We start from the raw sequence: 115343 nt of genomic DNA on the forward strand, positions 1-115343 counted from the left end.
TGGCTATCAAGAAATAGCTATATCCAGCGTGACGATTTCGGATTTTGTCGCTGCGACTAACACGGCCCCAGCCCTTGATTTAAATGGTGTTGGCGCGGGTAACGATCACACGATCTCGTTTAGCACCAGTACTGTATCCATTGCCCCCGATGCGACGGTCACCGATGGTGATGGCGATACCATGAGTACTATCACCGTCACGATGGCAAGTCGCCCGGACGGAAGTGCAGAAGGCTTGAACGTGACGGCCGCAGCAAAGAATGCACTAGGTGGTATCAGTGGACAAAGTGACAGTGTGCTGCAAAATACCATTAGCATAACAGGCGCATCAGCGACCACGGCACAAGTGGCTACTTTTTTGCAAAGTATCACTTATAACAATACGGCGGGTTCTCCGGATCTGAGCGCCAGAAGCGCGACGGTGGTGATCAACGATGGGACTGATGATAGCCTCACTCGGACCGTGACGATTAATGTGACAGGAGATATCACTCCGCCCAGTGGCCACAGTGTCGCCTTGAATCAAACAAGCTATAACGCGACTCAAGCCAGCAGCCTATCCTTCCAGTTTGCTAGTGGTGAAATTGGAGCAAACTACAGTTATAGCCTGACATCAACTGGGGGCGGGAGCGCAATTACGGGGACAGGCACACTTGCCACGGCCGTAGATACGGTTAGTTCTTTGAATGTCACAGGGCTGAATAATGGGACATTAACCCTGAGTGTGGTTGTGACCGATGCGGCAGGCAATGCGGCGACAGCGGTCACCGATACGGCCACGCTCGATAAAATATCCCCCACTGTGGTGACAACCACATCAGATAACGCGCTAAAAATGGGAGAGACGCCAACCCTAACCTTCACCCTGAGTGAAGCAAGTAGTAATTTTTCTTCTGGGGATGTCGTCGTTACGGGAGGAGCACTGTCAAACTTTAGTGGCAGTGGCTCACTGTATACGGCTACATTTACACCGACCACAAACAGTACCACGGCGGCAACAATTAATGTGGCCGCAGATACCTTTACCGATCTAGCGGGCAACAACAATACGGTTGCAGCTCAACTGAATATGACGGTAGATACCCTGCGTCCCAGCGTGACCCTGTCGAGTAACAAAACCCAGTTAAAAGTCGCTGAAACCGCCACCATTACCGCAACATTAAGCGAAGCGAGCAGCGACTTTGCGGTCAGTGATATCGCAATCATCGGCGGTACCTTAAGTGGATTTACCGGCTCAGGCACCAGCTATACGGCCACCTTTACGCCAACCACAAACAGTACCACGGCGGCAACAATTAATGTGGCCGCAGATACCTTTACCGATCTAGCGGGCAACACCAATACCAGTGCAACCCAACTGAATATGACGGTGGATACCCAGCGTCCCAGCGTGACCCTGTCGAGTAATAAAACCCAATTAAAACTCGCTGAAACCGCCACCATTACCGCAACTTTAAGCGAAGCGAGCAGTGACTTTACGGTCAGTGATATCTCTATTACGGGCGGAACCTTAAGTGGATTTACTGGCTCAGGCACCAGCTATACGGCCACCTTTACGCCAACCGCAAACAGTACCACGGCGGCAACAATTAATGTGGCCGCAGATACCTTTACCGATCTAGCGGGCAACAACAATACGGTTGCAGCTCAACTGAATATGACGGTAGATACCCTGCGTCCTAGCGTGACCCTGTCGAGTAACAAAACCCAGTTAAAAGTCGCTGAAACCGCCACCATTACCGCAACTTTAAGCGAAGCCAGTGGTGACTTTACTGTAGGGGATGTCGTCGTAGCAGGTGGCAGCCTGTCAAGCTTTAGTGGCAGTGGCTCACTATATACGGCCACCTTTACGCCAACCACAAACAGTACCTCGGCGGCAACCATTAATGTGGCCGCAGATACCTTTACCGATGCTGCGGGCAACAACAATACGGTTGCCACTCAACTGAATATCGCAGTGGATACCCTGCGTCCCAGCGTGACGCTTTCTAGTAATAAAACCCAGTTAAAAGTCGCTGAAACCGCCACCATTACCGCAACGTTAAGCGAAGCGAGCAGCGACTTTACGGTCAGTGATATCTCTATTACGGGCGGCACCTTAAGTGGATTTACCGGCTCAGGCACCAGCTATACGGCCACCTTTACGCCAACCACAAGCAGCACCACGGCGGCAACCATTAATGTGGCCGCAGATACCTTTACCGATCTAGCGGGCAACAACAATACGGTTGCCACTCAACTGAATATGACAGTAGATACCCTGCGTCCCAGCGTGACCCTGTCGAGTAACAAAACCCAGTTAAAAGTCGCTGAAACCGCCACCATTACTGCAACGTTAAGCGAAGCGAGCAGTGACTTTACGGTCAGTGATATCGCGATCATCGGCGGTAGCTTAAGTGGATTTACCGGCTCAGGCACCAGCTATACGGTCACCTTTACGCCAACCACAAACAGTACCTCGGCGGCAACCATTAATGTGGCCGCAGATACCTTTACCGATGCTGCGGGCAACAACAATACGGTTGCCACTCAACTGAATATCGCAGTGGATACCCTGCGTCCCAGCGTGACGCTTTCTAGTAATAAAACCCAGTTAAAAGTCGGTGAAACCGCCACCATTACCGCAACATTGAGTGAGGCCAGTGGTGACTTTACTGTAGGGGATGTCGTCGTAGCAGGTGGCAGCCTGTCAAGCTTTAGTGGCAGTGGCTCACTGTATACGGCTACATTTACACCGACCACAAACAGTACCACGGCGGCAACCATTAATGTGGCCGCAGATACCTTTACCGACGCTGCGGGCAACAACAATACGGTTGCCACTCAACTGAATATCGCAGTAGATACCCAGCTGCCCAGTGTGACGCTTTCTAGTAATAAAACCCAGTTAAAAGTCGGTGAAACCGCCACCATTACCGCAACATTGAGTGAAGCCAGTGGTGACTTTACGGTAGGGGATATCGTCGTAGCGGGTGGCAGCCTGTCAAGCTTTAGTGGCAGTGGCTCACTATATACGGCCACCTTTACGCCAACCACAAACAGTACCTCGGCGGCAACCATTAATGTGGCCGCAGATACCTTTACCGATGCTGCGGGCAACAACAATACGGTTGCCACTCAACTGAATATCGCAGTGGATACCCTGCGTCCCAGCGTGACGCTTTCTAGTAATAAAACCCAGTTAAAAGTCGGTGAAACCGCCACCATTACTGCAACTTTAAGTGAAGCTAGCAGCGACTTCACGCTCGGCGATATCTCTATTACGGGCGGCACCTTAAGTGGATTATCTGGTTCTGGTACCAGCTATACTGTCACATTGACCCCCACGGTCGAGGGTCAAATAAACGTTTCCGTTGCCGCAGATACCTTCAGCAATGCATCTGGGAACCTGAATGTAGCGTCAACAACTCAGCATATTCAGTATGACGGAACCTCCCCTTATATTACGGCATTGCTTCCTGCAGATAACAGCGCCAATGTGGCTAAGGATGCGTCGTTGGCGATCACATTTAACGAAACCATCGTTGCCGGGAGTGGCAATATTTCGATTTTTGACAGCGCCGATGATAGCTTACTCGAAGCCATAGCGGTGGGTGGTTCGAAAATAATCATGACTGGGCAAGTTGTGACCATCGACCCTACCGCCACTTTTACGCCTACTCACAGTTATTATGTGCTGATCGGGAACAATGCCCTAGAAGATAGCGCAGGCAACACCTTTAGCGGCTTTTCGACACAAAACTCATACAACTTCACCATTAACAACCTCGTCCCTCATGTATCCGATGATACCGTTTCAATCGCTGAAGATAATCAAGTTGCGATTGCTGTTTTGGAGAATGATAGTGACGACGATAGTCCAATCAATTTAGCGAGTATGACGATTAATAGCCAGCCGCTTCATGGCATTACCCGCGTGAATACCGGAACGGGAGTCGTGAACTACACACCAGATCCTAATTATGTCGGCAGCGATAGCTTTACCTACACTGTTGAAGATATCTATGGAGGCGAATCCATACCCGCAACAGTTACCCTAACAGTGGCACCTGTTGCCGATGATCCGGTAGCGCTCAATGATGTTGCAGAGACAACGGAAGATACCTTATTACCAATTGACGTTGTTGCCAATGATACCGACCCAGATATTGGCGATATACTAAATACCACTCAAATTGTAGTCACACCACCCAAACATGGCAGTGCCATGGTAGCTGATGGAAAAGTGAACTATACACCCTCCCTTGATTTTACCGGGACAGATCACTTTAGCTACACCGTTGCAGATAGCACTGGGCGAGTGTCGAACCTTGCCACGGTCACGATCAATGTATCTGGAGCAAATGAGGCTCCTATCGGCGTTGCAGATAGTGTCACAACAGACGAAGATCATGACATTGATATCAATGTGCTTGTCAACGATACCGATAGCGACGGCACAATTGATGTCGCCAGTGTCCAAATAGTTAAGCCACCAGCGCATGGTTCGGTGAGTGCAAATGCCAGTGGAGTGTTGACCTTTACCCCTGAGGCTAACTATAGCGGCGGTGATAATTTCACCTATGTTGTTGAAGACGATTTACATGCTAGTTCTGCAGAAACCACCGTCACGGTGACCATCAATTCTCTCAATGACGCGCCAGTTGCCCGCGATGACATCGCGATGCTGCAGGCAGATATTCCCCATCGCATCAATGTGTTGGGGAACGATAGTGATATCGATGGCACACTCAATCTGAGTTCGATTTCTATCGTAGCAACGCCAACGCAAGGGCTTGCCACAGTGATTGCTTCTGGTCTGATTCAATATACCCCAAACACACATCTTAGTGGAGAAGACAGCTTTACCTATACGATTGCCGACAACTCAGGTGCCATTTCTAATGTGGCCACCGTGACGCTGACCAATAATGTGGTGAACCACCTCCCCATAGCGAACAACGATGAAGCCTCAACAGAAGAAGATCAGCCGGTCAGCCTAAATGTAACCAGCAACGACAGCGATGTTGACGGTTCACTGGAAACCACATCTTTAATGATCGTAACAACTCCGAGTTTAGGTTCGGTCACCGTGAATGGCGATGGGTCGATCACCTACATCCCTCAGGCAAATGCCAGTGGCCTAGATAGTTTCATGTATACCATCAGTGACAATGAAGGGGGGCGCTCCAATCAAGCCACCATACATATCACGATTCGTGCGGTGAATGATGCCCCCAGTATCAGCATTGACTCTACCATCAGTACCGATGAAGATAATGACCAGAACCTAAGTTTTACTTACACAGATGTAGATGACAACACGGTCGTCGCAAGTGTCAGTACCCAAGCAAGCCATGGCACAGCCAGCGTAAACGGCACCAGCGTGAACTATATACCCGAAGCGAATTTCTTCGGTAGTGATAGCTTTACCCTCACTCTCACCGATAATGCGGGCTATACCACCACCCAACAAATTAACGTCACCGTTTCTTCAGTCAATGATGTGCCGAGCATCAACATAGGCTCCACCTTAAGTACCGATGAGGATAATAACCAAAGTCTCAGTTTTAGCTACTCAGATGTGGATGGCGATACAGTAGTCGCTTCAGTATCCACCCAAGCAAGCCATGGTACGGCCAGCGTAAATGGCACCACCGTCAGCTATGCCCCCGTAGCGAACTATTTTGGCTCGGATAGCTTTACCCTCACCCTAACCGATAATAATGGTTACAGCACCAGCCAGCAGATCAACGTCACCGTGGCCTCGGTGAATGATGCGCCCAGCATTAGCATGGGCTCCACCTTGAGCACCGATGAAGATAATAGCCAAAGTTTGAGTTTTACTTATTCAGACCTAGACGGTGATACCGTGGTCGCGAGTGTTAGCAGCCTAGCTAGCCATGGTACGGTGAGCGTAAACGGCACCAGCGTGAGCTATGCACCCGAAGCGGATTTCTTTGGTAATGATAGCTTTGTCCTCACTCTCACCGATAACAATGGTTATCAAACAACAAAAACCATTACCGTGAATGTTAACGGACTTAACGACAAACCGATTGCCGAAGATGATTTACCAATTTTACAAACCAATGATGAGAACCGCTATCAAATAGACGTCTTAGCCAATGATAGTGATGCCGATGGCGACCCTATTTCCATTATTGCAGCCTCGGTGAGTGTAGGAGAAGTGCGAATTAAAGATAACCAACTCGTTTATCAAGCGCCTATTGGCACCGCGGGTAAAGTCGAATTTAACTACATGATTCAAGATCCAACGGGAGCAAGTGCCAGTGCCCAAGTCTCTTTACTACTGCAAGCGATTGCCAATGAGCGATTACCTACATTAAGTCCACCTGAGGATGTTGTCGCAAATGCCACGGGCTTATTTACAAAACTTGATATCGGAAAGGCAAGTGCGGTTGATGCAGCAGGTGAAGCGCTTCCAGTTTCTCTGGTGAATGGCCCGAGCTTATTTCCTCCCGGCAATAACACTGTACATTGGCAAGCCAGTGATGCTCAAGGCAACACCGTGATCTTAAGCCAGAATATAAAAGTAAATCCATTAATTTCAATCGCTAAAGACCAACAAGTGGTTGAAGGTACAGAGCAACAGGTTACGGTATACCTGAATGGTAAAGCCCCTGACTACCCGGTTCGCATTGCTTATAGCGTTTCGGGAACCGCAGATGAGAACGACCATGATTTAAGTGACGGGGAACTTATTATTGAGCAGGGAACGGAGGGGGTGATTCCATTATTCATTTACCAAGATTCGCAAACAGAAGGAAATGAAACCATTGAAATTCACCTCAGTCGCGAGCACAACTTAGGCAATAAGTCGGTACATACTTTAACGATTGTTGAAAACAATGTGGCCCCAGAAATGGAGCTTCAAGTTTCACAAGCTGGAGAACAACGGCATTTAGTGCTCAATAATCAAGACTTAGTGCTCATTAAAGCCTTAATATCCGATGCTAACCCAGCTGATAATCACACTATAGTCTGGGCTTCCAAGCATTCAGAGATGATTAATTTAGCGACCGAACAGGATCAATTCATTTTTAACCCAACATCCTTAGTTCCTGGAATATACCCGTTAACCGCAACAGTAAGTGATGATGCCCCCGAAGCTCTCAGCTCCAAACAAAATATATATATTGAGGTGACCAACGCACTCGCCGAACTGGGGAATGAAGACAGTGATAATGATCTGATCTCAGATGCCCAAGAGGGCTATAAAGATTCTGACAATGACGGAGTTCCTGATTACCTCGACGCCATTGATGAATGCAATGTATTACAAGAACAAGTCTTACACGGACATCAATTCTTAGTAGAAGCAGAGCCCGGCGTTTGTTTACACAAAGGAGTCACCATTGCTGGAAATCAAACAGGCGGCGCGCAATTACTTGAACACGAGCTACTAGCCAATGATGAGATGACGAATGTAGGTGGTATATTTGATTTTATTGCGACGGGTTTAGCGACACCGGGACAAAACTATACGGTAGTACTCCCCCAACGCTTACCGATCCCCGAAAGTGCTGTTTATCGAAAATTTCAAAACGGACAATGGGTTAATTTTGTCGAAGATACAAATAATATAGTCAGCTCTGCGGCTGGCGAACAAGGGTACTGTCCGCCCCCCAATGATCCACAGTGGGCTGCTGGCTTAAACGCTGGATATTGGTGTGTGCAATTAACCATTCAAGATGGAGGCCCAAATGACGATGATGGCCTTGTGAATGCAAGTATTACCGATCCGGGCGGAGTCGCCATAAACTTAAGTAACAACCAATTTCCTGTCGCAATGCCCGATAGTGTGACCGTAAAATGGAATGAGAGTATTGTTATTGACGTTCTCGCAAATGATACCGATCCAGATAACGATACACTTAATATCACTGCCGCAACGGTCGACTTTGGCGAATTATCCATTGAAAATTCACAACTGGTATACACCACGTCAGATAGCTTTTTCGATAAAGCAACCATTCAATACAACATTACCGATAACCATGGCGGATCAGCTTACAGCTCCGTTGTTATCCAAGTTGTCAACAACTTTGCTCCGATAGCCCATCAAGATAGCGCCACGACCGACGACCATAGTCAAATCAAAATTTCGGTCCTGAGCAATGATCTCGATGCCGACAATGATCAACTAACCCTCACTCAAGCAAGCGCAAACTATGGAGACGTAGTCATCAATGATGATCAAACCTTAACTTATACACCCAAACTAGGTTTTGATGGCGAGGATATGATCACTTACAGCATACAAGATGAAAAATCAGCAAGCGCACAAGGCACGGTAATGGTCACGGTGAAAGCCTATGTATCAACTACTGTTGAAAACTCTTCGGGAGGCTCTATGGGAGTAACTATGTTGTTATTCGCAGGCTTGCTCCTGCTACGTCGCCATAAACAAATAGGCAGCATGCTATTATTACTTATCATTAGCGCTCAGGCACAAGCAGAGCCAAACCGATGGTCAGTTGAAACAGAGCTTGGCTATGCCAAAGCACACCACAACAGTGAACTCGATAACATTCCTTCGGTACAAGTCATGGATACTGATGACTCAGATTTTGCTTGGTCCATTGGAATTGCTTATCGTTTCAAACCCAAGTGGAAGTTAGCCCTTCGCTACATCGATCTTGGTCAGGGCAGTGCCACTTTAAAAGCGGAGACTCTCTCACCCGAGGAATACCACCAAGCCGTTGCAAAGGCGACGCCAGTACTTGGCCATGGTTTCGCAAGTGATTTGAGTTACCAACTGCTGAATAACGAGCATATTCTGGTTGATGGCAGCCTAGGCCTGTTCCGCTGGAAAAGTCAGTTAGAAAGCATTGTGCAAGACAGTGTGATCCAACATGATAAAACCGCCACCGATCCCTATCTCGGTCTACAAGCCGCTTATCAATTAAGTCCTCAATGGGCCCTAGGCCTTGGATACGCTCATTATTTCATTTCTGAGAACGATATTGACGCTTTCAGTATAAAACTTATTTATCGTTTATAAGCCATCCTATTTACAGGGTTCTATTATAAACAAATCCGCAGCTCTTTCGATTTGCAGCACCAAAACCTCAAAGTGCTGCAAATTCTCGGCTTAAATCGCAATCAAATATCCTTGAAATACCTCAATAGATAACGCTTGCTATAAATAACTCATTGTAGCCATTCAAGCACTTGTTGATAACTGGGTACACTGCCTTTGTGTATCACCTGTTCATCAAGCACCACCGCAGGTGTCGACATCACCCCATAAGCCATAATTTGAGCTGGCTGTTCGACTTTCTCCACACTAATTTCGCTATCTAATTCATTGGCGGCTTTTTCTAATAAAGCGACGGTATTTTTACAGTTACGACAACCTGAGCCTAAAACTTTAAAATGTTTCATGATTCACTCCTAAATAAAAGTACTTAAAAAATTAAAAATCCAACCAATCAAGGTGAAGGAACACAACAAGGTCACGAATAAAATGGCTAATAAACGCCATTGCATCACTTGTTTTAACAAAATGAATTCCGGCATACTGGCGGCCACAGTACTCATGCAAAAAGCCAGCGTCGTACCTAAAGGTAAGCCGTTCACTAACAAACTTTCCATGATGGGGATCACCCCTGTCGCATTCGAATAGAGGGGAATGCCAATCACCACCGCAGCAGGCACCGACCACCACTGACCACTTCCCAAATGTTGTTCTATCCAACCATCAGGAACAAAACCATGTAAGGCAGCACCAACTCCAACGCCGATAATCACCCACTTCCAGACTCGAGAAAAAATAGTTCGAGTTTCATCGAAAGCAAATTGATGGCGAGCTCGATAACTTAAACGTGTAGCACTTTGCTCATTAGAAGGCTGTGCACTTTGGCTTTGTCCCTCTTGTAAGGCCTTGGCCGCAAAAGACTGCAACCATCGCTCCGCATGAATGGCATCAAGAAACAGCCCGCCAAGGATCCCAACCGACATCCCTATCAGCAAATAAAGTAGGGTAAACTTCCACCCAAGCAGACTCATCAGCAATAATATGGCAACTTCATTGATAAGCGGCGAGGTCAGTAAAAAGGCCATGGTGATGCCCAAAGGGATCCCAACTGAACTAAATCCCAAAAACACTGGAATACTAGAACAAGAGCAAAATGGGGTAATCGCGCCAAAGACACTCGCCAATACATAGCCAAACCCGCGGCTTTTACCCTGTAGAAAATCCCTTACTTTTTCCACGTCTAGAGACGCCCTTAATAAGCCAATGAAGTAAATCATCACCAGCAACAAGGCAAAAATCTTGGTGGTATCTTCAATAAAAAAATGTACCGCAGTGGCCCATCGCTCATCAGGTTCTAAATTTAATAAGCGGTAGGTAAACCAGTCTGCGAACCAGCTAAAATAGTAGAACATCATTGTCTCCCCTAGAGTTCACACCATCGGCAATGCAACCATGGTGAAACTCACTTGTAATTTTCGATTAGCAGTGTCTTTAGGGTAAGACGGCACAGGAAGTGAAAAGATGCAAAAATATATGCACCCTCTCTAAGGATAGTTAAACTTCGAAGCTCAACACTGGTTGCGAATCACAGTTATAACGGAAGCAAAAATCGGAATAACAAGCACAGTAAGTGTCGGCGGAAAAAATTTGATCACTCCATGGTTCATCGAATTCCTGTCCAAGTGCCAGTTACTTTAAACTAATGCGTATTTGCCCCAAAGTGAGTTAACTTATTTTTTGTGGGAGCTGTTAGTCTCGCTTTTATCATTTAGTTTTGGATCGATCTGTTAGTGAGGGTTTCGCCCTGACGGCGATATACTTTTCTTTGCTGGCCAAAGAAAAGTATACAAAAGAAAGGCCACCCAGCACCTTCTTAGCTCCTCCGTTGCTCACTCACAAGGGCGTTGAAGTAACTCGCTACGCTCAAACAGACTTCAACTTTGCTCCCTTGTTCATTTGCGCGACTCGGCGAAGATGATGGGATTTAAAAGCGTAATCTTGGCTATCGAGAGTGTGGAAGTTTTTTGTTTTTAGAATGGGGGTCTAGTTTATTAATGTTCTTGTTCATCAGCTCGCCCTCTCTTTAGATAAAAAGGCGTCCGGCTTCCTTCAGACATTCCCTCGCAGTTATGCCCTTGCCATTCGCTAGTCCTTAGCGTTTAATAATCAAAGTGTTATTAAACGGTGACCTTCCTACAGAGGACTTTCACCTCATTAGTTCATGCCCATGCTGGGCGTACACAAGTTGCCTAAGTTCGCCGCAAAAAGCGCGGCTGGGACAAATACTCACTGGGCGAAGCCCAACAACGTTCGCATTTGCCCCTTGGCAAAGCGTTAAGTGGCCTCACAGGGAAATTGAATGAGTCGTAATAACCAAGCTAATAGAAAAAAGAAGTTAGCAAATAAAAGAGATAAGCTGAGGGCTTCTAGGGCGAAAGTTAATGCTGAAAAATCCAAGATAGCAACTATCTACTTGGATGAGTCTGGAAATACTGGCCATAACATAGTTGACAAAAATCAACCAATTTTTACACTCTCGGCCTGTAAATTTTCTAATGGCGAAGCTGAAAAGTTACTTGCACTGACAGGCTCAAGATCACCTCTAGAGGCTCATTTCAAAAATTTAAAGCGCCGAAAGTCTGGGCAAGATGGAATTGTAAGGCTAATGAGCCATCGACTTATTAATAAAGATCACGTGAAAGTAGAGCTTTTTCACAAGAACTTTATGGTGACGACAAAGATTGTTGACCTCCTAATTGAGCACATGCTTCACCTAAATGGCCATGATTTGTATGTAAATGGAGCAAACATAGGGCTTTCAAATATGTGGTTCTATTGTATGCCTACGTTTTGTGGTCAGGACCGAGTTCAGGCCATGTATGGTTCGTTCGTTAATATGATTAAAGAACAGTCCGAAGAATCAATAAGCTCGTTTTATGAGAGTGTAGAGGTACTTAAAGAACATTCAATTCATGAAAATTTTAAAGAAGACCTTAATTTGATCCTGCTTACTCGAAATTATATTCATGATGCGCTGAACGGTATTGATAAGACATCACTTGACCCATCAATCCCAGCGCTGTTCTCAAAATGTGTAAGCTGGGGAGATATTCATCCAAAAGGGTTTCATATCATTCATGATGATTCTCATAGTGTTGAAAAACAAAAAGCGATGTTTTCCCAATTTATGGACTGGACCCAAAGCTCTATAGAGCTTGGCTATGACAGGCGGAAGTTCAAATTACCCTTAAGAGGTAAAAGTTTGAAGTTTTCAAGCTCTGAATCGCATCCTCAATTGCAGGTTGCTGACATTGTTGCTAGCTCGATGACTTATTGGGCTGATGGTGTTGCAAGAGATGAAAAAGAAGACTACTTATTTCTTGAGTTAAACAAGCTAAATTTGGACAAGTTGACTACAAGTTACAAAATATGGCCAACACAGGACGTTACTCCAAGCGACCTAGGTACGGTCCACGATGGCGGACTAAATGCAGCAGATCATGGTGCATACTTCTTGATGAAGGCAAAAGCTAATGCCGAAATCACCACTTAATCGGGTAGCCGGAGGTATCTAACCTCCAGCCCCCACAACACCCTGCATGCGGCTCCGCACAGGGCGTTTCCTGAAAACGGTTAAAATACAACGGCCGATTAGCTCCTTTGCATTCCAATGATGGCTTCTGTTTTTGCGCCATGACTCCTCAGTCCGGTCGGATACGGAGACAATGAGCTGCACAGGCTCCTCATTGATTTTCAGGTTCAGGCCTTCACCATGTCCCAACCATTACACAATAGAACGGCATTGGGACTTTTTATCTAAAAAAAAGCCGTCTGCTTAAATCGCCATGGCGTGAGTTAAACGATCAGCTTGCTAAGCAGATCTCCCCACTCTTTGTTTATAAGAAGTAGAACATGCACTGTCTCTGCACTGCTGCATCATTTACGGTGGCCGTTAGATCACATGGCTTCGTTGTCTTGTGCCAACTCGCCTCCAGCCTACGCCTCATATGATGTTCTTGTTCATCAGCTCGCAGATTTGCGTCCGGCTTCCTTCAGACATTCCCTCGCGGCAATGCCCTTGCCATTCGCTAGTAGTTAGCGTTTAATAATCAAAATATTATTAAACGGTGACCTTCCTACAGAGGACTTTCACCTCATTAGTTCATGCCCATGCTGGGCGTACACAAGCGCAAGCACACGGAACAATTTTTCGTGGCTTCGCCACTACAAATCGTCCGGTGTTGCAGGCGTTATGTGTCACTGTCCTTCAAGGATTAGATGAAATATTTAAGTGTAATGTTCATTATTCTAGCTATATTGGTAACGTTTATTACTAATTATTGCTTCGAAAATGCAGGCTCGCCTCAACTTATAGCTAATGTTATGAGTATATTTTGGGCTCCTTTTTATACTGCTACTTCTGGAGTAAACGTTGAGCCTACTCCTTTCTATTTAGTTGAAAAAAATTCAACTTATATATTAATTAGTGCAGGTGTAACCTTATCTCTAGTTGCCAGTATGATTGAAATTGTGAAATTAATGAAATTTGGTAAAAACCAACAATCAGCATGTGTAATTGCTTTGTCTGTATGCCTTTTATATTTCAACGCTAGCATTTTCGCATGGAACACATAATCGGGTAGCCGGAGGTATCTAGCCTCCAGCCCCCACAACACCCTGCATGCGGCTCCGCACAGGGCGTTTCACTTAGAATAGTGAAGCTTTATCCATCCATCTCGTAGCGCAAATAGACCTTGGGATTTCAAGTAAGCATTCGATAATGCTTGTTGGATCCCCGGTGTTTTCGAGCTCCTCCATGGGCCTTTACTGGTGATACCACACGCCACTGCGGCTTGAACATGTACCCCTCGGCGCATGAGATTCCTCACTTTGGTTCTCGGTTTTCGCCATTGTCGCCAATAGGCCATTCGTACTCTGCGTCTTACCCAATGATCAAGATCGACACACAGTTGATAGCAATTCGCGATCCCAAAGTAGTTTATCCAGCCTCGCAGATATTGGCTCACTTTAGCGAGCTGGTAAGTCATCGAGACGCCCCAGTTTCGGTTGGTGAGGCGCTTTAGCTGTTGTTTAAACCGGTGTAGCGTTTTGGCATGGATTTGCAGTCGTCCCGCTTTGAAAGCAAACCCTAAGAACTGACTCTTCGCTGTTTTAACCACCTGGCTTTTGGTGGTGTTAACGATTAACTTTAAGCGGCGTGGCAAGAAGTGACTAATGCTCGCTAGCACCCGTTCTCCTGCACGCCGACTTTTCACCAAGATGGTGAAATCGTCAGCATAGCGGGCGAATTTATGGCTCCGTTTCTCCAGTTCTTTATCTAATGGGTCGAGCATGATGTTAGCCAGCAAGGGGGATAATGGTCCGCCTTGTGGTACACCTTCTCGAGTTTCTTGATAGTGCTGGTTGTCGATAAATCCCGCTCTTAAGTAGTGTCCAATCAGCTTAAGTAAGCGCTTATCTTGCAGTCGGTGACCCAGTTTACTCATCAATAAGTCATGATTAACTCGGTCAAAGAATTTAGATAAATCCACATCTACCGCAAAACGTCGGCCTTGCTTGATGATGCTTTGCACTTGTTTCACCGCTTGTTGCCCATTCTTGTTTGGTCTAAATCCAAAGCTGTTCGCTGAGAAGCTAGGGTCAAAGATAGGCGTTAGCACTTGGGCAATGGCTTGCTGGATGACACGGTCGAGCACGGTTGGGATCCCCAGTAGGCGCTTCCCGCCATCGGGTTTATCTATCTCCACACGGCGAACCGGTTTAGGCTGATACTGGCCATTACGCAGCGCAGCAGCAACCTGCTTCCAGTGTAGTTTTGCCCAAGAAGGAAATGCATCAATGGACATGTTATCCACTCCAGCAGCCCCTTTATTGGCTCGAACACCTTGCCACGCGAGCTGAATATTCTGCCGCGTTAGCATATGTTCGAATAGATGTTGGCTAAAGGTTGGCTGCGAGTTATTACGCTGAATCGCATCTACGCCGGACGGCGAATGGGTGTTCAAGTTTAACAAGGCTCCTCCTTTATTCTAAGTGTTCAGGCCTTCACCGTGTCCCAACCATTACGATGGGCGTTGGGCTACTATGCCGTCTGCTGACTTCTGCTTAATCACCGTTTGAGTTACCCCAAATAGCGCTATCGTTGTTCATCGTATTTGCTCACTTAAGTTGATGAGAATTAAGTGCCAGGCCTGTTGAACTAGCGGCCAAGCTAGTGAGTTAAACGATCGCTTGTTAAGCAGATCTCCCCACTCTTTGTTTATAAGAAGTAGAACATGCACTTTCTCTTTCTCTGCACTGCTGCATCATTTACGGTGGCCGTTAGATCACATGGCTTCGTTGTCTTGTGCCAACTCGCCTCCAGCCTACGCCTCATATGATGTTTTTGTTCATCAGCTCGCAGATTTGCGTCCGGCTTCCTTCAGACATTCCCTCACGGTAACGCCCTTGCCATTCGCTAGTAGTTAGCGTTTAATAATCAAAGTGTTATTAAACGGTGACCTTCCTACAGAGGACTTTCACCTCATTAGTTCATGCCCATGCTGGGCGTACACAATGCATTGCAGCGGACAAGCCGCTGAATGTGGCGTTAACCCATAGAAATTTTTATCCGAAACAGACGCTTTAGAGTTAAGGCTTTAACTCGGAAATGTCCACAGATGTTTCAGTCCACCCAGACCGATTGTTATTGCTACTGGATCAGTTCTAGTTGATTGCCAAACTCAACGTTGACCAACAACATTGAGAGGAGGTCATCATGAGAAAATTATCTTCTGGAAAATGCAGTGGCATCAAAAGGCCATTTAAGCTTGAAGAAATCTGGCGAGTCAGAACTAGATTGGAGATTGAAAACAACCTAATGCAGCTTGCGTTACTGAACCTAGCTATTGATAGCAAGTTAAGAGCGAGCGATTTGCTAAAGCTGCACGTATACGATGTTTCTTCGCAGGGAGTTATCTACGAAAGGGTGCAATGTATTCAACAAAAAACAGGCACTGACGTACACTATGAGATCACTCCGAGAACGCAACAAAGCATTAGCCGATGGATCTTTTCAGCCTCCCTAGAGGCAAGCAGTTTTTTATTTCCGAGTGGCCGCCGTAAAGAGCAACCTATCAGCTACTCATACTATCGTTCAATTATCAGGAATTGGGCTGTAAAGCTTGGATTGAATGCGGACTATTATGGTACTCATTCCATACGTCGCACCAAAGCAACATTGATTTATGCCAGAACAAAAAACATTAGGGCGGTACAAATCCTACTTGGGCATTCGAAGCTAGATAACACTATTCGGTACCTTGGCGTTGAGCTAGAAGACGCTCTGAGACTCTCTGAGAAAACAGACTGCTGATCAGCGCTGATACAGGCTTTTCTTCTTTTCTGAAAAGCCTGTGCTCCAAAGTGAGTTAGTGTTGTTCACCAGAAATTTGGGTTTTGGCTATTTCTAGTAGAATCTAGTATGAGACTCCATCAGCAATTAAACCGGCTGCCCTTATCAAGTTTAACTCGTTAGAACGCATGTCCTCCGAAGTAGATTATTAAGAGTTGTTTTTAAACTAATTTCTCGCTGTTGCTAAAATTGCTTGCAGTAATCTTCGCCTTTGACTTACCATCACGATGATATGAAAGCTTTGTTTTTGATCTTTGTGTTTTGCTTACAAATGGTATCCGGCGTTTCTAGCGCTTCGGAGCATTCTTCGCATGCGCAAAAACATAGTGCCGATCAAGAAATAATGCACATGACTATGGATTGCCATAATGATGGCAATATTCCTGACAATGAGAATAAATCTAAGCTGGATGACTTATGTAAGTTAGATTGTCAGTTGTCATTGTGTGCTGCAACGCCTGCATTCATATCTTCCAGCCTACACTTCATACCGCAGCCACAAAGTGCAGCGACCAGTTTTTACACTTTTAATCTCCACCCGTCTTTACAGGAACTACCCTTCAGACCCCCTCTTACTGTTTGATTTAGTTAACTATTTCTTTAATCAACAGTAAGGAAGAAACATGTTTATTCCCTCTTGCAAAGAGGTTGTGCTTGTCGTTGCGCTATCGACAAGTGCCACGGTGATAGCCGCCCCCTTAAATATTGAACGTGCAGTAGAGCTAGCGCTTAGTAGCGATCCATCTGAGAGTTTATATGCTCAGCGACAACAACAAATTGCAGCCATGGGTGTGCAGAGTGGTCAGTTAAAGGACCCTATGATCAGGCTAGGTCTCGCGAACCTACCCACTGATAGCTTCAAATTTGACCAAGACCCTATGACTCAGCTGAGTGTTGGGCTTGCCCAAGAGTTTAGCCGAGGCAATACCCGTGAGCTAAGCGGCCAGCGTTACCAAATATTGGAGCAGCAAACTGGCCATCAAGCTGCTGAACGCCGCTTGGAACTTAGCCAGCAAATCCGACAAATGTGGCTAAGTGTGCGTTTCGCTAACACGGCACAACATCTTTTAGCCGAGAACAAGCAATTGTTCGCTCGCAATGTTGAGCACGTGCGTGGCCAGTTCGAATTGGGCTACAAGCAAAGCCAAGACCTGTTCCAAGCGGAGCTACAACTAAGTAAGTTTGATGAGCAGATTGCGGCCTTTTCCCAGCAAGAACAAGCCTATCGAGGACAGTTAGCAACGTGGCTTGGCGCTCAGGCTTACCAACCATTTGATAGCGCACTTCCGCAATGGGATGCCACCGCTAATTATGCAGAGCAAGCCAATACCGAACACTACACACTGCTGTCGCAGCACCCTCTGGTGTTGGTGAAACAAGCCGCCATTGATGACGCTGAAAAACAAATCGAAATCGCCAATGAGGCTTACAAGCCCGCCTTTAAAGTCGAAGTCGGATATGGCCATCGAAACAGTCGTGATATGGATGGTAGTGCTCGTCCCGATTTGGTTTCTGGTTTTTTGTCTATGGACGTCCCATTGTTCACTGATAAACGTCAAGACCAGGCGGTTATTTCAGCTACACGTGGTAAGGGGGTGAAGCAAGCGGAACGCGACCTACTGCTAAAAAACATGAATGGTAGGCTCAATGGTCAGGTTGCACAGGTACAAAACCTTAACCTGCGCTTAGCTCGCTATCAGCAAACTTTGTTGCCACAAGCCCAAGCTAATACCCAAGCCGCTATCCAAGGTTATCAATCTAATACAGTGAGCTTTGATCTGGTGGTCAAGGCTTTCATGGATGAAACCGCCTTGAAGCTGGAGTTTGAACAGCTGCAAACCCAGCAATACCAATCCCTTGCTCAAGTTCGTTATTTTCAGGCCCTGTAGGAGTAGAACCGAATGAATAAATTTGTATTAAGCAGTCTATTTCTAGCCCTTGGCTTGGGCGGAGGTTACTTCGCAAATGACTTGATGCAGCAACAGCATAGCACTGATAGCCACACTGGTTATAGTGTATCGGGGGAAGCTAAGCCGCTGTACTGGGTCGCGCCAATGGACCCTAACTATCGCCGTGATAAACCCGGTAAGTCTCCTATGGGGATGGATCTCATTCCAGTTTTTGAGGAGAGTCAATCTGCTAGTCAACCCGGCTTAGTCTCCATCGACCCGAGTGTTGAGAATAACCTAGGTGTGAGAACAGCCAAGGTTGAGCTTAACAGTTTCGCCACGGCCATTGAAACAGTGGGCACACTAAACCTGAACGAGAATACGCAGTGGCAACTTAATAGCAGGGTTGCAGGTTGGGTTGAAAAGCTGGCGGTAAAAGCAGAGGGCGAGCGTGTTGATGCAGGCCAGTACCTTATGTCTATTTACTCACCGGAGTTAGTTAAGGCCCAAGACGACTTACTCAATGCCCTGAACATGGGTAACAAGCGTTTGATTGACTCAGCTAAGACTCGACTTAATGTACTGGGCATGTCAGCTCAGCAAGTTAAGCGCGTGACTAAGCAACGTCGTAGCGAACAGTTAGTCGAACTATATGCACCAAGCTCTGCTTACATCGCCAAGCTTGGTGTTAGGGAAGGCGCTTATATTACCCCTGCTACCAAGCTAGTTGATGCCGGAGCCTTGGACAGCATTTGGTTAATCGGTGAATTATTCGACTCCCAAGCAGGCTTAGTGGCGCAGGGGGACCGGGTAGAAATGCGTGTAGACAGCTACCCCGGACAAACCTGGCAAGGTGAAATTGACTACATCTACCCAAATCTTGACCCGCTTACTCGCACCCTGCGTGTTCGCATGGAGTTTGCCAATGATGATGAGCGGCTCAAACCTAATATGTATGCTCGAGTCAGTGTCTCCTCGGCACAAGCGAGCCAAGTATTAACCATTCCTAGCGAAGCGGTGATTAGAGGCGGCCGCTTTGATCGCGTAGTAATGAAGCGAGGCGCAGGAAAGTACCAAAGTGTGCGAGTTGAAGTCGGTCGCGAAAGTCAGGGGCAAATGGAAATACTTGATGGCTTGATGAGTGGTGACACCATCGTGACGAGTGCCCAATTTATGTTGGATTCTGAATCTAGCTTGAGCGCTGATTTCAATCGCATTGGCCCCCCAGATAGGCTTACCGAGTCGGTAGTGGCGAGTGGTGTGGTAATGGCGGTAAAAGACGGAGCCCTCACCATTGCCCATGAACCCGTACCAGAGTGGGAATGGCCAGGTATGGTGATGGACTTTCCATTGGAGCAGGCTGAAATTACCGAGCAGATCGTGCCGGGAAGAGAACTCAAATTTACCATTAACAAGCAAGACAATCAGTTTCCCATTTCCAAGCTTGTCCCAGGTGACTTGAATCTTGAAGCATTGAAGCAACCAGCGATGGGTCATGACCACAGCACGATGGACCATTCACAGATGGGACATGGCCCACAGCAAAGCGCAGATGTTGATACTAGTACCTTAGTGGATGAGGATTTGGATTGGCTAGATTTCGATGATGAAGAGGGAGAGCAGTAATGATCCCTAGTATTATTCGCTGGTCGATACACAATCGTTTTTTAGTCTTAGTCTCAACGCTCGCCATATTGGTTTACGGCGGCTTCGCTATCAAAAATACGCCAGTCGACGCCATTCCAGACTTGTCCGATGTGCAGGTCATCATTAAGACCTCGTACCCAGGCCAAGCTCCACAGGTGGTTGAAGATCAGGTTACCTATCCCTTGACCACCGCCATGTTATCAGTACCGGGTGCGCAGACCGTGCGTGGCTACTCGTTCTTTGGTGATTCCTATGTCTACATCATTTTTGAAGATGGTACCGATATTTACTGGGCACGTTCGCGGGTACTAGAGTACTTATCGCAAGTCGCACCTAATTTGCCGGCAGCAGCAAAGCCCGCGCTAGGGCCTGATGCTACTGGGGTTGGCTGGGTATTTAGCTATGCCTTGGTCGATCGCACCGGTCAGCATGACCTTAGTCAGTTACGCAGTATTCAGGATTGGTTCTTGAAATACGAGCTGCAAACGGTTGCTGGTGTCAGTGAGGTAGCAACGGTCGGTGGAATGGTGAAGCAGTACCAGATCAGCATCGATCCCGATCGCTTGCGAGCCTACCAGCTGAGCCTGCCGCAGCTAAAGAACGCGATTTCCCAAGGGAACCAAGAGACCGGTGCTAGCGTGATTGAAATGGGTGAAGCCGAGTACATGGTGCGCAGTAGCGGCTACATCAGCTCGGTCGAAGACTTGCAACAATTGCCATTAAAGCTCAACCCGCAAGGTATCCCCTTGCTACTGGGTGATGTTGCCGATATTCAAGTAGGGCCACAAATGCGCCGAGGGCTCTCAGAGCTTGATGGCGAGGGCGAAGTGGTCGGTGGCGTAGTGGTGATGCGCTACGGGGAAAATGCCCAGCAGGTGATTGCCGCAGTCAAAGACAAGCTGGATAGTTTGAGCGCTTCACTGCCCGATGGCGTAGAAATTGTCACCACTTATGACCGCTCCGGTTTGATTGAACGTGCAGTAGAAAACCTCAAAGACAAACTGATTGAAGAGTTTGTGGTGGTGGTCTTAGTGTGTGCGGCCTTTCTGTTCCATATCCGCAGCTCACTGGTGGTATTGGTTAGCTTGCCGGTGGGGATCATTATTGCCTTTATCGTGATGAGCTGGCAGGGAATTAACGCCAACATCATGTCGTTAGGAGGCATTGCCATTGCCATCGGCGCGATGGTCGATGGAGCCATCGTAATGATTGAAAATGTGCACAAGCACATGGAGAAAACCGAGCTGACTGATGCTAATCGCTGGGAAGTGATTGGTAAAGCCGCGTCAGAGGTGGGACCTGCCTTGTTCTTCTCGTTGTTGATCATTACCTTCAGCTTCGTGCCAGTCTTTGCCTTGCACGGCCAAGAAGGCAAGATGTTCTCTCCCTTAGCCTACACCAAGACTTATGCCATGGCAGCAGCAGCTGGCTTGGCAATCACGCTAGTGCCAGTACTTATGGGGTACTTTATTCGCGGCAAGGTGATTGCCGAGCATAAGAACCCATTAAACAGGCTACTCATAGCCAGCTATAAGCCATTACTCAACCTCAGCTTAAAAGCGCCAGTGTTAGTAGTAGTCATCGCTGTCGCCTTAGTCGGTGTAGGTTTTTATCCGGTAAACAAGATTGGTAGTGAGTTTATCCCCCCTTTGGATGAGGGTGACTTGATGTACATGCCAACCACTTATCCTGGGATTAGTATTGGCAAGGCGCGAGAAGTCTTACAACAGACCAATAAGCTGATCAAGACAGTGCCAGAAGTAGAAAGGGTATGGGGCAAAGTCGGTCGAGCAGAAACAGCGACTGATCCCGCACCTCTCACGATGATCGAAACCTTCATCACGCTTAAGCCTCGAGAGCAATGGCGAGAAGGAATGTCCACCGACAAACTGCGCCAAGAGCTTGATAACTTGGTGAACTTCCCTGGATTGACCAATGCCTGGGTAATGCCGATTAAAACCCGTATCGATATGCTTGCGACTGGGATTAAAACGCCTATTGGCATCAAAATATCAGGGGAAGACCTCAGTATAATTGAGACTATTGGTAAAAACATTGAAGACATCCTTGGCCAAGTTCCTGGCACCGCCTCCGCATACGCTGAGCGTGTTGCAGGTGGACGCTATGTAAAAGTAGATATCGACCGGATCGCAACTGCTCGCTATGGCCTCAACATCGCAGATGTGCAGGCAGTAGTGTCTACCGCCATTGGCGGGATGAATGTGTCAGAGACAGTGGAAGGCCTAGAGCGTTACCCAATCAACTTGCGCTACCCTCAGCGTTACCGCGACAGTGTAGGACAACTAAAACTATTACCCGTGGTCACGCCCAGCGGACTGCGATTGACCCTTGGAGATGTGGCAGCGGTTTACGTTGAAGATGGACCTCCAATGATCAAGACCGAAAACGCACGTCCTAATGGCTGGATCTTCGTTGATATTGAAGGCCGTGACTTAGGCAGCTACGTACAAGATGCTAAGCAGTACGTGCAAGAGCATCTAACTCTGCCAGCGGGCTATTCAGTCAGTTGGTCAGGGCAATACGAATACATGGAACGTGCAGAGGCCACTTTGAAAGTAGTGGTACCGGCAACGCTCGCCATCATCATGTTGCTGTTGTACATGGCCTTTAGGCGAGCGGGTGAAGTGCTACTAATCCTAGGCACCTTGCCCTTAGCGATGATTGGCGGCGTTTGGCTCATGTATCTATTGGGTTACAACTTCTCCATCGCCGTTGGCGTGGGTTTCATCGCTCTAGCTGGGGTTGCTGTAGAAATTGGCGTCATCATGCTGATTTACCTTAATCAATCACTTGAAGAGACCTTGTCCAAACACATCATTATTAACAGGCAACAATTACGCACAGCCATTGTTGAAGGTGCTGGTTTGCGTGTACGACCGGTGATGATGACCGTAGCCACAGTGGTCATAGGCCTGATTCCGATTATGAATGGTGAAGGCACCGGCTCCGAAGTTATGCAAAGAATTGCTGCACCGATGATCGGCGGTATGGCCTCAGCGGTGGTATTGACCCTGCTAGTGCTGCCCTCAGTTTATTACTTATGGAAGCGCGTATCTCTGCGCAAACTAATTAACGAATAACAATTAAGGAAAAATTAATATGAAAAAATTAGCTTCAATACTTACCGCATCCATCCTTACACTAGTGAGCGTTACAGCCAATGCCCACAGTGAACACTGTAAAAACACCGAGCTTGGCTCGGTTATGGAGGACATGAAATCTGAGCTTAAAGCCTACGTTGATGCATTCAAAGGTGACGATCAGGTAGCTATGCAGCAACATGCAGCACAACTGATTAGTAATGCTAAAGAAGCTAAGCAATTGATCCCACTGAAACTGCAAGATAGCGAACATCACATGGCTGAGCATGATGATCATATGGTAGAGATGGCTAAAGTGGACCACTCTGGTATGAGCCATTCAACTATGGATCATAGCGCTATGGAAAGTATGGATCACAGTAACATGCCAGATATGGAGGATATGGACCACAATACCCATATGGCGCATATGAGCTATATAAAAGGTATAGATGAACTGCTGGTGTTATTTGGCCAACTACAACAAGTTGATGACAAGAAACTCGTCAAAAACACCCTAATCAAGGTGAAGAAGCATAGCAAACGAAGTCATAAACAATTTCGTATGAGTTGTGATAAATAGTATTTATTGGCCGTCATAAACTGGCGGCCTAGCAAGACCCCTAAAGCGCCTAAGGCAAAGAGTGAGAGGGTGATGATGAATGTTAAGCAAAAAATTTTGGTATGGGACAGATTTATTCGTTTTTATCACTGGCTGCAATTAGCTCTGCTAGTCGGCTTGTGGTTAAGTATGAAGTACGATGAAGTCGATTTGCACATGCAGCTAGGCTTGGCACTCTTGGCTTTGCTTCTGGTTCGATTCATCTGGGGCTACTTTGGTAGTGAAACCGCGCTGTTGAAGTCACTACAGCTTCATCCTAAAGGTGCACTCGATGAACTTAAACAAGAATTGGGCGGCACAGAAAGCATACATACTGGGCACTCTTACCTCGGTTCTTATATGGTGCTGGCTTTATGGGTACTGCTATTAATACAACTTCTATCTGGCTTGTTTAATTCTGATGACATTCTCTCTGATGGCCCCTTATATGCCTACGTGGACGAAGAATACTACGAATGGTTTAAAGCCCTCCATTCAAGTAACGCCGATTACTTATTTGCGCTTATCGCAATTCACATACTGGCGATTGGATACTTTTGCTTAAGGAAGCGTGGTTACTTGAGTGCTATGTTCAGTGGTTATAAGAATAAAGATATCGCAACCAAACCTAACATCAAGCCTGGGCTTTGGCCGATATTGGCAGCTAGTCTGCTGATAGCATTGACCTTAGTTTTCTAAATCGTAAACAACTACAGAATGAAAAGGCCTTGAGCGTGACTCAAATCAGCGGCTTTTTTGATCTAACTTATCATATAGATAAATTGGGTTTGCGAGAATAAGAGTGAGAACAGTTACTATTTTTTATTAGAATTCTTACTTACAGGGATGGTAAATAAGTTTATGGATCACCAACATCAAGCCGCTTTTGATATTAGCAGCCAAGCTCACCAACACGATTTTTCTCACCACACCAATCAAGGTGAACAGCGTACATTAATTGTATTAATGCTTACTGCCATTACCATGATAGTTGAAATTGTTGCTGGAACTTGGTTTGGCTCCATGGCTTTGCTTGCTGATGGATGGCACATGGGGACTCACGTTGCTGCATTCGCGATAACTATCTTCGTTTATCGATATGCTCGCAAGCACGTAAACAACCCCAAGTTCAGCTTTGGTACCGGAAAAGTCAGCTCGCTTGGAGGTTTTGCCAGTGCAATTGCTTTAGCGGTAGTTTCTCTTCTCATGATAATTGAGTCGATTACTCGCTTCTTCGAGCCACAAGCGATTGCCTTTAATCAAGCGATTTTAGTTGCTGTTATTGGCTTGTTAGTTAACTTAGTAGGTGCTTGGATTCTCAAAGATGATCACCATCATCACCATGATGAAGAACACAGCCACTCTCACCAAGATCACAATCTACGCGCAGCATATATGCACGTACTGGCCGACGCACTAACATCATTACTCGCTATATTCGCTCTGCTCGCTGGCAAATACGCTGGGCTTAATTGGTTAGACCCAGTAATGGGTATTGTGGGAGCTCTAGTTATAAGTAAATGGGCTTGGGGCTTAATATCATTAACAAGTAGTCACTTACTCGACCAACAGTGTCAAACCACCGAGAACCGTGTGCGTGAAGCTTTGAAAGACGAAGAGATAGAAATCACAGATTTGCATGTTTGGCACCTCGGAGAGAAGTCACTTAGCGCTGTAATCTCAATACGTAGCGAAGCACCTCGTTCGTTGATAGCCTATAAGCAGCTGTTACAACATATTCCCAAGCTGAGACATGTAAGTATCGAAGTTCATAAGTAGTACTCAACGTTTTACTTTAAAAAAAGCCATAGAGTCGCTTATTTTAACCGAGTGCTAACTCGTTATTGTCCAGAGGCGTGTTACAGCGAAGAATCGCAACCCAAACATATATGGGATCCACGTATTTACAAAGTGATAATTTCAATAGACGGTTAAGATACGTACGTATATTCGGCTTCTTGTTGAAGGCGCTACCTGGTAAGGCCTTACCACATACTGGAATCCTCGTTTTTTTCATTCTCCTAAGTCTAGTCTTGGCAAAGGAGGGAGTGGATCCCATACATCAAGTTGGAAGTCATACGAGATATTTGGCAAACAAACAACCTGTGTCCAAATTATAATAATGTTACTGTGAATCTGGCTTACTAGAGCAGATTTACTGTCATTCATGTGGGTCTGACTTATGAACCCGCTCATTATCCAAACTTTCTAAACGACATTTAAATTGCATATTGAGTTCTGCAAGTGTAACGGTCTCAAGTTGAGCGATAAATACACGTCGAGACATCTCTAAAGCATGGTTAAGAGACTCATCAGCTATCTGCTGTACTAAACATGTTGGGTTGTCGGAATCGCTTGATATTGCAAATAAGCGAGGCATACCTAAGGCTTCGTAAAGCCCAAGCAACGTAATTTCGTCGATGCGTTTCATTAATATCCAGCCTCCATTATGCCCTTTGTTGGACATAACATAACCTCTATCACGTAACCCTGACATTGTTCGCCGGATGACAGATGAATTTGTATTTAGCATCTTAGCTAAAGCTTCAGAGGTTAAAGGTTGCTGAGTATCGTGCATATGTAGTAAGGCATGAATAACTCTTGATAGCCGAGAATCGGTTCGCATCGCCAACTCCTTTTCATGTTGCTTTTAAAGATACATGAAAATACAATGGTCTTCACGATACATTTGAAGTTACATGAGTTGAGTATAATGAACGATCAATGTCTACCAAACAGATGGCAAGCACTCTTCTTCTTGTTGCTTGCCAACTTCCTCAATATATTGGATGTAACCATTGTTAATGTTGCTATTCCGCGGATTTACCAAGATATGGATATTTCACATTCTCAAGCACAATGGGTATCAATCATATATTTGATAAGCTTCTCTGCCTGCTTGCTTCCTTTGGGTAAGCTGGGAGATATGTATGGCAAATTGCGATTATTCAAAAGCGGGCTAATCGCCTTTATGGCGACATCATTGATGTGTGCGGTTTCTCCTAGCATTGAGATGCTAATGTTCAGCCGGTTTTTTCAAGGTTTTGCAAGTGCGATGATGGTTCCACAGGTGTTAGCCATTGCAGTGTCAATGTTTCCTGTAGAAGAAAAAACAAAGATGTTTGGTTATGTGGGGATTGTGGGAAGTTTAGCGTCAATCCTTGGCCCCGTCGTCGGAGGGACGTTGATTTCACTCAATCTATTCAGCCTTGATTGGCGAATTATCTTTGTTATAAACATTCCCATTGGAGTAGTCGCGTATTTTGGCGTGAAAAGAAATCTAGCGAACGAAGTGAAAACGTCACGATTACGAATAGATTGGCTAGGTAATAGTCTAGTTATATTGATGAGTATTTCTCTTATTGTGCCTCTCATTGAAGGCTACAGCTTAGGCTGGCAACCATGGATACTGGCTGTGTTAGCGATGTCTCTACCTAGTATATGGGGTCTCAACCTTTGGTTGAAGAAGCCTACAGCAGATAGTAGTCGTCCTAAATTGATATCTGTTAGCCTGTATACAAACCGTTTCTTCATCAACCAAGCTATGTTCATGATGTTGTTTGGTACCACGACTCCTGGGTTGTTCTTTGTTCTAACATATTACATGCAGAGGCATCTTGGCTTTAGTCCGTTTGAATCAGGAGCTGTGACTTTGGCATTCCCTTTAGGGGTTCTTATCTCTTCATCAGTGCTAAAAAATAGCCCTTTATCATGGCAACGCTACAGAGTCTTTAGTGGTTGTTTAGGACTTACCGTTGCATGGTCAATACTATATCTCACAATTAGCTATGTTTCTGTATTTGATGAGTTATATTGGATTTCATTGCCTTTATTCATAGGAGGGCTTGGAATGGGAAGCGCAATAATTGCGTTATTTCAAAGCATGATGAGCACTGTAGATAGAGAAGATTCTGGTACTGCTTCAGGTGCAATGCAAGCATTACAACATATAGGTATGGCAATAGGTATTGGTATAGCTGGCCAGATCTATTTTATATCTATTGATTTTTATGAAATGCCACTGGTAGCGATGAAAAACTGCGTGTTATACAGCGCAGTCATGATTGGAGGATTTACGTTGAAGTCTCTTCATAGTTTCATCGACAAAAAAAGAAATATCCTTGACGTTGTAAGAAACTAAGAGCACATAATTGTGCTCCCAAGTAATTTAAAAATTACATTACTTTTAGTAAGTCGAAAATCAACGATTAGAGCATGATTTCTATCGTGTTTTTGTCAGAAAACTTACCCAGCGTTGCAGCCAGACTATACCTTGGCATTAACTGATAAGCATTCTTCCGAGCCAATCCCCCTTTAATAAGCAATGTCCAACAATGAATTTGGAAGTGAGCAAGCTTTAGTATTCATTAAACGCCCGCTACAGACCAAGATGACTGCATTTTTCCATCAAACTATAGTGTCCTTCGATAGTAAGCCAGCTGATTTAAGAGCGCTTCGGTTTAAAGCAACAGATCTGCTGTTGCTCATCATAAGCAATTTGACATGCACAATTAAGTTGCTGTTTAAGCTTCACTCTGGCGCGCTGCAAACGAGACTTAGCCGCCGATAAACTCAGTTTATGCTGCCTCGCATAGTCTTGTTGCGACATCCCTACAATGTCACAGCACTGAATAATATGACGATCGCGCTTCGCTAATCGCTCGAGCTGTCTGGGTAAGCATTGAACTAAGGCATCGATCGGCTCAAGCGCCGTTTGTGGCTGCTCAAGACGATTCAAATCACGACTGCTAATAAACTTTGCAGACTCGCGATAGTGATCGACTAAACGATTTTTCGCAACTTTAAACAACCATGCTTTCACATTATCGAGACGACAAAACTTGTCCTTCTGGCGTAAGGCTTTCACAAAAACATCTTGTAGCACATCTTCTGCTAACAAGGAGTCTTGGGTCTGTGAGAGTAACCAACCCAACAAAACTGTTTGATATTGTAACCACGCTTGAGTTAAACACGGTTTCGGCTGAGTACGCGGCATGAATCACCTTTTAAAGATTAATGGAGCACAATTGCATTCAATTTCTGAGATGGCGAGTGCCGTCCCGTCATATCCGATGGACACTCGCAAGATTAACTGTGCCGTTCAAAGACCCTCCCACTATACGGAGTAGGCTTCGATTTCCATTTTTAATTGCTCAGCTAACTTGGCCAAAGCCATCGTTGAGCTGGAGCTTTGCTCGGCTCCCTGAGCCGTTTCATTAGAGATATCACTAATCGCAATAATGTTCTGATTGATCTCTTCGGTGACTGAGCTTTGCTGTTCAGCTGCAGTCGCGATTTGTGCATTCATCGCCGAAATATGATCAACACTTTGAGTAATTTGCGCTAAAGCGTCCCCCGCCTGTAAAGATTTTTCGGCCGTTAACTTCGCGTTATTGGCCCCCTGCTCAAGCCGTTGGGTTGACTCTCGACTGCCCTCTTGTAATTGCGAAATCGTTTGCTGAATTTCCCCTGTCGACTGTTGAGTACGACTGGCAAGCGTTCGAACTTCATCGGCCACAACCGCAAAACCTCGTCCTTGCTCACCTGCCCTAGCCGCTTCGATTGCCGCGTTAAGCGCAAGTAAATTAGTTTGCTCAGAAATACTTTGAATCACTTCTACTACGCTACCAATTTCTTCCGCATGCTGCGCTAGCTTTTGCATTTCTTTAACCGAGTCTTGCATTTCATTGGACAAACTTTCGATCATCGCGATACTCTGCCGCACCACTTCTTGACCATCGGCGGCGGCCAAATCGGCTTTTTCCGATGCCTCGGCGGCTGTACTGGCGCTTTGCGCGACTTCATGAACAGTGGCCGTAAACTGGTGCATCGCCGTTGCAATTAACTGAGTTTGTTGCTGTTGATCAAAAATGTTTTGTTTGGTTTGCATCGCAACCGATGAACCTTCTTCTGCAGAACTAGCAAGCACTTCAACCGACTGCTTATTGGTACTCACCACATGTTGAAACTTAGCCACGATGGTATTCACATCGCTGGCAATATCAGTAAATTCATCCTCTCCATCCACATCAATTCGCTGGGTTAAATCCCCCGCAACAATCAAGCTCGATTTAGCTTGAAGCTGACGAGCCGCTTCCGAAACGCGCTTCACTATCAGTGTCGACAGACCAATAATCACCAACAAACTTAAACTAATAATAATACCAACCGACCACATGAAATGTTCGGTATCAGCTTCGGCCTGTTGAAAGTTTTTAGCGGCTTCATCTATTTGCAGCTTTAAGAATTGTTGGGCGGCCTTGGTGACAGAGGCATAACCAGGGTTAATCACCTTTAATAATACCAAATTAGCATCAGTAAACTGGCCTTGCTGTAGCGCTTTAATCGCAACCTCAAAACCACGCTGCGTCACTTGGTCAACTTCTTTCGCCAGCTGCTGAGTAACCCTGCGTTCTTCATCCGATAAATCTGAACCTAATATTTCCCGGTCAATCAGCTGATGCAAGGCTTCAATGTTAGTTTGAATCGCATCGATATGTTTACCTAAAGGATGGTCATGCATTTTTGCAAATTCAGAGCTGGGATCGTGCTGAAAGGCCAATAATAAGGAGCTTCGCGCACTGCCGATATTATCCAAAATCTTACCAGCTCGAACGGTGTGTTGTATCCCTTGAGTATATAAATCTTCTATTGCGGCTTTCTCTCGGTTCATCCCGGTAATACCTTCATAAGCCAAAAAACCAAAGGCAATAAGAAATAATAAAATGATAACTTTAAGTCGAAAACTAACTGTGCGCATAAATCCTTCCATGTGAGAGAAAACCCAAATCACCGTAAATTTGAATAAATGACCAAAATTGGCTCGAAATCCCTTATTCGTCACGGTCAGTGTTATTCAAAACAAACGTATCTTAATTTTAATCTTCCAAAACAGCGTCAAACCCTGTTAATCAAACCCTGCGGTGCATTGGTTGCGCATTAAACCACCATTTATATGGATAACTAATTTCACATGGCATACCTTGCTTAAAAACACCATAAACCGCAGTAAAAGAATCCCCCAATATGAACCGTTGCTGATAGTTAAATACTAGAACAAGCAGCTAACTATCATTCACAATCTATTTGATAAGAATCAATAAAACAGTACTTTGCTTGAAGAAAGCATGGATTAGATATAAGCAATCTTCCAAATCAAAACACAAAGCGAAGAAGTATCAACTATTCAAGGGATAACGAGTTGATTCAGCGCCGCTGGTTTTGCTATCGACCACAGCCAAGGAAAGTTGAACAATTTGCTCCAAAGTAAAATATTGGTCAATCGCAAAAATACCGCCTCCCCAATCATTAGTCTCACTTGCGGCCGGTCGGCAGCCAGCAATATAAAGCCGCTTTCTTAAGTATTTCTTAAGAAAACAATTTTAAGCTCTCTGCGTTCAGGCTGATCCTCGTTTGCTGTTAACAGAGCCATGAGGAAAGCTTCATTTATTAAAATTAACCACTGATTAAGACTTATGAAACAAACTCATACTGGCCTCGCACGCATTATTTATGCCACAGGATTTTCTATAAATGGTTTCATTTCCGCCTGGAAAAGTGAAGCCGCTCTCAGGCAGGAAGTCACGTTATTACTGCCTTTAGCCATCACAGCCTTATTTCTGCCTGTAAGCAAGAGTGAGCAGATTTTGCTTATTGGTAGCCTGATACTGGTTCTGATTGTGGAATTACTCAACTCAGCCATCGAAACGGTGGTTGATCGCATCGGCTCTGAATGGCACGAGCTGAGTGGTCAAGCCAAAGACATAGCCTCAGCCGCAGTGCTTACATCTCTCATTTTCGCTGCTTTTACTTGGAGTTGGATTCTCATTTAACATGCGTTCATTCACTAGATTCGCCTTACCCTATTGGCTCGCCACTTTGTTCATCGCCCTGTATTTTGCAGTGGTACTTAACCTTCCCATATATGCCAAAATAAGTGAGATATTCAGCCACCTCGAACAAGTAAAACTAGGTTTCATCATAAGCATTCCGCTATTTTTTATACTCGCTTTAAACCTGATATTTCAGCTGTTCTCTTGGCCGTTTCTGTTTAAACCATTTTTTATTCTATTGATCTTATTATCGAGTATTGTCAGCTACAGTAGCTTTAACTATGGCACCATTTTTGACCAGGATATGTTGGTTAATATTTTGGAAACCAATGCTGGTGAAGCCAGCTCATATATCAGCTTATATTCACTAACCTGGATCCTTGGCTTAGGCGTTCTACCAAGTGTTCTACTCGCACTATTACCAATAAAAAAAGAGCGCACCTTTATTCGTTTCATCGCTAAAAAATGCTTAGCCATGATCCTATCTGTTTTGGGTATTCTATTAATCGCAGCTTTGTATTATCAAGACTACTCGTCGGTCGGTCGAAATAATTCCTATTTAAACAAAATGATTATTCCGACCCAGTTTGTCTACAGTGCCTATGGGCAGGTCAAAGACAGCTACTTTACTAAACCCATGGTCTATAAAACCCTCGCAACCGACGCCAAACAAATAGCAAATGCTGCTGCGAACACAAGTGCAAATAAGCCGAACTTAGTCATCTTTTTATTAGGTGAGACCGCCCGCGCACAAAACTATCAATACCATGGCTATGCTCGTGATACTAACGCTTATACCCAAGCCTATCACCCGTTCTTCTTTTCCAATATGTCCTCCTGCGGCACAGCCACTGCAGTATCGGTACCTTGTTTATTTTCTAACATGAATAAAGCTAACTTCAATCGCAAGCAAGCCGATCACCAAGACAACCTGTTAGATATTCTGCAACGAGCTGGTATTAACTTACTATGGAAGGAAAATGATGGAGGCGATAAAGCAGTCGCAAAAAACATTCCTCTCATCAATATAGATACTTCGCGACAAGATCAACAATGTAATGGTCATAGTTGCTATGACATGGTGCTATTGGAAAATCTCGATCAACAAATCTCGGCGATGTCAGGGAATCGTATGATTGTGATGCATCTGATGGGGAGCCATGGCCCCACCTACTTTCAACGCTACCCAAGTTCAATGGCAACCTATCAACCCGATTGTCCACGAGCCGATATTGAAAACTGTTCGATAGAGCAAATTCAAAATAGTTACGATAACAGCATTCGCTACACCGACTTTGTCACCGCACAAGTGATAAAACACTTACAAAGTTTGCAACAATACAATACTGCGCTGATCTATGTCTCAGACCATGGAGAATCACTGGGTGAAAATGGCCTGTTTCTGCATGGCATGCCCTACAGCTTAGCCCCAGAAACTCAAACCAAGGTTCCCTTGCTGTTTTGGATGTCTCCAGGTTTTGCGAAGCAAAAACATATCGACTCAAGCTGTTTAAACGCTTCTCGTGATAAGCCTTATTCCCACGACAATCTATTTCATTCCTTACTCGGTTTAATGGATGTCTCGACTCAGGAATACCATGCCTCTGAAGATATATTCAGCCCTTGTCGTTCACTTACAAACAGCTCTTTTTAGCCTATTTTGTCAAACCTTAAGTCTTCCTTAAGTTTTGCAACTTATGATGAAGTTGAAACTAAACGAACAGGAGAACAAGATGTCACCGATTAAAATGTCAACTCAACTTATTGCATGTATCCTAGCCGCAACCTCCTTTGTGGCTTTAGCCGACCCTACTTGTACTCAACAGCCTGAAAGTACTTGGATCCCCATCGAACAAGCCCAACAGCGGGTTGAAGAAATGGGTTACAAAATCAAAGTATTTAAAAGAACCCACACTAGTTGCTATGAACTTTACGGTCATACCAAGCAAGGAAAACGAGCAGAAATTTACTTTAACCCAACCAACATGGAAAAAGTAAAAGAGGAAATCGATGACTAAACACTACGTTTGGGATTGGCTAGTAAGACTGACTCACTGGACCGTTGCAATACTATTTTTAAGTAACTTTTTATTGCTGGAAGAAGGCAGCGAACTGCATCAGTGGGCAGGCTATGGGGTCTTAGCCGCTATTGCGACGCGTTTAGTCTGGGGCTTGATTACCCGTTCACCGGCTCGACTCAGTACTTTTAGGCCGTCAATCGCAGCAGGTATTGCTCACCTGAAGGAGGTGCTTGTGAGCAGGCAAGATCAACACCACGGGCACAATCCCGCAGGTGCTTTGATGATCTGGCTCATGTGGTTTTTACTGATTGCTACTGGTCTTTCGGGCTGGGCAACCCAGACCGATCTATTCTGGGGAGAGGAGTGGCTTGAGAAAGTCCATGGATTACTAGCTGATCTGTGTATGATCGCCGTTGCAATCCATGTTTCAGCGGTGATCATCATGACCAAAATCACCGGCAACCCTTACCTCAATGGCATTTTGTGGGGTCGTAAAAACTAATCTGGTGTACAGTCAACAATGCAGTTCCACTGCAGTGTTGACTGTACAAAACGACGACACTGGAATGACTATTTTCGCGACAATTGTTGCTTCAAATAAATGACACCAAACTCTCCCTTGAGGTGATTTATTTAAGAACCGCACATCATCCCAACGCTCGGTTCAAAGCGCTCAGCGACCAGGCTATGTTACCGCTTCACTTTAATCGCAGCTCAGGCGCTATACCTATCAGCCTTTGAACAGAAGAATCCCCGCCTTCTGCAAACAAACTCAGCTCGAAGCAACATCGACCACTTCGAGTCTACAAGTCCTCGCTTCTGGCATATTAAGCCTGAAACTGATGAATCAAGCGCTGTAAGGCTTGTAATTTATCGACCAACATCCCCGTACGCTCGACCGACTCATCCCCTGTCACCGCCGTTTCCTCGGTTAGCTTATTAATATTAATCAAGTTACGATTAATTTCTTCGGTCACCGTGGCCTGCTCTTCTACTGCCACTGCAATTTGATGACTAGTATCCGTCACACGATGCAACATATCACCAATTTCAATCAGCGAATCTCCGGTATTCTGAGCATTCACTAAACATTGCTCAGAGAGCACCTCACCCGAGGCCATGGTTGAAATTGCCTGCTCAGCAGTAGTTTGCAAATTATTAATCATGGTATGGATTTCTTCGGTAGAAACTTGCGTTTTCTGGGCTAAGTTTCGCACCTCTTCCGCCACCACAGCAAAACCGCGCCCAGCATCGCCAGCTCGAGCGGCCTCAATGGCCGCATTCAAAGCTAACAAGTTGGTTTGGTCGGCAATCGAACCAATCACATCGAGGATCCCTTCAATTTGCTGACTACTTTCAGCCAATTGACTCACCACTGCTTGGGAGTTTGCTAACTCCTTATGTAAAGCCTGCACCGAGTCGATCGTGGTATCAACCTGTTGTCGCCCTGCAACCACCGCGGTATTGGCTTGGCTGGTCAGCTGCGATGCTGACTCGGCACTTTCCGCCACTTCTCGAGTAGCATGGGCCATCTCGGTCACCGCTGTAGCGACCTGAGTGGTTTCATCGTTTTGCTGAGAGAGACTCTGTTTCATAGACTGCATGGTCGCCAATTCATCCTCGGCAGACAGCAGAATATCGCCTGTGGTTTCCCCAGTGCGAGCCACCACTGCACGCAATTCAGCTTGGCGCATCCGCAAGGCCAATTCAATGGCCGAAAACTCATCATAATGATCAGTGTAAAGATTTTCCATCAAAGGGTTGTGGTAGGCCTGCTGGGCTCGTTGATTCAGTTGTTGAATCCGCGAGCGTTGTCGCCAACCGAAAAATAGGCTGGCAGCACCAAGTAAAGCGCCTCCCCCGGCCAACCAATACATTCCCGCAGTCAAAGCCTGCCATTCCAGCAAGCCCAACATGCTTAGCGTTAATAGCAACATATAGGAAGCATAGTGATGTCGCCAGCCCAATAAACGCTGCGGTTTTTTTCCTTGCTGCAATTGACTATAGGCCGCATCCGCTCGTTTAATTTGTTCACGTTCAGGGCGTGATCTCACCGACTGATATTCAATGGTTTCACCCTGTTCATTTTTAATCGGCGTAACAAAGGCACTCACCCAATAGTGATAAGCGCTATCTTTGCAGCTATTTTTGACTAAACCCATCCAGCTTCGGCCCGATAGCAAGTACTCCCACATCTGGGCAAAGGCCACTTTGGGCATATCCGTATGTCGGATAATATTATGTGGTTGACCAGATAACTCAGTGGCCGAGTAACCTGCTACATCACAAAAGCTTTGATTGGCATAAGTGATATAACTATCGTTATCGGTGGTAGAGATCAGACTGTCAAATTCAGAGTAATCGACTTCTTGTTGAGTTACGTGCTGTTGTACTGCCATAACGAATACTTAAATCTAAAAGATATAAATATACACAAAAAAATACACATAAAAAAAACAATTTATGTATTTAACAAATATGTAATACACTGATATTTGTCTTCTATTTTATCATTAGTTTGTTTTTCAAAATATTGCTCTGAATTTTGATAGCTATCCGTAGAAATAATATGTTTAGAGTCATAAAAACAGTCTTCAACAGATAAAACCATGAATATTCATCACTCGGTTTTTTTAATATATTTAACTAACTAGCAAACTAAAGTATCCACGACAATCCCCGTAGATTCGCACTCCAGGCCGATAAATCAAAAAGCCATCGAACCTTTAAGGTTCTCAATCAAACTCAAAAACTTAGAAATATCTTTGATTCATATAATAAATTCGGCGAAGCCAAAAACATTTTCACTTTATTTCAAAAGCATTGCTAATAAGCGGCCATAAATTATTTTAGACATTACTAATATATAAATTAAAACTGTGAACTCCCTACATGGATCCTTTGATAAATTTTGATCTAGATAGCTCTCATAAAATGCAGCGTATGCTAAATTTTTACTAATTTTGATTTCTTAAGATTTAGCGTCGGCAGTGAATCACCTGCCTTCATAACACCGTGCCATAGCATCGTTAGCGACTAACGAATGGCAAGCTATTGCCTATTCTTAGCGCGGCAAGATGGTGCACTGAACTTAAGGAACCCTGATGAAAGCAAAATCTGTCGATTTATCAAGTCCTCCCGACCTTACCTTGAGCCATGGCACAGGTGCCGTCGCAAAACGAAAACCAATTTATCAATCGCTGCTGCCACCTTGTAATGCTGCCTGTCCGGCGGGAGAAAATATCCAAGCTTGGCTATCACTAGCTCAACAAGGTGATATACAACAAGCTTGGCAGGTATTGATGAACGACAATCCTTTCCCAGCGATCCATGGCCGAGTTTGCTACCATCCCTGTGAAGCAGCCTGTAATCGCAATGAGGTGGATCAAGCCGTCTCGGTACACGCCATCGAGCGTTACTTAGGCGATGTCGCCTTAGCCGAAGGCTGGCTACCAGAATACAATGCCACGCCGAGTGGCAAAAAAATCTTGATTGTGGGGGCTGGTCCCAGCGGCTTAGCCGCCGCCTACCACCTAGCTCGTTTAGGACACAGCGTAGAAATACGCGATGCCGGCAACAGCGCTGGCGGCATGCTACGCTTTGGCATTCCGGCCTATCGCTTACCGAGAAATATATTGGATGGTGAGATCTACCGCTTACTTAGAATGGGGGTAAAAATCACTCTCAACCACCGGGTCGACGATCTAAAACAGGAGCGAGAACAAGGTGGGTTTGCCGCCGCCTTTGTTGCCATTGGCGCTCACATCAGCAAGAAAACTGAGATCCCAGCCCAAGAGGCGAGCAAAATCATCGATGCCGTCAGTTACTTAGAAGCTATCGAACAGGGCCAAAAACTCAATCTCGGTCGTAGAGTCGCCATCTACGGAGGAGGTAATACCGCCATGGATGCAGCCCGCAGTGCCAAACGCCTTGGCGCCGAGCCAATGATCATCTATCGCCGCGACATGGCGAATATGCCCGCCCACCAGTTTGAGGCCTATGAAGCGCTGGAAGAAGGAGTGCAAATCAATTGGTTACGCACCATCAAAGACTTCAGCGAACAACAACTCACCGTCGAGTTGATGGAATTAGACGAACAAGGTTACCCTCAACCCACCGGTAAGTTTGAAACACTTGCCGCCGATAGCCTGATCTTAGCCCTCGGACAAAACGTCGATACTCGCTTGCTCAGCCAGTTCGAACAGATCCGTTATCACGATGGAGTGGTGGAAGTAAATCAACACATGATGACCGGTGCCGAAGGTATTTTTGCCGGCGGTGATATGGTGCCTTCGCTACGCACTGTGACCATTGCCACAGGCCACGGCAAAAAGGCCGCCCATTGCATCGATACTTGGTTACAACAAACACAACTAACCACGCCCCCAAAAGCAAAAATTGCCACCTCCGAACAGCTTCACCTCTGGTATCAAACTGATGCCCCTGTCAATCCCAAAAATCAACTCTCCCCCGAACAACGGGTTGATGATTTTAGCGAAGTCACTCAAGGTTTAAGCGCTGAACAGGCTCAATTTGAAGCCCAACGCTGCTACTCCTGCGGCAATTGCTTTGAGTGTGACAGCTGCTATGGCGCTTGCCCACAACAAGCCATTAGTAAGCAAGGCGAAGGACAAGGTTATGCCATCGACTATCAACGTTGCACTGGTTGTCAAGCCTGTGTAAACCAATGTCCTTGTGGTGCGATGACGATGACCATGATCGATACGGTGGAGGAAAACCAATGAAACCACGCATGCTCACCCTCGACGGTAACGAAGCAGCGGCTCGAATCGCCTATTTATTTAGTGAAGTTTGTGCCATTTATCCCATCACCCCCTCTTCAACCATGGCTGAACTGGCCGATGAATGGGCCAATCAAGGAAAACCCAACCTATGGGGACAAATACCAGAAATCATTGAGATGCAAAGTGAAGGCGGTGCGGCTGGCGCGGTTCACGGCGCGCTGCAAGGCGGCGCTTTAGCCACCACCTTTACCGCTTCTCAGGGCTTGATGTTAATGCTCCCTAATATGTACAAAATTGCTGGAGAGCTAAGCCCAGCGGTATTTCATGTAGCCGCTCGCGCCTTGGCTGCTCAAGGATTATCGATTTTTGGCGACCATCAAGATGTAATGGCAGTGCGCGCCACAGGCTTTGCCCTGCTCGCATCGGCCTCGGTGCAAGAGGCGCAAGACATGGCTTTAGTGGCCCATCTCGCAAGCCTACGCTGCCGCATTCCCTTTGTGCATTTCTTCGATGGCTTTCGAACCTCCCACGAAGTCAATAAAATTGCCGCTCTGGACGCCACGCAAATTAAGCCGCTGGTCGACGATCACTGGGTGTGGCAACACCGCCAACGCGCGCTCTCACCAGAACGCCCAAAAATTAGAGGCACCGCTCAAAATCCCGACGTTTATTTTCAGGCTCGCGAGAGCGTCAATCCTTATTATCAACACGCCCCCAGCATCGTTGCCGATGTGATGCAGCAGGTCGCGAGCCTAAGCGGTAGACCTTATCGCCCCTTCGATTATCATGGTGCAGCAGACGCCAGCGATGTACTGGTGGTGATGGGCTCGGCGAGCATCACCGCACAACAAGTGGTCGCGCACCGCTGTCAACAAGGCGAAAAAGTTGGTGTGGTTACGGTACGGCTATACCGTCCCTTTAGCAGCGAACACTTTTTGGCGGTATTGCCAAATACGGTGCAAAGGATAGCAGTGCTTGATCGCACCAAAGAGCCCGGCTCACAAGCCGAACCATTACTACTGGATGTTCAATCGGTGATCCACGAACACCCCGAGCGCCTGCATATTAAGGTCTGTGGTGGGCGCTATGGCCTATCCAGCAAAGAATTCACCCCAGCCATGGCCGATGCGGTCTTTAAATCCCTACGCGCTTCGCCAGTTAAAACTCGTTTTAGCGTTGGTATCAACGACGATTTGAGTCACCTCAGCCTAACAGTTGATAGCAAAATGACTTTGCCAGAAACCGGCGTCAGTAGCGCACTGTTCTATGGTTTAGGTTCCGATGGAACGGTTGGGGCCAATAAAAACACCATTAAAATCGTCGCCGAACGTCCGGGGTATTATGCGCAGGGTTACTTTGTTTATGATTCTAAAAAGTCTGGCTCAACCACGGTTTCGCATTTACGTTTTGCCCAACAACCGATAGATGCGCCCTATTTGCTGGAACACGCCGACCTAGTCGCGGTTCACCAACCGCAATTATTACGACAAATGGACTTAGTGAACAAAATCAAAGCACAAGGCTGTTTGTTGCTCAACAGCAGCTTGAATGACCAACAACTTTGGGACTCATTCACCGCAGATACTCAGCACTCTATTCTTGAGCAGCAAATCAAGGTATATGCGATTGATGCCACCGCGGTCGCCCTCGCTGGCGGCATGGGGCGCCGAATCAACACGATTATGCAGGCCTGTTTCTTTGCCTTAGCCAACATTCTGCCACTCGAGCAAGCCTTAAACGCCATGAAACAAGCCATTACCAAGAGCTATCAACGCAAGGGGGCTAAAGTTGTCGAGGCCAACCATGCCGTTGTCGATGCTAGTATCGCCGCGCTACGAACAGTGACTTTAGGCCAGGCAAATTCGGCACGACAACTGAGCCCCGCGCTCAGCCCGCCGGCTCCGGCCTTTATGCTACAGGTCACCGCCAAGATGATCCGTGGTTTAGGCGATCAAATTCCGGTATCGATGCTGCCCGATGATGGCACTTGGCCCAGCGGCTCCAGCCGTTATGAGAAACGTAACATTGCCGCCACACTGCCCAAATGGGACAGCGAGGCCTGCATTCAATGCGGAAACTGTGTCATCGTTTGCCCACATGCGGCGCTGCGCGCCCGTTTCTATCATCAAGCTTACTTAGCCCAGGCGCCCAGCAGTTTTGCGTCGGCAGCTCTGGCCGCCCGAGGCTTTCCCGATACCCACTATACTTTGCAGCTCTACGGGGATGATTGTACTGGTTGCGGATTATGTTTCGAGGCCTGTCCGGTGCGCGGCCCCGAACAACAGCGAGCGCTCACCATGCAGCCCAAACCGCAACAGCAACAACCGCTGCGTGAAGCGCTGGCTTTTTTCGAAAGTTTGCCAGTCAACGATCGCAGTCGTGTGGATTTTTCCACTGTGCATGGAGTGCAATTTCTTGAGCCGCTGTTTGAATTTTCCGGGGCCTGTAGTGGCTGCGGTGAAACACCTTATTTGAAACTGATTACCCAACTATTTGGCGATCGTATGTTAGTTGCCAATGCCACCGGCTGTTCATCTATTTATGGCGGTAATTTACCCACCACTCCTTGGTCAAAAAATGCCGAGGGCCAAGGACCCGCTTGGTCAAACTCGCTATTTGAAGACAATGCCGAGTTTGGTTTGGGTCTGCGACTCAGCGCCGATCAACAGCGACGCGAAGCCGAGAGACAACTACAGCAATGGCAACCCGCCTTCGATCCACAACTCATCGAAGCGGTACTCAACGCGCCTCAGCAGTTTGAATCACAACTCAGAGCACAACGTCAACGCCTGCAGCAACTAATGCAACAAATTAAAGGCCATGCTCACGCACAAACGCTCAGCTCGGTATTAGATTATCTGTTACGTCGCTCGGTATGGATAGTGGGGGGCGACGGCTGGGCCTACGACATTGGTTTTGGCGGCTTAGACCATGTATTGGCTTCCGGCCGAGACGTGAATATTTTAGTCATGGATACCGAAGTCTACTCCAATACCGGTGGCCAAATGAGTAAATCAACCCCGCTAGGCGCGGTGGCTAAATTTGCCGCCGGCGGAAAAACCATGGCCAAAAAAGATGTGGCCCTGCAAGCCATCGCCTATGGCAATGTTTATGTGGCAAGAGTCGCACTGGGCGCCGATCCTCAGCAAACGCTGTTGGCCTTACGTGAAGCCGAAGCCTATCCCGGCCCTTCACTAGTGATAGCCTATTCACATTGCATTGCCCACGGTATTGATATGCAAAAAGGTTTAGAGCAGCAACAAAATGCAGTCCTCAGTGGGCACTGGCCATTAATTCGCTATAACCCAGTGCTGCGCCAGCAGGGAGCGAACCCTTTTGCCCTAGACAGCTTACGCCCCAGCGTGCCCTTAAAACACTACCGAGAACAGGAGAATCGTTACCAGATCTTAGCCCAGAGCCAGCCCGAAGAGGCGCAACGTTTAATGGATATTGCCGAGCAGGTGGCGCGTCAAAAATGGGCCACCTACGAAGAAATGGCCCATCGAGATGCCAGCCATTTCCATCCCGATGCACGGCGTGAACTTTAAACAAAGCGGGAGAGGCGGCGCCAGCCATACTCTCCTTCGCTCCGATGCGCGCGTGAAAATTAAACAGACACACCTTAAACAAAGAGCGAAAGAACAGGCGCTGACGCGACAAAATTAACAGAACCGAGCAGGACCTTTGACTTTGCAGGGCAAAACTTTAGCTGGGGATTCCCCCTGACATATCTCTTCCATCCCTGCCACCATTGATTACCTGCATAAGGGTGCCGCTGAGGCTCATAATCCCAAGTATTCGAATCAGCAAAACAAAGGAGCCTTTTCATATCCTAAACTTGTTCATTTCTAGCGAGCTTGGCCGACCGATGTTCAACAGACGACCCATCTCGCTCAATACAGAATGTTCTAGATAGCTATCGAGCTTACGCCACCGAGGTTTATGAAGTTTAACTAAAGTCCCCAAGATAGCGACGATGACTATGGGATTAAAAGCCTATAGTCTAATCTTTAATTAACTCGATAATGAATGTTAAAACAATGAGCTAGCCCTAAAATAAAACATATTACTTAAACGATAAATGATTATTATTTGTCACCGATATATCAAGTCGGTATATTAAATAAACAAAAGGAATTTTCATCTAGCCCATAAGATATACGCTCTTTTTAGCCCTAACAGATGACCCCATAGAGGGATGAATCGTGCGCAGCTAAATAACGATGACTTAGCAAATTAAGCGAGGATGCATGCAGAAAATAAAAGGCAAAAGTGTTTTTTGTTTGGTCGCAACTTGTCTCATTTGCTTACTTCTGATTGTTTCCCCCCAATCGACTTTCGCTCAAGTTGATGCGCAACAACCGCTCAAAATTGCTTATCGGATCGACAGTGCCCCCCTTCAATATCAAGACGAATCTGGTCAAGCCAGCGGCGTTCTGATCGATTTTTGGCGAATATGGGCCGAGAAGAGCCAACAATCTATCCAGTTTATCGGAGGAAACAACAGTGAAACTCAACGCTGGTTAAATGAAGGAAAGGTGGATGCGATTGCAGGCCTGTTCAGCAGCGCCCAACGTGAAACCCAAATGGCATTTTCTAAGCCCTTATTACATAGCGCTTATTCCCTATACTACAACCCCAACTTAACTCAACTTGATACCAACCTCGATATCAACCAACGCTCCATCGGCGTGACTCAGGGTAGCTACCATCATCAATGGCTGCTAGAACATTACCCCAAGGCTGATATACATAGTTATTCCGGCTACAACCAGCTATTTGAAGCCGCAATCACTGGAGAGGTTGAGCTGTTCATCACCCAAGCTATCTATCTAAAAAAATACCTCAGTGATCATCCGGTGAGCGTTCGTTTTGAGGCCTTTACGTCGGTGCTGTATGACCGAGCCTACCGCGCAGCTGTAAAGCGCGATAATCAACAGCTGTTAGCTAAAATTAATCGCCACTTGGCAGATATATCCAATCAGGACAAAAATGCTATTTCTGCAAAATGGAGCGGTTTTCACTGGGAATATCTGCCCCCAAAATTAAATGCTATCAATAATGCCAAAGTTCAGCTCAACTTAACCCCGACAGAACAAGACTGGTTAACGAAACATCCAGAGATCACCATTGGCGTTGATGGCAATTGGCCACCAGTAGACTTTACCAACCAACAAGGCATACATAGCGGAGTCCTCTCCGAATATTTAGAGCTTATCGAGAACCGTTTAGGAATCAGCTTAAAAGTGAAAAGCAATGCTCGTTTCAAAGACATGGTTCAGCAGTTAAGGAAAGGAGAAATTAAGCTCGGCACTACCATTGTACAAACCGCAGACCGAGAACAAGACTTATGGTTCACCCTCCCCTATTTCAGCGCAGTGAAAGTCATAGTCAGCAACAGCGAAGGCAAGCAATATAGTGACTTAGCTCAGCTCTCGGGGAAAACGCTAGCCATTGAAGATGGCTTCTTCCTTATCGATGTACTGCGTAAAAGTCATCCCGAGATCAACTTAAAAACCTACCCTTCCACCGCTGATGCCTTGAAGGCTCTCTCCTTTCAACAAGTTGATGCGTATGTGGGAAATCAAGCGGTCATCTCGTGGTTAAAACAAAACTTACAGCTCAGTAATATTTCCTTTAGCGGTGACCCTCAGCTGCCTTTCGCCTTACAACGCTTTGCGGTACATCAAGACCCACAATGGCAACCCTTGGTCGGCATTCTGAATAAAGCCTTAGCCAGTATCAGCGTTGCCGAACGCCAAGCCATACTCAGTCACTGGGTAAACAACCGCCAACAATTCATCAATGCCCTCCCTCTCAATCTAAGCAACCAACAAAATATTTGGCTAGAACAGCACCAACAATGGAACATCGGCGTAGACCCTAAATTTGCCCCCTTGAGCTTTGTGGATGAAGAAGGCTCCTTTGGCGGTATCTCTTCAGAAGTTCTGAATATCGTGACCAACATTATTGGCGTAAGCTATAAACCTTCTGAAACAAGTAGTTGGTCAAATACCTTACAAGCTCTCCAGCAAGCCGAGGTCGATATCGTCCCATCGGTTCCCTATGTCGAACAAAATCAACAAGACACAGCAGAAATGCTGTTCAGTAAGCCCTACCTAACTCGCCCCTATATGATATTTGTGCAGGACAACACCCAATTTGTGAGCAGTGTTGAAGATCTCGTCGGACATCGAGTAGGGGTGCTCAATCACCACAACTTAGAAAACCAACTACAGGTAGATTACCCACTACTCGAACAGTTTCCTTTCTCATCACCTCAACAAGCCTTGTTAAGCTTAAGTGCTGGCGAAATTGATGCCTACATCGGGATCCTGGACTCCACTTCCTTATCATTAACCGAGTTAGGCATCGCCGATATCAAGATAGCCGCACCCAGTCCCTACTCTTACCAAGCATCGATTGGCGTCCGTAAAGATTGGCCTGAATTAATCCCCATCCTCAATCAGGCTATCGACCGAATATCGGCACAACAAATGAAGCAGATCAAGAACCACTGGTTTTCAGTTGACTTTGAGCATCAAGCAAATAACTACTTAATTTGGCGAGCCATTCTAATCACTTGCATGATTGCACTGCCAATTATCATTGTGATTTTCATTTGGAATAGAAAACTTGCTATCGCCAAAGATAAATTAAAGCTGAGTAGTGAAAAGCTCGCACAAGCCAAACAAAGTGCAGAACAGGCCAATAACTTTAAAAGTCAGTTTTTAGCCAATATGTCTCATGAAATCCGGACCCCGATGAATGCTATCGTCGGCTTTACACATCTGATGCTCAGTAGCAAACTGGATGATACCCAGCAAGACTACGCCAAGAAAATAAAACGCGCGTCGCTCACCCTACTGGGCGTCATCAATGACATCTTAGATGTGTCTAAAGTCGAAGCTGGCAAGCTAGAAATAGAGCAAATCAAATTCCATTTAAGTGAAATTGTCTACAACCTATCAAATCTGTTGGCACCAAAAGCAATAGAGAAGAACATAGATATCTTCATGGATGTTGATCCGAAAGTGCCCGATATCCTGATTGGCGACCCTCTCAGGCTGGAACAGATCCTGATTAACCTGACTCAAAATGCCATAAAATTTACAGAGCAGGGACAAGTTGTGGTGAAGATCAAACTGCTCGAATCGGTGCCAAACCGGGTTACCCTTGAGTTTTCGGTCAATGACACCGGCATTGGGATCTCCGAAGACAACCTCAGTAAATTATTCCAGCCCTTTGCTCAGGCCGACGACAGCCTCACTCGAACCCATGGCGGTACCGGCCTGGGTTTAAGCATCAGCAAATTATTAGTCGAGCTGATGGGGGGAGAAATCCGCGCCACCAGCATTGAAAATCAAGGCAGTACTTTTAGCTTTCAGCTTAACTTAGCTTACTCCGAAGACAAACAATACGACCAACAGTTGCAAGCCGAACTCAGAGATATGCGAGTTTTGGTGGTCGACGACAACCAATTGGCCAGAGACATTAGCAGCGAAATATTACACTCCTTCTCATTTAGAGTTGATTGCGCGAGTAACGCTGCAACCGCCATCGATATGCTTGACCGACACAACAACATCGAACCGGAAGATCCCTATCGCTTGGTATTAATGGATTGGAAAATGCCACGAATGAATGGCATTGAAGCGAGTAAATACATCAAAGAAATGCCTCTTCGCATGATGCCCGCAATCATTTTAGTCACCGCCTATGGGCGTGAAGATGTGCTGCGGCAGGTAGAAAAAGAACAACTTGACGCCTTCTTAATTAAACCACTCAACGCTTCACTATTATTTGATTGCATCATGAAGCTATTTCATCAACAGCCAAGCAGTTCACTGGCAACTCAAGCGATGGTGCCCCACTTACTTGAGGGCAAGGTATTGTTAGTAGAAGATCACCCCATTAACCAAGAACTCGCCAAAGAAATGCTGACCCAAATGGGCCTACAAGCCAGCATTGCCAAGCATGGTCAACAAGCAATCGATATGCTGCAAGCTGAACCCTTCGATTTAGTCTTAATGGATATACAAATGCCAGTACTCGATGGCTTTGAAGCCACTCGAGCCATTCGCAAAAATAGCCGCTTCGCCACACTCCCGATTATTGCCATGACCGCTCATGCAATGAAAGAAGATCAGCAACGATGTTTCGAAGCAGGCATGAACGCTCACCTAGCGAAACCTATCGATCCCGAGCAATTATTCTCAGTACTAAGCCAATACCTTGCGCCTCAAGCGCAGCCAGATACTGAGCCAGCGCTGGTGATAAACGCTCCAGCCGAAGATCCATTACCAGTCATTGACGGCTTAGATAGCCAATGGGGGATCACCCGAGTCGGCGGCAATGCACAGCTTTACCAAAAACTACTGAGTGATTTTTATAGCAGGCATCACCAAGAATTAGAGACCCTTTCTCAAGCGTGTAGGCTACAACAATTTGACGATGTAAAACGCATTATTCACACCATTAGAGGGGTCGCTGGTAACCTTGGTGCCAAATCGCTTGAACAAGCAGCAACCGATTTTGAACCGCTCATCGCCCAAGCAGAGCAAGCTTTTGCCAGCCAACAATGGCAGGAGTTTCAGCACCAGTTTAAGCACTTGTTCGAACAACTTGCCAATAGTCTTGCACCACCCAGCTCAACCCCTGAAATCGTCAGTCAATCACCAACAACTGTGCTCAATACTAGCGCCGAAGCTCTATTAACGCCGCTTCGAGAATTACTAGAAGAAGGCAATCCACAGGCCAAGAAAACCATTACTGAATTTGAAAATAAGCTACCGCGTATACTCTATGATGAGCTCGTCAGACTGATCAACGAATTTGAGTTCGACAATGCCCTCACGGTGCTAGACGAACATATCAATAAAAAAGGATAGGTTACACCAGCATGCTTAAGCCAACAGAAAAAATACTGATTATTGATGACGAAACATTTTATATCGATGTGCTAGTGGAGTTACTCGCCCAGAAATTTGTGGTTTCGGTGGCTAAAAATGGCGAACAAGGTTTAGAGCGGATCAGACGTGGCTTCTTACCTGATCTCATCTTATTGGATGTATTAATGCCGGGATTGGATGGCTATCAGGTTTGCCAACAGCTCAAAGCCATGCCCGAAACCAAAGACATTCCGATTATTTTCTTAACCGTCAAAAGCGATGTGGAATCGGAAATTCATGGTTTCAACCTAGGAGCGGCCGACTACATCTCCAAGCCCTTTAGCCTGCCAATCGTGAGTGCTCGAGTGAACACCCATATGGTTTTAGCCAGAATGCACAAAACCTTACAACAGCAGAATTCACAGCTTGAAGAGCTGGTCAATCAAAGAACCAAAGAGATCTCGCGCACCCAAGATGTGGCGATTTATTGCATGGCCTCGGTCGCTGAAACCCGTGATAACGAAACCGGTAAACACCTGCGACGAACTCAGCATTACATCAAACTATTGGCAGAGTACTTAAGAGAGCAAGGATTCTATACCGCTCAGCTCGACAACGACTTCGTTGAACTATTATTTAAATCTGCACCGCTGCATGATATTGGTAAAGTCGGCGTGCCCGATGCAATTCTGCTTAAATCCGGGCCTCTCGATGCAACTGAATGGCAAGAAATGCAAAAACACTCAGAATATGGGCGCGATGCCATCTTAAAGGCCGAGAAAGAGTATGGACCGTCCAGTTTTTTAAGCATCGCCAAAGAGATTGCCTATAACCACCATGAAAAATGGGATGGTAGCGGTTACCCTCGGGGTTTATCGGGGGAGCAAATTCCGCTCTCGGCACGGCTAATGGCCATTGCCGACTGCTATGACGCACTGATCAATAAGCGCAGCTACAAACAAGCTTTTAGTTACCAAAGTGCCAAAGAGATCATCCTCCAGGGACGCGGTAGCCATTTTGAACCCGCTTTAGTCGATGCCTTTATCGCCTTAGAAGCGTCCTTTATAAAAATTGCCCAACAATTTGCCGAAGATGAAGACGAATAAATGTCCTTTGCGCCACTAAGTTTCAGGCAAACCAACATCACTCTGAGCAGTGAAACAACAAACAGGATGGTTCAGAGATAGTTTTCAAGAACTCAGCCCCCATTGCTAAGTAAAAAACAACCGCCCTCAATAAGCTTCATTCACTTACTGAGGGCAGTTAATCTTCGACCGCCTTTTAATACCCATCTAACTCATTATCGGCAGATTTATTCTGCGTAATAAATTGCTCATATAAGTAATCCGATTGGTATAATTCAATGGCTTAAATTAATGCTGCGATACTAAACTGCCGTGTTTTTCTCTGCTTTTCATCCAAAGCATAATGCCACCGAGTACCGCGAAAGGAACGATCGGATCCACCAGGGTCCCCCCTTGACCAAAAATAAGGTTTAGGAGCATCACAATACTCGCGCCAATTGCCCAAGCAATGGTCGAAGTCACACTCCAGATCTTCAATTGGTCACCCAACTCGGTAATCCCCAAAGTACGACTGATGATATGAAAGTAAGAATCATTTAGATGGGAGAAGCCAACCGGGCCTACCGCACATGCCAATGCAACAAAGACCGGATCCAGACCCAAGGTTTCCACCAATGGTAATGCCATGGTGGCTGCAACCATCATTGATGCCGTCGCGGAACCTTGGATCAAACGCAACATCGAGGCTATCGCCAATGGCACCAATAAAGGAGGTATGCCACTACTTGAAATCGCTTCTGCCACCTGAGGGCCAGCACCGGATGCTTTGAGCACTGCGCCCATTGCGCCACCACAACCAGTGACCACTAAGATAAGACCGGTAGTGGCCAGCGAATCGTCCATCGATCCCACCATATCTTTGCGTTCGATATTCCGCGTTAGACCATAGAGCGCCATTAATACGCCAATCCCTACCGCCACGACAGGGTTGCCGACTAATGACAATAAGGCGTGGAAAGTCGAATCTCCTTTACCAACAATAGTATTCGCCAAGATCAGCGCTATCGGGATCAGGATCGGTCCAAAAGATAGAAAGTTACTTGGCAGTTTTTTCTCGTCGGCTGCTTGCACGGTATCTAAATTCGCCCAAGCCGCTTCGGAAGTAATCCATTGCTCACCGTTTGGCACGCGGTAGTACTCTTTGCCTATTTTTCGAATATAAAACAAGGACAACAGCATCATCGGAATAGAGACCAATAATCCCCATAACATGTATACGCCCAAGTCCACACCAAGAATGCCAGCAACAGCCACTGGGCCAGGCGTTGGCGGCACTAAGGCGTGAGTGATCAGCAAACCAAGCGCTAATGTGACCCCTAAGCCCACGGCAGATTTTCCGGTATTGCGTGAAATGGCACGCACCAGTGAGTGCAAAATGATATAGGCCGAATCACAGAATACAGGGATCGCCACCAGCACCCCTGTGAGACCAAGCGCTATATCTTCACGTCCTTTACCACAGAGCTTCACGAAGGTTTTTGCCATTCGAATCGCCGCCCCGGAGCGCTCAAAACATGCCCCCATGATCACGCCAAACGCGATAATTAAACCAATGCCACCAAGCACTCCACCAAAACCCGCTTTAATCGCACCAATCAGTTCCGTTGGTGCCATTCCGGCAAATAAACCCATGATGATACTGGCAATAACCATCGCCAATGCCACGGGGATCCGTGTTTTAATAATCATCCCCATCATGGCAATGATCCCGACTATAATTCCTATAAGAGCAGCGTCCATTATATTGTCCTACCTATCAGATTATATTTCTTCAGTTGTGTTTAGCTACTACCTCCTTGAAAGGAGGCAGTGAGTTTGGTTGTCGTTCTTATTATGTGTTGCTTAAAGGTAAGGTCTGACCCAGCCTAAACCAGCTTCAGTGCTTGACTTAGGTTTGTATTCGCAGCCAATCCATCCTTGGTACCCCACCTTGTCTAATACTTGAAACAAATATGGATAATTCAGTTCACCATCTGAAGGTTCATTGCGATCGGGAACCGAAGCGATTTGAACATGACCAATATCGTCCGCCAAATCCGCCATCAGCACAGTGACGTCTCCATCCATGATTTGTGCGTGATACAAATCAAATTGTAGTTTTACATTGGTGCGTTCAACTTGCTGAATAAGCGCGACGGCGTCCCGCTGATGGGACACAAAATAGCCTGGTACATCGCGAGAATTAAGCGGCTCGATCATCAGCTCAATTCCCTGCTCAGCAAATCGGTCTGCGGCATAACGAATATTGCTGATGAATGTGTCGACATGCTGTTGCTCACTAAATTGCGGATCCACAAGACCTGACATGGCGTGGACTTTTTTGCAGTTGAGTGCCTGCGCATACATCATCGCGGTGTCGACACTTTGCTTAAACTCTTGTTCCCGTCCAGGAATAGCCGCAAAACCCCGCTCCCCCGCATCCCAATCACCCGGCGGCATATTAAACAGCGCCAGTTCAAGGCCAAATTGACTTAACTTATCTGCCAATACTTGTGGTTCATAGGCATAGGGAAACAAAAACTCTACCGCTTTAAAACCCGCTTGATGGGCTTGCTCAAAACGCTCCAAAAAGTCCACGTGGTTGAATAACATCGTTAGATTTGCTGCGAATTTGGCCATTACTTGCCTCTCCCTTTTAGGTCTTCGACTTCTGCGTCGCTGAGATAACGAATTGGATAGTCCTTCAGTAAGAACATTAGTTTTGCTGTTTCTTCCAGCTCCTCGGCATTGTCAACTGCATCCACTAAATCACTACCGGTGATCACCGGTCCGTGGTTGGCAAGTAAAAACGCTCGATAGTCGGCGGCTTGTTTACCCAAGTCTTCGGCTATTTTAGGATCTCCCGGTCTTAAATATGGAAGCACTGGCAGCTGCCCAATTCGCATCACGTAATATGGTGTGAACGGGCGAATGGCATTTTCCACCGTCAAATTATCCAAACACGACAATGCCGTGAGATAAGTCGAATGTAGGTGCACAATGGCGTTACAGTCTGGATTATTACGATAAATAGCCAAGTGAAAAGCGACTTCTTTCGATGCCTTATGCCCAGAAATTAAATGACCGTCGATATCCACGACCGAGAGCTGCTCAGCCACTAATCGGCCAAATGATGAACCGGTTGGCGTCGCCAAGAAGTGCCCATTGGGCAGTTTAACGGATAAGTTTCCCGCGCCACCCGTCGCATAGCCTCGTTCAAACATAGAGCGAGCTAAGTCGACCATTTGTTGTCTAATTTGTTGCTCTATCATGCAAGAAAACCTTGTGCTTTAAAGAAGAACTGCGGATCACCAAAATTGCCCGATTTCAGCGCCAACGACAGCGAGCCATCAAGGGATTTGACCCAAGGCACACCGGGAGCGATTTGAGGACCAATGTGAAAACCCGCAACGTCAAGACTTTGGGTCACCGTACCGGAGGTTTCTCCCCCAGCTACAATAAAATTGACCACGCCATGCTCTTTTAGTTGGTGAGCGAGCAAACTAAAAAAGGACTCCACTGCATGACTTGAGGCTTGAGCACCGTATTGGCTTTGAATTGCACTGAGTGTCTCAGTATCGGCCGTAGCATAAACCATGGGGGCAAATTCACCGTCGAGGTTCGTGATGACCCACTGCATTACACTTTCACTGTAGGATGGATCATTGATACACGCAGCAACATCCACCGCAAAGTGTGGCGCTCGCGCTTGGTAAGCCACAACTTGTTGATTGGTCATCGCTGAACATGAGCCAGAAAGCACCACCGTTTTTGCTTGACGAGGTAAGCCTTGCGCTTTGGCTTCAGTTTGCTCCGCCAAACTTCGCCCCCAATGTTGAGCGATGTCAGCCGCTAAACCGGAGCCCCCGGTCACTAATTTTAGCGACTGAATCGCCTCCCCTATTGTCGCTAAATGCTGCGCATTGAACGCATCAAGCACTGCGTAACGAAAGCCTTGCTGTTGTAACTCAGCAAATTTTGCCTTGAGTGCTTGGCTACCTTGCTCAATCACTTGATAATTCACCAAACCAGCATCGCCATCAGACTGTGCATTCATCAGACGAACTAAGTTTGAATCCGTCATTGGAGTGACGGGGTGATGACGCATTCCAGATTCATGCAGCGGCTCACCGAACACAAATAAATGCCCGTTAAACACCGTGCGACCGTTCACAGGCAAGGCCGGACAAACAATCGTGAAATTTTCGTTCAGTGCTGCCAACAACGCGTCCGTCACAGGACCAATATTACCTTGTGCCGTGCTATCGAAGGTTGAGCAATATTTGAAGTAAAACTGTTGGCAACCTCTGGCCTGCAACCATGCTAAAGCCACCAGTGAGTCGGATATTGCCTGATCGACCGGACAAGAACGTGATTTCAAGCTTATCACTACAGCATCTGCTTCAATCTCTATCGGCAAACTCGGAACACCATTTAATTGTACCGTTCGCATACCATTTTCTACCAGAAAACCGGCAATATCGGTGGCACCAGTAAAGTCATCTGCAATCACACCAAGTAACATTATGACTCCTCCATGCCGGGCAATTTGATACCGTCAAAAATTTTAATCACCGCGCTGTCATCTTCTTTGCCAAAACCAGCATTGCTAGCAGCGGTGAACATGTTCAAGGCGGTGCTTGCTAGCGGCAATGGAAATTTAAAATCTTGCGCCGTATCCGCCACCAGATTGAGATCTTTCACGAAAATATCCACCATCGATTTGGGTGTATAATCCCCATCCACCACATGCTTCATACGGTTTTCAAACATCCAAGAGTTCCCCGCAGCATTGGTCACCACTTCATACATCACATCTAATGGGATTTGCGCCCGTGCTGCCAATGCCATAGCTTCGGCCCCCGCCGCAATATGCACTCCCGCCAAAAGCTGATGAATAATTTTCACGGTTGCCCCCAAACCGATGGCTTCGCCAATGTTGTAAACCTTTGCAGCTGTCGCATCCAATACTGGCGCAAGCTTGGTAAACGCCGCACTAGAACCGGCAGCCATAATGGTCATCTCACCCGCTTCGGCTTTCACTGCACCTCCCGATACCGGGGCATCCAACATCAACAGACCATATTTTTTCAACTCTGCGTCTATTTGCTGCGCATCTTGAGCTGAAATAGTGGCCGAAACCATGACTGCCGTATTTGGCTTTAAATTTTCTGCCAAACCGGAATCAAACAGGATCGATGTCACTTGTTTGGCATTTATCACCAGCAGTAACACTGCATCCAGCAGCGGCGCAAATTGCTTCGCATCTGTCGATACACCTTTGGCACCAAAATGATCTAAGGTCTCTAAAGCCATTGGATTAAGGTCAATCCCATAAACATCGAGACCTGCACGGACACAAGATTTCGCTGCCCCCATCCCCATCGAGCCTAAACCAATCACAGCTACCGATTTAACTATTTGATTATCCATCGTCTTTTCCCAAAACATGTTGAATACAGTGTGTTAATTTATGTTCCATGGTGTGATTATATGTTAATTAATGTGAAGAAACCTGAGATGTAACTCACAAACAGCAATATTAATATTAAATTCAGGTAAAAAAATCGCATGACCATTAACAAACCCGCTCAGCATCCGCCAAGACAATATTCTAGCCAACAATTATTAACACAACTTCACAGTTTTATCCCTTACTGTTAAGATACAAACATCACCAACTCTCATAAATAATAAATCTGAATGATCCCAGCAGAACGCCATAAGTTAATCTTGTCACTACTTTCACAGCAGCAGCTCATCAGCATTAACCAGCTGATAGAAAAATTAGATGTTTCACATATGACAATACGAAGAGACATCGCAAAGCTAGAACAAAAAGGAAAAGTATTGTCGGTTTCCGGTGGCGTTCAACTGACTCAAAAAATCCATCAAGAGGCCTCTCACGATGCAAAAGCCACCCTGCACGCACAGGAAAAAGTCGCAATTGGCGCCCTAGCCAGCCCTCTCATTCCCAAAGCATGTACCGTCTATTTGGATGCAGGAACGACAACCCTAGAAATAGCCCATTTAATTAGTGAGCGTTCCGATTTAGTGATCGTCACCAATGATTTTGTAATTGCCAATTTTCTGATCCAGCATAGTCACAGTGAGATTTACCATACTGGCGGGCGAATTGATCGAGAAAATCAATCTTGTATTGGCAGCAAGGTAGCTGAATTTCTATCTGGTATGAATATCGATATCGCCTTTGTGTCGACGTCTTCTTGGAACTTAAAAGGAATATCCACCCCCAGTGAGCCCAAAGTCATCGTGAAAAAAGCCATCGCGCAAGCCGCGCAGAATGTCGTTTTAGTTTCTGATGCCTCAAAATACGGAAAAGTAGGCACTTTTCACGCCCTAGACATGAATCAATTCAACATCATCATTACCGATTCAAGTTTTCCACAGAGCATTCAACAAGAGTTACAAGAGAAAGGGATCACCGTGCTAACTCCGCGATAGCTGCCCATCAAGCTGACCGCTTCGCAGCCGAGGCCTCGGTTATTCACAACAATCACGCAAACTCATGTTTGAGAAGCGACGCTTAATATGCTTTGATCGACCAAGCAACGGCAAGCCCCCTGCTTGGTCGCGTGCTACTCTTGCTTCAATCGAAGAGCAGCCCTTAATCACGCAGGTATTCCACATGCGGCGGTCAGCTTCACTTCAATTATCTGCAACAATCCACCAAGCAAAACCCTCCCATAAATGTTCATCAATGCACCTAATTGGTTCAATTCGATGATTTTATTTGTTTGATAGGCAACTTTCCTTCCAGCCAATTTTGTCATCTTACCAATTGATTGAATAAATCTTATTTCATATACGAATAAACAAAAAAACATAAAAATTACATAAAATTAATAACTTAAAAACACCCTTGAAATTAAATCATAAGTTACACAATTATTTACCTGCTTATAAAAGCAGCATAATTCAAGTTCTCATTGGAGCTTCGGCACTCAATTTGCAGAAAACCTAACCAAGTAATTAATCATAATGATTTGTATTTAATATTTTTCACTCTGTCATGCATCTTTTGGGAGCTGAAATGACATCCGAATTCAAGAATAAAACCAAACGAAAACTATCAGACTTAATTGTCGATGAAGTAAAACGGCTGATTGTGTCTGAAGAACTCAAGCCAGGGGATCGTCTACCCAGTGAAAAAGATTTGATCGAGCAATATCAGATCTCCAAAGGAACAGTTAGAGAAGCATTAAAAGCCTTGGAAGTTGAGGGTTTGATCAAAACAAAACCAGGTCCAGGTGGCGGTGCATCACTGACTGAAGTTGGCACCGAGCCAGCCAGTAAAGCCTTGCGAAACTACCTTTACTTTCGTCACATCAGCCCAGAACAACTGTATCAAATGCGAAAACTAGTTGAGGTTGAGATAGCCGTGTCTGTGGTCGGACATTTGACGGAAGACGAACTTTCATTGCTGAGAAAGTACACCGATCAGTGCAGTAAAAAACCAAGCACAGAAGAAGAGCAGCGACTGCAGAAAATCGCCGAATTGGAATTCCACAATGTGTTAGCGGATGCTTCGCCAAATCCAGTCCTGGGATTTTTTGGACGATTTTTAAACGAATTATTGAGAGATCTCGTCGTATTAAAAAAAGCCTATTTAATCGACTACTACGCATTCACAAAGTCGAATGTTGATTATCACTACGCACTCATTAGTGCGTATGACAAACAAGATAAAACCCAGGTTCGAACCCTGATGGGGGAGCACATGTGTGAAGCAGAAATGCACTTTGTCACGCTTGACGGAGAAATTTCTAAAAAAATGTAAGGGATCTTAAATATAAATTACAAGCCATGAAACCAAGCCTTAAGGCCAACATCACCAAAGGAACTAAAGATGATTAAAAAATATTTGAAACATACTGCACTTGTATTCTCAATAGCATCCGCTTCTTGCCTTGCACTTGCCCAAGACGAAGCCGTAACAATTTATGGCGTAAAATCTCTATCGGGAGGCTTTGCTAGTTATGGTAAGTATGCAGATATGGGGTCGAAATTAGCAGTTGAGCAATATGGAAAATTGCTTGGGCAAACACCCACTTATAAAGAGATCGACACCGAAGGTAATGCAGGGAAAGCGCTTCGTAAAGTACAAGAAGCGATTAGCCAAGATAAAGCCAAGTTTTTTGATGGCGGCACCCTATCTTCAACGTCTCTGGCACTGGGTAAGGAAATCAATAAATCTGGCGGCGTCTTTATCACGCCAGCAGGTGCTGATGAGCTAACCGGTGTCGATTGTAACGCCGCCACATTTCGTTGGTCGGTGCCAACTTACGGCGCTATCAGAGAAACCGTGATCCCTTTGTTTAAAGAGCACCCAGAAAAAAAACGTTGGTATACCATCACCCCTCAATATGTATTCGGTGAAGCGCTACTATCTAATGCAGAAGCCGTATTTGATGAACTTGGCATTGAGCATGTGGGTAATAGTTACCACTCGTTACAAGAGCAAGAATTCTCTGGCTACCTCACCAACGCAATGGCGGCTCAACCAGACGTTCTCTTATTACTAAACTTCGGCGCTCAATCCTCTAATGCCTTACGCCAAGCGATTAACTTCGGCCTAAAAAATCGAATGACCATCTTAGTCACTTGGTCATCAGGCTTAGATCAATTCCAAGAACTCGGTGCTGATATCACAGAAAATGTCTACTTCGGCGCACAGTATTGGCACACCGTTGACACCCCATTCAATGCAGCCCTAGTCAAGCAAGTTAAAGATGCATATGGTATCACCCCCAACTACCCATTAGCGGCCGATTACACCAGTACCAAACTTCTGTTAGATGCCATTGCAGATGCAGGCTCAACCGAACCGAGTGCTGTCATCAAGGCTTTAGAGGGCAAGTCTTATGCGGGCCCAACTGGAACCGAAACCGTTCGAGCCGCCGATCACCAAGTCTTGAAAAACTACTACCTATTAAAAGGTAAAGCCGCTTCAGAAATGAAAAATGCAGATGATTTTGCAGACATTATCAGCTATGGACAGTCTTTCCCTGACCAATCATCGCTCAAGTGCAAAGCTCTTTAAAAGTTCCACGCCACTTTGCTCAATTGACGAAGTGGCGCGTCAATATTGTTAGAGGTGAATTATGAACCTGTATTTATTTCAGGCAGTAAATGGGATAGGGCTTGGAATGATTTATTTCCTCTTCTCGGTAGGGCTTACTATCATTTTTGGGCTACTTAACTTTGTGAACTTTGCTCACGGTGCTTTTTATCTTCTGGGAGCATACCTGAGCTATACCGCCGTCGCAGTAACTGGAAATTACTGGCTGGCACTGGTTGCCGTCCCCATTTGTATCGCACTCATTGCCTGGGCATGTGAAAGAACCTTGATCAAAAGGGTCTACCATCTTCCACACACCTATCAAATTCTAGTGACTTTAGGCGTTGCCCTCATCATTCAAGAGCTCTGTATTTCAATATGGGGACCAATAGGGAAGCACGTTGCGCCTCCTGATTCTCTGAAAGGTGTATTTCAAATCGGAGACTTCTTCTATCCAGAATATCGACTCTTTGTGATTGCTTTTTCGGCTGTGGTTGCGATTCTGGTTTGGCTATTACTAGATAAAACCAAATTTGGCGCACTAGTGCGAGCCGGCAGTGAAGACGCAGAAACCGTTTCACTATTAGGAACCCATACCCATCGCTTATTCTCAATTACCTTTGCCTTAGGAGTCGGTCTTGCAGGTCTTGCTGGCGTACTCGCAGCACCCATTAGAGGCGTGAGTCCATTTGTAGGGCCAGAAGTTCTTGGGATTGCGTTCGTGGTGGTCGTCATTGGAGGAATGGGTTCTTTCACTGGCGCGTTAGTGGGCGGGTTATTGGTTGGCTTGGTACAAAGTCTAATGACCACCATTTGGCCGCAAGGTGCCAGCTTAATGATTTATGGCGCGATGGCAGTGGTCATTTTATTGCGTCCTTACGGATTATTCGGGAGAGCATAAGATGAATACGAAGACTTCTATTTTTGGCGGAATAACCATCCTAGCCTTAGCATTGATTGTGTTAATGCCGATATTACTTCCTTCCATCACACTCGCAACAGAGATTCTAATATTTGCTCTCGCCGCATTAGCCTGCAACCTTCTTCTAGGTTATACCGGCCTCTTGTCATTCGGACAGGGGATCTTTTTTGGCGGCGGCGCTTATAGCGCTTCATTAGTCATGATCCATCTAAATTTTGGATTAATAGCAGCCCTAGCCACGGCCATTTTGATTGGTGCATCACTGGCTCTAATCGTTGGCGCTTTGTCGATCAGAAGAACTGGGATTTACTTTGTCATGCTTACGCTGGCCTTCACTCAGATGGCATATTTCTTAGCCTATACATTTAGTCAATGGACTGGCGGCGATAACGGGCTACTCGATGTACCTCGGCCTGCGCTCGCAATCTTTGGAATGACAATCAGCGATCTACAGAGCAGCGAAGCATTTTATGTTTTTGTCGCAAGCCTTTTTGTGATTGTGTTTGTGTTTGCCCGAAGAGTGATCCATTCGCCCTTTGGAACAACCCTTGTGGCAATTCGAGAAAACGAAGGCCGCTCTTCGGCGGTCGGCTTCTCAACCAACCATTTCAAGCTAATGGCCTTTGTCATTTCGGGGGCGATAACCGGCCTTGCTGGGGCTCTCTACGCGCTTCTTTTAAACTTCGCCCCGCTGTCAAACATTGAATTAGCCATGTCAGAAAACATCATGATTATGACCATCATCGGAGGAACCGGCTCATTACTCGGTTCCATTCTGGGGGCTGGCTCAATTGTCTTGATAGGAGATCTACTCTCATCGATATGGCCGAGGTGGATGATGATCTTGGGAGCTGCATTGATAGCGGTCGTATTGTTCCTTCCTGAGGGTTTGTGGGGGGGGCTAAGGTCTTTAAGTTCCAAATTATTGGTATCTAAAAAATCCAAGCAAGAGGCTATTTCCGAGGTGACCAAATGAACTCAAGTTACTTATTAGAAACCTCTAAATTAGGCTTAGATTATGGGGCATTTTCTGCGGTAGGAAGTGTTGATTTAAAGATCAAGAAAGGCTCAATTCATACGGTGATCGGCCCAAATGGTGCCGGAAAAACCTCATTATTTCACTGCTTAACTGGCGAACGAAAACCAACCCGTGGAAAGATCTTTTTTAATGGCGAAGATTTGACTTATCTTGCGGCACATAAACGAGTATCGAAAGGGATGTCTCGCTCGTTTCAGGTAACCAGTCTCTTCCAAAACTTAGATGTACGTGAAAATTTACGTATCGCCGCTCAGGGTCGAGACGGCCTTAGTGCGCTCAAGTTTTGGGTTCCTGAAACCGCCAACCACAAGCATTTGCTAAAAGCCGATGAAGTGATGGAAAGAATTCAATTAGATAAGTGGGCTGACAAACTGGCCGGTGAGTTATCACATGGACAACAACGAATACTGGAAGTTGGTATGGCACTCTGCGGATCCCCATCATTACTATTGCTTGATGAACCGACCTCAGGAATGGGCGTTGATGATATCCCAATGATGACCGGCTTAATTTCAGAACTAGGCAAAGATCATACGGTCATGCTGATTGAGCATAATATGCGACTCGTGATGTCTATTTCCGACCGGATCACCGTGATGCACCAAGGCAATATTTTAATCGAAGGCTCTCCTGAAGAAGTCAAAGGGGATGAATTGGTTAAAAAAGCATACTTAGGAGAAAGTGGCAATGAGTAGATTAGTGATCAACAACCTGCACTCTTTTTACGGTAAAAGCCATATTTTAAACGGAATTGACTTGGCAATAGAGTCTGGTGAAATTGTGACACTGCTGGGACGAAACGGTGCCGGTAAAACCACCACCCTAAAAACTATCGTGAGTATCGTTAAAGCGCAGCAAGGAGAAGTGCTATTAGATGAGGAAAACCTTGTTGGTAAAGAAATATACGAAATCGCACGACGCGGGATTGCTTTGGTACCGGAGCACAGAGGCATTTTTGGCATTCTTTCCGTTGAAGAGAACCTCAAAATTGCAATCAACAAGCGTAGTCCCTGGAGTCTTGAAGACATTTATCAAATGTTCCCGCGCCTCAAAGAACGCAGAAAGAACGGTGGCAACGCCCTATCTGGGGGTGAACAACAAATGCTCGCGATCGCGCGAGCTTTAGTCAATGCCCCAAAATTTCTGCTACTTGACGAACCAACAGAGGGTCTCGCCCCCGTCATCGTTGACGAAATCATCCGGATCCTCGCTCAGATTCGCGCAGCTGGTGTTGGCGTGCTTCTGGTTGAGCAAAATTTATCGGTATGCGAGAAGTTAGCCGACAAACACTACGTGATCGAGCTTGGTGAAATTGTTTACCAAGGCTCTCAAACAGAATTTAGCAAACAAGACGAGATTAAAAATCGATATCTTGCGGTTTAGTGGAAGAAACGCTGTATGCAAATGAATAAACGATCACCTAGCTTAGGGAAGATCAAGGTAAACACCGAACGTCTTTGGGACAGTTTGATGACCCATGGACAAATTGGCCATACCCTAAAAGGTGGCTTAAATCGCTTGGCGCTAACCGAGCGAGACAAACAAGGCAGAGACTTATTTAAGAAGTGGTGTGAAGACGCGGGCTGTACGGTTTTAATCGATGAGATCGGTAATATTTTTGCACGAAGAGCTGGTCAAAACAATCATCTCCCCCCTGTCATGACAGGTTCCCACATTGATACCCAACCAACTGGTGGTAAGTTTGATGGCTGCTTTGGTGTGATGGCTGGTTTAGAAGCAATACGTACCTTGAACGCCCTGAACATACAAACGATTGCTCCGATCGAAGTTGTCGCATGGACCAACGAAGAAGGCTCAAGATTTCCGCCATGCATGATGGGATCTGGTGTATTTACTGGAAAAATTTCACTCGACGAAGCGCTATCCACAAAAGATGATGCTGGGATCTCAGTGCAAGATGCGCTCAATCAAATTGATTATAACGGTAGCAAAAGCCATCTTGGCCATAAAGTCACCGCTTATTACGAGGCACACATCGAGCAAGGTCCAGTACTGGAAGAACAGCAGAAACAGATCGGCGTTGTGGTTGGAGCCCTTGGCCAAAAGTGGTTTGATATAGAAATAACGGGCATAGAAGCTCACGCAGGCCCAACCCCCATGCACCTTCGAAAAGATGCCGCCGTTGCTGGTGCTGAATTACTCCAATTTATACATCAATTAGCCCTGCAAAATGCGCCTCATGGCCGAGGAACAGTTGGCTGTTTTGAGATATTTCCAAGCTCTCGCAATGTGATTCCTGGTCGTGTAAAAATGACGGCCGATCTCAGACACTTAGATTCAATAGTACTCGAAGCAATGACCCAAGACTTATATCGCAAAGTGGATACCTTGGCTCAAAAATACGGCCTTCAAATAAACATAAGCGCAACTGCCGATTTTCCTCCCATCTCCTTTGACAGCCAATGTATCGATCAAGTAAGAACTGCGGCCACCGACTTAGGATACCCGAATATGGATATTGTTAGTGGTGCGGGACATGACGCTATTTTTATGGCCGACGTGACGTCTGCCGGAATGATTTTCGTCCCTTGCGAGGGAGGGATAAGTCATAATGAACTCGAGAGAGCAAAGGCAGAAGACCTTGGTGCAGGAGCCTCTGTGCTACTGAATGTTCTATTATCTGCTGCTGGGATCTTCGAAAATGACTAATTCCAAACATACTCATGTAGCAGACATGACAGCGGTCGAACTCAGCCAGCTGTTCCAATCCAAAGCACTTTCTCCGGTTGAAGCGACTCAAGCTTCACTGGAACGGATTGAGCAGTGTAACGCTTCGGTTAATGCATACTGCTTTATTGCTGAGCAGGATGCGCTCAAAGCTGCAAAACAATCCGAAGCGCGTTGGTTTAAAGGAGCCCCGCTCAGCAAAATCGATGGTATACCTAGCTCTATCAAAGACTTAACCTCTGTCGCTAAATGGCCGAGCCGTAGCGGCTCATTGACCAGTTCTGAAGACTTGGCTGTCGTCGATGCTCCGTTTACCCAAAAGATGAGACAGGCTGGCGCGGTGATACTTGGTAAAACAACCACCCCCGAGTTCGGCTGGAAGGGCGTAACCGATAGTCGACTGACCGGTATCACCAGAAACCCTTGGAAAACAACTCAAACCTCTGGAGGATCTTCTGGTGGTGCTGCTGTCGCAGCAGCTTTAAACATGGGGGTTCTACACCAGGCCAGTGATGCTGGAGGCTCGATACGGATCCCCGCTTCCTTCTGCGGAGTATTTGGTATAAAACCGACATTTGGTTACATACCTCAATGGCCCGCAAGCGCGATGACAACTCTTTCTCACCTCGGACCAATCACCAGAACGGTTCAAGACAGCTTGTTAATGATGGATATCGTCGCGACCCCCGACATCAGGGATTGGTACTCAAACAGTGTTTTTAGCGGGACTTGGAGCGATGCCAATAAACAGCCTCTCGATGGCATCAAAATAGCCTACAGCCCAACGCTTGGCTACGTCGATGTTGATCCTCTAATACTCAAACTAATTGATGTTGCTGTCACATCACTTGAGCAACTGGGCGCAAAGGTGGAGCGAGTCACGCCCAACATCCAAGATCCCATCGATACTTTTTCAACGCTTTGGTTTGCTGGGGCTGCGAAAGTAATCTCTGGCTTCAGTCAAAAACAACGCGAATTGCTCGACCCTGGTTTTCTCAAGATTGGTGAACAGGGGAGTAAGATTGACATCGTCGACTATATGAAGGCTGTCGATCAACGAGCCGAATTAGGACGCACCATGCAGGCCTTTCATTCAAACTACGACATTTTAATCACCCCAACTCTGCCTCGTACGGCCTTTGAAGCAGGCCAAAACACCGAGACTCAACAGCAAAAACACTGGATGGATTGGACGCCATTTTCTTACCCCTTTAATCTCACGCAGCAACCCGCATTGTCGATTCCCTGCGGTCAAGTCAACGGATTACCTGTAGGACTTCAAATTGTCGCGGATAGAGGGAATGACTTAATGGCCATAAACATCGCAAAACATATTGAAGATTTAATTCCCACTCAATTTTTGGATGCTCCTAGAATTGCTTGATCTTAGCAAATGGTTAGTTGGATAATTTTTCAAGCTATCTAAATCAAGACAAAGCCGATTGATGACCTCATTCGATATCAATCGGCAATAATGCTGTAGAAATGCGCCACAAATACCAGCCAAAGGGCTCCCCAAAAAATTGGGCTATGCCCTCTATAGCCCGCCACAGCGCTACCCCCCTATCACTTGCATCACCAAAATTAATGGCAAGTAAGGTAAAGCGATATCCAAATACAATGAAGCCATTGGATTGTCAGCTACGCCGCAACAAATCCCCCAAAGAACCAAGAGAGTACTTTCCGTAATACAAAAGATTTCCAGATATTGCGTGCTCAACATGAGATTGCTCGGCCAAGCACAGCTAGCTCAACACGCCCAGCACTGATTCAGATCATATTTTAGGCGCAAAGTTCGAAATTTAATCTACTGATTAATCGCCCATTATATGTTAGCTTTTAAATTATCAATTGAGTTATGTTGGGGAAGTCCCTGAACAATAGAGGATTTTCCCCTCCTGATGAGCTTTTAGTTTAGAGGGTGGTGCATGTATCTCTTAAATAGGGAAAGATTAAAACAAGGGGATATTATTCTTACTTGTTCCGACAAAAAACCAAGTAAAACCATACGAACCTTAACGAGGTCGGCGTATTCACATGTCATATTATATGTCGGTGAATCTAGCTATATTCATTCTGATCCTGAAGGGGTGCATTCCGGAAATTTACAACGGATGATTTTGGAACAACCTGAATATGTCCAGGTGGTAAGAGTTAACGATCCTCAGCCCATCAAGAAAGCCATTGAATTTGCTCGACTACAAGTTGGCTCATCCTATTCAAGATTAAGTGCTGTGAATGCGGGCGCAAAATTTTTTTCCAAACTAGAAACCAAAAAGCAGTTTTGTTCTCGTTTGGTGGCTAAGTCTTATGAATACGCGGGTTTGGCGTTAGTTGCCAATAGTGATACTTGCCTCCCTCAGGATATCGCTGATTCACAGCGTGTCTCGGTGATTAAAGACTGCATATACCAAGCAAGTAAAGAAGAAATTGATTTTGCATTAAGTTTTAACCCAATTAACAAGCAAACTGAAATTACCAATGACATTCTAAAGTCTGTCAGAAAGATAATGGGGAATAAGATTCAGTCATTAGCAGACATCACATCCAGGCTGATTAAAGAACCACATTTTGACCAACAAGTCACCGAGATATATGCCTGTTCAGGCTATCTTGATATGTGGCGTTACGAAAAAGAGAGAAATGCCTGGCGCTACAACGCAAACTTATTCATGGAACTGCGATTAACCAAGCAAGAGATTATTAGACGAGCATATAAAGAACTTGAAGTCGCAGAAAGCTTATTAGCATTGTATAAAAATAACCTTGAGCAATATTTTTATATTAAGGAACAATATAAATTAAAATATGCCGAACAGCAGTTCAATTTGTATCGGCAATTAGTCGAAAACGCATTAAATCATAAGATGACAGCCGAAGCCGTGATAAAAAAGAGCTTTTCAACACCGCGCTCAGAAAATTTTGTTGCAACGACTCAGGCATTTTTATTGAGCTAAGCCAGACCTTTATACAGAGTGCATTCATTATGGCTAAATAAGCAGTGTAAGCCTTAATCCGAAGCCCATATCGCGATACACGAGATTGAGTATTAGACCTTTCCTTTGCTCGCCGAATGATTCAATAAACGATTTAATTTGCTATTCGCATCGCTCAAACTCGCAATATCTTGGTTGGCTTCTTTCACCTCCCGTTGTAACTGGGCATTCAGCAAATCGGCAGCGTTCAACTGCTCGGTAAGCACATTCAACTTGCCTGGAAAAGTACTATTTTCTATCTGCGCATCAAGCAACTGTTCTTCCAGTTGACTTAACGCTAACTTTGTTAAGCGATGACCCTGTTGTTCTTTACCAAACTTAGCCTGTAAATGACCCAACTGTTGCTGAAGTTCTGTCTGCTGTTGTTCAGTCTGCCGTTGACGCTCGTTCTCCGCCATATCCTGGCTCAACTGGAGCTGAGACTTCGCTGCTGCAAGCTGGGTTTTTAACTGGCTCAGTTCAGCCGTATTATCCAAATATTTAGACTCTAGTTGAGCGACATGCTGCTGAAGCCTTACTTCTGTTTGCTGATATTGCTCAAGTTCCGGTAAGACTTGTGCTAGCTGATTTTTCAGCGATTGGCGACGCTCGACTAAAGCTTGCCTCTCCGCCTCTTGTTGAGTCAATTTAGCGACGTACTCTTGCAACTGTTGTTGTAAACGCTCTATTTGCTGAGCAGCAGCGTGCTTGCCCTGCTCTAAAATAGTCAGCTGCTCACGTAACACGGTTTCGCTCTCAATCGCCACTTGCTCCCGCTGAACCTGCTGCGCGGTCTGTTGACTTAACTGCTCAGCCAAAGACTGACATTGTAGCTCTAATCGCTCAATCTGAGACTGTTGTAGGGCCTTACAGCTATCTAAGTGCTGGTTATGTTGTTCCAACTGTTGACAACGTGTCGCAAGTTCGCGAGCTTGATGACTCAATTCACTTTGAGCCTCTCCCCGCAACTTGCCCTGCGCCAACTCTTGTTCGAGCGCTTCTCGGCTGGCTTGTAGTTGCTGACGTAAATGCTGCTCATGCTCTGATTGCTCTAAGGTGGCCTCTTCTTCAAGCTGTTGATAAGCTTCAAGCTGGCTTTGTACTTGCTGTAAGTTTTGGCTTAAGGCCTGATTTTCAGCACTCAAACTGGCATGTTGTTGCTGCGCCTGCATTTGCGCTTGTTCTGCCTCTTCCAAACTTGCCTTGAGCAACTGTTGCTGCTGCTTGGATTGATCAACTTCAGTCTGTAGTTCACTGGTTTTCTCAACCGCTCCTGCTAACTGAGTACGTAAGCCAATCATGTCAGCTTCCAAAGTCTGATACTTAGTGGCTTGTTCGCCTAATTGCTGCTGATGTTGGGCCATTAACTCAAGCCGCCCAGAATCCCAAGACTGTTGTTTTTCTTGCGTCAATCTATCAACCCGCGCCTCGATAGATTGATTGAGCTGGACAAACCATTGATTCAGAGAATCGGCAAAGCCATTGGGTAAGGCGGCGATGGCATGCTGCTGACGATACATTTTATTGAGCTGCTGATGTGTGGCAGTGATCGCTAGCTCAAGCTGCTCTTGGCTAAAGCTTGCGTCTGTATGTTGACTGAGATACTCGGCGAAGGATGACGAGTCTAATGTGCCACCTTCGATCATCAACTGACAAGCTAGAGAGTGTAACTGTTTGCCATCCATGCTATTCCTCGAGCCTCCTGAGCCAGAGACTTATTGCCATCAACTCATATAACAAACTATAAAAATCAAAGGATATGCCGATATAATTATTGACGCCCAATACTACGTATATCAGCAGACCAAAATTAATTATTCAAATCCGCCGAAAATAAGTTGTAAGCAATCAGATGAATCAAACTATCTTGAGGCAAATTGAATTAGAGGGAGAACTATAGCAATGCTTAAATTGGCGAAGCAATGAGCAATATTTAAAAAAGTTATGACTATCAAACTATTATTATAAAGTTGTTCCAGCGATCAGACTTAAGTCCACTATCGTTTCACCTTACACAAGGTAAGTCACTTCAGCCAGAGAGCTTGCTTAGCGGAAATAAAGAGAGGGCAAGCCTTAAGCCCTCAGTAAGCAATGCACTAACCGCTGGGGGAGCGTTTATCATGACTTCGCTGTTTAAACGAACGACTCCATCAATATATGCAGTCGCTCTTAAACAACCAAACTAAGACGCGGCGTCTAAGGTAAAGGTTGCTAGCTGACCAAGTTGTCGTGCCGACTGCGCTTTAAGGGCATGGCTGGCATCTTCGCTGGTTTGAGCATCGCGGTTAGCTAACTCAGCCAATTCGACAATTTTGCTCACGTTGCTGGCAACCCGAGTCGCTACCGTGAGTTTCTCTTCCGCAGTTCTGGCTATATCTTGACTACGTTCGCTAATTTGGCTCAGTAATTCGGCGATTGATTGTAACTGTTGGTCACTTTGCTCGGCCTGCACCATACAACTATCAACCATGGTTTCACCTTGCTGCATCAACTTGGCTGCTGACTCAGCACCTTTTTGCAAGGTATCAATTACTTGAAAAATTTCGACCGTGGAGTTTTGCGTCCGACTCGCAAGACTTCGAACTTCATCGGCAACCACCGCAAAACCGCGACCTTGCTCTCCCGCTCTGGCGGCTTCTATCGCGGCATTTAAGGCTAATAAATTGGTTTGTTCAGCAATCCCTTGAATAACATCCAAAATAGAACTAATGCCATCAGATTGCTGTTTAAGATCAATCACCTGAGAACTCGCTTGAGTAATGGTTGATTGCAATTGATTGGTGGTCTCGCGAGTACTTTGCGCCGCAACCCGCCCTTGCTCGGTTAAAGCCGATACCGCGCTGATTTCATCTCGTGAAACGTTAGCTTGCTGCGACACATCTTGCACACCAACTTCCATCAAAGTGACGGCTTCCGCGACCAGATCGGTTTGCTGTTGTTGGTCACGGATCAAACCACGAGTATGCTGGCTTGCCGCTAAGCCTTGCTGTGCACTCCCCTCTAATTGTGAGGCATTACTAACCATCGCTTCAATGGTTTGACTAAGCTGCGCGGTAAGTGTATTCAATTGGTTAGCAATTTGCCCAAACTCGTCATTACGCTGTAACTTGACTCGCTGACTAAAATCACCGTCAACCAAACGTTTCATTTGATCCAAGGTTCGTTTCAAGGGCAATCGAATACTTCGAGTCACACTCCAGGCAACCACTAAGGCAATCACCAACGAAACTGCAATCGCGGCCAGCATCTGCAAGGTTGCCATATAAGTACTTTGACGAGCCTGCTCACTCGCAGAATGAATGATCGATGAAACCTGCTGATTAATACTGTCCAACATCGCTAAGGCGGTGTCGGTTTGTTGATTTAATTGCGCTAAATTAAGTTGTTGCTGATGTTGTAATTGACTAATGCTAGCGACCACTGCAAATAGGCCCTGTTCACTAAAAGATTTAGCTAATAAATCGAAATAAGCATCTAAGTCACCGGCGCTCACCGGATCATCTTTTTTCAACTGTTCACGCTTGCTTAGCATTGAATCATAGTAGGTATGAATCACGCCTAACAAACGTTGACTATCTTCTGCAGTTTGCGCCGTAAACACATTATTCACCGTGCGGCTCAAACCCATCCCATCACCTAAGATCCCCTTGGCAATCCATTGAGCGCCATCTTCAACACTATCAACTAAGAGTTCTGCATCATCTTTAAAATAGACCCATTCTTGATTATAGTGTTTGCGTAAGCCTGCTAATTTTTCAGTACTGGCTAACCACTGGTGACGCGTTTCGAGTTGTTGCGCCGAAGTGCTGCTAATCAGCTGTTGTTGCTTAGCTAATTCCGAGAGGCCTTCGCTCAATTGCGCATCATCACGTCCCAGCTCTAGTAATTGTTGAAAACTATTTAGATACTGCTGACTAAGCGACGCTAACTTGGTTTCTAAGTCGCTGAGTTCGGAGGCTTGCTTTTTTCCACTATGTAAACCAACCATCCGCGCAGAATTAAGCAATAAGCCCGACAATTGATTAGCGCGCTCGGTCATCGGCGTAAGCTGCTCAACGGTTCTTTTCAGCTGCGCTTCGACACCTCGCATATTGATTTGGCCAATCACAGCCATAACCACTAATAATAGCAACAAGACAACAAATCCTAACAAGGTTCGCATCACTACCGATAAATTCATTTCCATCATTCCTTGTACCCACAACTCGGCCGAGCCGTTCCATTATCTAGCGTTTTCTGCCGTACTTTTTAAGCACATAAGAAAGCTCGTATCAAATACATATCACAAAACCGAGTAAAAGATCGAGAAAAAATACCAATTATGTAGAAATATTCAGACTAATAAGCTACGGGTTAAGAATAATTGTGCTGTTATTGCAGCTTGGATTTAGCACCTTCGAGTTGCTTAAACTTTGTGAGAAGAGAGCTTTAGTCGGCATGACCTGATAGTTCTATGATGACTCGACAGTGTAGATAAACACCCTAAGTACTTTATCCTGCAGATTCGAGAGATACAAAAAAGATCGCGACTGCGATCTTTTTTTGGGGGCTATAAATAACTGCACCATAAACCATGTGCTGATTAATCGCTAAACATGCCCATAACCTCTTCCATTTGCTCATAATCGTACAGCCCTGCTTGCCAGCTAAGTACCAACTCATCTTCATTACTAAAGTTTACGCATTCTCCACGATAAGACTGACCTGAATTTCCAGCCTGATAGGCAGTATCAACGGAACAAAACTGCGTTAATCCTTCGCTATAACCTAATTTGTAACTGGCAACTTGATCTTGGCTCAAAGCTTTGAGTTGACTTAACTCGATGCTGGTACGTTGATGGTGACCATTCTGTCCGTCAAGCACACCCACTTCTTGCCACTGCTCTTGTTGCACCAAATTACTTAGCGATGCAGCATTAACTGAAGCGGCGATGACGAAACTAAATACGATAAAAATAGACCTAAACATGTGAACCTCCTTGGTGGCTCTGGGTAATCAAACTTCACCTTAAATATAAGACTGCCAGAACCAATAAGTAAGCGACTTTACAAAGCTTTAAGCGCCCTTTACAGTGGTTTACAAATTTTGAAACAGCGCCGTTTACTGAGCTAGAAAACAAATGAGAATTCAGTTTTAAACGCCACCAAAGACCATGAAAAAATGTCCTTTTTTTAATGGGTTTATTCTGCGCTCGGTGGTTCATTAAGACAAAGCTTATAAGATGAAAGGTCACATCCATACGCGATTAGTGGGGTCGAAGACTTGGTCTCCATATGTTTGACTCTTTTTCTTTACCAGCAAGAAACCGTTGTATTTGCTTCACATTCAAAGTCATTCTGACTAGATAAAGGCAAATATCCGCAAACAAGGCAAAACCGGACTGCAAAAATACTGCGACATTTCAAACAGAACCAAAGCCATGATGAAATCATAGATGCAAAACAAATCATATGAATCAGCGCAGGGCAGCACCGATCAGAACAAGCGCAACTTAATAATTGATTTTTCCTCGCATTTGCTTGGTTTGACCACGCTGAGTCTTCTGATCCATCCGCCGACGTTTTGAACCCAAGGTTGCTCTGGTGGGGCGACGTTTCTTTTGTACCACTGTCGCATCAAGGATCAGTTCTTTTAAACGTTGTAAGGCTTCTTCCTTATTTCGCTCCAAGGTACGATGGGTTTGTGCCTTAATGATAATGACCCCATCTTTGGTAATCCGTTGATCAGATAACTTTAATAAACGTTCTTTATAGAAATCAGGCAAGCTTGAACGCTTAATATCAAACCTTAAATGGGCAGCACTAGAGACTTTATTAACATTTTGACCTCCAGCGCCTTGAGCTCTGATAGCGGTAAATTCCAATTCCCAATCGGCCAAGCTTAGCTTATTAGATAATTCCAGCATTTCTGATTAAACCATTCCTAAAGAGTATTAATCGGGTTCAAAGTCAATTTAACTTGGGCGATTAATGATGACGCGGATAAATGTGTAATCGCGACAGCTGTCGCGCAGACTAGCACTCTAAGTCTATCACTCGCAACCACCTCGTTATGCCAACAACAGCCATTTAAAGCCTAATTGGTACTCGTATTCCGAGAAACAGAGAATATGCGGCTTAAAGTAAAGTGTACCCCAGTTTAAAATGTCACTCACGAGCGCCACCGTCATGAACCAGGCCATATGACTCACTCGCTAAGGGTAACACTCGAGATGAAGATTTGAGCAGCAATTCAAAACTCTCTTGGCTTAAGGGCTTAGAAAACCAATAACCTTGAGCATAATCACAACCCTCGTTCGCTAACAACTGATACTGATTTTCAGTCTCGATCCCTTCAGCGATCACTTTAATGCCCAATTTATGAGCCATCACTATAATCGCTTTACAAACACTCAAATCATCACTCTCTAAACTCAAGTTTTTAATAAACATACGATCGATTTTTAAATAATCGATGGCAAATTTTTGCAAGTAAGCCAAGGACGAATAGCCCGTACCAAAGTCATCTAGTGCCACTTCAATACCAGCCTTGCTTAAGGTGAGTAATTTTTCGTTAACGGTGGGGCTATTATTCATCAGTAAACCTTCAGTGATTTCCATCACAACCGCACTACTCGACAACCCAGCCTCGCTCAGCTCATTGAGCCAAGCATTCACATCACAGCCGCTCTCAAAATACTGCTTGGGGGAGGTATTTATACTCAATTGCACCGCGGGTAAACCTAATGCTTGCCAACGTTGTAATTGCGCGACTGCACAACTAAATACCCAGTTGCCAATATCTACGACAACCCCAGTTTCTTCTGCAACCTGAATAAAATCATCAGGGCTTATCCAGCCTTGACTTGGGTGTAACCAACGCACCAACACTTCGGCTTTGACTAACTGATGATTGCTTAAATCGACGATGGGCTGAAAACGTAAATGCAACTGTTGTTTGACCAGCGCCATTCGTAAGTCGTTAACCAACAAGCGTCGCAGTTGTGCCTGCTCCTGTAAAGATGCTGTGAAATAGCTGAGACGGTTACGCCCTTGCTTTTTGGCGACATACATCGCTTGATCAGCATGTTTTAGCAAGTCATCGATTGTATCTCCATCCTTAGGAGCAAAGGCAACCCCAATACTTGTCGAGATGTAGACTCGTTCAATTCCAAGTTGAAACGGCGTACTCAGCGTTTTTAAGAGTAACTCACCCAAATTCGTGACTCGCTGCTCGCGACCACTGTCAGTGAGTAAAAGGATAAACTCATCCCCCCCCAACCGAGCCACATGTTCACCTTCGCCAATACAATGTTGGATCCGCTGAGCCGCTATTTGCAATAGCATATCGCCCATATCATGACCAAGGGTATCGTTAATCCCCTTAAACTGATCCAAATCTAACAACATTAAACAAACAGACTCTTGCTGACGACGATTAGCCAAGGCGTCACTGAGTAAACGATTAAGCATGCGCCGATTTGGCAGTTTCGTCAGCGCATCAAAATTGGCTTGTTGCCATATTCTCTGCTCCGCTTTTTTGCGAACCTGCACCTCTTTACTCAGGGCTTCGGTACGTTGCTTCACCCGCTGCTCAAGCAACATTCGACTCGTGTACACTTCACTCGCCATAGCATTAAATTTAACCAGTAAGGCTTCTATTTCGGTTGGCATAAAACGTCGATTAACATTCACATACTTCCCCATTTCTCCATGAGAGATGCCTTGAGCAGCTTCCACGACTTGGCAAATGGGACGGATCAACATACAAGCTAAATACCAACTCACCATCCCCACCACAAATACACATAGCAGCGACAACCAAAAGGTAAACTGCTTTAGCTGGTGAGAAGATAAGAGCAATTCAGAAACAGGCTGCACCACCAATACTCCCCAGCCTGTCTCTGCAACTTTAGCAAATCCAGCGACCATTTCTGTTTGCAAATTAGGGGAATAAAACTGACTCAGCCCATCGCGGTGATGTTTAAGCATGATCACCGGCGCTAAACTCGATAAATCTTTAGCGCGTTGCCACCATTGAGCATTAGGGTGCGCCAATACGCGACCATTTTGGTCGACTAAAATCGCATAACCTTGTTGTTCAAAGCTTATCTCAGCTTGGCTTTGCACTAAAAACTCAGTACTTTGCGCCCCGATCAGAAAGCGATCTTCACCTTGATAAATCACCATAAAGATAGTGGCTTGCGGTAATCCTTCGGTCACCACCGCACTATATGCAACTCGAGTCTTATCAGTCCTCGCCTGCGCCATTGCAGTGCGCAGTTGCAACGGTACGTCATCAAAGATATTCAGCGCTTGATCCGCATAAAAAAAACGCTGCCCACGGCTCATCTGCCACTCAAATAAGGCATAGATATTGGCTTGACGTAGCAAAGTAGAAAACGCTTGGGGGAAAGGCTGAGAAGTGATTTGCTGATTGACAGCACTCAGCATTGCTGCGCTGTCAGTGACATAGCGCGACAAGTTAAAACTAGTCGTCTTGGCCAGCAGTCGATGTTTTTGTTGCACACTTGCGATGTCACTTTGTTGAATTCGATGTTGTAACCAAGAACTCACGATCAAAGTCGGCAGCAAAGCCGCCATCATACAAATAATAAACAAAATATATTTGAGGGAAATCCGCCGAGTCATCCATGCCAGCCAGAAATATGCTAATTAAGTTTAACTCTACATCATATTCAGCAAGATGCGACAACTAAAGTTGTGGCCAATTTCAGAACTCATCATAATTCGAGTCAATATCCAATGGATCAGCAGGCATCGACCCCAGCAATTGAAAATGTAGCCCCCATAATGGCTCCAATCATGCAGAGAATTCAGCTTCATCGAGTCATTTTATCTGATACTAGCGGCTTGTTAAGTTATGAGCCTAAACCGATTTTGGCTGGCTTTGGCTCTCTCAAATTAAGGTATGAATGTGTTGGTAACGACAATTGACTATTCATTGCAAGGACGGAGGATATGAATCAATATTTGATGCTATTTACGTTGTTACTGGCCTCAGCGAGTGTACTAGCAAATAAGCAACACTTAATGCCTTCAAAGCTGGCAGATCAACGCCAGCTCCAACAACTTAATCGAAGCTCACAATAGCAAATCGATCAATTAGATGCACAACGTCAAGCGACCCTCAATGAAAAACGTCAATTACGCTTGCAAAGCGAACTCTTAGAGCAATATAACCTGCACTTACATGCCATGCTCCTTCAGCAGCAACAACAGTTACAGCAACTCAAAGGCGATCTCACGTCCTTAGCCCAAAGCGAACAACATGCCCTTCCCTTGGTGCATCAGATGTTGAATGAACTCACACCATTTGTCGCCAGAGATCTGCCATTTCTGAGCCAAGAACGAGAGCTACGCTTACAGGACCTCGTGCAACTTTTAAACAGAGCTGATATGAACTTGGCAGAAAAATATCGCCAAGTATTAGATGCTTACCAAATCGAAATGGAATATGGGGAGACCATCGAGGCATATCAAGCCATGCTCAACGAGCGTCAGGTCAATTTCTTTCGGCTTGATCGCACCGCTTTATACTATCAAACGCTCAACGCACAGCAGTCGGCACTGTGGGATCCAGCGACGCAACAATGGCAAATTTTAAGCCCTACAGACAACCTCAGTTTAAGGATGCCATCGCTATTGCTTGAGAACGACAAGCGCCTCGCCTACTGAGCTTACCGATACCACCTCCATCAAACCACATCAACAAGTCGGAACCATAAAATGCATTTGTCTCCGGCCAAATTACTGATGATTTCGCAGCTCAGCTTCAATAACATCACTTGCTGGGCGAATAATCAACTCAAGCTCAGCCAAAGCCAAGCACTAAACCAGCAACGCGAACAGCAATTTGAGCAAGCTCTTCAACAACAACGACTGCGATTACAGCAAACTCGCCAACGTTTAGCGCAGGCTGAAGCCACACAACAGCTGTTAAAACAACAGTTTGTGAACAATGAACATGCAATTAGCCTGAGCCAGCAGCAACTTCAACAAAGTAGTGGCCAACTTGGAAAAGTATTTGAACTGATCAAGGCCAAGGCGACAGAAAACCAAATAGCCTTAGATAAATCCTTAGTGGCAGCAGAGTACCCCGATGCCAGCAAGCGTTTAGACTTTGCCAAACGTCAAGGTCTTCCCACTGCGGCCGAGATACAACAATTCCCTCGGGTGTTACTGGCACAACTGCAATATTCAGCCAGTATCAGTTTTTTTGATACCGATATGATCGATAGCGATGGTCAAGTGCAGCGACAGCACTTACTAAGAATTGGTAGCTTTAATATTATCAATCAACAGGGCCAATACTTGGAATGGCAGGCAGCACTAAAAAATTACAGCTCTATCCCCGCCAACCCAAGCAACAAGCCAACTGGCAACAACGACTAAAACAAGCCGGTCCCGTAGCTGGGCTAATCATGGTGCTCGCACTAGTCGACTTAGTAGTCGGTTTATTCCGTCTTTTCATACTCTTACAAAATGAACGGAGAGTACGACAACAATTAAATCATCCCCAACAGCTGTCTACCAATAACGCCTTAGCTCGGGTATTAAGCGCCGCCCAAGGACCAAGCTCTTGCCTAGAGGACTTAGAGCTACGTATCGATGAAGCAATATTAGGCGAACTACCAAAGATTGAGCGAGGCCAAAGTTTAGTCAAGTTGTTCGCTGGGCTCGCTCCGCTACTGGGTCTACTGGGCACGGTGTTAGGCATGATCACGACTTTCCAAAATATTAGCCCTTATGGGAGTAGCGATCCTAAATTTCTAGCGGCAAAGATCTCACAAACCTTGATCACCTCAGTACTGGGCCTACTCGCCGCTATTCCCTTGTTGTTTTGCCATAGCCTGATGAGCGCTCGCAGTCGAATATTACTGCAAGTGATTCAACAGAAAGGTTTAGCGCTGCTTGCTCAGCAACACCGACACGAACCGTCCAGCAATGCTGTCGACAAATAAATGATGAAGCATGGCCTGATGTTGCTGCACTCAAGCCTCGACAGCCTACATCTGCTGTTGCATCTCGGAGGGTGGGTTTTATCGTTGTTACTCGGCCTCTCGGTATTACTAGCGAGCCTATTATTGGAACGTGACTGGTTTCGACTGATCAGCTATCCAGCCCAACACAAGGCTTACCAAACTCAGCTAAAAGGCCTAGAACACCGCGATCAATGACTTAACCTACGCTGCGATATGGAACTTAAACTGAATCAACACCTGAACTTAATCAAAACGCTAATCAGTGTGTGTCCTTTATTGGGCTTGCTCGGCACCGTCAGTGGCATAATTGAAGTCTTTGACAATATGGCCTTGGCGGGCAGCGCCGATCCACGCTTAATGTCTTCAGGCATTGCTCGGGCAAGTTTGCCCACGATGACAGGCATGAGTATCGCCGTCATCGGCTTAATCAATTTTACTTATATTAAACGCTGGACCACTCGCAGTAAGTTAGCGCTGCAACGACGTCCAGCGAATATAAAAAGGGATGCCTAGATGAAACGGCGCGATATCATCAATAAACCGGAAGAAGACGCCGAGATCAACATGACACCAATGCTGGACATCGTATTCATCATGCTGATTTTTTTCATTGTCACCAGCAGTTTTGTCAGAGCAAGTAGTATCGAAGTGAATCCTCCAAGTGCGCAGACTGGCCAATGACAAAATGACTCGGCCAGCCACTTAAGCCTAGCCGCCGATGGTAATATTGAACTCGATGGCCAGCGCACCGACCTACGCTTGGTCAAGACAAAACTTCAGCAATTAACAACGCAGCGGACCAATTTTGCCATCTTAGTCAAGGCCGACCAACAATCCACAACCGGGCAATTGGTGGCACTTTTAGCTCAACTTCGCTTAGCCAAAGTTCCTTATCGCCTAGCAACCCAAGCGAGTCAACCTTAATGTTACGCCTTTTATTCGCCTTTCCCGCAGGCCTGCTCGTAGCGGGCAGTTTTTTTGTATTCCTGGCTAACATCTCGGGACTCAAACAAGTGCCGCTCCCCCAAGCGCAACCCTTAGCTGCTATACAGTTATTTGCTCAACGCCACAGCCGCAAGCCCGAATTGGTTCAGCGTCGACCTCTGGTACCGCCTCATTTAGCGCCAACCACAACGGAGTTTCATTTCAGTCCACCAGCAACCAGTGTTCACCAAACACAAGCAAATATAGAACTCTCGGTTTCAGCGATCGCTCTCCCCCTCGCTAAAGTTAGTCTTAGCCCCCTTAAACTACCGGCTCTTACCGCAAGCGTGACCAAGGCCGAGCTAAGCTCCCCAATAACCTACTGAGCGAAGGCAAGGCGCTTCGCCTCATACTCGGAATTCAACCGAGCTACCAAGTAAAACCGCAATATCCTTTCAATGCGCAACGACGCAACCTCGAAGGCAAGGTTGAACTAGAATTTATGGTCGGCTCCGATGGCAGAGTAAAGGCTTCAAGCATCAAAGTACTAGCGGCCGAGCCTGCCCTGATATTCGAACAGGCTGCACGCCGTGCCGTGCAGAACTGGCGTTTCCCCATTAAGTATCAACAACAACGGTCAGTAAGCTTTATAACGCGCCAGCTGATTGAGTTTAATTTGCATGAACAGTAAATACTTAATCGTACTATCAATTATATTTATTTCATTTAGCAGCAATGCGGCCAAATTAAGTCAAAGCGAAAGCCGTCAGCTACAATCCGCACAACGACTGCGACAACAACGATTCACAGAGGCCGAACACTATCTCAAGCAGTTAAATCATCAATATCAACAACAAAAACGGGCTTACGCACAAACCGTTGCTTTGCTTTATCGAAGTCAAGTTGCTCTGGAACAGCAAACTTATGCTCAAGCGCTCAACAATTTGCAAGAGGCTTACCATTTACAGCAACTTTCCGATGACCAACAAAACAGCACTCTCTACCAAATTGCGCAGCTACAATTACAAGAGCAGCAATGGTCGGCCGCCATTACGTCTTTTTCCCTTTGGCAAGCACAACAGCTCCCCCCCCCTGTATTGGCCGATAGTGAATTTTACTTGGCGCAGGCGCATGCTCAGCTAGGACATTGGAATAAAGCAGAACAACACATCGCTCAAGCTTTAACCAAACAACCCGCGGTGCCTCCTTTAATTTGGCTACCACTGGCTGTCAGTATTTATAGCCAACAACAACACTGGCCTTTAGCCATCAGAGTGCAACAGCAAGTATTATTGAGGCAAGGACAGCAACTTCAAGCTTATCTGGTTCTGGTAGCACTGTTACAACAAGCACGACAGCCCGATAAAGCGCTGGCTTACTTACAGCAAGCCTTTCAAGCCAACTTATTTGAAAATAGCGAACCCTACCTTTTACTCAGTCAACGATGGCAAAGCCAAGGCGCGCCTTATCAAGCAGCTTTGGTATTACAACAAGGCATGCAGCAAGGGCGCATGGCAGGGCAAACCAAACTACGCCAAAAACGCTGCCAATTATGGCTAAGCGCCAAAGACTACCCGCAAGCTTCCAGCTGTTTTAGTCAATCGCTCAATCTTGAGCCGAGCAGGAAACATTATCAACAGCTCGCTTATGCACAAGCGCAACAAAGGCTATGGCAGCAAAGTATCAATAGCTTACAGCGAGCGCTTGACTATCCCGACACCGAACCAGCCCACAACTACTTGAACCTCGGTTTGCTCTATCTGGAATTGCAACCTTATCCCGAGGCCGAGCAGGCATTAAAAAAGGCGGGAGAATCATCTTCAACCGCCTCTATCAGCCAACAAGCGCTGCGCTATTTACAGCAGCGACAAACGCTTAGTTTACCTTAAGCTACTGATGATTCAGCAACTGCTTTAAAAGTCTCGGCTTCAACTTTGGCTGGCGCACCGAGTGCTGGACGCAAGGCTTTCAGTACTTGATGACGAGTAACAACACCGACTAACTTACCGTTATCAACAACAGGGAAAATCTTCGGACGGTAAACACTGCTGTTACGTAGCCGCTCTTCAAGTGGTTGATGAGTGCTGCTCAACAATACACCTGAATCAGAAACGGGGTACACTTGAGCAACATCAACACTCATATATTCTGCTAGTTTAAGTAAATTATGATTAGGAGCCACGGTCATTACGTCCTTTTGCATGATACTTTCTACGTTAGTCGCACTTGGTTTGCTGTAATCTTCCAGCCATAACTTACGTAAAATTTCTAATTCAGAAACAAACCCAAGTAATTCCATCTGTTGATTCACGACCACAGAGCCAAACAAGCCATTCGCCAACAATGCATCACAGGCTGTCGCCAGAGTCATATCCGGGCTTAAGGGGGTGGTTACCGGTGACATAATGTCGGCAACAGTCATCGATTTTAAGTTTTGCATAGTTGGTTCTCCGATAGGACCAGAAATTTGATTTGATAAAACAGATATAGAACTTGAATGGATTTTTGCTTGTGGCTTACGGTGGTAGATTGACCAATAGCCCAAGCCCACAATCACTGCGCCACCAATGATGTTACCGATAGTGACTGGAATGACGTTGTGCCAAAAAAAGTTTGACCAAGTAAGATGAGCAAAAGCGCTGGATTGAATCCCTAAATCGCTCCAAAACGATGGTTCAGCCCAAGTTTTAATTGCGATCCCTAAAGGCACCATAAACATATTGGCCACGATGTGTTCAAAACCGGTACTCACAAACATCGCCACAGGCAAAATCACTAATGCGCCCTTGGCTGCACTCGACGTGGTACTAAAGGTCATCCATACCGCTAAACACACCAACAAATTACACAACATTCCCAACAATACGGCTTGCAAGAAGCTGTGCTCTAATTTGTGTTGTGCGATCGCCAAGGCATTTAAGCCCCACTGTCCATGATCCAATTGATAAAGCTTGGCGCCACTGACAATTCCAACCAGTAAGATGGCACCAATAAAGTTACCTAAATAAACCTTGCTCCAGTTCGCGAGCATCTGCCGAGTATTCAACTTACCGTTGGCCCGAGGAATAATAGACAATACCGTACTGGTAAATAACTCACCGCCACAGACCACTAGCAGTACCAAACCTAAACTAAATGCTAAACCTCCAAATAGGCGGTTAAAGCCCCAGCCCAATTGTTGTCCTGAGCCAGTGGTCACCGTAATGTAGAAAACGAAAGCAAGACCAATAAATATTCCTGCGCTAATTGCTAAACTCAAAGTTTTACCAGTACTGCCACTCGCCTTCTTATAGGCATACTGTTCGGCGTACTGTGTCATTTGATCCGGGCTTAAAGCAGCATTTGAAGCATGAACAGGCAAGGCACTTGGCTTACTTGTTGATACTACAAATGGGGCATTAAAACGCTCGGGTTGCTGTTGATTCATTCCCACAAAAACCTTTATTGAAAGCAGCTCAGCCGCTCGGTAGCTAATCGTGACACTACCTTAAACAGATAATTGCTCCGCAGTAAGCGCATAATTTTTATGACCGCTATCAAAACTATTGATAGCACTTAGCTTTACTATGCTAGGCTTGAAAGTTGGCCGTCATCCGATACTCACTGGAGTGATTAATGCGTTATTCCCTAAAGCAATTAACCGTGTTTGAAGCCGTTGCCACCCATGGTAGTGTCAGCGCAGCAGCTGAACACCTCGCATTAACCCAGTCAGCAGCCAGCATGTCGCTCGCACAATTAGAAAAACTGTTAGGTAAACCCTTGTTTGACCGTCGAGGCAAACGGATGGTATTAAGTCAATGGGGTCTATGGCTAAGACCCAAAGCCAAACAGCTATTACTCGATGCAATGCAAATAGAAGAAGGTTTCGAAAACCAGCACTTGGTGAGTGGTGAACTACAACTTTGCGCCAGCCAAACCGCAGCGGAACACTTGATCCCCGACCTAATTAGCGCGATCGATAACGATTTCCCTCAATTGAGAATTAACTTTTCAGTAGAAAATACCGCTGAAGTGATCAATGGCCTAATTAACTACGACTACCAACTTGGGGTCATTGAAGGGCGTTGTGATGACGACCGTATCGCTCACCACATCTGGTGTAATGATCACTTAGTGATTGTTGCCGCCTCCCACCATCCTTACGCCAAACTCGAAAAAGTCAGCATTGCTCAGTTGGAGCAAGCACGTTGGGTATTACGTGAGCCCGGAGCAGGCACACGACGAGTATTTGATAGTGCCATTCAAGGCACCATCGAAAGCCTAAAAGTGCATCGCGAATATGAGCATGTACCGGTGCTTCGTTCTTTGGTCGCTAACAATAGTTATCTTAGCTGCCTGCCCTATCTGGATGTGATAAAAGCTTTAGAGCGTGGCGAATTGGTCGTACTCAATGTACCTGAACTTAACATTGAACGCTCACTGTCTTTTATTTGGCGGAACGATACACCAGAAAACCCGCTGCGCGACTTAGTCATTACGGAAGCAAAAAGAATGTTTAAGTTACGCACCTCTCACCTATAAACAAAAGTCACTTGTATATTGAGAAAAAGCACTATACACTAAATGCGAATAGTTATCATTTAATATATGGTGCTTTATGAAACATCAATTGACTCTCGCAGCATCGGCTGCAACATTATTTATAGCGAACCCAGCTATGGCCAACCATGGCTGGCCAGCAAAAGAACTCTCAACCCTCGAAAATATAGCGCTCGCCTTATCGATGATGTTCTGCATGATATTTTGTATATGGTTGATAAAAACTATTAAACGCGCTCTAAATCAGCCTCATCTACTCACTTTACCCAAAAAGCTAAAGCGCTAAAAAGCAGCCATATATCACAACAGTTGAAGTGATGGGTCGATAACATCACCAGAGTAAAAAAGCTCGGTAATAGGCCGCAGGCTAATCGAGAAAAACGCTACTGCTGGTCTCTGAAGTTTTTTGACTATAAAGTTTGTGCGGAAATTGTTTTTCCAAATAGATCTGGTCTGCCACATCAATAGACGAAGAAAAATGCAAATGTAATCGTTGATTGCTTTCAATCCCTTTGATTAAACCGAGTACTTTCCTTCCCCGCATCATTTGGCGGCAATCATAAATAAATGAGCTCGGTAGATGGCCTTTGATAACATTCACTTTGCCAGAGCGTAGCTCACAGACAAAAGTACAATGAATATAGCGCAGTCGATAAACCAATACCGCAGCGATGACTAAACCAAACATAATACCAATTATCACACCACACTCCTTGTGTTGAGCTTTCAGCTAATCCGTTCTACATCGCTCAGCTATGAAGATAAAAAACTCAATAAGAGTAAATGTGATGCCTCAGAAAGACAATGGCAAACATAAATTTTTGGCTATTAATCAAAAATTTATGTTTTTTTGATAGGGGGAACCACAAATAAATAGACTGAAAACCGTTTCAAGAAAATACTTCTCCATCGCTTAAAAGTCACAACCAAGAAGCAGAGTAGGTTTTGAGAAAATAATGCCCAAGTGAAGTTTAGATATTTCACTTGGGCATCTTAGCTAGGAGGCTATGCTGCGCATTTAGGCTACAACAGGATTACTTTTTACGACCTTCAATCACTAAATCCATTTCTACAGAGGTGGATTTAGGGCCTAAATTCATCGGAATACCATAATCTTTCATCACTAACTGGGTTGAACCAACAAAACCAGCACGGTAACCACCCCAAGGGTCTTTACCTTCACCAACTTTGCTCACATCAATCACAATATCTTTCGTCACCCCGCGTAAGGTAAGTTGACCGTACAACTTGCCATGTTCTGCATCACTGGCCTCATACTTGGTGCTCACAAAGCTGGCTTGCGGATATTTATCAACCTCTAGGAAGTCTCCACTGCGGATGTGTTTATCACGCTCAGCGTGATTGCTATTTACCGATTTAGTATCAATATTAACTTTCACCTGAGTCGCCTCTGGAGCAGCCGCATCATAGCTAAATTCACCATCGAAAGTATCAAAGCGTCCAACCACAAAACTGTAACCTAAGTGATTAACCTTAAAGTTAATCGAGGCATGAGCGCCTTGGGTATCAATGACATAATCTGCGGCACTGGCCGGTAAAGCGAACATGCTTGCCGCAAATGCAGCAGCAATAAACTGTTTTTTCATTTTTTTATTCCTTTCATTAGTATACGAGCGGGTTTCAACATCCTAATTAATGTTCGGTCTTTATCTACAAAGTGGTGTTTTACAGCAGCCAAGGCATGCCCGGCCGCCAAAGCGATTAAACTCCAAGCAAGAAACGCATGTACTTTGCCTGCAAATTCTTCTTGCTGAGGAATACCATGCAAGGTAGCCGGCACTTCGAACCAATCAAATACAGAGATGGGACGAGCATCGGCAGTGGAAATCAAATAACCAGAAACCATCAATACAAACATCACAGAGTAAAGCAGAAAATTCCCGACTTTAGCGCCACGTTTTTCCAAGGGATGATGGTTTTCAAGGCTTAAGACCTGAGGATTTAAGTAGCGCCAACATAAGCGAAAAACCATTAAAATAAACAATAAGATCCCAACACTTTTATGGATCATCGGCGCGGTTTGATACCAACTCGAGTAATAGTTCAAATCCACCATGAACAGGCCCAAACCAAACAACATCAGCACAATGATGGTGGCGAGCCAATGGATCATAATCGAGATGAAACCATAGCCATTGGCGGTATTACGAAACTGCATAACAGTCCTTTTTGTTGCTTTAACATTTTCTAGTGGATTAGCATTACCGATAACGCCATCTAATAAAATCGAATTTAATGTTAAGGAATGTTCTATTTATTAGAAGCAAAGATAACAGCAAGACCACATCACACCACATTCAGCTACAAAGGTAATGGAATTCCTGACAAAAGCAAGCTCGACCCACTACGCAAAAGTGTTAAGACTTAACAAAAGCTTCACTTTCAAGGCTATACTTTTAAGGTACATTTTTCGTATCTCACAACAGCCAGAGATAATGAGAGCGCGCTTGAACTCGATGAAGTCAGTGTTGGAGCAGATTTATGAAACAACCAAGCTTTGACGATATGGACGAATGGGACGAACTAGACCTACTCCATAACGCAAAAAGTCATAAAACTCAGCGGGACAAAGCCAAAGCTCGTCGCCGCATTGATGAATACCACGAGCGTAGGCAGTTACAACGCCATCTCGATCAAGATTATGATGACGACTACTAATCGGTAGTAATGCAGACCTTTTATGTAACAATCAGGGAAGCTTCGGGCTTCCCTGATTTTTAACGGTGAAGCAAAAAAGCAGCCAAAATCTTGGCTGCTTGAGTCCCCCTGATCAACTAAGCTTATCATCCTCGCTGAGTTCCTCTCTAACCTCCCAATTAAACTACAGCCAACCGCCCTTTGTTACACCAACCCACAAAGCTCAACACAATTCAAACACCCACAGCGACAAGTAAATGAATAAAAAGAGTTTTGTAAAAAAAATGGATCTAAAATGCTACAAGGCTTTTTCTGCTGGCACTTTAGTCCTATAATTCGCCGTCAATTTATTCTATCAACAGCGCTTCTCCATAGCTGTTTGCCGCACTCATTGGCCGACGATCGCTTTAAGCAATGCCGACCCATTAGCTAATTAACAAGGAAAAAAGATGTCTCCAATCTTAGAGGTAGTACTAATCAGCTTCGCCGTACTGGCGCTGTTAGGTGTAGTTCTAGAAGATGTAATTCACGTCAATAAAGCCAAGGTCACACTGTTTTTGGGGACTTTGGCCTGGATCCTGTTATTCATCTTTCAGGGACAGGGGGAGCAGCATCAACAAGTCATCGATGGGCTTGGGGAAAACATCTCAGAAATTGCTGGATTATGGCTATTCCTTGTGGCGGCAATGACCTTCGTAGCCTATTTAAATAAAAAAGGTATGATTGAAAATCTTATCTATTTTTTCTTACCAAAACAAATTAGTGAAAAAGCGCTACTGTTTCTAACTGCTGTCTTCTGTTTCGTTTTTTCTTCCTTAGCCGACAACATCACCGCCACACTCGTTTCGGTTACCTTGATCCTATCGCTCAACTTAAGCCGCAAGAAAACCCTGCGTTTTGCCACTCTGGTGGTATTTGCAGTCAACTCTGGTGGGGTAGCATTGATCACCGGTGATGTTACAACTTTGATGATTTTCCTTGCCAATAAGGTCACCATTACCGATCTATTATTACTGTCGATCCCTTCGTTCTTCTCGGTATTACTGTTAGCACTAATGCTCTCTGTTGGCATGAAAGATACGATTGAAATCAAACGTCATATTACCGAAGTTCGCAAAGTAGATGCGGTTATTGCGATGATCTTTCTGGCAACTATTGTTTGTACCATTTTTGGCAATGCGCTCTATCAAATCCCGCCTGTGCTTAGTTTCCTATTTGGCATGTCGTTAATGTTCCTCACCGCCCGCTTCTTTAACGAAGACCAAGACGAAGATTCGATTTTGGAATACATTCGAGTCATTGAATTTGAAACCCTACTATTCTTCCTCGGGATCTTGCTATTGGTTGGCATGCTGAAAGAAATAGATGTACTCGACCAGCTGGTTTCGGTATACGAAGTCTTACCACCAATCGCCGCTAACTATCTAATGGGCGCAATGTCTGCCACCATCGACAACGTGCCACTCACCGCGGCCTTATTGAAAGCCGGTATTAGCATGTCAGCGCCAGATTGGCTGGGTTTGACTTACGCAGTTGGTGTGGGCGGTTCCTTACTGGTGATCGGCTCAGCTGCAGGCATTGTTGCCATGAGTAAAATTGATGGTTTAACCTTTGGTAGTTATTTACGCTACTTCCTCTATTTGCTGATTTCTTACACCGTGGGTTATGCCGCAGTGTATTACTTTAGCACGCTAATGATGGGCTAAATACTGGCGCAATTTTGAGTGCCATTTGTGATTCATTAAAGCAAGGGCTGCCCTGCTCAGGGCTGCCCTGAGACGAACCATTGACTAGGCTTAAATACTTGATCGCGAGCCTGCATCATCACCATGCAACAAACCTCACTCACCATCAACAATGCGGGCTTAAGCCGGCAACTTTAAACAGCGACTAACGACTTGCTGGCGCACAATCTCTCCTAAGCGAACAACTTCCGGCTTTTCCGCTCCCTCGGTGCGATGCATTAATAATCCTAAATTCCCCAAGGATGGCAATAAATCATCAATGGCCAAAAGGCTGGCTGGCAAGCCAATGCTGGTGCGTACGGTGACCCCCAAACCCGCCTCCACCGCAGCCCAGATTCCATTCAAACTCTGACTGCTATAAACCACCTTCCAGGGAATTCCCGCTTTATCGAGTGCTGCACTGGCCTTCTCCCGCATTAAGCAGGGTGCTTCAAACATCACCAAAGGTAGGGCTTGTCGACGTCGCAACAATGACTCCAGCGACAAGTTAGGATGGCTTAACCACAGCAAGGGAAGCGCACCCAAAACTTGTTGATTAGCGCAACTTTGACCGGCATCCCAGGCCAGCGCTAAGTCATATTGCCCTTGCTCAATGCCTTGAACTAACTGTTGATTACGGGTCACACTAGTACACAATTGAACTTGCGGATAAGCGCGACTAAATTGTCCCAGCACTTGAGTCAGAAAGCTCTCAGAAAAGTCTTGCTGCATCGCAAAATGCAGCTTCCCGGTTAACTCGGGAACCACCAAAGCCGCCATCGCTTCATCATTTAATGCTAATAGGCGTCTTGCATAACTAAGCAACTGCTCTCCACTATCAGTCGGCAACAGCTGGCGACCTGATTTTTTAACTAAGGGACAACCCGTCTGCTGCTCTAACTTCTTTAATTGAGCGCTCACCGCAGAACTTGAACGATGTAAGCGCTTGGCAGCAAGCGCGAAATTGTTTAATTCCATGCCCAATACAAAGCTACGTAAGGCCTGAAGATCTAAGGTTTGTTGGCTCACTCAAACTATCCTGAAATTCAAAACAATTAATCAAAAATGTTTTGATTTTATGTATCAACACATCATGCCAGAATCAATGGGTATTTCAAGTAGCAACCCCAAAATTCGAGGAAAGATCATGAACAACACCGAACAACTATTTCGTTATGCCCCAAAATTAAAACAACTGAGCGAGCAAGTCTTATTTGCTGATGTTTGGCAGCGCCCCTTATTAAGTCCACGAGAGCGCAGCCTTATAACATTAGCGGCACTGGCAGCTTTAGGCCGAACCGAACAACTGCCGTTTCATTTAACCCTGGCAGAAAAAAATAGCTTAACCAAGGAAGAGCTGGGGGAACTCTTCACCCACTTGGCTTTTTACGCAGGTTGGCCAGCGGCGGTCAGTAGCCTCTCTCGTATCGAACCACAGGGGTAAGTTCCATGCCAATGGTCAGAATATCTTTACTCCGCGGACACAACCGCAGCTACAAACAAAAGCTCAGCCAGATCCTACAACAAAGCTTAGCGTCTTGCTTTGCAGTACCGACCAATGATTGTTTTCAACTATTTGATGAATATGAGAGCGAGAATCGAGTCATTCACCCCACCTATTTGAGTCCCGGCAGAAGCGATGATTATGTGCTCATTCAAATCACCGCTGGGCGCCCGCGGAGCAGCCTGCAAAAACAAAACTTGTACCAACAATTGGCAGAGCAGTGTCAGCAACAATTGGACCTCGCGCCTGCCGATTTAATGGTGGTCATTTGTTTCAACCACGCTGAAGATTGGTCTTTTAGTCAAGGTCAGATATTCACTACGGAGGCTCTATGATAGCCATGCAATATCGAATTATCCTTCCGGCCGATTACAACATGGTCAATATTCAAACAAGGATTAAAGAAAAAGCCCATCTACTCGATGGCTACCCCGGATTAGTATTCAAGGCCTATTTATATTCAATCAAAGATAGTCCAGACTACTTCAGTACGGTCAATAGTTACGCCCCTTTTTACCTATGGAAAGATACCTCAGCAATGGCGAGCTTTTTGCGCAGTCCTGGCTTTGCCGCGTTGAGTGAGCAATTCGGTCGCCCTTCGGTGAAAAGCTGGCTACTTGAAGGTGAAATAAAGATGCCAGAGCAGCAAGCTTACGCTTGTATCGAATCAACAAGCACAGATACAGCCGATCTGATTGGCTTCGACTGCTCTAACTGGTCTTCGCTGAAGCTGAACTGGCTCAACCAAGCCAGCACCCAGCCAAGTGAGCAAAAACAATATTACCAAATTGGCTATCTCGCTCGCGGCCAATAAAACTCAGCACTTGCGCATCAGCAGTCATTTATCTGCTGATGCGCCCGCAATCACTGCCTATTATCATCCTCCCAAGCAACGACCAGTTCACGGTGAGGTCAGTTAGTATTCTTCATTTTCAGCTTTCTACGAGTCCTTTCCTATGAGCATCTATCGTTTGTCGATATACGTTCAATTCCTTAAAATCCTAATGAAAGTGGTAATATGAGTTTCTCCAACAGCCTTAAAATAGGAAATTCCCTTGTTAGCATAAAGGACTTTATTGAATCAACACTTATACTTTCGGAGGAAACATGGAAATATTGCTGTATAGCGCGAAAGGATCAAATAGCTCGCAAAGAGTAGAATGGATCCTCAATTTCAAAGCTATCCCACACCAAAAAATTGAGCTTAGCGCCAATGAATTGGCAACCAGCTATCGAGCCATTAACCCTTTTGGCTATGTTCCCTCCTTGGCTGTAGATGGTTTTGTATTTTCGGAATCGATGGCTATCGCCGAATATCTAGAGGAAAAATTTCAGAACGGTCCTTTACTTAGTCAAAATATCAACCAAAAAACCAATATTCGTCGTGTTTGTGAATACGTAAACTCAAGTATTCATTCACCTCAAAATAGAACTGTGCTCAAATTTTTTCGTCCTGAGCTCGATGAACCATCTAAACGAAAACTCCGCGGAGATTGGATTATACATTGCCTTGAACGACTAAGCGCAACTCTCTGTAATGAATCGGGATATGCTATAGGTACACACTTTAGTCTGGCAGATATATTTGTAGCTTCAATATACAAGAAGGCGTTGCAACATGCTTGTATCGAAAGTGAATTTTACAATCAGCACTTGCTGTTCATTCGAAAAAACCAAAGAGTAGCGACCTCGGAACCACCAACATAATCGGCTAGCCGGAGGTCTTTCACCTCCAGCTAGCGCTGCCTACCTCGGTCATGCCACTCCGGCGGTTTAAATCAAATTTAAACGAGATGAAACTGACTGCGCATCCCTTGCTCTCGGATTGGAATAATCGCTTGATATGCTGCACTGTTATACCAATTTTGGGCGCTTTTCTTGTCTGGAAATTCGATGACGGCTTTAATTGGGTGCTCAACTTCACCATGTAAGCTCTCTATTTCACCTCTGGCGATGAAGTGCCCACCAAAGGCTTTCAATGTTTCAGCAGCTAGGGCGCTGTATTTTGATAGTTGCGTTTTATCTATAGGGCTCACATCGACGATCACTAAACTTGTCATTTTCTAAATCCTTAAATGATTGAGTTGACATAGCTTATGCTTACGATTAACACTAAACAATAACCCAATAATTAACTTACTGTTTAAATTTATGAACAGCGTAAAATTAGCGCCTTTACTATTAATTTTTGTTGAAGTGGCCAATCAACGTTCATTTACAAAGGCGGCTAACAAGCTTGGCCTGAGTAAGTCGGCAATTAGCCAACAAATTAAGCGCTTAGAAGAAACAACCGGTCAACAATTATTGATACGTAATACTCGAGGTCTTGTATTAACAGCCGTTGGAGAAGCGTTACTCGCCCGCAGTGAATTATTTAGCGAACAACTAAATATGACCTTAATTGAGTTAAATAGTGCCAAATCGCAGCCTAGCGGTAGCTTTAAAGTATCCGTCCCTCCGTTTTTTGAGCAACATATTGTTATTCCTGCATTAAAACAGTTGAGTTTAGAGTTTCCAAAACTTCAGCCTGAAGTTCTTGTCACGGGAAAATGGCAAGATCTGATAGAGCACAACCTAGATGCGGCAATTTTTGGGGGAAATATAAAAGACTGCAGCTACCGAGCACTATCAATAGGAAAGGTATCAGAGATATTAATCGCTTCACCTCGCTACATCACACAACATGGTACTTTAAAAGATGTTGAACAGTTAATCGAACAGCAGTTTATCGCGACCCCTTGGCAACATGATGAATTGCAATTATTTGATAATAATCAAGCCAATAAACGACAAGTGAAAGTGACACATCACGCCCGAGTAAATACACTGGCAACAGTACTTGAGATGGTATTGCATGATATGGGGATCGCATTTTTTCCGGAGTTCTTAGCACAATCTCATCTCGCTAACGGACGAGTCATTCGAGTGCTACCAGAGGTGAGAGGAAAAGCTTGGCATTTTTATTTTTTACATCAATATAAAGGCGAGAAACCAATACATGTCACTCGCTTCTATCAATTATTCCGTCACTACTTCGCCAAGGCTAGCCTATAGCGATAACTGCTAGGCATTTTTATCCACTCGTGATTCAAGCGCAGCCTCCCTCGCTTTTAGCTAACAAATAAACGACCGAAAAAATAGCATGAAAGCCAGTATAATAGTTCGGCGAGGGAGCGTAATGGCTAATGCTTGGATACAAGTAAACACTCACATCCCTCGGCGACGATAAAACTGCTGTGGATCTCCGGGTTGGTCTTGGTAGAGTTCAAAGGATTTATCGGCAATCAGCTGGCCAGCCAATTCGATGGTCATTCGCCACGTCCCCAGCTTATTGCTCACTGGTGGCCAAATTGTATCCCCTAAATAGAAGTCCCAATCGTTATTGCGCACATATACTTCCCCATCAAATGGAGGGCGGACTCGACCATGATCATCTGGAATATTAGGATGATAAATGCAATAACGTAACTTTTGCCCCTTGGCTTTTTTGATATTCACAATCAAGCCAAACTCGACATCCACTTGCGCGGCAACTCGCTGCGTAAACTCAACAATTTGTGGTAGCGCCTTGGCCTCACTATCCCACTGATTATAAATTCCGTAACTATGTAGCTTTACTTGAGGTTTCGATTTAGCCATGGACACCTTTTGCAGACTTAAAAATCATTTATTCTAGCCTAAACGAGGCTAAAACTGCCACGCAGATGCTTTCCCCCTTGGTCTAGACAGTGTAGGCTTAGTCCTTATCAAGTGCGACTTTGTGTTGCCCACACTCTCATAGTAATCAGGGATGACCTTATGAAAACCTTTATCGGTGCCGCCTTAATCATTGCCAGTTTCTCACTACAAGCGACCCCCGTTGATGACCTGCTCGCACTCAATGATAGTGAACAACAAATGGCAGCGATCCGCAGTAATCTAAACAAGGCATTAATGCGACAAAATCCGCCCTTAAAAGACTTTCAGGCAATATTAAACGAATGGGCCAATAATTATCTGACCTGGGAAGAAATGAAACCCAAAATTGCCGAAGTCTATTTAAAACACTTCACCGATGAAGAACTGGCGCAGTTGGTTGCATTTTACAAGACCCCTTTGGGACAAAAAACTCAAGCGCTCAACGCAACGCTAATGCGTGAAACGGCTGTCGCCAGCGCGCTGGTCGCCAAGCAACATCACGGTGAACTCGAGGCCATGTTGAAAAAAGCAATGGCAGCCAAACAATCGGGCCAGCCCTAAGCAAGCACGTTATTTTGACGGGTAGGCATCCAAGCGAGCAGGCCCGCCCTAAAACTTAAAGACTCGGAATCTTCTAATAAGAGCTGTAACCAGCTCTTTGGCGATGACTCTCAAGCCATGTTGCGATTAATTAGGCGGGACTAAGCACTGATAAACGGCTTTGTAAGAAGTGCAGCAACATACCGTATAGCGGCACAAATAAAGCCAAATTAACTGCTAACTTAAAACCATAATCAACCCATGCTATTTCAAGCCAATGTTGCGCCATAAAGGCATCACTACTGGCATAAAAAGCCACCCCGAAAAACAACAAGGTATCCACTACATTGCCGAATATACTTGAGGCTGTCGGTGCTATCCACCAGCGCTTTAAACGGCGTAAACGGTCAAATACCTTCACATCCAATAGCTGACCAACCGCATAGGCAATAAAACTAGCGAGCGCGATCCGTGCAACAAAACTATTCCAAGTAAGCAAGCCCGCTAAACCTTGAAATTGGCCTTGATAAAACAACACTGAAACCAGATAGCTTACTAGCAGCGCCGGTAACATAGCCGAGAAAATGATTTTCCGTGCGCGACTGGCACCAAATAAACGCACCGTTAAATCGGTGGCAAGAAAAATAAACGGGAAAGTAAACGCACCCCAAGTGGTGTGAAAACCAAAAATAGTGAAGGGAAGTTGAACCAAATAATTACTGGCAGCAATCGTCACAATGTGAAACACAGCCAAGATAAAAACACTGCGGCGTTCAGCCTCAGATAATTGTAAAAACCACATAATAGTACGACCTATCTTTTTGATAATTGGGGTAAGAGAACCCAAGGGCGCAGGATTATTCCACAACAGTGAACGCTCTGCAAGTACTAGTGGCACCTAGACCTGCAACTTTTTAGCACCTGATTCGCAATTTTTAAGCAAACCAAACACGCAACTCTTTCGCTTCCTAGGCAATCTTAGTTACACTGCGTCATTGCGCTGGCGTGCGGTCATGCCTCTGCGTAGCTATGGTGTAGTTTGACCATAGTTTATTTAGCTAATTTAAAAGGATGCATTTTGTCTGGCCTATTGCGGATCATCTTGATCGATACCCACCTTCAAGGGGTAGTAGAATTAAAACTCGACCAACATAGTAATATTTGCGGTACCAACGCCTCGGGTAAAACCACCCTTCAGCGATTGATACCGGTATTTTACGGTGAATACCCGAGTCGAGTCGTACCCAGTACCCGAGATAGCTTCGAGCGCTGGTATCTGCCACGCGAAGCCAGCTACATTATTTACGAATACCAACGCTACAACGGTGACCTGGCCCAAGTGGTGTTATCTTCAGGAAGAGAAGATCAAGGGGTAAAATATCGTTTTATTGGCAAGCCCTTTGAGTTAAACGATTTTATTGAACGCCAAGACGAACAAGGAAGCTGGTTTCTCGCGCCTGCTAAGCTCGGCCAACAACTCAAAAAAATCACGCATCAGGGTAAACCTTTAGCCACCACGCGCTTTCTTAATACTCGAGAGTATCGCGCCATTATTCAAAATGACCGCAGCTTACAAAATACCGGCGATTCCGACATCAAAGCCTATGCGCGGCAATTTACTATGTGCGATCCAAAACATAGCTTACGTCACATCGAAAAATTGGCAAAAGCCGTGCACTCCAAAGAAGGCAAGATGGAAACTATCAAATCGATGATTGCCGCTATTTTGGAAGAAGAAGGCGTGACCCTAAAGCCAACATGGGTTGATGCGAATAAAGCACAAGCCTGGATCCAAGAAACCCGACTCATCCAACAGTTTGCAACTATCCGCCCCAAATTTGTCAAACTCGAGCAGATCTACCAGCAGTTGTTGCACAGTGAAAGCTATCTATTACAGCTAGAACAGGGTCTGCAAAATGATGAAGCCGAATTGTTTGCCCAATGTGAACACGGCCAACGCCAGCTCAACCAAACCAAACAGGACTTAAGTCAGCTAGAAAGCCAGTGGCAAGACCAACGCGAAGTGCTCAATCAAGCCGTGTCTGAAGCAAGTGCCGATGTAAACAGTTACGATCGACAATTGAATCACATTGAAGACAATTACCAGAGCTGGCAAGACAAACAAATAGAACAGGCCTTGATGGCTGTCGAACAACTCCCACAGTGGCGAGAACAGCTAAATGAGGTGAGCGAACGCCACCAATTGTTGACCGAGCAGCACAGCGATATTGAAGCCGAACTGAATCAACGGAAGAGCCTGATTAACGAACAGCTCAATGTGGCCTTAAATAAATTACATAAAAACAAAGATCACTTGCAACAACAGCTCACCCAAGAGCGCCAACAGCAGCAGGCGGATCTAAATAATGAGCAGCAACAGCAACAAAGCCAAGTTAACCAAGCCGAGCAAAAGTTTCAGCAGCAACAACATCAGTACCAATTAGAGCTGGCTCAACTGGAAGCTGGCAGCCTGCAAATGGGGCACACCGAAGAAGAAAGCCGGCAACTCAACATCATGGATAACCGGCTGGATGAAGCGCGTCAACAACAGCAGGTTTTATCGAGCCAGTTACGCCAACACAGTGAACAACTACAGCAGCTAAAACAACAGCGTTACCAAGCCGATCAGGAATTGGCGAATCGCAGCCAACAAAATCGTCGACTAGAGCAACAACTGGAAAACTTAAAAGCCAGTTTACATCCTGCAGATGGTAGCCTATTGGCACATTTACGCAGCGAACATCCGCAATGGGAACACTCTATTGGTAAGGTGATCGACCCCAGTTTGTTGTCTCGTCGCGATCTAAAACCACATCACGACGGCGACCCCCACAGTCTCTTTGGTTTAAACCTTGACCTAAAAGCCATCGAAGCGCCCGAATGCGCCGCCACCGAGCAACAAATACTGCAACAACTAGAGCAACTCAAGCAGCAATATCAGCAGGCCCAAACACAACTACAGGAAGCAGAAAGCAACTTAACAACTTATAACAAGGCAATACAGCAACAGGAATTAAGCTGCGCCGAAGCCAGCGCTGCTCACCACAATAGCGAGGACGAATTGAAGCGCCTCCAAGAAGAAAAACAACTACTTAAAGAGAATTGTTCGAAGGCTTTACAGCTGCGCCAAGCGGCCGCGCGTGAGCAACAAAGCCAGCTTAAAAGCTATTTACAAGAGGCCAGTACCCGTCACCAAAACTACCTTGAAGAACTACGCGAACAACATCAAGAGGCCAAGCTAGAAAAGATGGCGTGGTGGGAAGAAAAGGTGGATGTGCTGGCGCAGCAAGTTAGTCAGGCACATGACGCGATTAGCCAACGCCAACAACAAGCAAAACAAACACTCAAACAATTGGACCAATGGTATCGCGGCGAGTTACAAGCACTCGGCTTAGATGATCAGCTGATTGTTGATTTAGCACAGCAGAAACGTGATTTGAACCTGCAAATCCAAGAAGCCGAACAATTTCGCGAGGAAGTCAGCGAATATAAAATTTGGCAGCAACAGGTTTGGCTCAAGCAAAAACCTCAGCTCAACGATGCCCTAGCAAAAGCGCGCCAACAGCAAACCACTGCCAAACAAGCACTCGCTGAGCAACTAAGTGTCTTTAAGCAACAGCGTGATAGCCAACAACAACGGTTAAGCGAGCTAAAGCAACAACAAGAATTCAGCCAACAGCAGCATGCTCAGACGCAAAACTTGGTTCGTCGCATCAAACAGCTGGACTTAATTAAAACGCCACAGCAAGAGCCGAACAGCGCAACACAACACGCAACCCCTGCCGAACGAGCTCGCGATGCAGAACAGCGGATTAGCCAACGTAATCAACAACTGGAGCAGGTGAACGAATCGGTACGCCATTTCGACACCTTGTTAGCCCAGCAAGCTGGCTCCGACTTAAGTGAAACCTGGGAACGCTCTCGGGCCGCTTGCCGTCATCTCCAAGAAGATGGCGAAGCAAGCTTAGCCTACCGCGAATTGGTCCCTCATTTGGCCGAATTACTCAATGGCCTGGTCCCCCAAAAAGTTCAAGGGCTGATCGACCACGGCCGTAATTTAGGGATGAGCATTAGCAGCTTCTATCAAAACTTAAGCGATATTGACCAACGGATCCTGAACCAAAGCCGTCGCATTACCCGTGAAATCGGTGAAGATTTAAGTCTCGATGGCGTCTCCGATTCAGCGGTTAAAATTCGTTCTAAGATTAGCGAACTCGAATTCTGGGATGAATTAAAAACCTTCGTAGATAATTTTCAAACTTGGCAGCAACAAGGTTTTAACCAATTGCCCGATGAAGATTACGCGAACAGCATGCGGGTCGCTTTAGATATTATTGGGCGCAGCGCACTCAAAGAAGGGGTATCCCGGCTATTACTGATCGAACTCACGCTGCGCGAAGGCAACAGTGACTTGGTGATCCGCACCGACCGTCAGCTCAACGAGTCCAGTAGCCACGGGATGGCTTACCTCATCTTGTGTAAGTTCTTACTCGCCTTTACTCGCTTGCTCCGAGGGAATGCCAGTACCTATATCCACTGGCCGATTGATGAGCTAGGCACCTTACACCAGAGTAATGTGAAGAAAATTTTTGACGCCTGTGATCACAATCAAATCCGCATTTTAGGAGCTTTCCCCAACCCTGAATCGGAAGTATTGGATCTATTCACTCACCGCTACATCATCAACCGCGACAAACGCCAATTACAGGTGGTACAGCCAAGAGTTAACTTGCTACAACAAAAACTGAAAGCGGCCAAAGCTAAACAAATGGAGATAGAGTCATGAATCGATTATCTGCCACGGGGATGAGCGAAACCGGCCGGGTGCTTGAAGCCTTACTCAGCGGCCAATTTATTTGTCAGATCAGCGATGAAGATGGCTTTAGTTATCTCAGTAACGAAGCCAACCGTGAACGTATCGATAACCACCTGCATGTATTAAATCGGCGTTTAGCCAAAGCCTGTGAAGGCGAGCTGTACTTCTGTGCCTATCGCGAGTTAGGAGATCAGGAGCACAAGGTGATTAGCCAGCAATTTAATGATATCGCAGGCAGCTTACTACCACTCACCGAATGGTTGATTCTAAGCCAAGAAGCCCTTGGACAAGATAGTCCGATTAGTGCTGGTGCTGCATTACGCCTCAATGAGCTACAAAGCGTGGTCGAAGATACACCAGCGCTACGCGAACAACTGACTAAAATCGCTCAATATCGACTGTTTGGCTCAACCAGTAGTCAAGTGGATGGCCAACTCAAGCAGGTATTTAAACGCCTCTGTGAGCAGGGATACTTGGTCCGCCCCAACCAAGAAAAACAGATCTACATTGCGACTGCCAAGGTTGACTATATCTTCGAAGTGATTAGCTTTATCGACGAGGCCGAAGGTTTAGGCCTAGAACAACAAGCAATGGATGCGATTGGCCAGCAGGAGTCGCTACTGTGAATCAACATCTGCAACAGGCTGGGCTTAAATTATTTAAACTGCTCGCTCGTCATGGCGAAAGCTTGATGCATGCCTATATCAACGGCAAGCTAGATGAAACCAAACTCGATAACAAACAAGTCGAGGCACTATTAAAAAGTGGTGTCATTTGGCGCCCCGCTGCCGATGAGGGTTTACATCTCAGCTCTAACCTTCGGGCCCTACTCGAAGAAGCCCTCAGCGATACCCGTAATCGACAGATTGATGCCAATGTCGGATCTCGACTCGAAACCATAAAAACCTTGGCCGCCCACTATAAAGAAGCCTTACATCATGATGACTTAGCCGCCAGCGACGTCTACCTAAGTGATTTAAGCGAACATTGCTATAGCCTCACCGAGAGCTTACGCCATAGTTCACGTGTCTTATGGAGCAGAATTAATAACGAATTTGGTTATGTCCCTAGTCTTAGTGCTAAGATCCGCGAAAACGAATTGGCCCAACAACAAGTTAGCGAGTTACTCGATAGCTTATCCTTGCTGAACTTCGACGCCCTCAGTCAAGTTGCCGGTGATATTCGTGAACTGAGGCGGCTGTTAGTGATAACCCTCAGTCAAGCGGTATATGACTGCACTCAAGAGCTTGCAGTAGTACAAACCCGACTACTCACACTGCTTGGCCGGTTTAGAGAGTTACGCGGTAAATCTCGACTACTCAAAGGCTTACAGATATTCCATGGCCAGCACCCCGATTTTAGCCCACGCGATCCAACGGTCCAATTAGATGTTACGCCATTGTTTAACCAAGCCCCACCACTGATGCGCAGTGCTAGCATCGATATTCATAACTCTGAACATGAGCATCAGCTACTCCAGGTGGTGAGTCAGCTCCAGCGGCAACATCGCTCCAAGCAAACCTTCAGTGATACCGAACAGGCGGTCTCTCTAGAAAATGTCGCCGAGTTCACCCTGCGAGAACAACAAATTAAGCGCGATGTAGAAGATTATTTATTAGCGGTCATCGAGCACGCCAAAGGACAAACTGCTTTAGAGTATTATCAACAACATCAGCTGAATTGGGATGCCGAAGCGTGGCTATATCAGGTGTGGGGCAGCTATCATGCACTCCCTGAAGAACAGCGCGACTATTTTGCTCTCGATCCGATTGAGGATCTGCACCCTATTTTTAGCGGCAATCGCATCGTACGTGATTTACAAATATGGCTACGCTAATGAGCAAATTTAGTAAAATTCATTTACACTGCTCATCACTCCCGAAGACCTATTGCTCTTCGGGAGTTGTTTTTATGCAATGCTCGATGATGAATACAAGGCAGAAAGGATAGCATTGAGTGGCTCAAGTTCAGCGGACAATCAGCAACGAAAAGCGCTCAACAATGCCGCCAAATAGTTTATTCAAATAAACACTGCCACCATTGATCGGCCGCTCCTAGAAACAGCATCACAACAGCAGAAAATTAGGCCGACCATTGACAGTCCAAAGCTGACATAAAAACGCAATAACCCATTGACACAAAAGACTAAATCAGAAGTGAGCGCTTACATTTAGATACAATCGCTTACAATTTGAATTCATATTTATTTGACTGACTAGTCGAATATTTTAGAATAACGGCATTGTTGAGCCAAAAGCAGTAGGAAGTAAAAGTGAAAGTTGTCGATTTTCTTAAGAAAAAACGTGAAATGCTGGCTCAAAATCCCTTTGAACTCAAAGATTGGCTATCTCCTGCTATTCGTGACCATTGGATTGAATTTCTGAATAAAGCGCATGACAGCCAACTGATAAACTGGGTGAGAGAATACCAGTTAAGTGCCAACAGTGAGCAACAAGCGAGTTTTAAAGAAACGATCGAATTACACCCCAAGGCCGAAGCACTCTTAGAAGAACTTTCGATGCAACTGGGAGAAGAAGTGCATGTGGGTGAATGGCTCACCATTACCCAAGAGCGAATTAACCAATTTGCCGACGTGACCAAAGATCATCAGTGGCTACATACCAATCCCCAGCGAGCCGCCGAAGAGTCTCCCTTTAAGACCACCATTGCTCATGGCTTTCTAACCTTGTCTCTTCTGCCTGCATTAACCGAGAGTGTCGACCCCGAGCAACCACTCTATCCTTCGGCGAAAATGATGGTCAATTATGGGATCAATCAAGTCCGCTTCCCTTACCCAGTCAAGGTGAATAACCGGATCCGAGCACGCACTCGACTCACCCGAGTGGCACCAGTAAAACGTGGTTTAGAACTGGTCAAAGAAATTACTGTAGAAATCGAAGGCTGTCGTCGTCCAGCCTGTGTCGTAGAATCGGTGGTTCGTCTCTATTTTTAAGTGACTAAAATCGCTATGATAGTTCACGTTGGGTAAGACAAGGAGCTTAACGTGAATAACCCCCACCCTCATCAAATTTCACTGCAACAACATTACCACCAACAAAAGCGCTCTTATCAGTACTTGTTGAGCCAGCCGAAAAAGCGCGACAAGCATCAAGCGTTGCCGTTGATATTATTTTTGCATGGCCGTGGAGAAATTGGCGATGATATTCACTTGTTACTGGATTTTGGCCCCAACAGCTATTTAAAACAGCATCAACTGGATGCCATTTGTGTTAGCCCACAGGTTCCCAAAGGGCGCAATGGCTGGGCGATCGCCGAATTAATCAGTTTATTAGATGAACTCGAACAACAACATCATATCGACCGTAGCCGAGTCTACCTCACAGGTTTAAGCATGGGGGGGTTTGGCGCACTCAACTTAGCACTTGCACAACCGCAGCGGTTCGCCGCTTTAGCTGTACTAGCTGCAGGAGACCCAAATCGCTTAGCACCTTGGTCCATGAATATGCCTGCCCGGCCAGTATGCGCAGAACTCTATCAACGCTTGGCGCAGTTGCCCATTTGGCTGGCTCATGGCCTAAAAGATGAAACCATCCCAGCTGACTTTTCTCAAGAACTAGTTGATAAACTCTCGCAACTCGAACGCACCGCCAGTCTGCAATTTACCCAATATCCACAGCATGGTCACAATATTTGGGATGAGCTATACAACCGTCCTAGTTTTTGGCAGTGGTTGCTAGAACAAGAAAATTTGCATCCAAATCAAACTGCAACGGTGTCCGGTAAATTTGACGCCTTACTCGGTGACTATGGTAATCATCAGGATTATGTGTCGATAACTCAGGAACCTCAGGGTTTATCATTAGTATGCAAAGACTTACAAGATAAGACACTACAATTTTCGCTTCACCCAGTGGCCGATAAGCTGTTCTTCTGCGAAATTGGCTGTGTACGATTTATTCAGCAAGCGGAAGCCCCCATACAATTGGCTCTAACCCGACTCACCTTGCTCGATAAATTGCCAAGCAGCGATTAAAGCACCCGCTTGGCATAACTGTCGCGATCCATATCGACCACTTCGACGGTGAGGCTTTTTACCATATTTAAGCTAGCAGACAACTGGCTTAATAGTGAAGCGCTAAGTGCTTTCTTTTGCTGGGTGCTGCGTCCCGATAAAATGCATAAACGGATATGCACCAAGCTATGCTCACTTAATCCGCTATAAACATCCTCATAAGCGATTGCCCGCAATTTTATACTGGCGGGCTCAAATTCACCGCTATCCCGGATGATCTCGAAGGTTTTCCGCAACAACTTCGGGACTTCAATTTGCTCGGCAATCGACGCCGAATACTCAACAATACAATGGGGCATCGTTACTTTTCCTCTCTGTTGCGACAGTGTTAATAAGCTGCAATTACATTAAACAAAAATATTTAGTAATACAATTAAAAAATAACCACACGAAAGTTGATCTAGATCACGCCTAAGTATTAGACTCGCTCAGATAATGCTCGCCCGACCAGCTCCGGCGTTTTTAGCTACTTTTATTTGGAATATACACAATGACCAACACTACACCCGCGAACCCAGCACCACTAGGATTAATGGGTTTCGGCATGACCACCGTTTTACTTAATATTCACAATGCAGGTTTTTTCCCCATCGATGCCATGATTCTCGCAATGGGGATTTTCTACGGCGGAGTATCACAAGTGATCGTTGGAATCATGTGCTTTAAACGCGGTGATACTTTTGGCACCACAGCATTTACTTCTTATGGTCTTTTCTGGCTAACACTGGTTGGGTTAATCGTACTCCCTAAAATGGGCCTCGCAGAGCCAAGCCCAGCAGGTTTCATGGCTTGGTACCTAAGCCTATGGGGCCTATTCACCGCCTTCATGTTTGTGGGCTCATTGCGCTACCCTACCGCCAAACAAATTGTATTTGGTAGCCTTACCGTGTTATTTGCTTTACTAGCATTACATGATTTTACTGGCAATGAAATCATTGGCACCATCGCTGGATTTGAAGGTATTTTCTGTGGCTTATCGGCAATGTACTTTGGTATGGCACTGGTTCTTAACGCCGAATATGGCCGTACCATCTTACCTGTAGGACGCCCATTTGCATTACAAAACAATAACGCACCACTCAAAGTAGCCGCCTAATCGCGCTGCCGGTTTCAAGCTAATTTTTGGTACAAACCTGGCGTCTTAACACGCCATGATCGTGGTCGACATAAGCCCCTCTCTTATCAATTCGAGATTGGGGCGCTTAATATCAACGCTTACAGCGCCACAATCCCTCCCTTGCCACTGGTCACTGCTTTCTCTTACAAATAAGCTCTCAGCGCCTCTATCGAACAAAAAAACCTAAGCAAGTAGACTATTTCAGCATTAAGCCTTGAGAGATCATTTCAAGCGGAGTAAATTAGCCTAGCTTTACCATGGCTTAACATTATGATGACAATGGATTGTTTAATTGACTGGTTCAACTAAGAGTGTTTTTCTGGTTCTCACGATTGTGTGTAGTGCTTTTGGCTTAGGTCTGGGCTTTAGTTATTGGCAAGACCCGAGTACAAAACTTAGTTATCTTGATTGCCCAACACTCAAGTTGGGGCAATGTCAATGGCAAGACCAGCAACAACAGTGGTTACTCAAGCTACCCGGAGAAAATCTGGCCGCCATGCTGGTTCACCCGATCCGTTTAACCACCAATATCACTCAGCCACCGCCACTAGAACTGCGTCTGGAAGGTGTTGATATGTATATGGGCGAGGTAAAAGTTCAACTAAAGCCCAATGCAGACGGCGTCTATTTAGGCCAATTATTGTTACCGATTTGTAATACTGGAAAAATGCGCTGGAAAGGATACATTGTATCCCTTGATCCACAGCAGCCCGTTGCCCTTAGTTTTGAGGTTAATAGTCAATGAAATACCTAGCATGGATTGCCCTATTTATTATCAGCCTTGGCGCTGGCATCGCCAGTTACCAGTGGCTGACCGCGAGCCCACAAGATGCAGACATGACAGCAGCGGCTCCTCCAATCAAAGTCCCTCTCAATCTATTTAAAATCAACAGTGATGATGGGCGTTTTCATCAGCTTAGCCATGATAAACAAATTTATATCGCTTATTTTGGCTTTACCCATTGCCCAGATGTTTGCCCCACATCGTTAGCGCTCCTCAGTGCCGCCTTACAAGGGGCCAGCGAAACACAGCAACAAAAAATACAAAGCTTATTTATCAGTGTTGACCCCAAACGCGATGACGCAAAAACGGTCAGTACCTACGCCGCTTATTTTCATCCCGACATCATTGGATTAAGTCCAAACGAAGGTCAGCTACTCGGTTTAACCCATGCCCTGGGAGTGTATTATAAGTACGTTGATACACCCAATTCGCAGTTAGAATATAGTGTTGACCATAGTTCATTCTTTTACTTTCTCGACGCCGATGGCCAGCTCTTAGCGAAAGTTCCTCATACCCTCGATCCAAAACCGCTGATTAAGCAAATTCAGCGCTTACTCCCCTAAAAGGAATACTTATGCGCCCTTTATTAATTCTACTGAGTTTTATTTTAAGTACCCAGTTAGCCTTCGCTGCGGATACTCTCGAAGTCAGCGAGCCCTATGCTCGCGCCACGCCCCCGAATGCCCCTACGAGTGCTATTTTCCTCAGTATGCATAACACTTCAGAGCAAGCGATTAGCTTAATTTCGGCAAGCACACCCGCTGCTGGTCGAGTCGAGTTGCATACTATGTTAATGGATGGCGATATCATGCAGATGCGTCAAGTCCGGCAAATTGAAGTCCCAGCAAAAGGGACCGTTGAGTTAAAACCCGGCGGTTTTCACTTAATGTTATTTGATTTGCAGAAAGCCTTCATTGAGGGAGAGCAACTACAACTGTACTTGAATTTTTCAGATGGCAGTCAGCAGCACCTGAACGTTCCGGTAAAAAACGTCATGGCGATGATGAAAATGAAACAGTAACACAAGCAAGCGCCTTTTAAGCCTTGGCGTTTCATGTTTGTTGCAGATACAAATGCGCGATAACGACAAGAGACACAAGGCTTGAAGATAAGCGCTTTAGCAAATCAGGCTAAGCGCTTATCCTACCGCCAATTCTAAATAATGATCTAAACAGATATCGTAATCACGCGCTGATACCGCCCCTTCTATTTCCTCACTTTCAACTTTACTTAAGTCCAAAGTCGTCACTTCAAGGTGAGTATGCGAGACCGCGCTATAAATTAGCTTCAACACTGGCTGCAAGGGTTTAAGCTGATTACGAGCCACCACTAAACCCAAACGCCCGGATATCAACTTCACTAAGGTACCAACCGGGTAAACCCCCATACAACGAATAAATTTTTCAACCAACTGTTTATCAAACTGACTACCGACACCTTTTAACAAAATACGGAATGCTGCCGTCGGAGGCATACCACTTTTGTAAACACGATCGGCAGTAAGTGCATCATAACAATCAATGATATTCGCCATCCGGGTATAAGTTGACAATTGCTCACCGCTTATTTGATGGGGATAACCCAAACCATCTAGGCGCTCATGATGATTACTAGCGATATCCAGCATCACTTTGCTAACACCTTTTTGCATTCTCAAAATTGAATAACTGTGAACGACATGCTCCCGCATAATTATAAATTCTTGCTCAGTTAACTTATCTGGTTTGTGGAGTATTGCATTGGGGGTATAAATCTTACCGATGTCATGCAACATTCCGCCCATGAGCAATTGTTTTTGCAAGCCCTTACTTTGGCCTAAAAAACTTCCAAAATAGGCCAGCAGCATACCTACGTTAAGCGAGTGCTCCATTAAATATCGATCTTTGGCGCGGATCCTTGCTAAACATAACATTGCATTACTTTGATTTTCTAATGAATCAATCAGCTTCTCAGCGACCCGTTCCATCGGAGCAATATCAATCGCTTCACCATGTTGTAATTGTTTAAAATAATTACCTTGTATCACTTTAGCTTCATGAAATAGCTTCTTCGCCAAACGTTTCTGAGTTTCATCACTGGATATGTAAGGCTTGCTTGCAGATCGTTCTAGCCCGTTAGCAGGGGGAGGCACAGGCTGTTCAAACATACTACGCGCCCAATCAACTTTGAGCGTTTTTACCCCTTTACTTTTTAATTGGGTAATTTGTCTATTTTGGGTGATCAGTCCTGATTGGCTCACATGGCTATGACCAGTTTGCGATTCGATGGCAACAACAAACATACCTTTTTTCAAGGCATCAATATCAACCACTCTGATATCATAGCTCGAATTCACCATATGGTTCCACGGCTCCGTCAATCAACCCAATCAAAGAGCACTTACGCCCACACCTATTGACAGCATTATCTATGCTTAAAAAAGCCTCTATTTAAAGTGTAGAATGTTATCTATCTCAACAAAGCGACAAATGATGATTTTTGGGCGATGGCTTACAAATTGAGTCATCAAACCGAAGCTAAGTACTCTTTGGCCAAACTTTCTACCTGTGTCTTCTCTTTCTCAGTAAAGGCTGCTGCTCTCGCGGTCAGCGAAGAAAAATTTAAAGTTCCTAAAATTTTCCCATCTTTCTCTAAAGGGGTTCCAATATAGCTTTCTAGATGTAAGGCTTGATAGCAAGGATGTAGGCACATCTCGGTAATCGCACCAACGCGCTCATAAGCTACAGTTTGAGCTTGTCGTAATACTTCACGACAATAGGTAGAGTCAAGTTCAAACTCATCCCCTTGCCGAACTAAATCTAAGCTCGAATAAGCTGCAACGACGCGGTAGTGATTACCTTCGACCTGACTCACAATGGCTAATTGCATGCCCAGATCTTCCATCGCATCCTTCAACCACAATTGAATGTCTAACATACTCAACTCCAAGTGACTCTGGGTGTATATCTGTGACTAAGTTTAGTCTAAGTTGAGTTGTTGTTTGAGAGCCAGCGGGTATACTCAAGCAATGCACAACTTTGACCTATGGCGAATGCTCATTTTCGTCAGCCTACTTAGCTTATTTATCTTGCTGGAAATCCGTTGGCCAAGGCATCCCCGTTTAATTCCTCGCAGCCAACGCTGGCCAGCTAACTTTGTGCTAATCATCGTCAATGGTGTGTGCGTTAAATCAGTCTTCCCAATCAGTACTTTCGGCTTAGCCATGTGGAGCTCGGAGCAACAATGGGGGGTATTGAATCAACTAAATTTCAATACTTATTTGAGTATCCCACTGAGTATTCTGTTATTAGATTTTGCGATCTATTGGCAACATCGTTTATTTCATGCCCTCCCTGTACTTTGGCGTATACATCGGATGCATCATGTCGACCCAGACTATGATGTCAGCCTAGGCTTACGCTTTCATCCGATTGAAATATTGCTGTCGATGGCGATTAAACTGGCAATCATTCTGCTGCTAGGCGCGCCAGTGATGGCTGTATTTTTATTTGAAGTGATACTCAATGGTATGGCGATGTTTAATCATAGCAACTTGAAACTCCCCAACAAATTAGATGGAATACTGCGTCGATTCGTGGTTACTCCCGACATGCATCGGGTACATCATTCACAACGCATAAATGAGCATAATAGTAACTATGGCTTCAATCTGTCATGCTGGGATCGCTGGTTTAATAGTTACATTGCACAACCCAAACTCGGCCACCAGCAACTTCGTTTCGGCTTAAGTGGCTGGCCCGACGCCAAAGATAATCGGCAGCTCAAAGGCTTGCTCTCACTCCCCTTTCGTTCTGCCAAATAAGCCTGCAAACTAAGCTGGGCTAGAGAGGCTGCCGCTGGAGCGACCAATATCATATCGACTCAATCACGATGAAACGAATATTGAATATGGGCGGATCATTTTAGTCTTGGTCAAGCGGTAGCGGTAAGTTGAGACTATCCTTAGATTCGGTGGTTTCCGCCGAGCTAAAATCTTCGATAGCCTTATCTAACAACTTCAGATCCTCTGGGTAATCATGGCTCAACTGATGGATCCAATCGTCAACATTATCCCACCAAGCTGGCAGTTCGGGAGATTGAATTTTGTTGGCCAAACGCTGGATGCGAGCCAAACCAATAGAGCCCGCGGCACCTTTGATCTTATGAGCCTCGGAAGCAATTCCCTGCTGGTCTTTCGCAAACAAATTACTTTCAAGTACTTGCATATAATCGGGCATCACTTGCCTGAATAAAGTAACACTATCGGTAAGCACCTGACTGCCAATGCTACTACAAAACTGTTCAATCAGTTCCAAGTCTAATACCGGTTGAGAACTGCGACTAAGGGCCTGACTAGGATTTAGTTGAGTCTCGGAGGGCTCATCATGTGGGCCAATAGCAAATACATTATTCAAACAATGAACCACCGCATTGCGGTTGATCGGTTTATGGATTACATCCATCATGCCAGCTTTAGCAAACTCTTGTTTGCTATTGACCACATTCGCGGTCAACGCCACCATCGGCGGAAGTTGTTCTTTGGCGTAGTCTTGTTGTAAGCGTTCAGCAATATCGAAACCGCTCATATCAGGGAGCTGAATATCCAACAATATTAAATCAAACGAGTCGGGATCAAAGCTCGCTAAGGCTTGCTTACCATTCATTGCCACCGCCACATGGTGGCCAAGTTTTTCTAACAAAGCTTTCGCGATGGTGACATTTAACTCAACATCTTCGACTAATAAAATGTCTAAAGGGGGATGGTCTATTTGCTCCGCTTCATCGGGGATAGAGTCCAACTGAACCTTGAGACTGACCGTAAAACACGAGCCTTCCCCCTGCTTGCTCGTGACCTTAATATCTCCGCCCATAGCCCGAACCAGTTGACGAGACACCGACAAACCAATACCACTACCGGTGGCAGATTTTCGGCCTTCCACTTGGTAATACATGGCAAAGATTTGTTCTAACTGATTTTGTGGAATGCCCGGCCCGGTATCGGTAATACTGATATCGAGTTGTACTTGCTGCTCGGCCAAAGGCTGTGCCTTAATCATCAACCCGACAGCTCCCTTTTCGGTAAACTTCACCGCATTTTGGGTCAGATTCCATAATACCTGACGCAACCGGGTCGGATCGCCAACAATACTGCTCGGGATCGGGCCTATTTGTTCAAATTTAAAACTTAAGCCTTTATTCTGCAACTGCATTTCGGTCAAGGTTTCGATGTCATTCACCAAGGCCTTAAAATCCATAGGTTCCATCGACACCGCAAAACGACGCCGATCGAGCTTATCTAAATCAATAATGTCGTTAAAAATATTACCCAGCGTGGTGGCACTTAATAAAATCGTATTCACATGCTTACGCTGCGCATCATTCAGTGCGGTATCCAGTAATATCTGGCTCAGACCAACGACCCCATTGAGTGGCGTGCGCAACTCATGGCTTAGCGTAGAAATAAACTGAGTTTTATCGCGGTTAGCCTTTTCTATATTCGCCTGATGGCGCATTCGTTCGGTAATATCTCGACCAAAACCCAATAGGCCTAAACGATTACCATTACGACCATAGAAAGGGACTTTGCGTAATTCAAAGAAAGCTTTTCGGCCATCGGGATATTCCAACCATTGCTCGTAGGTCAGCGGCTCATCGTTATCAAACACCTGGTGATCGGTTTCAACAATTTTATCGGCAATATCCTCTGGATAAACATCATAAGGGGTCAAACCTATTAATTTTTTTTCTGTTCGGCCAACCAACCGCTCTAAGGCAAGGTTGCATCCAGAAAACTGTCCTTGTTCATTGCGGTAATAAACCAAGTCAGGGGAACTATCAATAAAGCTACGCAGCAAGGCCGAATGTTCTTCTAACTCCTGTTGAGCCAGTTGACGTTGTTTCACCTCTTGTTCCAAATTAACAATCGCTTGACGACGAGCCGCCTCGGCTTTCTCACGTTCGTCGATTTCTTTATTTAGCTGGCTAATGTTGGCTTTTAACTTATTGGTAAGTTGTAAATCACGTGAACGCATTTTCTCTAGCTTACGAATAACCTTGCTTAAACGCTGTCGAGAATCTTCAATTTGTTCCACCACCACCGACATGAAAAACACCGCCCAAGGCGTGATAATTAAACCAAAAAATACCGAGCGGATCAGATCCACCGCCGAAACTTTACCGGTAAGGGCAAAGGTAACGCTCATCTGAATCGCTAAAGCCACCATGATAATCGCTGCCGCAAGGCTAATACTAAACTTAACCACGCCCAAACGAGACAATAAATGCACATAATAGGTGGCTAATTTTTTTAGTGGCGTCATTAACAATGCTTCCTTATCTTCACTATTCGCTTACATTTTTGGGTAGCCAAGCTAAATACCCTACGATAAAGATGGTTAATATTAAACAGGGTTCTGTGGTATAACAGCCCATCTTTTTTTAACTAAAGCCATCGAACAAGGCTTTATTAACACATAATCGTCCGTGGAGTACCAAGTGCATGTCTACTGCAATGCCTGATATCGCTAATTCAAGCCAAGCCCAAACAGAAGGTCAACTGGATTGGGTTGGCATGAGCCAAATAGAAATGCCGATCATGGTGGCATTTGAGGATCAGGCCCCCAGTCGAGTGAGCGCCCACATCGAAGCCTTTGTCAGCTTAGATGATCCAAAGGCCAAAGGCATTCATATGTCTCGCTTATACCTGCTCCTTGATCAACTCTCAAATCAGCAGGTATTAGATTATGCAGGTTTAACTAGTTTACTGGATCAGTTTATTGCCAGTCATCAAGATTTAAGCGAACACGCACAAGTAAGCTTTAACTTCGACTATCACCTACGTCGCCGTTCTTTAGTTTCAGGTAAAACTGGTTGGAAGGCCTATCCTCTGCAGATTAAAGCCACCCGTCTGAAACAGCTCACCGAGATCGAACTCAGCGTTGAAGTCCCTTACTCTTCGACTTGCCCTTGCTCAGCTGCTTTATCACGGCAACTCATTCAGCAAGCCTTCGCCGAGCGCTTCGATTCAGAATCTGTTGATAAAGCCGACGTTCAGCGTTGGTTGGGCACCACCGATGGAATAGTCGCAACCCCGCATAGCCAACGCAGCATTGCCCAAATTAAAGTGAAACTAAGCACTCAAGCTCAAGACTTACCATTAATTAGCTTAATTGATGAAGTCGAAAATACTTTACAAACCCCGGTGCAAGCAGCCGTAAAACGCGAAGACGAACAAGAATTTGCTCGCCTTAACGGACAAAACCTAATGTTTTGTGAAGATGCCGCTCGCCGTTTACAACACCGCCTCAATCAACGCCAAGACTTCTGTGATTTTTGGGTGAGAGTGAACCACTTAGAAAGTTTACATGCTCACGATGCGGTGAGCATTGTGACCAAAGGCATCAAGCAGGGTTACTCTGGACAATAACAACATCGCATAGAGCCATCCCTAAACACTATCACTGGCGGCGCAAAAACGCGCCTTGCCTTGGTGTTTCGCGCGATACAATTGCAAATCGGCAATTCGAACTAATTCGCCATAATCCATCCCCTGCTCGGGGACAATACAAGCTAAGCCAAGACTCACCGAAATAATTGGTTTCACTCCTGAATACTCATGAGGTATTTGTGCTTCATCGAGATATTCAAGTACATTATTTGCGATAATTTTAGCCCCATCCAAGCTGGTGTTTGGTAATAAAATAGCGAACTCTTCTCCGCCATAACGCGCGACTAAATCAGAACCACGCTTCACCGAACGACTAATTATTTTCGCCACTTGACGTAGCGCATCGTCCCCCAGCTGGTGACCATAGTTATCGTTATATTGCTTAAAACAATCAATATCTAACAACAGCAGGCTGAGTTCAATTCCCTCGCGACGATGGGTGACCCATAACTGCTGCAATTTTTCATCAAAACTACGACGGTTGGCCACCTGGGTTAAGCTATCAATAAAACTCAATTCTTGAAGCTGCATAATTGCATCAGCCAGCTGTTGTTCGGTGGTTTTTCGCTCCGTCACATCACGGGTGATAAAAATAATCCCCTTTTCACCGCTCTCATCATCGAGATAAGGTCCTTTGATCACTTCATACCAGATCTGATGACCATCATCGAGATAAACCAATTCTTCATAACGGAGCGGTTTACCGGTTTCTAAAATTTGTCGATTTTGCTGTTGATGCTGCTCTAATTGTTCTTCACTTAAAACTTCGGTGAGATGCTTGCCATGCAAATCGTCACTGGTGTAACCAAACATCTTGGCAAAGGGTTCATTCCCGCCAATAAAGTTGCCTTTATCATCGATAAACCCAAGTGGGTCTGGCGTTGAATGAAATACCGTACGGATCAGATTGTTTTGTCGCCCGAGCTTTTTCTCGGAACTAATTCGATTTTGGTTTTCTTGTTCCAGCTTACGGTTCAACTCATGCCACTTGGTCACATCATAAGAAACATTCAGTACTCCAGTGACTTCATCATGCTGATTCTTAAGTGGGTAAACATTATTTTGTAATAAAATTTGTCGGCTATCTGGCGCGCTAAACCACTCGGTGTACTGGCATGGTTCTCCCGCGAGCACCTGTTGATCATGTAATTGGCTACGCCCTAACTCGTAGTGCGTCAGAAAATCACTTAAACGCTTGCCTGTTAATTCAGAGGGTTTTAGGCCGTGGAACCCTGCCCAAGCCTGATTACAGCCCAGTAGACGTTCATTAGCATCTTTAAAATAAATAAACTCTGGAATGGAATGAAGTACGTCTGCAAACAACTTCTGTTCTTGCTCTATTCGATTTAGATAGGCAAAGCCTTGCGCATTCTCATAAGCATTAATAAACCATAGCTCTCGACAACCGTGCACACTTAAACTGGCGTAAAGTAATAATACCTTGGCTTGTGGTGGAGACTCGAGCTGCCAGTGCACCCCTTCCATCTTCTGTGAAGCCGTATAAGGTTGAAGCAAGTCAATCAATTGCGTGAGATGCCGAGACTCAGAGAAAACCCAAGCTTTACTGTTATTCGTCAGCTGTAGCAACTCACAAAAGCGGGGATTAGCAAACACAACTTCTTTGGTGTTCGCATCTAACATCAGTTGTGCCGCGGGAGACTTGACCATCGCAGCCTGCTGGATAAGGATCCGTCGACGTGCCAAGCCCCAGAGAATAATCACCGTAATTAACAATGCGCTTAGCGCCGCGATAGTGAATTGCATCCAAATCGCCGGATAAAAAGTCTCTTGCATCAATCGTCCATTTTTCTGCAGCTGAAGACTACTTTACCTGATAATGCAAAATATGGAACTATTCTATTATGAAACAAGTAATTACGTCACACACTAAGTAACTTTAGTGGCTAAGGCTGTTCCTTGGGCGCCTTGTTCAGCCAGTGCTTTCGCAATATCGGTGAGTGCCCACCATTTATTCTGGCACCACTCTGGCGCTAATAATATGGGAGGCCGTGAATGCGCACTCACCCGATGAAACACCACATGTGGCGGCGTATGCTGGATCAGCTTTACCGCTGCGCTCACGTATTCAGCTTGGCTCATGGTGCTTAAACGACCCGCTCGCCAAGCCTTAGCCATGGTACTGCCTTCCACCACGTGTAAGGGATGTAGCTTAATACCTGCAATATCCAAAGCCAATACAGCCTCAAGCGATTGCATATAATGCGTTAGCGTTTCTTCTGGCAAACCTAAAATTAAATGCGCGCAAACCTTAATTTTGTGTCGCTGAGCCCGCGCCACCGTTTGTTCAAAAGCCGCAAAATCATGCCCTCGATTAATTCGCTTCAAGGTTTCATCGTGGGCGGTTTGTACTCCTAACTCCAGCCACACTTCTTTACCTTGCTGCTGAAATTCGGCCAACATTTCTAATACCGCATCTGGCACACAATCTGGGCGAGTACCAATGCACAAGCCCACCACCGATGGGTCATTTAAAGCCTGCTGATACATCGAACGTAAATACTCAATCTCAGCATAGGTGCTAGTATAGGCCTGAAAATAGGCGAGATAAGCGATATTTTTATGTTTCATTTCAGCTTTACGCGCAGTCAGCTGCTCAGCAATTGATAAACGTTTTTGTTCGGGTTTCACAAAGGAGTCCACGTTACAAAAAGTACAGCCGCCAACGCCAATACTACCGTCGCGATTAGGACAGGTAAAATCACCATCCACACTAAGTTTGCGGACTTTTCCAGCAAACTGCTGCTTTAAGTGACGCCCGAGCGTATTTACATATAAATCTAATTGCACAACAACTACTTACCTACGTTGACCAAAACCAGCTTAAAATCACGGAAGCCAGTCTAGCGATAAGCGCCGAGCACTGCATCGGCATAGATCAATCCAACGACAGATCTAAAGGCTATTTTGATCAAACAGAGCTGTTATACTGTGCGCCGCAATTTATCACCTAGGAATCAATATGAGTAGCAGCGACAATGCCGCCATAGAGCAATACAACCGTCTCACCAGCAAACAACGTTACCAGTCGTTTGTAGAGCAGGCTCGCCAAGCGCAACAACTATGGACTTTAAGTGATGAGCAGGGTTGCTTAATCATCGAAACCGGCGAAGAAAAAGTCCTGTTACTATGGAGCGAACCTGCATTTGCGGAACACTGGGCCAGTAAAGATCATTCCAGCTTTCAATCGCTTGCAATTTCGCTCGACGATTTTATCGAGAAATGGGCGCCCGGTATGAGCCAAGATGGCTTCGACATTGCCGTTGCTCCCAGCTTTGCTGGAGAAGGGACCATTGTCGCGCCTCTCGATCTCGCCGAAGAACTCTCAAGCGGCAAAATAAAATAAGCGCAAAATCAGGCGAAACGAGCCAAGCACCAGGCAATTCATCCCAAGTTCAGCTTAAATAGGCCAGTTAGCGGAATTAAGCTGTTTTTTTAGCGCTAGCTTAAGTGTAGAATCTTCGGCTCGAAATTTGTTCACCGCCCCCGTGGGCACAGCAATAGATACAGGTTAAATTATGACAACAACGGTTAATCCATTAATAGAAGATCTTAAGGCGCGTGGTTTAGTCGCCCAATGTACTGCCGACGAAGAACTGGCCGAACACCTTTCTAGTGGAGCCCGCACCCTGTATTGTGGCTTTGACCCCACCGCCGACAGCCTACACATTGGTAGCCTGGTGCCACTATTGATGTTGAAGCGTTTTCAACTGGCAGGCCATAAACCTTTAGCCCTAGTGGGTGGGGCAACTGGTTTAATTGGCGATCCAAGCTTTAAAGCGGCCGAACGTAAACTCAACAGTGATGAAGTGGTGACTGGTTGGGTTGCTAAGCTACAAAAACAAGTCAGCCAATTTATTGAATTTGGCGAGCAAGACAATGCGGCGAAAGTGATTAACAACCTCGATTGGACTGGCAACGTCAACGTGATTGATTTCATGCGCGGTGTGGGTAAACACTTCAGCGTAAATGCAATGATCAAGAAAGAGTCGGTGAAGCAGCGTATCGACCGCGATGAATCGGGCATTTCTTTCACCGAGTTTAGCTATATGTTGCTGCAATCTTTCGATTTTGCCGAGTTGAGCGACAAAGAAAATACCACCCTGCAAATTGGTGGCTCCGATCAGTGGGGGAATATTACTGGTGGTATCGATCTGGCGCGCCGTATGTATGGCAATAAAGTCTATGGTTTAACCATGCCGCTCGTCACCAAAGCCGATGGCACTAAATTTGGTAAAACTGAGACTGGCACAATTTGGCTCGATCCTAAACGTACCTCTCCTTACGCATTCTACCAGTTTTGGATTAACAGCGCCGATGCCGATGTTTACCAATTCCTTCGTTACTTCACCTTCTTAAGTGTTGCAGAGATTGCTGCCATTGAAGAGCGTGATAAAAGTGCTCAGGGCCGACCTGAAGCGCAAGCCATCTTAGCTCGTGAAGTCACCCGCTTAGTACATGGTGAAGAAGGTTTAGCCTCTTCAGAGCGGATCACCCAAGCGCTATTTTCTGGTGACTTAAGCTCGCTCAGCGAATCAGACTTAGAGCAGCTGGCCCAAGATGGCTTACCCTGTCGTCAAATTGAGCAAACACAAGCCAGCTTGGTTGAGCTATTAACCGCCACCGAACTGGCAAAATCGAACAAGATGGCGCGTGAATTCATTGGCAATGGTGCGGTTGCCATTAATGGCGAGAAAGTCACTGACCCAATGGCAGAGCTGAGTGCAAACGGCGCATTGTTTGGCAAATACACCTTAATTAAGCGCGGTAAAAAGCTGTTCAGCTTGGTGATTTGGGCTTAAACAATAGAACTCAACAATAAAGGTGCCGCAAAATACAGCACCTTTATTGTTGGTCAATCCTCGAAGATCAGCGTGCTATAAACTACTCATCTTCTAAACGCTCGATGCCAAGCTTTTTCATCACAAACTTCTCGTAAAATGTCTCGCTGGTTCCAGCTCTCATCTTATGCATAAAGTATTTTTCAAAACCAACCTTGGCTAAGTGCACCCATTTGCCTTGAGCAAACCAAGTGACATTACGCGGAGGGATCTGTGGCATCGCCACAAATGCGATCCCACCATCCCCGGTATCGGCCAAACAAACCGCATTCCAGCTGCCTTTTGCTGTGGCTGGTTGCTGAGTTAAATCGGCATGAATATTTTCTGCAATCGCGGTCATCATCGACTCAATCATATAACCGGTTTTTGGTGTGCCTAGTGGCACTGGGGTAACTTCAACAGGCGGGATCGCTACACAAACACCAGCCGAAAAAATATTTGGATAATGGGGAGAGCGCTGAAACTCATCAATCTTAACGAAACCTTTTTCATTACACAGTTCTGGTACCTGAGCCACCACCTCAACTCCTTTAAAAGGAGGGATCAACATCGCATGTACAAATGCTAAATCATGGATGTCTCTCAGCTCTCCTTGGTGATCACATTCAACCACTCGCATGCTCCCTTCACTCACCCGCTCAACTTTGGCATTAACCACCCATTTTATGTGCCGATTACGCAGCTGACTTTCCAACATCGATTTAGAGTCAGCGACCCCACCCAGCCCCAAATGACCAATATAAGGCTCTGGAGTCACAAAGGTCATCGGGACTTTATGCCTGATTTTCGCATCCCGCAGCGCCTTATCTAAAATCAGTGCATACTCATAGGCAGGACCAAAACAACTCGCGCCTTGAAAAGC

Annotated in this window: 91 protein-coding genes and 1 pseudogene (2 of these 92 only partly in view); 60 read left to right on the forward strand and 32 right to left on the reverse strand. The window is 45.5% G+C overall.

Translation table 11 applies throughout. The features are described from left to right. Nucleotides 1-9007, forward strand: partial view of an Ig-like domain-containing protein gene (locus tag ACRRS0_RS17330; protein WP_432451965.1) — the 3' portion only. Its footprint begins 1238 nt before the window's first position; only the last 9007 of its 10245 coding nucleotides appear in the window; its start codon lies off the left edge, out of view; its stop codon occupies nt 9005-9007. A gap of 149 nt (nt 9008-9156) precedes the next feature. On the opposite strand, the gene ACRRS0_RS17335 is transcribed toward ACRRS0_RS17330, so the two are convergent. Both ACRRS0_RS17335 and ACRRS0_RS17340 read right to left on the reverse strand, forming a co-directional pair. Beyond that, nucleotides 9157-9390: a thioredoxin family protein gene (locus tag ACRRS0_RS17335; RefSeq protein WP_432451964.1), complete on the reverse strand. Its 234-nt coding sequence runs from the start codon at nt 9388-9390 to the stop codon at nt 9157-9159. Nucleotides 9391-9399: 9 nt separating this feature from the next. Beyond that, complete coding sequence (locus ACRRS0_RS17340; protein ID WP_432456148.1) at nt 9400-10395, reverse strand: permease; 996 nt, start codon at nt 10393-10395, stop codon at nt 9400-9402. Between the two features lie 947 nt (nt 10396-11342). On the opposite strand from ACRRS0_RS17340, the gene ACRRS0_RS17345 reads away from it, so the two are divergent. Both ACRRS0_RS17345 and ACRRS0_RS17350 read left to right on the forward strand, forming a co-directional pair. Continuing rightward, complete coding sequence (locus ACRRS0_RS17345) at nt 11343-12536, forward strand: DUF3800 domain-containing protein (protein WP_432451963.1); 1194 nt, start codon at nt 11343-11345, stop codon at nt 12534-12536. A gap of 725 nt (nt 12537-13261) precedes the next feature. Continuing rightward, nucleotides 13262-13618: a hypothetical protein gene (locus ACRRS0_RS17350; protein ID WP_432451962.1), complete on the forward strand. Its 357-nt coding sequence runs from the start codon at nt 13262-13264 to the stop codon at nt 13616-13618. Nucleotides 13619-13686: 68 nt separating this feature from the next. Here ACRRS0_RS17350 and ltrA read toward each other — a convergent pair whose 3' ends face one another. Continuing rightward, entirely contained in the window at nt 13687-15018 is a 1332-nt protein-coding gene (ltrA, locus tag ACRRS0_RS17355; protein WP_432451961.1) for a group II intron reverse transcriptase/maturase, read from the reverse strand. A 743-nt stretch (nt 15019-15761) separates the two neighbouring features. Between ltrA and ACRRS0_RS17360 the strand changes: the two genes are divergently transcribed. The 7 genes from ACRRS0_RS17360 to dmeF all read left to right on the forward strand — a co-directional run bounded on the left by ACRRS0_RS17360 (nt 15762) and on the right by dmeF (nt 25414). Beyond that, on the forward strand, nt 15762-16358 hold the full coding sequence (locus tag ACRRS0_RS17360) for a tyrosine-type recombinase/integrase (RefSeq protein WP_432451960.1): 597 nt from the start codon (nt 15762-15764) through the stop codon (nt 16356-16358). Nucleotides 16359-17020: 662 nt separating this feature from the next. Further along, nucleotides 17021-18286, forward strand: a complete 1266-nt coding sequence (locus tag ACRRS0_RS17365) for a TolC family protein (RefSeq protein ID WP_432451959.1) — start codon at nt 17021-17023, stop codon at nt 18284-18286. Between the two features lie 12 nt (nt 18287-18298). Further along, nucleotides 18299-19912, forward strand: coding sequence for an efflux RND transporter periplasmic adaptor subunit (locus ACRRS0_RS17370; RefSeq protein ID WP_432451958.1), 1614 nt, complete (start codon nt 18299-18301; stop codon nt 19910-19912). After that, nucleotides 19912-23034 carry an efflux RND transporter permease subunit gene (locus ACRRS0_RS17375; RefSeq protein ID WP_432451957.1) on the forward strand — a complete coding sequence of 1041 codons (3123 nt, stop codon included), beginning with the start codon at nt 19912-19914 and terminating at the stop codon, nt 23032-23034. Before ACRRS0_RS17370 ends, ACRRS0_RS17375 begins: the two co-directional genes overlap by 1 nt. A gap of 19 nt (nt 23035-23053) precedes the next feature. Further along, on the forward strand, nt 23054-23617 hold the full coding sequence (locus tag ACRRS0_RS17380; RefSeq protein ID WP_432451956.1) for a copper resistance protein CopA: 564 nt from the start codon (nt 23054-23056) through the stop codon (nt 23615-23617). Nucleotides 23618-23689: 72 nt separating this feature from the next. Continuing rightward, on the forward strand, nt 23690-24334 hold the full coding sequence (locus ACRRS0_RS17385; RefSeq protein WP_432451955.1) for a cytochrome b/b6 domain-containing protein: 645 nt from the start codon (nt 23690-23692) through the stop codon (nt 24332-24334). 162 nt (nt 24335-24496) lie between these two features. Continuing rightward, nucleotides 24497-25414: a CDF family Co(II)/Ni(II) efflux transporter DmeF gene (dmeF, locus tag ACRRS0_RS17390; RefSeq protein ID WP_432451954.1), complete on the forward strand. Its 918-nt coding sequence runs from the start codon at nt 24497-24499 to the stop codon at nt 25412-25414. A 382-nt stretch (nt 25415-25796) separates the two neighbouring features. Here the strand turns inward: dmeF and ACRRS0_RS17395 are convergent, their stop codons facing one another. Continuing rightward, a complete protein-coding gene (locus ACRRS0_RS17395) occupies nt 25797-26261 on the reverse strand; it encodes an Rrf2 family transcriptional regulator (protein WP_432451953.1) in 465 nt (154 codons plus the stop codon). Nucleotides 26262-26348: 87 nt separating this feature from the next. Between ACRRS0_RS17395 and ACRRS0_RS17400 the strand changes: the two genes are divergently transcribed. Next, entirely contained in the window at nt 26349-27776 is a 1428-nt protein-coding gene (locus ACRRS0_RS17400) for an MFS transporter (protein WP_432451952.1), read from the forward strand. Between the two features lie 303 nt (nt 27777-28079). Here the strand turns inward: ACRRS0_RS17400 and ACRRS0_RS17405 are convergent, their stop codons facing one another. Both ACRRS0_RS17405 and ACRRS0_RS17410 read right to left on the reverse strand, forming a co-directional pair. Beyond that, nucleotides 28080-28631, reverse strand: coding sequence for a sigma-70 family RNA polymerase sigma factor (locus ACRRS0_RS17405; protein ID WP_432451951.1), 552 nt, complete (start codon nt 28629-28631; stop codon nt 28080-28082). A 120-nt stretch (nt 28632-28751) separates the two neighbouring features. Continuing rightward, on the reverse strand, nt 28752-30395 hold the full coding sequence (locus ACRRS0_RS17410; RefSeq protein WP_432451950.1) for a methyl-accepting chemotaxis protein: 1644 nt from the start codon (nt 30393-30395) through the stop codon (nt 28752-28754). A gap of 715 nt (nt 30396-31110) precedes the next feature. Between ACRRS0_RS17410 and ACRRS0_RS17415 the strand changes: the two genes are divergently transcribed. The 4 genes from ACRRS0_RS17415 to ACRRS0_RS17430 all read left to right on the forward strand — a co-directional run bounded on the left by ACRRS0_RS17415 (nt 31111) and on the right by ACRRS0_RS17430 (nt 33990). Beyond that, nucleotides 31111-31467: a diacylglycerol kinase gene (locus ACRRS0_RS17415; RefSeq protein ID WP_432451949.1), complete on the forward strand. Its 357-nt coding sequence runs from the start codon at nt 31111-31113 to the stop codon at nt 31465-31467. A gap of 1 nt (nt 31468) precedes the next feature. Further along, nucleotides 31469-33121, forward strand: coding sequence for a phosphoethanolamine transferase (locus ACRRS0_RS17420; protein ID WP_432451948.1), 1653 nt, complete (start codon nt 31469-31471; stop codon nt 33119-33121). Between the two features lie 79 nt (nt 33122-33200). Then, nucleotides 33201-33485 carry a PepSY domain-containing protein gene (locus ACRRS0_RS17425; protein ID WP_432451947.1) on the forward strand — a complete coding sequence of 95 codons (285 nt, stop codon included), beginning with the start codon at nt 33201-33203 and terminating at the stop codon, nt 33483-33485. Next, nucleotides 33478-33990, forward strand: coding sequence for a cytochrome b/b6 domain-containing protein (locus ACRRS0_RS17430; RefSeq protein ID WP_432451946.1), 513 nt, complete (start codon nt 33478-33480; stop codon nt 33988-33990). The genes ACRRS0_RS17425 and ACRRS0_RS17430 overlap by 8 nt, the downstream gene beginning before the upstream one ends. A gap of 325 nt (nt 33991-34315) precedes the next feature. On the opposite strand, the gene ACRRS0_RS17435 is transcribed toward ACRRS0_RS17430, so the two are convergent. Next, nucleotides 34316-35887, reverse strand: coding sequence for a methyl-accepting chemotaxis protein (locus ACRRS0_RS17435; protein ID WP_432451945.1), 1572 nt, complete (start codon nt 35885-35887; stop codon nt 34316-34318). 705 nt (nt 35888-36592) lie between these two features. On the opposite strand from ACRRS0_RS17435, the gene ACRRS0_RS17440 reads away from it, so the two are divergent. From ACRRS0_RS17440 to ACRRS0_RS17455, 4 genes are all read left to right on the forward strand, one after another. Then, complete coding sequence (locus ACRRS0_RS17440) at nt 36593-38233, forward strand: NAD(P)-binding protein (protein ID WP_432451944.1); 1641 nt, start codon at nt 36593-36595, stop codon at nt 38231-38233. Further along, a complete protein-coding gene (gene nifJ / locus ACRRS0_RS17445) occupies nt 38230-41781 on the forward strand; it encodes a pyruvate:ferredoxin (flavodoxin) oxidoreductase (protein ID WP_432451943.1) in 3552 nt (1183 codons plus the stop codon). Before ACRRS0_RS17440 ends, nifJ begins: the two co-directional genes overlap by 4 nt. 702 nt (nt 41782-42483) lie before the next feature. Continuing rightward, nucleotides 42484-47124 carry a transporter substrate-binding domain-containing protein gene (locus ACRRS0_RS17450; RefSeq protein ID WP_432451942.1) on the forward strand — a complete coding sequence of 1547 codons (4641 nt, stop codon included), beginning with the start codon at nt 42484-42486 and terminating at the stop codon, nt 47122-47124. Between the two features lie 11 nt (nt 47125-47135). Beyond that, the gene (locus tag ACRRS0_RS17455; protein WP_432451941.1) at nt 47136-48230 is read left to right on the forward strand and encodes an HD-GYP domain-containing protein; all 1095 of its coding nucleotides are present in this window, start codon (nt 47136-47138) and stop codon (nt 48228-48230) included. A gap of 267 nt (nt 48231-48497) precedes the next feature. On the opposite strand, the gene ACRRS0_RS17460 is transcribed toward ACRRS0_RS17455, so the two are convergent. The 5 genes from ACRRS0_RS17460 to ltnD form a co-directional block, all read right to left on the reverse strand. After that, nucleotides 48498-49949: a GntP family permease gene (locus ACRRS0_RS17460; RefSeq protein WP_432451940.1), complete on the reverse strand. Its 1452-nt coding sequence runs from the start codon at nt 49947-49949 to the stop codon at nt 48498-48500. A gap of 102 nt (nt 49950-50051) precedes the next feature. Further along, nucleotides 50052-50828: a 2-oxo-tetronate isomerase gene (otnI, locus tag ACRRS0_RS17465; RefSeq protein WP_432451939.1), complete on the reverse strand. Its 777-nt coding sequence runs from the start codon at nt 50826-50828 to the stop codon at nt 50052-50054. Further along, complete coding sequence (gene otnC / locus ACRRS0_RS17470) at nt 50828-51460, reverse strand: 3-oxo-tetronate 4-phosphate decarboxylase (protein ID WP_432451938.1); 633 nt, start codon at nt 51458-51460, stop codon at nt 50828-50830. Before otnC ends, otnI begins: the two co-directional genes overlap by 1 nt. Then, nucleotides 51457-52713 carry a 3-oxo-tetronate kinase gene (gene otnK, locus ACRRS0_RS17475; protein WP_432451937.1) on the reverse strand — a complete coding sequence of 419 codons (1257 nt, stop codon included), beginning with the start codon at nt 52711-52713 and terminating at the stop codon, nt 51457-51459. The genes otnC and otnK overlap by 4 nt, the downstream gene beginning before the upstream one ends. After that, nucleotides 52713-53621, reverse strand: coding sequence for an L-threonate dehydrogenase (ltnD, locus tag ACRRS0_RS17480; protein WP_432451936.1), 909 nt, complete (start codon nt 53619-53621; stop codon nt 52713-52715). Before ltnD ends, otnK begins: the two co-directional genes overlap by 1 nt. A 270-nt stretch (nt 53622-53891) precedes the next feature. Here ltnD and ACRRS0_RS17485 point away from each other — a divergent pair, with 270 nt between their 5' ends. The 10 genes from ACRRS0_RS17485 to ACRRS0_RS17530 all read left to right on the forward strand — a co-directional run bounded on the left by ACRRS0_RS17485 (nt 53892) and on the right by ACRRS0_RS17530 (nt 64876). After that, nucleotides 53892-54653, forward strand: coding sequence for a DeoR family transcriptional regulator (locus ACRRS0_RS17485; RefSeq protein WP_432451935.1), 762 nt, complete (start codon nt 53892-53894; stop codon nt 54651-54653). A gap of 589 nt (nt 54654-55242) precedes the next feature. Next, nucleotides 55243-55989, forward strand: coding sequence for a FadR/GntR family transcriptional regulator (locus tag ACRRS0_RS17490; RefSeq protein ID WP_432451934.1), 747 nt, complete (start codon nt 55243-55245; stop codon nt 55987-55989). A 69-nt stretch (nt 55990-56058) separates the two neighbouring features. Then, entirely contained in the window at nt 56059-57252 is a 1194-nt protein-coding gene (locus ACRRS0_RS17495) for an ABC transporter substrate-binding protein (protein WP_432451933.1), read from the forward strand. Nucleotides 57253-57313: 61 nt separating this feature from the next. Continuing rightward, entirely contained in the window at nt 57314-58171 is an 858-nt protein-coding gene (locus tag ACRRS0_RS17500; RefSeq protein ID WP_432451932.1) for a branched-chain amino acid ABC transporter permease, read from the forward strand. A gap of 1 nt (nt 58172) precedes the next feature. After that, nucleotides 58173-59168, forward strand: coding sequence for a branched-chain amino acid ABC transporter permease (locus ACRRS0_RS17505; RefSeq protein ID WP_432451931.1), 996 nt, complete (start codon nt 58173-58175; stop codon nt 59166-59168). Then, a complete protein-coding gene (locus tag ACRRS0_RS17510; RefSeq protein ID WP_432451930.1) occupies nt 59165-59926 on the forward strand; it encodes an ABC transporter ATP-binding protein in 762 nt (253 codons plus the stop codon). The genes ACRRS0_RS17505 and ACRRS0_RS17510 overlap by 4 nt, the downstream gene beginning before the upstream one ends. Further along, the gene (locus ACRRS0_RS17515; protein WP_432451929.1) at nt 59919-60614 is read left to right on the forward strand and encodes an ABC transporter ATP-binding protein; all 696 of its coding nucleotides are present in this window, start codon (nt 59919-59921) and stop codon (nt 60612-60614) included. The genes ACRRS0_RS17510 and ACRRS0_RS17515 overlap by 8 nt, the downstream gene beginning before the upstream one ends. A gap of 21 nt (nt 60615-60635) precedes the next feature. Further along, the gene (locus tag ACRRS0_RS17520; RefSeq protein WP_432451928.1) at nt 60636-61901 is read left to right on the forward strand and encodes a Zn-dependent hydrolase; all 1266 of its coding nucleotides are present in this window, start codon (nt 60636-60638) and stop codon (nt 61899-61901) included. Then, nucleotides 61894-63303 (forward strand): amidase, encoded by a 1410-nt coding sequence (locus tag ACRRS0_RS17525; RefSeq protein WP_432451927.1) that lies wholly within the window; start codon nt 61894-61896, stop codon nt 63301-63303. Before ACRRS0_RS17520 ends, ACRRS0_RS17525 begins: the two co-directional genes overlap by 8 nt. A gap of 544 nt (nt 63304-63847) precedes the next feature. After that, on the forward strand, nt 63848-64876 hold the full coding sequence (locus tag ACRRS0_RS17530) for a YiiX/YebB-like N1pC/P60 family cysteine hydrolase (RefSeq protein ID WP_432451926.1): 1029 nt from the start codon (nt 63848-63850) through the stop codon (nt 64874-64876). A 92-nt stretch (nt 64877-64968) separates the two neighbouring features. Here the strand turns inward: ACRRS0_RS17530 and ACRRS0_RS17535 are convergent, their stop codons facing one another. The 5 genes from ACRRS0_RS17535 to ACRRS0_RS17555 all read right to left on the reverse strand — a co-directional run bounded on the left by ACRRS0_RS17535 (nt 64969) and on the right by ACRRS0_RS17555 (nt 73525). Further along, on the reverse strand, nt 64969-66579 hold the full coding sequence (locus ACRRS0_RS17535; RefSeq protein ID WP_432451925.1) for a hypothetical protein: 1611 nt from the start codon (nt 66577-66579) through the stop codon (nt 64969-64971). Between the two features lie 497 nt (nt 66580-67076). Further along, entirely contained in the window at nt 67077-69074 is a 1998-nt protein-coding gene (locus ACRRS0_RS17540; protein ID WP_432451924.1) for a methyl-accepting chemotaxis protein, read from the reverse strand. Nucleotides 69075-69476: 402 nt separating this feature from the next. Then, nucleotides 69477-69863 carry a DUF2799 domain-containing protein gene (locus ACRRS0_RS17545; protein WP_432451923.1) on the reverse strand — a complete coding sequence of 129 codons (387 nt, stop codon included), beginning with the start codon at nt 69861-69863 and terminating at the stop codon, nt 69477-69479. 523 nt (nt 69864-70386) lie between these two features. Beyond that, on the reverse strand, nt 70387-70800 hold the full coding sequence (gene arfB / locus ACRRS0_RS17550; protein WP_432451922.1) for an alternative ribosome rescue aminoacyl-tRNA hydrolase ArfB: 414 nt from the start codon (nt 70798-70800) through the stop codon (nt 70387-70389). A 241-nt stretch (nt 70801-71041) separates the two neighbouring features. Next, on the reverse strand, nt 71042-73525 hold the full coding sequence (locus tag ACRRS0_RS17555) for an EAL domain-containing protein (RefSeq protein ID WP_432451921.1): 2484 nt from the start codon (nt 73523-73525) through the stop codon (nt 71042-71044). A gap of 522 nt (nt 73526-74047) precedes the next feature. On the opposite strand from ACRRS0_RS17555, the gene ACRRS0_RS17560 reads away from it, so the two are divergent. From ACRRS0_RS17560 to ACRRS0_RS17600, 9 genes and pseudogenes are all read left to right on the forward strand, one after another. Then, on the forward strand, nt 74048-74572 hold the full coding sequence (locus ACRRS0_RS17560; RefSeq protein WP_432451920.1) for a DUF3450 family protein: 525 nt from the start codon (nt 74048-74050) through the stop codon (nt 74570-74572). A 51-nt stretch (nt 74573-74623) separates the two neighbouring features. Continuing rightward, entirely contained in the window at nt 74624-75289 is a 666-nt protein-coding gene (locus ACRRS0_RS17565; protein ID WP_432451919.1) for a hypothetical protein, read from the forward strand. Between the two features lie 29 nt (nt 75290-75318). After that, nucleotides 75319-75858, forward strand: coding sequence for a MotA/TolQ/ExbB proton channel family protein (locus tag ACRRS0_RS17570; protein ID WP_439022890.1), 540 nt, complete (start codon nt 75319-75321; stop codon nt 75856-75858). Next, the gene (locus ACRRS0_RS17575; RefSeq protein ID WP_432451917.1) at nt 75859-76074 is read left to right on the forward strand and encodes a hypothetical protein; all 216 of its coding nucleotides are present in this window, start codon (nt 75859-75861) and stop codon (nt 76072-76074) included. An 18-nt stretch (nt 76075-76092) separates the two neighbouring features. Beyond that, the gene (locus ACRRS0_RS17580; protein ID WP_432451916.1) at nt 76093-76392 is read left to right on the forward strand and encodes a MotA/TolQ/ExbB proton channel family protein; all 300 of its coding nucleotides are present in this window, start codon (nt 76093-76095) and stop codon (nt 76390-76392) included. Next, nucleotides 76393-76803: pseudogene (locus ACRRS0_RS17585) on the forward strand (ExbD/TolR family protein). After that, nucleotides 76803-77189 (forward strand): hypothetical protein, encoded by a 387-nt coding sequence (locus ACRRS0_RS17590; protein ID WP_432451915.1) that lies wholly within the window; start codon nt 76803-76805, stop codon nt 77187-77189. The pseudogene ACRRS0_RS17585 and the gene ACRRS0_RS17590 overlap by 1 nt, the downstream one beginning before the upstream one ends. A gap of 32 nt (nt 77190-77221) precedes the next feature. Then, nucleotides 77222-77494, forward strand: a complete 273-nt coding sequence (locus ACRRS0_RS17595; RefSeq protein ID WP_439022903.1) for an energy transducer TonB — start codon at nt 77222-77224, stop codon at nt 77492-77494. Beyond that, entirely contained in the window at nt 77484-78692 is a 1209-nt protein-coding gene (locus ACRRS0_RS17600; protein WP_432451914.1) for a tetratricopeptide repeat protein, read from the forward strand. The genes ACRRS0_RS17595 and ACRRS0_RS17600 overlap by 11 nt, the downstream gene beginning before the upstream one ends. Here the strand turns inward: ACRRS0_RS17600 and focA are convergent. Further along, on the reverse strand, nt 78689-80230 hold the full coding sequence (focA, locus tag ACRRS0_RS17605; protein WP_432451913.1) for a formate transporter FocA: 1542 nt from the start codon (nt 80228-80230) through the stop codon (nt 78689-78691). The two genes, ACRRS0_RS17600 and focA, sit on opposite strands and share 4 nt — an antisense overlap. 188 nt (nt 80231-80418) lie before the next feature. Here focA and ACRRS0_RS17610 point away from each other — a divergent pair, with 188 nt between their 5' ends. Continuing rightward, nucleotides 80419-81324 (forward strand): LysR substrate-binding domain-containing protein, encoded by a 906-nt coding sequence (locus ACRRS0_RS17610; protein ID WP_432451912.1) that lies wholly within the window; start codon nt 80419-80421, stop codon nt 81322-81324. A gap of 385 nt (nt 81325-81709) precedes the next feature. Here the strand turns inward: ACRRS0_RS17610 and ACRRS0_RS17615 are convergent, their stop codons facing one another. The 3 genes from ACRRS0_RS17615 to ACRRS0_RS17625 all read right to left on the reverse strand — a co-directional run bounded on the left by ACRRS0_RS17615 (nt 81710) and on the right by ACRRS0_RS17625 (nt 83521). Beyond that, nucleotides 81710-82045 carry a DUF3634 family protein gene (locus ACRRS0_RS17615; protein WP_432451911.1) on the reverse strand — a complete coding sequence of 112 codons (336 nt, stop codon included), beginning with the start codon at nt 82043-82045 and terminating at the stop codon, nt 81710-81712. Nucleotides 82046-82376: 331 nt separating this feature from the next. Continuing rightward, a complete protein-coding gene (locus ACRRS0_RS17620; protein WP_432451910.1) occupies nt 82377-82949 on the reverse strand; it encodes a YceI family protein in 573 nt (190 codons plus the stop codon). Beyond that, the gene (locus tag ACRRS0_RS17625; RefSeq protein WP_432451909.1) at nt 82946-83521 is read right to left on the reverse strand and encodes a cytochrome b; all 576 of its coding nucleotides are present in this window, start codon (nt 83519-83521) and stop codon (nt 82946-82948) included. Before ACRRS0_RS17625 ends, ACRRS0_RS17620 begins: the two co-directional genes overlap by 4 nt. Before the next feature lie 323 nt (nt 83522-83844). On the opposite strand from ACRRS0_RS17625, the gene ACRRS0_RS17630 reads away from it, so the two are divergent. Together ACRRS0_RS17630 and nhaD are read left to right on the forward strand one after the other, a co-directional pair. Further along, the gene (locus ACRRS0_RS17630; protein WP_432451908.1) at nt 83845-84021 is read left to right on the forward strand and encodes a PA3496 family putative envelope integrity protein; all 177 of its coding nucleotides are present in this window, start codon (nt 83845-83847) and stop codon (nt 84019-84021) included. 437 nt (nt 84022-84458) lie between these two features. Then, nucleotides 84459-85706 (forward strand): sodium:proton antiporter NhaD, encoded by a 1248-nt coding sequence (gene nhaD, locus ACRRS0_RS17635; RefSeq protein WP_432456146.1) that lies wholly within the window; start codon nt 84459-84461, stop codon nt 85704-85706. A 159-nt stretch (nt 85707-85865) separates the two neighbouring features. Here nhaD and ACRRS0_RS17640 read toward each other — a convergent pair whose 3' ends face one another. After that, complete coding sequence (locus tag ACRRS0_RS17640; protein ID WP_432451907.1) at nt 85866-86753, reverse strand: LysR substrate-binding domain-containing protein; 888 nt, start codon at nt 86751-86753, stop codon at nt 85866-85868. 118 nt (nt 86754-86871) lie between these two features. Between ACRRS0_RS17640 and ACRRS0_RS17645 the strand changes: the two genes are divergently transcribed. The 4 genes from ACRRS0_RS17645 (at nt 86872) to ACRRS0_RS17660 (ending at nt 88935) form a co-directional block, all read left to right on the forward strand. Continuing rightward, nucleotides 86872-87168, forward strand: coding sequence for a carboxymuconolactone decarboxylase family protein (locus ACRRS0_RS17645; RefSeq protein ID WP_432451906.1), 297 nt, complete (start codon nt 86872-86874; stop codon nt 87166-87168). A gap of 5 nt (nt 87169-87173) precedes the next feature. Then, nucleotides 87174-87563: a tautomerase family protein gene (locus ACRRS0_RS17650; protein ID WP_432451905.1), complete on the forward strand. Its 390-nt coding sequence runs from the start codon at nt 87174-87176 to the stop codon at nt 87561-87563. Next, complete coding sequence (locus ACRRS0_RS17655; RefSeq protein ID WP_432451904.1) at nt 87560-88042, forward strand: DUF4865 family protein; 483 nt, start codon at nt 87560-87562, stop codon at nt 88040-88042. Before ACRRS0_RS17650 ends, ACRRS0_RS17655 begins: the two co-directional genes overlap by 4 nt. 293 nt (nt 88043-88335) lie before the next feature. Continuing rightward, nucleotides 88336-88935, forward strand: a complete 600-nt coding sequence (locus ACRRS0_RS17660) for a glutathione S-transferase family protein (RefSeq protein WP_432451903.1) — start codon at nt 88336-88338, stop codon at nt 88933-88935. A gap of 77 nt (nt 88936-89012) precedes the next feature. Here ACRRS0_RS17660 and ACRRS0_RS17665 read toward each other — a convergent pair whose 3' ends face one another. Beyond that, nucleotides 89013-89288, reverse strand: a complete 276-nt coding sequence (locus ACRRS0_RS17665; protein WP_432451902.1) for a DUF1330 domain-containing protein — start codon at nt 89286-89288, stop codon at nt 89013-89015. A gap of 91 nt (nt 89289-89379) precedes the next feature. Here ACRRS0_RS17665 and ACRRS0_RS17670 point away from each other — a divergent pair, with 91 nt between their 5' ends. Then, on the forward strand, nt 89380-90282 hold the full coding sequence (locus ACRRS0_RS17670; RefSeq protein ID WP_432451901.1) for a LysR family transcriptional regulator: 903 nt from the start codon (nt 89380-89382) through the stop codon (nt 90280-90282). A 153-nt stretch (nt 90283-90435) separates the two neighbouring features. Here the strand turns inward: ACRRS0_RS17670 and ACRRS0_RS17675 are convergent, their stop codons facing one another. Then, a complete protein-coding gene (locus tag ACRRS0_RS17675) occupies nt 90436-90867 on the reverse strand; it encodes a DUF3859 domain-containing protein (RefSeq protein WP_432451900.1) in 432 nt (143 codons plus the stop codon). A 159-nt stretch (nt 90868-91026) separates the two neighbouring features. On the opposite strand from ACRRS0_RS17675, the gene ACRRS0_RS17680 reads away from it, so the two are divergent. Next, nucleotides 91027-91467 (forward strand): DUF2059 domain-containing protein, encoded by a 441-nt coding sequence (locus ACRRS0_RS17680; protein WP_432451899.1) that lies wholly within the window; start codon nt 91027-91029, stop codon nt 91465-91467. Nucleotides 91468-91597: 130 nt separating this feature from the next. Here ACRRS0_RS17680 and ACRRS0_RS17685 read toward each other — a convergent pair whose 3' ends face one another. Beyond that, entirely contained in the window at nt 91598-92248 is a 651-nt protein-coding gene (locus ACRRS0_RS17685) for a 7-cyano-7-deazaguanine/7-aminomethyl-7-deazaguanine transporter (protein WP_432456145.1), read from the reverse strand. Between the two features lie 276 nt (nt 92249-92524). On the opposite strand from ACRRS0_RS17685, the gene ACRRS0_RS17690 reads away from it, so the two are divergent. The 5 genes from ACRRS0_RS17690 (at nt 92525) to ACRRS0_RS17710 (ending at nt 100256) form a co-directional block, all read left to right on the forward strand. Beyond that, nucleotides 92525-96232 (forward strand): ATP-binding protein, encoded by a 3708-nt coding sequence (locus ACRRS0_RS17690; protein ID WP_432451898.1) that lies wholly within the window; start codon nt 92525-92527, stop codon nt 96230-96232. Further along, nucleotides 96229-96888 carry a hypothetical protein gene (locus ACRRS0_RS17695; protein ID WP_432451897.1) on the forward strand — a complete coding sequence of 220 codons (660 nt, stop codon included), beginning with the start codon at nt 96229-96231 and terminating at the stop codon, nt 96886-96888. Before ACRRS0_RS17690 ends, ACRRS0_RS17695 begins: the two co-directional genes overlap by 4 nt. After that, on the forward strand, nt 96885-98099 hold the full coding sequence (locus ACRRS0_RS17700; RefSeq protein WP_432451896.1) for a phosphoenolpyruvate carboxylase: 1215 nt from the start codon (nt 96885-96887) through the stop codon (nt 98097-98099). Before ACRRS0_RS17695 ends, ACRRS0_RS17700 begins: the two co-directional genes overlap by 4 nt. 435 nt (nt 98100-98534) lie before the next feature. Beyond that, complete coding sequence (locus ACRRS0_RS17705) at nt 98535-99215, forward strand: MaoC family dehydratase (RefSeq protein WP_432451895.1); 681 nt, start codon at nt 98535-98537, stop codon at nt 99213-99215. A gap of 51 nt (nt 99216-99266) precedes the next feature. Continuing rightward, entirely contained in the window at nt 99267-100256 is a 990-nt protein-coding gene (locus ACRRS0_RS17710; RefSeq protein WP_432451894.1) for an alpha/beta hydrolase-fold protein, read from the forward strand. On the opposite strand, the gene ACRRS0_RS17715 is transcribed toward ACRRS0_RS17710, so the two are convergent. After that, entirely contained in the window at nt 100253-100594 is a 342-nt protein-coding gene (locus tag ACRRS0_RS17715) for a 5-carboxymethyl-2-hydroxymuconate Delta-isomerase (RefSeq protein ID WP_432451893.1), read from the reverse strand. The genes ACRRS0_RS17710 and ACRRS0_RS17715 overlap by 4 nt on opposite strands. 191 nt (nt 100595-100785) lie before the next feature. On the opposite strand from ACRRS0_RS17715, the gene ACRRS0_RS17720 reads away from it, so the two are divergent. The 4 genes from ACRRS0_RS17720 to ACRRS0_RS17735 all read left to right on the forward strand — a co-directional run bounded on the left by ACRRS0_RS17720 (nt 100786) and on the right by ACRRS0_RS17735 (nt 103217). Next, the gene (locus ACRRS0_RS17720; RefSeq protein ID WP_432451892.1) at nt 100786-101391 is read left to right on the forward strand and encodes an acetate uptake transporter; all 606 of its coding nucleotides are present in this window, start codon (nt 100786-100788) and stop codon (nt 101389-101391) included. Between the two features lie 313 nt (nt 101392-101704). Then, on the forward strand, nt 101705-102157 hold the full coding sequence (locus tag ACRRS0_RS17725; RefSeq protein ID WP_432451891.1) for a hypothetical protein: 453 nt from the start codon (nt 101705-101707) through the stop codon (nt 102155-102157). After that, a complete protein-coding gene (locus tag ACRRS0_RS17730) occupies nt 102154-102759 on the forward strand; it encodes an SCO family protein (protein WP_432451890.1) in 606 nt (201 codons plus the stop codon). Before ACRRS0_RS17725 ends, ACRRS0_RS17730 begins: the two co-directional genes overlap by 4 nt. An 11-nt stretch (nt 102760-102770) precedes the next feature. Beyond that, the gene (locus ACRRS0_RS17735; protein ID WP_432451889.1) at nt 102771-103217 is read left to right on the forward strand and encodes a copper chaperone PCu(A)C; all 447 of its coding nucleotides are present in this window, start codon (nt 102771-102773) and stop codon (nt 103215-103217) included. Between the two features lie 117 nt (nt 103218-103334). On the opposite strand, the gene ACRRS0_RS17740 is transcribed toward ACRRS0_RS17735, so the two are convergent. Then, the gene (locus tag ACRRS0_RS17740) at nt 103335-104534 is read right to left on the reverse strand and encodes an HD-GYP domain-containing protein (protein WP_432451888.1); all 1200 of its coding nucleotides are present in this window, start codon (nt 104532-104534) and stop codon (nt 103335-103337) included. A gap of 167 nt (nt 104535-104701) precedes the next feature. Continuing rightward, nucleotides 104702-105112 carry a GAF domain-containing protein gene (locus ACRRS0_RS17745; protein WP_432451887.1) on the reverse strand — a complete coding sequence of 137 codons (411 nt, stop codon included), beginning with the start codon at nt 105110-105112 and terminating at the stop codon, nt 104702-104704. Between the two features lie 91 nt (nt 105113-105203). Here ACRRS0_RS17745 and ACRRS0_RS17750 point away from each other — a divergent pair, with 91 nt between their 5' ends. After that, complete coding sequence (locus ACRRS0_RS17750; protein WP_432451886.1) at nt 105204-105998, forward strand: sterol desaturase family protein; 795 nt, start codon at nt 105204-105206, stop codon at nt 105996-105998. 100 nt (nt 105999-106098) lie between these two features. On the opposite strand, the gene arcB is transcribed toward ACRRS0_RS17750, so the two are convergent. Next, the gene (gene arcB / locus ACRRS0_RS17755) at nt 106099-108495 is read right to left on the reverse strand and encodes an aerobic respiration two-component sensor histidine kinase ArcB (protein WP_432451885.1); all 2397 of its coding nucleotides are present in this window, start codon (nt 108493-108495) and stop codon (nt 106099-106101) included. Nucleotides 108496-108674: 179 nt separating this feature from the next. Here arcB and folE2 point away from each other — a divergent pair, with 179 nt between their 5' ends. Then, nucleotides 108675-109601, forward strand: a complete 927-nt coding sequence (gene folE2, locus ACRRS0_RS17760; RefSeq protein WP_432451884.1) for a GTP cyclohydrolase FolE2 — start codon at nt 108675-108677, stop codon at nt 109599-109601. 21 nt (nt 109602-109622) lie between these two features. Here the strand turns inward: folE2 and ACRRS0_RS17765 are convergent, their stop codons facing one another. Both ACRRS0_RS17765 and ACRRS0_RS17770 read right to left on the reverse strand, forming a co-directional pair. After that, nucleotides 109623-111416, reverse strand: a complete 1794-nt coding sequence (locus tag ACRRS0_RS17765; protein ID WP_432451883.1) for a sensor domain-containing diguanylate cyclase — start codon at nt 111414-111416, stop codon at nt 109623-109625. A 93-nt stretch (nt 111417-111509) separates the two neighbouring features. After that, nucleotides 111510-112430 (reverse strand): TIGR01212 family radical SAM protein, encoded by a 921-nt coding sequence (locus ACRRS0_RS17770; RefSeq protein WP_432451882.1) that lies wholly within the window; start codon nt 112428-112430, stop codon nt 111510-111512. Nucleotides 112431-112602: 172 nt separating this feature from the next. Here ACRRS0_RS17770 and ACRRS0_RS17775 point away from each other — a divergent pair, with 172 nt between their 5' ends. Both ACRRS0_RS17775 and tyrS read left to right on the forward strand, forming a co-directional pair. Continuing rightward, nucleotides 112603-112986, forward strand: coding sequence for a DUF2750 domain-containing protein (locus ACRRS0_RS17775; protein WP_432451881.1), 384 nt, complete (start codon nt 112603-112605; stop codon nt 112984-112986). 172 nt (nt 112987-113158) lie between these two features. After that, nucleotides 113159-114442 (forward strand): tyrosine--tRNA ligase, encoded by a 1284-nt coding sequence (gene tyrS / locus ACRRS0_RS17780; RefSeq protein ID WP_432451880.1) that lies wholly within the window; start codon nt 113159-113161, stop codon nt 114440-114442. An 82-nt stretch (nt 114443-114524) separates the two neighbouring features. Here the strand turns inward: tyrS and ACRRS0_RS17785 are convergent, their stop codons facing one another. Then, nucleotides 114525-115343 carry the 3' portion of an NAD(P)/FAD-dependent oxidoreductase gene (locus ACRRS0_RS17785; protein ID WP_432451879.1) on the reverse strand. 459 nt of this gene lie beyond the right edge of the window, so only the last 819 of its 1278 coding nucleotides appear in the window; its start codon lies beyond the right edge, outside the window; the stop codon is at nt 114525-114527.

The sequence above is a fragment of the Agarivorans sp. QJM3NY_29 genome (assembly GCF_050870835.2).
Taxonomy (GTDB): Bacteria; Pseudomonadota; Gammaproteobacteria; order Enterobacterales; family Celerinatantimonadaceae; genus Agarivorans.

What these genes read in the sequence shown, in the direction of transcription:
- ACRRS0_RS17655 (WP_432451904.1), top strand. Translation starts at nt 87,560, where the DNA reads ATGATAGCCATGCAATATCGAATTATCCTTCCGGCCGATTACAACATG.
- ACRRS0_RS17670 (WP_432451901.1), top strand. Translation starts at nt 89,380, where the DNA reads ATGAACAGCGTAAAATTAGCGCCTTTACTATTAATTTTTGTTGAAGTG.
- ACRRS0_RS17735 (WP_432451889.1), top strand. Translation starts at nt 102,771, where the DNA reads ATGCGCCCTTTATTAATTCTACTGAGTTTTATTTTAAGTACCCAGTTA.
- ACRRS0_RS17420 (WP_432451948.1), top strand. Translation starts at nt 31,469, where the DNA reads ATGCGTTCATTCACTAGATTCGCCTTACCCTATTGGCTCGCCACTTTG.
- ACRRS0_RS17380 (WP_432451956.1), top strand. Translation starts at nt 23,054, where the DNA reads ATGAAAAAATTAGCTTCAATACTTACCGCATCCATCCTTACACTAGTG.
- ACRRS0_RS17730 (WP_432451890.1), top strand. Translation starts at nt 102,154, where the DNA reads ATGAAATACCTAGCATGGATTGCCCTATTTATTATCAGCCTTGGCGCT.
- ACRRS0_RS17405 (WP_432451951.1), bottom strand. Translation starts at nt 28,631, where the DNA reads ATGCCGCGTACTCAGCCGAAACCGTGTTTAACTCAAGCGTGGTTACAA.
- ACRRS0_RS17540 (WP_432451924.1), bottom strand. Translation starts at nt 69,074, where the DNA reads ATGAATTTATCGGTAGTGATGCGAACCTTGTTAGGATTTGTTGTCTTG.
- ACRRS0_RS17500 (WP_432451932.1), top strand. Translation starts at nt 57,314, where the DNA reads ATGAACCTGTATTTATTTCAGGCAGTAAATGGGATAGGGCTTGGAATG.
- otnC (WP_432451938.1), bottom strand. Translation starts at nt 51,460, where the DNA reads ATGATAGAGCAACAAATTAGACAACAAATGGTCGACTTAGCTCGCTCT.
- folE2 (WP_432451884.1), top strand. Translation starts at nt 108,675, where the DNA reads ATGTCTACTGCAATGCCTGATATCGCTAATTCAAGCCAAGCCCAAACA.
- ACRRS0_RS17360 (WP_432451960.1), top strand. Translation starts at nt 15,762, where the DNA reads ATGAGAAAATTATCTTCTGGAAAATGCAGTGGCATCAAAAGGCCATTT.
- ACRRS0_RS17590 (WP_432451915.1), top strand. Translation starts at nt 76,803, where the DNA reads ATGTTACGCCTTTTATTCGCCTTTCCCGCAGGCCTGCTCGTAGCGGGC.
- ACRRS0_RS17765 (WP_432451883.1), bottom strand. Translation starts at nt 111,416, where the DNA reads ATGCAAGAGACTTTTTATCCGGCGATTTGGATGCAATTCACTATCGCG.
- ACRRS0_RS17630 (WP_432451908.1), top strand. Translation starts at nt 83,845, where the DNA reads ATGAAACAACCAAGCTTTGACGATATGGACGAATGGGACGAACTAGAC.
- dmeF (WP_432451954.1), top strand. Translation starts at nt 24,497, where the DNA reads ATGGATCACCAACATCAAGCCGCTTTTGATATTAGCAGCCAAGCTCAC.
- ACRRS0_RS17745 (WP_432451887.1), bottom strand. Translation starts at nt 105,112, where the DNA reads ATGTTAGACATTCAATTGTGGTTGAAGGATGCGATGGAAGATCTGGGC.
- ACRRS0_RS17430 (WP_432451946.1), top strand. Translation starts at nt 33,478, where the DNA reads ATGACTAAACACTACGTTTGGGATTGGCTAGTAAGACTGACTCACTGG.
- ACRRS0_RS17495 (WP_432451933.1), top strand. Translation starts at nt 56,059, where the DNA reads ATGATTAAAAAATATTTGAAACATACTGCACTTGTATTCTCAATAGCA.
- ACRRS0_RS17460 (WP_432451940.1), bottom strand. Translation starts at nt 49,949, where the DNA reads ATGGACGCTGCTCTTATAGGAATTATAGTCGGGATCATTGCCATGATG.
- ACRRS0_RS17620 (WP_432451910.1), bottom strand. Translation starts at nt 82,949, where the DNA reads ATGAAAAAACAGTTTATTGCTGCTGCATTTGCGGCAAGCATGTTCGCT.
- ACRRS0_RS17525 (WP_432451927.1), top strand. Translation starts at nt 61,894, where the DNA reads ATGACTAATTCCAAACATACTCATGTAGCAGACATGACAGCGGTCGAA.
- ACRRS0_RS17450 (WP_432451942.1), top strand. Translation starts at nt 42,484, where the DNA reads ATGCAGAAAATAAAAGGCAAAAGTGTTTTTTGTTTGGTCGCAACTTGT.
- ACRRS0_RS17505 (WP_432451931.1), top strand. Translation starts at nt 58,173, where the DNA reads ATGAATACGAAGACTTCTATTTTTGGCGGAATAACCATCCTAGCCTTA.
- ACRRS0_RS17665 (WP_432451902.1), bottom strand. Translation starts at nt 89,288, where the DNA reads ATGACAAGTTTAGTGATCGTCGATGTGAGCCCTATAGATAAAACGCAA.
- ACRRS0_RS17515 (WP_432451929.1), top strand. Translation starts at nt 59,919, where the DNA reads ATGAGTAGATTAGTGATCAACAACCTGCACTCTTTTTACGGTAAAAGC.
- ACRRS0_RS17535 (WP_432451925.1), bottom strand. Translation starts at nt 66,579, where the DNA reads ATGGATGGCAAACAGTTACACTCTCTAGCTTGTCAGTTGATGATCGAA.
- ACRRS0_RS17335 (WP_432451964.1), bottom strand. Translation starts at nt 9,390, where the DNA reads ATGAAACATTTTAAAGTTTTAGGCTCAGGTTGTCGTAACTGTAAAAAT.
- ACRRS0_RS17775 (WP_432451881.1), top strand. Translation starts at nt 112,603, where the DNA reads ATGAGTAGCAGCGACAATGCCGCCATAGAGCAATACAACCGTCTCACC.
- ACRRS0_RS17440 (WP_432451944.1), top strand. Translation starts at nt 36,593, where the DNA reads ATGAAAGCAAAATCTGTCGATTTATCAAGTCCTCCCGACCTTACCTTG.
- ACRRS0_RS17555 (WP_432451921.1), bottom strand. Translation starts at nt 73,525, where the DNA reads ATGACTCGGCGGATTTCCCTCAAATATATTTTGTTTATTATTTGTATG.
- ACRRS0_RS17715 (WP_432451893.1), bottom strand. Translation starts at nt 100,594, where the DNA reads ATGCCCCATTGTATTGTTGAGTATTCGGCGTCGATTGCCGAGCAAATT.
- ACRRS0_RS17485 (WP_432451935.1), top strand. Translation starts at nt 53,892, where the DNA reads ATGATCCCAGCAGAACGCCATAAGTTAATCTTGTCACTACTTTCACAG.
- ACRRS0_RS17415 (WP_432451949.1), top strand. Translation starts at nt 31,111, where the DNA reads ATGAAACAAACTCATACTGGCCTCGCACGCATTATTTATGCCACAGGA.
- ACRRS0_RS17565 (WP_432451919.1), top strand. Translation starts at nt 74,624, where the DNA reads ATGCATTTGTCTCCGGCCAAATTACTGATGATTTCGCAGCTCAGCTTC.
- ACRRS0_RS17580 (WP_432451916.1), top strand. Translation starts at nt 76,093, where the DNA reads ATGGAACTTAAACTGAATCAACACCTGAACTTAATCAAAACGCTAATC.
- ACRRS0_RS17600 (WP_432451914.1), top strand. Translation starts at nt 77,484, where the DNA reads ATGAACAGTAAATACTTAATCGTACTATCAATTATATTTATTTCATTT.
- ACRRS0_RS17685 (WP_432456145.1), bottom strand. Translation starts at nt 92,248, where the DNA reads ATGTGGTTTTTACAATTATCTGAGGCTGAACGCCGCAGTGTTTTTATC.
- ACRRS0_RS17425 (WP_432451947.1), top strand. Translation starts at nt 33,201, where the DNA reads ATGTCACCGATTAAAATGTCAACTCAACTTATTGCATGTATCCTAGCC.
- ACRRS0_RS17660 (WP_432451903.1), top strand. Translation starts at nt 88,336, where the DNA reads ATGGAAATATTGCTGTATAGCGCGAAAGGATCAAATAGCTCGCAAAGA.
- ACRRS0_RS17340 (WP_432456148.1), bottom strand. Translation starts at nt 10,395, where the DNA reads ATGTTCTACTATTTTAGCTGGTTCGCAGACTGGTTTACCTACCGCTTA.
- otnK (WP_432451937.1), bottom strand. Translation starts at nt 52,713, where the DNA reads ATGTTACTTGGTGTGATTGCAGATGACTTTACTGGTGCCACCGATATT.
- ACRRS0_RS17545 (WP_432451923.1), bottom strand. Translation starts at nt 69,863, where the DNA reads ATGTTTAGGTCTATTTTTATCGTATTTAGTTTCGTCATCGCCGCTTCA.
- ACRRS0_RS17435 (WP_432451945.1), bottom strand. Translation starts at nt 35,887, where the DNA reads ATGGCAGTACAACAGCACGTAACTCAACAAGAAGTCGATTACTCTGAA.
- ACRRS0_RS17345 (WP_432451963.1), top strand. Translation starts at nt 11,343, where the DNA reads ATGAGTCGTAATAACCAAGCTAATAGAAAAAAGAAGTTAGCAAATAAA.
- ACRRS0_RS17520 (WP_432451928.1), top strand. Translation starts at nt 60,636, where the DNA reads ATGAATAAACGATCACCTAGCTTAGGGAAGATCAAGGTAAACACCGAA.
- ACRRS0_RS17530 (WP_432451926.1), top strand. Translation starts at nt 63,848, where the DNA reads ATGTATCTCTTAAATAGGGAAAGATTAAAACAAGGGGATATTATTCTT.
- ACRRS0_RS17365 (WP_432451959.1), top strand. Translation starts at nt 17,021, where the DNA reads ATGTTTATTCCCTCTTGCAAAGAGGTTGTGCTTGTCGTTGCGCTATCG.
- ACRRS0_RS17650 (WP_432451905.1), top strand. Translation starts at nt 87,174, where the DNA reads ATGCCAATGGTCAGAATATCTTTACTCCGCGGACACAACCGCAGCTAC.
- ACRRS0_RS17370 (WP_432451958.1), top strand. Translation starts at nt 18,299, where the DNA reads ATGAATAAATTTGTATTAAGCAGTCTATTTCTAGCCCTTGGCTTGGGC.
- ACRRS0_RS17385 (WP_432451955.1), top strand. Translation starts at nt 23,690, where the DNA reads ATGATGAATGTTAAGCAAAAAATTTTGGTATGGGACAGATTTATTCGT.
- ACRRS0_RS17720 (WP_432451892.1), top strand. Translation starts at nt 100,786, where the DNA reads ATGACCAACACTACACCCGCGAACCCAGCACCACTAGGATTAATGGGT.
- ACRRS0_RS17395 (WP_432451953.1), bottom strand. Translation starts at nt 26,261, where the DNA reads ATGCGAACCGATTCTCGGCTATCAAGAGTTATTCATGCCTTACTACAT.
- ACRRS0_RS17750 (WP_432451886.1), top strand. Translation starts at nt 105,204, where the DNA reads ATGCACAACTTTGACCTATGGCGAATGCTCATTTTCGTCAGCCTACTT.
- arcB (WP_432451885.1), bottom strand. Translation starts at nt 108,495, where the DNA reads ATGACGCCACTAAAAAAATTAGCCACCTATTATGTGCATTTATTGTCT.
- ltnD (WP_432451936.1), bottom strand. Translation starts at nt 53,621, where the DNA reads ATGGATAATCAAATAGTTAAATCGGTAGCTGTGATTGGTTTAGGCTCG.
- ACRRS0_RS17490 (WP_432451934.1), top strand. Translation starts at nt 55,243, where the DNA reads ATGACATCCGAATTCAAGAATAAAACCAAACGAAAACTATCAGACTTA.
- ACRRS0_RS17570 (WP_439022890.1), top strand. Translation starts at nt 75,319, where the DNA reads ATGGTGCTCGCACTAGTCGACTTAGTAGTCGGTTTATTCCGTCTTTTC.
- ACRRS0_RS17350 (WP_432451962.1), top strand. Translation starts at nt 13,262, where the DNA reads ATGAAATATTTAAGTGTAATGTTCATTATTCTAGCTATATTGGTAACG.
- otnI (WP_432451939.1), bottom strand. Translation starts at nt 50,828, where the DNA reads ATGGCCAAATTCGCAGCAAATCTAACGATGTTATTCAACCACGTGGAC.
- ACRRS0_RS17625 (WP_432451909.1), bottom strand. Translation starts at nt 83,521, where the DNA reads ATGCAGTTTCGTAATACCGCCAATGGCTATGGTTTCATCTCGATTATG.
- arfB (WP_432451922.1), bottom strand. Translation starts at nt 70,800, where the DNA reads ATGCTGGAATTATCTAATAAGCTAAGCTTGGCCGATTGGGAATTGGAA.
- ACRRS0_RS17410 (WP_432451950.1), bottom strand. Translation starts at nt 30,395, where the DNA reads ATGCGCACAGTTAGTTTTCGACTTAAAGTTATCATTTTATTATTTCTT.
- ACRRS0_RS17610 (WP_432451912.1), top strand. Translation starts at nt 80,419, where the DNA reads ATGCGTTATTCCCTAAAGCAATTAACCGTGTTTGAAGCCGTTGCCACC.
- ACRRS0_RS17575 (WP_432451917.1), top strand. Translation starts at nt 75,859, where the DNA reads ATGATGAAGCATGGCCTGATGTTGCTGCACTCAAGCCTCGACAGCCTA.
- ACRRS0_RS17675 (WP_432451900.1), bottom strand. Translation starts at nt 90,867, where the DNA reads ATGGCTAAATCGAAACCTCAAGTAAAGCTACATAGTTACGGAATTTAT.
- ACRRS0_RS17740 (WP_432451888.1), bottom strand. Translation starts at nt 104,534, where the DNA reads ATGGTGAATTCGAGCTATGATATCAGAGTGGTTGATATTGATGCCTTG.
- focA (WP_432451913.1), bottom strand. Translation starts at nt 80,230, where the DNA reads ATGAATCAACAGCAACCCGAGCGTTTTAATGCCCCATTTGTAGTATCA.
- ACRRS0_RS17510 (WP_432451930.1), top strand. Translation starts at nt 59,165, where the DNA reads ATGAACTCAAGTTACTTATTAGAAACCTCTAAATTAGGCTTAGATTAT.
- ACRRS0_RS17695 (WP_432451897.1), top strand. Translation starts at nt 96,229, where the DNA reads ATGAATCGATTATCTGCCACGGGGATGAGCGAAACCGGCCGGGTGCTT.
- ACRRS0_RS17455 (WP_432451941.1), top strand. Translation starts at nt 47,136, where the DNA reads ATGCTTAAGCCAACAGAAAAAATACTGATTATTGATGACGAAACATTT.
- ACRRS0_RS17400 (WP_432451952.1), top strand. Translation starts at nt 26,349, where the DNA reads ATGAACGATCAATGTCTACCAAACAGATGGCAAGCACTCTTCTTCTTG.
- ACRRS0_RS17375 (WP_432451957.1), top strand. Translation starts at nt 19,912, where the DNA reads ATGATCCCTAGTATTATTCGCTGGTCGATACACAATCGTTTTTTAGTC.
- ACRRS0_RS17680 (WP_432451899.1), top strand. Translation starts at nt 91,027, where the DNA reads ATGAAAACCTTTATCGGTGCCGCCTTAATCATTGCCAGTTTCTCACTA.
- tyrS (WP_432451880.1), top strand. Translation starts at nt 113,159, where the DNA reads ATGACAACAACGGTTAATCCATTAATAGAAGATCTTAAGGCGCGTGGT.
- ACRRS0_RS17645 (WP_432451906.1), top strand. Translation starts at nt 86,872, where the DNA reads ATGAACAACACCGAACAACTATTTCGTTATGCCCCAAAATTAAAACAA.
- nifJ (WP_432451943.1), top strand. Translation starts at nt 38,230, where the DNA reads ATGAAACCACGCATGCTCACCCTCGACGGTAACGAAGCAGCGGCTCGA.